Origin of the sequence: Marinobacter sp., assembly GCF_041984545.1 — a bacterium.
Lineage (GTDB): Bacteria > Pseudomonadota > Gammaproteobacteria > Pseudomonadales > Oleiphilaceae > Marinobacter.
Map to the genome: position 1 here is coordinate 368 of NZ_JBHIXV010000014.1, position 95,319 is coordinate 95,686.

Below are 95,319 nucleotides of genomic sequence, written 5' to 3' on the forward strand. Positions count from 1 at the left end.
GGCGTCGTTGGACAGGGTCAGGATGGCCTGCGCGCCCAGCCTGGCGCCATTGATCGCCAGGTCGGCGTCCAAGGCGTCCAGGCAGATCAGCGGCAGCACCGGCACTTCGCGGCCATCGGCCAGCAGCAGGGGAATCAGCCCCAGAATAGCCACAGAGGCGGTCATCAGAACCGGCCGCAAACGGCGTTGAGCACCCAACTTGACTGCTTCAATGACTTCGTAGCCTTCGTCCCGCAACTGATTAATGTAGCTCACCATCACCACACCGTTCAGTACGGCTACGCCAAACACCGCAATGAATCCCACGGCAGCCGGCACCGAGAGGTAAAGCCCCGTAACAAATAGCGCGACAATGCCACCGGTAATCGCAAAGGGCACGTTCATAAAGATCAGCGCCGCGTAGCGCAGACTGCTGAATGCAGAGAACAGAAGCAGGAAAATAAGCGCCAGGGTAATTGGCACAACGATCGCGAGCCGGGCCATGGCCCTTTCCTGATTCTCGAACTGACCGCCGAACTCCACGAAATACCCCGGCGGCATATCCACTTGCTCCTCGATCCGCTTGCGCAAATCCTGAACAACACCGCCCATATCGCGACCACGTACGTTCATCTGCACATACTGGCGGCGACTGGCATTGGACCGTGAAATTTTCTTCGGGCCGGCGTACATTTCAACATCAGCCACCCGTGAAAGCGGAATAAGCTCGCCACTGTTGCCCCTGAGGGGAAGCTTTCTGATTTCATCAATGGACCCACGGTAGGACTCTTGCAGTCGGGTGAAAATCTCAAATCGCCGGACACCGTCAAAGACCAGCCCGGCCCCTTTACCGCCAATTCCGGTTTCGACCGTACTCATCAGGTTATCAATGCTGATGCCGAACTGCGCCAGCACTTCACGGTCGGGGCGAATAACAATTTGCTTCTTGCCCGCACTCTGCTGGGCGCGGACGTCCGTTGCACCAGGCACCTCTCTGGCCAGGGCAGCGACTTCCCTGCCGATCCGACCCAGTTCATCCAGGTCGTCACCGAAAATGCTGGCGACCAATTGCGCCTGAACGCCCGACAGAAGTTCGTCGGTACGGAGTTGAATCGGCTGGGACAGATTGTTGGCAAGCCCTGGGACTCGTTCATTCAACGCTTCTGCGATCTCGCTCTGAAGATCCTCATAGCGCACATCCTCTCTCCACTGATCCAAAGGCTTGAGGTTAACAAGCGTCGCCACTACGTTTACCGGCTCAGGGTCGCCTCCCACCTCGGCTCGACCGATCCGTGCGTAGGTGCCTGTTACCTCGGGAAATTCTTCCACAACGGACTGGACTCGTTTGCCATATTTAATCGCGGACTCCAGGCTGGCTCCCGGCGGCAGTGTTGAGCGGATCTGGAAAGTGCCCTCCCTCAGGGTGGGGACGAATTCGCTCCCAAGATAGGGAAACAGCAGGAGGCTTCCGACAAAGGCCAGCACTGCAACGCCCATCACCACCTTTGGCGCCTTGACGACCACATTGACCACCGGTTTGTAAAGCCGGTTAAGGAATAGAACCAGCTTCGGCTCCTTATGGTGCCCACCCATCCTGAATGAGAGCGAGGCCAGAACCGGCACCAACGTCAACGCGAGCAGCAATGCGCCGATCAGAGCGAAACTGATGGTGTAAGCCATGGGCGAAAACAGCTTGCCCTCGACGCCCTGCAGCGTAAATAGCGGCAGAAAGACAATAATAATGATGCCGATGGCAAAGACGATCGGACGAGCCACTTCCCGTGCGGATTCACCAACAAGCCTGAGCACGCTGATTTTCTCGTCCGATCGCTCTTCAATATGTCGGAAGATGTTCTCTATCATCACCACAGCGCCGTCCACCATCATGCCGATGCCGATAGCCAGCCCGCCCAGACTCATCAGGTTGGCCGACAGGCCCGACATGCGCATAGCAATGAACGCAAAGAGTACAGACAACGGCAACGTCGCCACCACGATCAGTGTGGAACGAATGTTTCCCAGGAACAGATAAAGGAACACCAGCACCAGAACCGAGCCCTCAAGCAACGCTTTCTCGACAGTGCCTATAGCCTTGCCCACCAACTCCGCCTGGGAGTAATACGCTTCGATCTTCAGACCCTCCGGAAGTGACTTGTTCAGGTCGTCGATTTTTGCATTGACGTCCTCAAGCACCTGGCTGGTGTTGGTCCCGATCAACTTCATCACGTAACCGCCAACGGACTCCTCACCCGAGGACACCTCTGCACCACGGCGAATTGCCGGTCCAAGACCAACCTCCGCAACATCCTTGACGTAAATTGGGGACTCCCCCTCACTCTTGGACACAATGATGTTCTGGATGTCTTTGATGCCTTCGGAACCAGAGTTGACCCAGCCGTAACCGCGAACAATGTATTCTTCACCTCCTCTGGTAATGAAAGAGGCGCCGACATTGCGATTGTTCTGGGTAAGGGCACCGCGAACATCCGAGACCGTCAGGCTCCTTGCCTGAAGCTTGTGCGCGTCGATATTGACCTGGTATTGCTTAACCTCGCCTCCGATGGACAGCACACCGGTTACCCCGGGTACGGTTCTGAGCTGCGGCTTAACAATCCAGTCCTGGATCGTGCGAATTTCCTGCAAGCTGTACTGGCTCTCGTCCTCAGCTTTCAGGGAATACATCAGGATACGTCCCAAGCCCGTGGTGATGGGTCCTAGTTCGGGTTCCCCCATGCCCTCCGGGATCTGGCGCTTGGCTTCTGAAAGCCGTTCGTTTACCAGCCGCCTGGCGAAGTATATATCGGTGCCATCTTCGAAATAGATGGTCACCCGGGAAAGCCCGAAAATCGACGTGCTCTGAACCTTCTGCAACTTGGGGATGCCGTACATGCTGATTTCAATGGGATAGGAAATCAGCGTTTCAATATCCACCGGCGACAGACCAGGACTGGCAGTAAAAACCTGAACCATGGTAGGCGTCGCGTCGGGAAATGCGTCCACCGGCAGTTTTTGAAATGAAAATACCCCGGCAACGATCACGGCGATAGCAAAAACAATCGTCATCAGACGGTTGTTCAGCGCATAATTCACAATTGCGTTAACCATGTTCCCCCCGGGTTTTAGTGTCCGTGAGCGGCGCTACGGCCACTGGCGGTAATGGCCGACATCAGATCAAAAGCGCCTACTGAAACCACTTCCGTGCCCGCGCTGATCCCGGACTTGATCTCAATCAAGCCGTTTGCTTCCTTGCCAAGCGTGACGGGAACAGCCTTGTAAGCCCCTTTCTCATCGCCCGGAACAAACACAACAGATTCACCGCTAATGGTTTGAACCGCATCATCCGGAACCAGCGGCAGTGATGCCTCCGCTTCCGTCATGATTCTGGCGGTGGTATAGGTATTCGGGCGAAGGTCGCCCCTGGGAGACTTCAGTACAACGCGAACGGGGATGGTGCGGGTCTTTCCATCCAGCATGCTCGACACCCAGGATACCTGCCCACTGTGAAACCGGTCAGAATCTGAATCCCTGGAGGCAATCTGAACCTCGTCTCCCGTTGAAATCTGGTCAATATCGGATTCCGACACCTGAAGAATGGCCCACAAAACCGAGGTGTCTGCCACGATGAAAGGCGTATCCGATGGACTTAACGTCTGACCCAGCCGGACAGGCATCTGTTCGACACGCCCCTCAATGGGTGAGCGAAGCGCGTATTGCGCCAGCCCCCCACTGTCACCCGGCGACTCACTACCGTATACCGCCAGTTGTTCCCGCACGGAATCGTACTCCGCTTTTGTGGCAAGGTAGATCGCCTTGGCATCAAGAAATTCTTCCTCGCTGGAAATACCTTGGTCCTGCAATTGTCTTTCGCGATTGTAGTCTGACTCGGCTGCTTCTTTACGGGCCTCCAGCGAGATCAACCGGGAGCGAATCCGGGCCAACTCCACACTGTTCAAGGTTGCCAATAGCTGCCCTTTCTTGACGTAATCCCCCAGGTCAACCACCAACCCCGTCAACTTTCCTTCCAACAGCGGACCAACCTCGGCCACGCGATCCGGCACATACTGAATCTCGGCAGGTGCCGTAACAATTGCGCCAGCGCGCCCCTTGGCAGCCGTCACCGTCTCAATGGACAATAACTCTGTCTGCTCCGGCGTCAGATGGATCTGGCGGGACTGGTTCTCCTCTCCGGCATGCTCGACGCTTTCATCACCGTGTTGGTCACCTCCAGCTTCTCCGGCAGCGTATGCTTGCTGCAGGCTCAGAATGCTGGCAACTATTAAAAATATCTTCAGATTGCGAATCATTCATTCACCCTCGCTATTTAAAGAACGGTCAGTTTTGAATTTCGTACCCTCAGGAACCGGCTGACATCGACAGAGCACCTCCTGTGCTTATCTCCAGCGCCCGGACGGCATCGATATAATCATTCTGCGCCTGAACGTATTCCTGCCTTACCGACAGGAGATTGTCCTGTGCTGCCAGAACATCCGAGGCACCGACCTTGCCCGCCCGAAATGCTTTCTGCATCAGTTGTAATGTTTCCTCTGAACGCTCCAGGATCGACTCGTTCATCTGGCGCAGCCGAACGGCGGTGGATTTATACCGGGCCACAGCCGACACAACCTGACGCTCTGTAGCCAGGCGCAAGGCCTCTGCCTCAAGCTCGGAGGTTTTCAGCCGCGCAGCAGCTTGTCTCTGCTCACCGGAATAATCATGGAAAACGGTCAAAGGCATCGACACCCCTGCACCGAAAAGGTTGGAGCCTTCCTCACGATCATAAAATCCGAAGACTTTCAGATTTGGAATCGTCAGGCTTTTCGCAACTTCAAGGCCAGATTCATCCGCTGCAATTCTGGCGGCCGCCGCTTTCAGGTCCGCTCTCTGACTCTGTGCCATCTCGACAAGCTGGCTGGTCGGAGGCAGGTCTTCGAGCGTCACATCAAGCTCGCCGGTCACCCCAACGGCATCGGAGGGGGACACCCCGAGCACTTCGGTAAGGTCAATTTTTGATTGCTCGAGCTTTTGTTCCGCCGAGGCTTTTTGATTCCGGGCCCTGGCAAGCCCAATGACTGCGGTATTGAGATCAATCCGGGTTTGTTTACCCTGTTTTACGGACATTTCAACCAGGTCTTTGGTGCGTTGCATAAGTTCAACGGCACGGGTTGCGGTTTCCAACTCTTTCTGAGCCAGCAGTATCCGGAAATAGGCGGCCCGCACCCGCGCCTTGGTGGCTACCTTCAGGTATTCAAGCTCCTGTTGCCGGGACGTGAGATTACTCCGGGCACGCGACTGGCCAAGGTCGCCGCGATTACCCATCCAGATCTCCTGAGTAACCCTCACCCCATATTCCAGGGACTCGTCGGCCTGATCCGGGGCCTGACGGGCCCCCAACTCAAACTCTGGATTGCTCGGCGCCCAGCGGCTGGCATGATCAAGCTGTCCCTGCTGTATCGAGACCGCGGCCCGCCTCAAAGCCAATACCGGGCTATTCTCGAAAGCCATCACCATGGCCTGGTTCAGGGAAACAGCCTGGCTGGCTTTGGCTCGCTGGAATTCCTTTAGTGAAACGCTCTCCCCGGCCGTGACAGCCGCAGAAGGCATGACGGTCAAGACTCCAGGTACTATCAGCACCCAAAACAACAGTCGTTTGTTCATACAGTGTCACCCCGGCAATATCACTGAAGTAAATGAATCAGAGTTATCGTTTTAACCCGGGGAAAACCCTACAGACAGAGCTTTAAATCAGCTTGAATTTTACTGAAATAATCATGGGTTCAATATGATTCGAGAAGCATCAGGAGTCCTTTTGCCCCAGCCCGAGCCTGTTCAGACTCGGAACATCACTGGTTTGCTTCGGTCGCAATGCTTGATATCGAGCGCTGGCACTGAACAGGTCTCGAATAACAGCCTCACGCGTGAGTTTTACGCCGGTGAGCTGTCTTGCGCTGTCAATTGCGTCTTCCAACCTGCCGGTACCACTGGCCAGTTCGTTCAGAGTTGCCTCCCAATGGGCGCGCTGGTTGGGAAGGTGTCGCTCATCCAGAATTTCAAGACGCCCGTAGCCTGCCTGAATCGCCGCCTTCACGTCGCTGATTGAAGCCAGTAAATCCCGATGGGCCTGAGTGGTTTGCCACTGTCGCCGGGACACCTCGGCTGCCGCTTTGCGAACGGCACTGTTCTGTCGCTGTCCGCTCAGCGGAATCTGGACCCCCACCCCGACCATCCAACGTTTGCGTTCGTCAGCCCAGAGACTGTTGTAGCCGGCATTGGCCGTAAAAACAGGTCTGCGGCCAACTTCTGCCGCCTCCAGACGGGCTCGAGCTTCTGCGGTTCGTGCCTTCGCAGCCTGAATCATTGGATGATCGGTTCCGTTCAGGATGTCCGTCATTGGCATTCGATGAGGCACCGGCAACACCAGTTCGGAAGGGTTCGGGCGACGCCCGAGTAGAGGAATCAGGCTGGCAGAGAGCTGTTCCTGATTCGCCTGCAGCTCTACCAGCTTCGCATCCAGCGTATCCAGCTCTGTCTCTATCCTCAGCAATTCACTTTGGGTGCTCTCGCCATACTCCAGTCTTTTCCGGGTTATGTCGGCTAACTGCTCCACCAGAGCTCGAGTCTCATGATGCATGATCTATCGCCCTCCCGGAATACCACAAGCGGGCATAGGCTTCCTTGACGGACGCAATGAGCTTTCGTGTGTGCCACTGCGTATCCTCTCTGGCTGCAAGTACACCCGCTTGAGAGGCCTCGCGGGAGGCCGACAACTGGTCCGGCCAGGGCAGAGCCTGGCTGACCTCGAAGCGATGCCCAACGGTGTTGGGCCCCTCCAGCGTTTCGGGCGCGATTCCGTACTTGAATACAGGGTCGGCCCAGGCATCGGAGGCCTCCTCTTCCGCCTGCGCCGCTTCGATAGTGGAATACTGGGCGCTCAGAGAAGCGTTGTTGGCGAGCGCCTCATCTACCCATTGATCCACAGTTTCACGCTCTGCCGCCATTGATTGAAGAGAGAGTGTAATCAAAACCGCCAGAGCGGCCAAAATGCGGACTTGTCTGTTCATCGAGTCGCTCCTTTTCGCGCAATTCTTTTCAGCCGGGCTCGCTGCCAGAGGTAAAAAATCACTGGTATCAGCAGCAGTGTCAGCGCCAACGTGGTCACCATGCCGCCAATCATCGGGCCGGCGATCCGTTGCATCACTTCCGAGCCGGTGCCACTGCCGATCATGATCGGCACAAGGCCCGCCACGATGGCGGCGAAGGTCATCATGATCGGGCGCACCCGCTGTGACGCACCCTCGCTGATTGACTGGCGCAGGAGGTCCGCCGATAACCTGTGTGGCTGGTGGTCCACAGTTTCCAAGGCCTGCCTCAGAGACTGATTCAGGTACACCAGCATCAGAACACCAATCTCCACCGCCACTCCGGCCAGGGCAATAAAGCCCACGGCAACAGCGACAGACAGGTTGTAACCCAGCAGGTACATCAGCCAGATGCCGCCGATCATACCGAACGGCAGGGTGCCCATGATGATGACCACCTCGGTCAGGTTGCGGAAGTTGAGGTACAGCAGGATCACTATGATGGCCAGAGTCAGCGGCACCACCAGTGTCAGGCGCTCCTTGGCCCGCTGCATATACTCATACTGACCAGACCAGGTCAGGGAATACCCGGCCGGCAGGTTCACCTTCTTCTTCACAACGGATTGTGCTTCGCTGACCCAACTGCCCAGGTCTCGGCCTTCGATGTCCACCAGGGTCCAGCCGTTGATACGGGCGTTTTCCGATTTGATCATGGGTGGTCCCTGATCGATCCCGATATCCGCCACGTCTGCCAACGCAATACGCTGGCCATTTGGCGTTACCAGCGGAAGCAGGCGCATCTGTTCCACCGAATCCCGGTAGCCCTGCGGATAACGCAGGTTAATGGGGTAGCGCTCCAGGCCCTCGACAGTACTGGCCACATTCATGCCGCCAATGGCGGTGCGCACCACCGACTGGATGTCCGAGATATTCAGGCCGAAACGGGCGGCAGCCTCGCGCTGAACATCCACCTTGATGTAGCGTCCACCAGCCACCCGCTCAGAGAACGCGGAGGCAGTACCAGGCACACCAGCCAGCACACGCTCCAGCTCTTCCCCGATGCCCTGGATCACGCTCAGGTCAGGCCCGGCCACCTTGATGCCCACCGGGGTCTTGATGCCGGTGGAGAGCATGTCGATTCGGGTTTTGATTGGCATGACCCAGGCATTGGTGAGGCCGGGAAGCCGAACCGTTGCGTCCAGTTCCCGGCGCAGGGATTCCGGTGTCACACCAGGGCGCCACTGGTCCCGGGGCTTGAACTGGATAAACGTCTCCACCATGGTCAGTGGAGCCGGATCCGTGGCGGTGTCGGCGCGGCCAATCTTGCCAAACACCGTTTTCACTTCAGGGATGCTGGCAATCAGCTTGTCCGTTTGCTGAAGAATTTGCCGGGCCTTGCCGATGGATATGCCGGGATAAGTCGTCGGCATGTACATCAGATCGCCTTCGTCCAGGGGCGGCATGAATTCACTGCCCAGCTTGTTGGCCGGCCAGAACCCGATCACCAAAATGACCAGACCACCTGCGAGCATCAACATCGGACGCCGCAACGCCCAGCCGATCACCGGTTTGTAGAAGGAAATCAATAGTCGGTTAATAGGGTTGCGGTGCTCTGGCAACACCTTGCCACGGATGAAATAACCCATCAGCACAGGAACAAGGGTGATGGCCAGGCCGGCTGCCGCAGCCATGGCGTAGGTTTTGGTAAAGGCCAGCGGCGCGAAGAGTTTGCCTTCCTGAGCCTCCAGGGTGAAGACCGGCAGAAAGCTCACGGTAATGATCATCAATGAGAAAAACAGTGCCGGCCCCACTTCACCGGCAGCCCGCGACATCACGGCCCATCGGTTGTCCGGTGTCAGCGGCGTTCGCTCCATGTGTTTATGGACGTTCTCCACCATCACAATGGCACCATCCACCATGGCACCGATCGCAATCGCGATACCGCCAAGCGACATGATGTTGGCATTGATGCCTTGCGCATGCATGATCACGAAGGCGGCCAAAATGCCTACCGGTAAGCTGACGATGACCACCAGGGAGGAACGAAGGTGAAACAGGAACACCGCGCAGATCAACACCACCACCAGGAACTCTTTCAGCAGCTTGCCATAGAGATTGTCGACGGCGTTATTGATGAGCGTTGAACGGTCGTAGGTAGTAACCACTTCGACGCCTTCCGGCAGGCTCGACCGAATTTCATCCAGACGCTGCTTGACCCCATCAATGGTTGCAAGGGCGTTTTCGCCAAAGCGCATCACCACGATGCCACCGGCGACCTCCCCTTCCCCGTTCAGTTCAGCGATGCCGCGACGCATCTGGGGGCCAAGCTGCACCTCAGCGACGTCTCTCAGCAGTAGCGGTTTGCCATTGCTGTTGACGCCCAGGGGAACCTTCCGAAGATCCTCTTCGTTCTTCAGATAACCGGTAACCCGCACCATATACTCCGCTTCCGCCATCTCAACGACCGAAGCGCCGGTTTCCTGGTTGGCGCTGTTGATAGCCGCATGAATACGTTGCAGCGTGATGTCGTAGGCACGCAGGCGGTCCGGGTCCACCACGACCTGGTACTGTTTCACCATGCCACCGACGCTGGCCACTTCCGAAACGCCCGGCACGGTCTGGAGTTCAAACTTCAGGAACCAGTCCTGAATGGCTCGCAGTTCAGACAGATCGTGCTGACCCGTCCGGTCCACCAGCGCGTAGGAATACACCCAGCCAACACCGGTCGCATCCGGCCCCAACTCAGGCTTGGCAGCATCCGGTAATTGCCCGGCCACCTGGCTCAGGTATTCCAGCACCCGCGAGCGGGCCCAGTACAGATCGGTGTCGTCATCGAAAATCACGTAGACGAAGGAATCGCCAAAGAAGGAATAACCGCGAACCGTTTTGGCCCCCGGCACCGACAACATGGCGGTGGTGAGCGGGTAAGTCACCTGGTCTTCCACCACCTGGGGCGCCTGGCCCGGATAGGGGGTTTTAACAATTACCTGCACGTCCGACAGGTCCGGTATGGCGTCGATGGGCGTTTCTTTAACGGAGTAGAGCCCACCCCGTCAGGATGAAAGTAGCAAGCAGTACAAAAAATCGATTATGAAGCGACCACTGGATAATGGCGTTTATCATGAGCTGAACCCGGTCTGAGACGGCCCCGGGGCCAACAGCCCCGGGGCCGTGTGTTACTGTTTTCTGATGCCCGTCACTTGCTGGCCACTGCCAGACGGGGTCAGGGTAAAGATCACGGTGTCACCTTTGCTGACACCCTCCAGATTCACCTCCGGCGCCACGGGAAAGCCCATGGTCATGCTTGGCCAGTTCAGCTCCGGAATGGGTTCATGCTTCAGCGTTATCTTGCGCTTGTCGGTATCCATCGCCGTGATCACGCCTTGACTCTGAATCGGGGCCGTGGACTCTTTAGCATCCATGCCCGTCATTGAGCCCATGTTGCTTTCGGCCGCGGCCAGGCCAGCTCCAAGGGACAAGCCAAACACAACCGTCATCATCAGGTTTTTCAGTTTCATGGTTTTCTCCAGTGGTTATTGCGCGTCTTGCGCGGGTTCCATACGTTCTATTTGGTAGCCATCGGGTGTCTGCCGGAAACGAAACCGGACGACCTGATTAGGCGCCAGCACAGTGGAGTCCACGGACTCGGCGAGACCAAACGCCATCGTCATCGCAGGCCAGCTCAGCTCTGGAATTGGATCATGACTCAGAGTGACGGAAGCGCTTTCGCTATCCAGCTCTGTGATCCGGCCAATGCCCGTGATTAACTCGGGCGAAGCGCCATCGGACGCAGCGCTACCGTCTTTTTTATCCTCGGCTTCAAGCCGAAGCATGGCTGCCTCAAGGCTGGTCTCGGAATCGATCAGGAACTGAGCCGACACCACCACCTCTTGCCCTTCACTCAACCCCTCTCGAATGACCACTCGGTCTCCAGCTTCCCGGCCAGTCCGGACCGGGACAGGGCGAAAATAGCCGTCATCTTCCGCCAGCAGCACGTGCTGACTGTCATTTCTTTGGATCAGCGCCGGGCGCGGAATGGTAAGCAAGTCCTCGCCGATGGGCGCTTCCATGGTGAGATTGACAAACATATTGGGGCGCAGACGGCCATCGGGATTAGGCACGCGAACCCTGGCCCTCAGGGTCCGGGTCTTCGCATCCAGCTCTGGATAGACGTAGTCAATGGTGCTTGTCCATTGAGCACCCGGCATCGCCGGCGTGGTGAATTCAACCGCCTGACCAACCGAAACCAGGCCGGCCTGTCGCTCAAAGAACTCGGCAATCACCCAAACCGAATCGCGGTTGCCTATGGCCATGATTTCCGTATCCGGGCGCACGTACATGCCGGCGCGAACAGGCAGAGCCGCCACGTAGCCGGAACCCGGGGAAAATACCGTGATGCGCTCACGCACTTTGCCCGTTTTTTTCAGGTCTGCAATCTGGCGGTCCGTCATGCCCAGCGCCCGCAGCTTTCCGCCGGTTGCCGACGCCTCAGAACTCCGTCTGAGGCGTTCAGACATCAGGAATTCCTGCTGGGCATTCACCAGCTCCGGGGAGTAGATTTCATAAAGCGGTTCACCACGGCTAACCGTTTCTCCGATTGAGCGTACGTGCAGGACCTCAACCCACCCGGCGATACGGCTGTGTACATGGATCAGTTGATCTTCGTCGTCGGTGACATAGCCCACGGTTCGGACCGGAACAGAAACGGCACCCCTGGAGACTGCCTGGGTTTTAACGCCCAGATTTGCTCGGACAGCAGCGTCTATCTGCACCCCGCCGTCGTCTCGCCCGGAATTGTCCTCCTCGTATACCGGTATCAGATCCATTCCCATCGGGGACTTGCCGGGCTTATCGCGGCGGTAGTTGGGGTCCATGGGGGCCACCCAGTACAGAGGCTTGTGTTCGGTGGATTCTGTAGTGAGGTTTTCGATGCCAACCTTCTCAGACATCAAGCTTGTTGTTTGACGGGCCAGCCAGCCCAGACCAAAGGCGATGGTGGTGGCCATCGCCAAAAAGGCAATACGCATGAATGATTCCTCGTTTAAAGCTTATGAGTGCTCGTTCAAAGTCGCGCGACCGAATGACCGCGCAACCTTAAAAACCAGATTAAGCTTCTGAGGAGTTGGGGGGAGGCGTGAGGGTCTCCAGGACTACGCTGACGTATTTCCCCTGGAGGGTTGCATGGTAAGACTCTTCATGTAGCCGAAGGCGCACAACTGTTCCATCAGAGGCAATTGCCGACACAAGATTGCCGCAAATACCTTGATTCGCCGCAATGACACAGTCCACGGTCTTCATATTAACGCACAAGCCATAGGTCTCGGTCTCGCCTGACGCTACCGATGAACCAGCTCTCGAACAGTCCGGCGCGGACATATCCGTCACCGCATTTGGTGACCATTCCATCTCGGTAGCACCAAACTGTCCGGTTGCCAAAAAGGGATGAAACGCGGAAATCAGCAGAAGCATACTGACAATGATCCTGTAACCCATTGATTTCCGCAATTCAGGCCGCTCCGTCTGAGCACACAAATTTCACTAATACGCTAAACACACTCGCCACCGGCGCCAAGGTCCGTTGGCGAGGTAGGGCCATCCGTGGCGCAACCGACTTCGCTATTGTCCAAACATCCATTCTCCTAGAAACAGCTGCTTAAGCAGGGTTCACCTTTCCCGGCTCTTTACTAAAGTAAAAGGGTACGGATATCACCGAGCAGTTGGCTAAGCAGCGCCGTAAAGCGTGCCGCGTCCGCCCCGTTCACTGCCCGGTGATCGTAAGACAGCGACAGCGGCAACATCAGCCGAGGCTGAAACACCTTGCCATCCCACACCGGCTTCATGGCCGCCTTGGACACCCCGAGAATCGCCACCTCCGGCGTGTTCACGATCGGCGTAAACGCCGTACCGCCAATGCCGCCGAGGCTGGTGATGGTAAAGCAGGCGCCCTGCATCTCCGCAGGCTTGAGCTGCTTGTCCCGGGCCTTCTGGGCCAGCTCGGCGCTTTCTGCCGCCAGCTCCCACAGACCTTTCTTGTCCACATTGCGGATCACCGGCACCATCAGCCCGTGGGGCGTATCCACCGCGATACCGATGTGAATGTACTTCTTGCGGACCACCTCCTTGCGCTCCATGTCCAGGGACACATTGAACTGGGGCAGTTCCGCCAGCGCCGTGGCACAGGCCTTCAGGAGGAACGGCAGCGGCGTCATCTTCACGCCCTTCTTCTCGCCAGCGGCCTTCTGGGCTTTGCGGAAGTCCTCCATATCGGTGATGTCGGCATCGTCAAACTGGGTCACGTGGGGCACGTTCAGCCAGCTACGCTGCATGTTGGTGGCCGTGGCCGCCATCATGCGCGACATGGACTCCCGCTCAACATCGCCAAACTGGCTGAAGTCCGGCAGCTTGACCCCCGGGATACCGGAGCCGGTACCAACGCTGCCACCCTGCTGGGCCTGCTGCAGTTGGCTCTTCACATAGGCCTGGACATCGTCTTTGACAATCCGGTTCTTGGGTCCAGAGCCCTTGATGCGTGTCAGGTCCGCACCCAGTTCCCGGGCCAGCTTGCGCACGGCCGGGCCAGCGTGCACCTTGCCACCCGGCGAGGGCGGTTCATAGGTGGAACCCTGGGGCTGAGGCGCAGACTCCTGTGCCTTGGGCTTTTCTTCGGGCTCAGCCTTGGCTTCCGAAGCCGATTCCGCCTTGCCGGAAGACTCCTCCGCCGGATCTTCCTCTCCCTCACCGCCTTCTTCAACGGTCATTTCCAGCAGATCGTCGCCCTCGGAGAGCTTGTCACCCTCCTTGACCAGGATCTTGCCGACCTTGCCAGAGTAGGGAGAAGGGATCTCCATGGTGGCCTTGTCGGATTCCACGGTAACCAGCGGGTCGTCCTCGGAAATGGAATCGCCTTCGGACACGTTGATCTCAATGACCGGAACGTTCTCGAAGCCGTCCAGGGCAGGCACTTTCACCGTTTCCTTGCGAGAGCCACCAGACGACTTCTTCGGCGCCGGCTTGCTCTTCTCGGCGCTGTCTGCGGATGTTTCCTTCGGCTTTTCCTCGGTCTTCTCCTCGGCTTTTGCCTCGGATTCCGACTCTGCCTCATCGCTTCCGGAATCGCCCGAGCCTCCTTCGGAGGGCTCCATCATGCCGACGACATCGCCTTCCTTGACCTTGTCACCCACTTTCACAGTGATCTTGGTGATCTTGCCGGCGCCCGGAGCGGGCAGTTCCACGGAGGCCTTGTCGGACTCCACCGTCAGAATCGGATCCTCTTCCTCGACCGTGTCACCAGCGCTGACGCTGATCTCGATAATCTCGACCTCGTCCGCACCGCCGAGATCCGGAACCTTGATTTCCTGTTCACTCATGGCGGTCTCCTTAGCTCAGCACCGGGTTCGTTTTGTTGCGATCGATTCCGTACTTGCGCATGGCTTCGAGAACCACCTCCTTCTTCACTTCACCATCCTGGGCCAGGGCTGAAAGCGCCGTCACCGTTACATAGTAGCGGTCCACCTCGAAGAAGCTGCGCAGCTTCTCGCGGGTGTCACTGCGGCCGAAGCCGTCGGTGCCCAGGGTGAGATAGGTCTTGGGAATGAACGCCCGCAGCTGCTCGGAGTGCAGCTTGATGTAGTCGGTGGACGACACCACCGGACCGGACTGCTTCTCCAGGCACTGGGTGACGTAAGCCTTCTTGGGCTTGTCATCCGGGTGCAGGCGGTTCCAGCGGTCGATGTGCTGGCCTTCGCGGGCCAGTTCATTGAAGCTGGTGACACTCCATACATCTGAGGCTACGTCCCAGTCGTCCTTCAGCATCTGGGCGGCGGCACGCACTTCGTTGAGGATGGCGCCGGCACCGAGCAGCTGGACCCGAGGCGTTTTCTTGCGGCCCTTGGTTTCCACCGACTCGAACAGGTACATACCCTTGATGATGCCGTCTTCGCAGCCCTTGGGCATGGCCGGCTGTTCGTAGTTCTCGTTCTCGATGGTCAGATAATAGAAAACGTTCTGGTTGTCCTCGAACATTTCCTTCATGCCCTGGCGCAGAACCACCGCCATCTCGTAGCCGTAGGCCGGGTCGTAGGCCTTACAGTTGGGAATGGTGTTCGCCAGGATGTGGCTGTGGCCGTCCTGGTGCTGCAAGCCCTCACCGTTGAGGGTGGTGCGGCCCGCAGTACCACCAATCAGGAACCCGCGGGCCTGGATGTCACCGGAGGCCCAGGCCAGGTCACCCACACGCTGGAAACCGAACATGGAATAGAAGATGTAGAACGGAATCAGCGGGAAGTTGTTGGTGCTATAGGAGGTCGCTGCCGCCATCCAGGCCGCCATCGAGCCATCCTCGTTGATGCCTTCCTCGAGAATCTGACCCTTCTTGTCCTCCCGGTAGTACATGATCTGGTCGCGGTCTTCGGGCACGTACTTCTGGCCTTCCGCCGTGTAGATACCCAGCTGACGGAACATGCCTTCCATACCGAAGGTCCGGGCCTCGTCCGGCACAATCGGCACCACACGCTTGCCGATGCGCTTGTCCTTGGTCAGTGCCGTGAGAATCCGCACGAACGCCATGGTGGTGGAGATTTTCCGGTCACCCGAGCCATCCAGCACTGCCTTGAAGATATCCAGTTCCGGAATCTGCAACGGCTGGCAGTCCTTGCGGCGCTTCGGATAGAAGCCGCCCAGCTCCTGCCGGCGCTTCTTCATATAGACGATTTCCGGGCTGTCCGGGGCCGGCCGGTAATACGGCACGTCCTTCAGCTCGTCGTCCTTCAGCGGCACGGCAAAACGGTCGCGGAACGACTTCAGCTGTTCAATGTCCAGTTTCTTCAGGGAGTGCGCGGTGTTCTGCGCCTCGCCGGCCTCGCCGAAACCGTAGCCCTTGATGGTATGGGCCAGGATCACTGTCGGGCGTCCGCCGTTGTTGTGCACGGCGTGGTGGTAGGCCGCGTAGATCTTGTAGGGATCGTGGCCGCCACGGTTAAGCTTGTTGATCTCCTCATCAGAGAGACTTTCAACCAGCTTGGCCAGCTCCGGATTGCGGCCGAAGAAATGCTTCCGGGTGTAGGCGGGCCCGTTACTCTTGAAGTTCTGGAGCTCGCCGTCGCAGACCTCGTCCATGGCCCGCTGCATCACGCCTTCCTTGTCCTTTTCGAACAGCGGGTCCCAATGACGACCCCAAACGACTTTCAGCACGTTCCAGCCAGCGCCACGGAACACGCCTTCCAGCTCCTGCATGATCTTGCCGTTGCCGCGAACCGGGCCATCCAGCCGCTGCAGGTTGCAGTTGACCACAAAGATGAGGTTGCTGAGGTTTTCACGGCCGGCCATGGAGATGGAGCCCAGGGTTTCCGGCTCGTCACATTCACCGTCGCCCACAAAGCACCATACCTTGCGGTCGCCCATATCGATGAGCTCACGGTTGTGCAGGTACTTCATCACATGGGCCTGATAGATGGCCTGAATCGGCCCCAGACCCATGGACACTGTCGGGAACTGCCAGTAGTCCGGCATCAGCCAGGGGTGCGGGTAGGAAGACAGGCCTGTGCCATCGACTTCCTCGCGGTACTTGTCCAGGTCCTTTTCATCGAACCGTCCCTCAAGGAAGGAACGGGCATAGATACCCGGGGAGGAGTGCCCCTGGAAATACACCAGATCGGATTCGCGCTCGTTGTCGCCACCGTGGAAGAAATAGTTGAAACCAACGTCGTAGAGGGTTGCTGCCGAGGAGAAGGAGGATACATGGCCGCCCAGGTCGCCCGGACGCTGGTTGGCGCGCATGACCATGGCCATCGCATTCCAGCGGATCAGTGAGCGGATCCGCCGCTCCATGAACAGGTCGCCAGGCATGGGCGCCTGCTGGGATACGGGAATGCTGTTCCGGAATGGCGTGGTAATGGAATAAGGTAGCTCGGTACCGTCACGGCTGGCCCGCTCGGAAAGCCTCTCGAGAATGTATTTGGCCCGGTCTACGCCTTCGTTCTCGATCAGAGATTCCAGCGCGTCCAGCCATTCACCGGTTTCAATGGGATCATCGTCCTGGTACATCAAACCCTCCCCTTGGCATCAAAAGGTGCAGCGCGGCCACGATCAGCAGCCGGCGCGATGCGGTGTCAATGAGCTGCGATTACATGCAGTGTGTTGTTATGGGTATATCCGCCTGACAGGTGTACCGGTGCTCAGTACACAGAACCTGTAGTAAGCATAGAACAGCTTTCACACTTTTCATGCCGGATCGCCCCGGTTTTCAGGCTTTTGACCCTGGTCGACCAGCATCGAGACAGACGTGAACAGATCTGTTATCCCAATCCGTAGTATTTTTACTACATTTCGCCTATCAAATTCAATTGAAGCCCGCCCGTGAGTCCATTTAGGGGCCGCTTCTTGCGGTTAGTTACGGAAGAATGACCGTTTTTGGACCACTAAACAACCAGAATGCGACCAATGTCGTAGCATTCCTATCACAGAGAATTTTGTTACCGTGCTAAACGATCTCATTCGCTACAATTAGCGTAATTTCGAGATATTTACCCGTTTTTTCAGAGATTTAATGGCAGCATCCGGCCGCAGTCCTGCGGTTTTCCTCCGACGATTAATTAGACCTGAAAATAAATTTCTATTTATGTATACTTGCCTGCCTGATTTTTAACCACCAAAAAGTGGTCGGACCACTTTTTGCCTCAGTCAACCAACAGAGGGCGATCTATGAACTCCATCGTCACCTTTCCGAACCGGATTCCCACCACGGAGTTCGAGGAACGGCGCTTCAAGGTCTACACAGACCGCCAGCTCGACAAGATCGAGATCATTCAGAACCTCCCTGAAGAGACCCTGTTTGAGATGAAGGTGGTGGCCAGCGTGCTGCCTTTCCGGGTCAACGAATACGTGATCAATGAACTGATCAACTGGGACAAGGTGCCCAACGATCCGATCTACCAGCTTGTCTTCCCGCAGAAAGGCATGCTCAAGGAGGAACATTTCGAGCGTATGGCAGCGCTGCACCGGGAAGGTGCCGACAAGAAGGAAATCCAGGCAGTCGCCAAGGAGATCCGGGACGAGCTGAACCCGCATCCGGCCGGACAGATGGAAATGAACATGCCCGAACTGGACGGCGAGGTGCTCGACGGCGTTCAGCACAAATACCGGGAGACTGTGCTGTTCTTCCCGGCCCAGGGGCAGACCTGCCACTCCTATTGCACCTTCTGTTTCCGCTGGGCGCAGTTCGTGGGCGACAAAGACCTGAAGATGGCCAGCACTGAAGCCGAAAAGCTTCATGGTTATCTGAAGGAGCACACCGAAGTTAGCGACCTGCTGGTCACCGGTGGCGACCCCATGGTGATGAAAACCAAGAACCTGGTGCAGTACCTGGAACCGCTGCTGGAGCCGGAGTTTGACCACATCCAGACCATCCGGATCGGCACCAAGGCGCTGACCTTCTGGCCGTACCGCTTCGTGACCGACAAGGACGCCGACGAGCTGATTGACCTGTTCGCGCGCCTCGTGGACGCTGGCAAGCACGTGGCCATCATGGCCCACTACAACCACTGGCAGGAGATCACCACCGAGATCGCCGAGGAAGCGATTCGTCGCATCCGGGCAACCGGTGCCGAAATCCGCGCCCAGGGGCCGCTGATCAAACACGTGAACGACGACGCCGACGCCTGGGCGAAGCTGTGGAAGAAAGAAGTGAAGCTGGGCATCATCCCCTACTACATGTTCGTAGAGCGGGACACCGGGGCCAAGAACTACTTCGAGGTGCCCCTGGCGGAGGCCTACCACATCTATCGGGAAGCCATGAAACAGGTTTCCGGCCTGGCGCGCACCGCGCGCGGCCCGTCCATGAGTGCCGGCCCGGGCAAGGTGGAGATCCAGGGCATCACGGAAATCAAGGGCGAAAAGGTCTTTGTGCTGCGCTTCCTGCAGGGCCGTAACCCGGACTGGGTACAACGCCCCTTCTTTGCCAAGTACAGCGACACCGCCACCTGGCTGCATGAACTGGAGCCAGCATTTGGCGAGGAGAAGTTTTTCTTCGAAGATGAGTACGAGCAGATGAAGAAAGGGAACGGCTGAGACCCACTCTCCTCCAGCCTTCCGTCTGAAGGGCAGGTGAGCCGTATCACCTGCCCTTTTTTATCCCCGCCGAAACTTCGGCACAAAACCCTCCGGCTTGTCTTTTAGCCACTCAACAAACGTCCGCAGCTCCTCCAGCTCCAGCAGTTTCTCTCGGGTGTTGAAGTACAGCCCCAGCTCTTGCTCAGAGCGAGCCTTGTGAATGGCGTTGTGGCAGGGCCGGCACACCCACAGGGTTCGGGTAATCAGGTCGTCTTTGCTGAACAGCTTCTGGAAGCGCTTCTTGCGATGCAGGTGCTTGGGGATCAGATGGTGCCGGGTGAGCTTGGCCACCCGGCGCTCGCAGAGTTCACAGTTGTCAGGCTGGGGCGGGAGTTTGAGCATTCCACCTCAATGCATCAGGGTATACAGTTTCCGCCGATAGGTCCGTACGTCCGGGTTGTTGTTGCCAAGCTTGTCGAACAGCTCGATCAGGGTGGTCTTGGCCACTTCGTCCTTGTACTTGCTGTCCACCTGCATCAGGCGGATCAGCAGATCCATGGCCTCGGCGTTGTTCTCCCTTAATACGTGATGAAGCGCCAACAGGTGCAACGCGTTCGGATCTTTCGGGTCCTGCTCCAGGGCCATCTCCAGATCCTTGATCGGAGGCAGCTCGGCAGACTGCTTGAGGAACTTCACCCGCGCCGCCAGTTGCTTGGCCTGGTGCTGCAGTTTCTCCTCCGGCGGCAGGCTCTCGAGCACTTGTTCCGCGGTTTCCAGGTCCCCGGTCTCGGCTTTCAGCTGGGCCAGGTCGATCAACACCTGGAGGTTCTCAGGATCCTTACGGTTAAGATCGGACAGAATGGCAAGCGCTCCGTCCACGTCGCCTTCTTCCAAGATGCGGCGGGCCTTGTCGTGCGGATCCTCCTGCGGGGCCTGCACATGTTTGTCCAGCACTTTGCGGATCTCGTTCTCCGGCAGTGCGCCGTTGAAACCGTCCACCGCCTGGCCGTCTTTCACCAGGATCACTGTCGGCAGGCTGCGCACGCCGAGGCTGGCGGTCAGCTGTTCCTGCTCATCGGCGTTCACCTTCGCCAGCATGAACCCGCCCTGATATTCGTTGGCGAGTTTTTCCAGCAATGGCATCAACTGTTTGCAGGGGGCACACCACTCGGCCCAGACATCCACCAGGATGGGCGTGCTGGCAGAGGCTTCCATGACCTTCTGCTGGAAGTTTTCCATGGTCGCTTCAAAGATGTAGGGGGAGTTGCTCATGCCTGGCACCTGAAATTGTCGAAAGTTGTCTAGATATCTGGAGATCAACAGGGCACCGCGCCTGAGTCTCTGCGAATTGTCTGAGGACATGGGGCCGGCCAGGCGGAAATCAAGGCTGCAGAGACAAAAGCCAACTCCTTGAAATTACCGTATCTGGCGTTACATAGGCTACATAGACAGCCAACCCACAACCTTTCCGGATGGACAGTTCACGGCATGAATGACGACACCCGCAACGATTCGTTTGAAGAGTTCGAAGAGGATGTGACCGAATACATTGGCAAAGACGAGCACAGCAAGGGCCTGGCACTGCCCCAGCAATTGATGCCCAGGCGCATGTACGTGCTGCCGGTGTCCAACCGCCCCTTCTTCCCGGCCCAGGTCCAGCCGGTGATGGTGAACCAGAACCCCTGGCACGAGACCCTGAAGCGGGTCGGCGAAACCGATCACAAGGTGCTGGGCATCTGCTTTGTGGAAGAGCCGGAAGCCGAGGAAGGGGTGCCCGCCAGCGACCAGCTGGAAACCATGGGCTGTGCCGTGCGGGTGCATCACGCTCAGAGCCAGGACGGCAAGGTTCAGTTCATTGCCCAGGGTCTGCAGCGCTTCCGGATTACCCAGTGGCTCCGTCGCAAGCCCCCCTACCTGGTTGAGGTGGAGTACCCGACCGAGCCCGAAGAAGAAGCCGACGAGCTGAAGGCCTACACCCTGGCCATCATCAGCGCCATCAAGGAGCTGCTGCGATCCAATCCCCTGTATGGCGAGGAAGTGAAGCAATACCTGTCCCGGTTCGGGCCGGACGACAGTTCGCCCCTGGCCGATTTTGGCGCCTCCATGACCAGCGCCCCGGGTCACGAACTTCAGGACGTGCTCGACACCGTTCCGTTGCTGCGCCGCATGGAAAAAGTGTTGCTGCTGATGCGCAAGGAGCAGGAAGTTGCCCGCCTGCAGTCGGAAATCAGCGAAGAGGTCAACGCCAAGGTACAGAAGCACCAGCGTGAGTTTTTCCTCAAGGAACAGCTCAAGGTAATCCAGCGCGAGCTGGGCATGGCCAAGGACGATAAGACCGCCGACGTGGAGCGCTTCGAGCAGCGCATGGCAGAACGCCATCCGCCGGAGGCGGTGCAGGAACGCTTCAGGGACGAGCTTGAGAAACTTCAGGTTCTGGAGCAGGGCTCGCCCGAATACGGTGTTACCCGCAACTACCTGGACTGGCTTACCCAGGTGCCCTGGGGCCTTCACTCCGAGGACCACTTCGACCTCGCCGAAGCGCGCCGGATTCTCGACCGCGACCACGACGGCCTGGACGACGTGAAAAACCGCATCGTGGAGTTCCTGGCCGAGGGCACCTTCAAGAAAGAGGTGAGCGGCTCCATCCTGTTGCTGGTGGGCCCGCCGGGCGTGGGCAAAACGTCCATTGGCCATTCCGTGGCAGACGCCCTCGGGCGGGAGTTTTACCGCTTCAGCGTCGGCGGCATGCGCGACGAGGCCGAGATCAAGGGCCATCGCCGCACCTACATCGGTGCCATGCCGGGCAAGTTTGTGCAGGCACTGAAGGATTCCAAGGTAGCAAACCCGGTGATCATGCTCGATGAAATCGACAAGATCGGCGCGTCCTTCCAGGGCGATCCGGCCTCAGCCCTGCTGGAAACCCTGGACCCGGAGCAGAACCGGGATTTCCTCGACCACTATCTGGACGTTCGCATGGACCTGTCCAAGGTGCTGTTCATCTGCACCGCGAACCAGCTCGATACCATTCCCCGGCCGCTGCTGGATCGAATGGATGTTATCCGCCTGTCCGGCTACATTTCCGAGGAAAAGCTGGCCATTGCCAAGCACCACCTGCTGCCCCGGCTATTGAAACGGGCTGGGCTGCTCAAAAAGCAGTTCAACATCACCGATGCCGCCATCCGGCAAGTGATCGAGGGGTATGCCCGCGAGGCTGGTGTGCGCAATCTGGAAAAGTTGCTGCACAAGATCATGCGCAAAGGCATCGTCAAGCTTCTGGAGCATCCCGACCAGCCGGTGAAAGTGGGCGTCAACGATCTGCCCGAATACCTCGGGCAGCCGGCGTTCCGGAAAGAGAAGTCGTTGAAAGGCGTTGGCGTGGTTACCGGCCTGGCCTGGACCGCCATGGGCGGGGCCACCCTGAGCATCGAAGCGTCCCGGATACACAGCAGCCAGCGCGGCTTCAAGCTCACCGGCCAGCTCGGCGACGTGATGAAGGAATCCGCGGAGATTGCCTACAGCTTCGTGTCCTCAAACCTGAAACGCTTCAAGGGTGACCCCACGTTCTTCGACAAGTCCTTCGTGCACCTGCACGTTCCCGAGGGAGCGACCCCCAAGGACGGCCCCAGCGCCGGCGTGACCATGGCCACCGCGCTCTTGTCCATTGCCCGCCGGGAAGCCCCACAGCAGAACATTGCCATGACCGGCGAGCTGACCCTCACCGGTCAGGTGCTGCCGGTGGGCGGGATTCGTGAGAAAGTGATTGCCGCACGGCGGCAGAAAATCAGCAATCTGATCCTGCCAGAGGCCAATCGGGGCGATTACGAGGAGCTGCCGGACTATCTGAAGGAAGGACTGATCGTGAACTTTGCGAAGCACTACAGCGATGTCTTCCAGGTGTGCTTCGGCAACAAGCCGAGAAAGGGGTCTTCGGTGCATTAACCGTGGGAGCGGGGTGTCGGATTACGCTTCGCTGATCCGACACCCCTGCTCAGCCCTTTTCCTTCCAGCCGTCATCGTTCAACACCGACCCTACCGTCAGCACCGGCGAGGCATCGATGTCATCGGCGTCCATCATGTTCGCCACCCGCTGCAGCGAGGCCAGGATCATGGTCTGCTCCCACTCCGCCAGGCTCTGGAATTTCTGGATGAAATCTTCCTGTAACGGGTTCGGGGCCCGGGCCAGGAGTTCGGCGCCCTCAACAGTCAGGTGCGCGTGCACCTTGCGCTTGTCCCGGGTACTGCGCACCCGGTACACCAGTTTGCGATGTTCCAGGCGATCGAGAATCGTGGTAACCGTCGCCTGACTCAGACTGACTTTTTCAGCAATCGTGCCGATCGTAACCTCGCCCAGATCCCGGATGGTTCGCATGATCAGCAGCTGCGGTCCGGTCAGACCGGCGTATTTGCTCAGCCGCTTGGAATGCAGGTCCGTGGCCCGGATCACGCGCCGCAGCGCCACCAGCACATCTTCGTAACTGTTCAAGGCATTACTCCGAGTCGGTTTTCGCCAATTCTTTATACCCCTAACTATTAGAGGTCTTTGCACCCTGAAAAGCAAGTCGGGGACTGTGCCTGCATTTTTTCCATCAACCACTATGCTAAGGTCACGCCTCTGCTCAATTTCCCAAAACCAGACGGACCCAGCCCGATGATCAAGTTGTTGCTTACCTTTCTTTTCGCGTTGGCTTTTACCGGCACCCTGAAGGCCCAGCAAAACCTCGGCCCGGACGAGCCCCTGACCGAGGAGGACCTGGAGGAAAGCATCGAGACCCTCGACGAGCCCATGTACACCCCGTTTGTTGAACTCTATCTGCTGGAGGAAACCAAGGCCCTGCGCAAGGAGATGCAGAGCACCCGTGCCGAGCTGATTGAAAAGGTGGTGGACAAGGAACTCTCCGTGGCCGACAAGACCATGTCCTATGCCACCGACACGGTCACCTACTTCTTCTACCTGATTGCCGGCGCCACCTCCATTCTGGTGGTGATCGGCTGGAACTCGATCCGGGACATGCGCAACCAGCTCACCAGTCTCGCCGAGAAGCGGGTGAACGAGCTCGTAGTGGAGTATGAAAGGCGCCTGGAGTTCATCGAAGAACAGCTGAAACAGAAATCCGACATCATTCATCAGAACCAGGCGGAGATCGAGCGCACCAACGAGGTGCATTCACTCTGGCTCAAGGCCAGCCAGGAGACCTCCCAGCAGAACAAGATTGCCGCCTACGACCAGATCCTGGACCTGCGCCCGGATGACGTCGAGGCACTGAGCTACAAGGCCGACGCCGTGCTCGAGATGCAGGAGCCCCTGTGGGCCATCAGCCTTTGCCAGCGGGCACTGAAACTGGCACCGGACAACGGCCATGCGCACTATCAGCTGGCATGCGCCTATGCGGAGATCGGCCGCTGGGACGACGCGGTCAGCACCCTGAAGAAAGCTATTGAAATTTCCGAAGCATACCGCGACGATGCTTCGGTAGACGTGAGTTTTGACCAGCTGCGCGACCATGAGAGCTTCCGGGCACTGGTCACCCAGGATGAAGAAGACGGCACGGACGCCTAGCGCCGCTCAGAGCGGCACAGGTATTGCCTTGAAAAAGCTGCCCGTGTTCCGGAGCAACCGCCAGAGGGCCCTGCTTGACAACAGCAGAGCTGTGATGTTTGTTTAACTCTCTGAAAACACAAGAATAACCCTGAACCATAACAGGACAGAATCAATGAGAACTTCAGTGAAAAAACTCGTTACCGCCGTCAGCACTTCCGTAGCCCTGATGGGCGCAGGTCACGCCGCCGCCGAGATCCAGATCGGTATCGCCGGCCCCATGACCGGCCCCGTTGCCCAGTATGGCGACATGCAGTTTTCCGGCGCCCGCATGGCGATTGAACAGATCAACGCCAATGGCGGTGTTATGGGCGAAGAGCTCGTTGCCGTTGAATACGACGACGTCTGCGATCCCAAGCAGGCGGTAACCGTAGCCAACAGCCTGGTGAACGACGGTGTGCGCTTCGTGGTTGGTCACCTGTGCTCCAGCTCCACCCAGCCGGCCTCTGACATCTACGAAGACGAAGGCATCCTCATGGTGACTCCGGCCTCCACCAGCCCGGAAATCACCGAGCGTGGCTACGAGCTGGTGTTCCGCACCATCGGCCTGGACAGCATGCAGGGGCCGGTTGCGGCACGCTACATTGCCTCCCAGAGCCCTGAGCGCGTCGCCATCGTGCACGACAAGCAGCAGTACGGCGAAGGCATTGCCACCGCCGTGCGCGACACCCTGCAGAACGAAGGCATCGAGATTGCCATGTTCGAGGGCATCACTGCCGGCGACAAGGACTTCTCCTCCCTGGTCACCAAGCTCAAGCAGGCCGACGTGGACTACGTCTACTACGGTGGCTACCACCCGGAGCTGGGTCTGATCCTGCGCCAGGCGCGCCAGGCCGATCTTGACGCCAAGTTCATGGGCCCAGAGGGCGTAGGCAACAAGGACATCAACACCATCGCCGGTGAAGCCGCCGAAGGTCTGTTGGTAACCCTGCCGCCAGCGTTCGACCAGAAAGCCGAGAACCAGGCGCTGGTTAAAGCCTTCCAGGATAAGGGCGAAGATCCGTCCGGCCCGTTCGTTCTGACCTCCTACACTGCCGTTCAGCTGATTGCTGATGGTATCGAGGCCGCCGAATCCACCGATCCGTTCGAAGTTGCCGCTGCCCTGCGCGAAGGCACCTTCCAGACCCCGATCGGTACCGTGGAGTACGACAAGGCCGGCGATATGAAGTCATTCGAGTTTGTTGTGTACGAATGGCATTCAGATGGCAGCAAAACTCCGGTAAACTAAGCCCTTATCGTTAACAAACGGTAATTATGAGAGCACCTTCTCACCGCGATCCGGGAGAAGGTGTTTTTCTAGGCTCCTGTTGATCCTCCCACATTTCCGCCCCGGATATCCCGGCAGCGGGGTGTGGTAGCGGAGGGAGCAGGCTTTCGGAGTTCCATAACAATGCAAGACCTCCTGTATTTCTTCCAGCAGCTCATCAATGGGCTGACGATCGGGAGCGCCTACGCCCTGATCGCCATCGGTTACACGATGGTTTACGGCATCATCGGCATGATCAACTTTGCCCATGGTGAAATCTATATGATCGGCGCCTACACCGCGCTGATTGCCATAACCGGGCTGGCGACGCTGGGTATCGCCTGGCTGCCCCTGGTCCTGATCGTGGCACTGATCTGCGCCATACTCGTGTCCAGCTCCATGGGCTGGGCGGTTGAGCGGGTGGCCTATCGGCCGGTACGCGGGCGTCACCGCCTGATTCCGTTGATCTCCGCCATCGGCATGTCGATTTTCCTTCAGAACTACGTGCACCTGGCCCAGGGATCCCGCAACATCGGCTTCCCGGCCCTGATCAACGGTGGCTTCAATTTCGGTTCCGGCGACGGATTCCAGATGTCGCTGTCGTACATGCAGATCACCATATTCATCACCACCCTGGTCTGTATGACAGCCCTCTCCATGTTCATTTCCCGCTCCCGTACCGGTCGGGCCTGCCGGGCCGTTTCCCAGGACCTGGGCATGGCCAACCTGCTGGGCATCGACACCAACCGGATCATCTCGGCAACCTTCGTCATCGGCGCAGCCCTGGCGGCGGTGGCCGGTCTGCTGCTCGGCATGTACTACGGCTCGGTGGACCCCCTGTTCGGCTTTATTGCCGGCCTGAAGGCCTTCACGGCAGCGGTTCTTGGCGGCATCGGCAGTATCCCCGGCGCCATGCTGGGCGGTTTGATACTGGGGGTAGCGGAGAGCATGACCTCCGGCTATCTCAGCGGTGAATACAAGGACGTGATCTCATTCAGCCTGCTGATCCTGATTCTGCTGTTCAAACCCACCGGCCTGCTCGGCAAACCGGAGGTTGAAAAGATCTGATGGCTGCCAACAATCTGAGACACGCGCTCTTCTGCGCGGTTATCACACTCGTGATTTCCTACCCCATCATCGGCTTCAACCTGGAAGCCCGGGGCATCAATGTCACGCTGACCGGCGCCGATACCAGCACCATTGTGATGGTGCTGCTGGCTGCCGTCCTCGTGTTCCTGTTCCAGCTGTTCCGCGACACCATCATGGGCACCCTTGGCAACCTGCCAAACCCGCTTCCAAAGACCAAGAGCGAACCCATATCGGAGAACCGGCGGGCAAAGATCGAATCCTGGGTACTCAGTGGTCTCCTCGTGCTGGCCCTGTTCTGGCCGTTCTTCGTGTCCCGGGGCGCGGTTGACCTGGCCACCCTGGTACTGATCTACATCATGCTGGCACTGGGCCTGAACGTGGTGGTGGGCCTGGCGGGTCTGCTGGACCTTGGCTACGTGGCCTTCTACGCCGTGGGCGCCTACACCTTCGCCCTGCTGTCCCAGTACATGGGCATTTCATTCTGGTTGGCCCTGCCTATTGGCGCATTGCTGGCGGCCCTGTTTGGTCTGGTGCTGGGCTTCCCGGTATTGCGATTGCGAGGCGACTACCTGGCCATTGTCACCCTGGGCTTCGGCGAGATCATCCGGATCCTGCTGAACAACTGGACCACGCTCACCGGTGGCCCCAACGGCATCGGCGGCATTCCGGAACCCACCCTGTTCGGCATGGAGTTCGGTCGCCGCGTGAAAGAGGAAGGCAACACCTCCTTCCACGAGACCTTCGGCATTGCCTACGCTGGCGAGCACAAGGTGATTTTCCTGTACCTGATTGCCCTGGTTCTGGCGGTGTTCACTGCCCTGGTCATCCGCCGGTTCATGCGCATGCCGGTCGGCCGGGCCTGGGAAGCCCTGCGGGAAGATGAAATCGCCGCTCGCTCCCTGGGCCTGAGCCGCACCGCGGTGAAGCTGTCGGCGTTTACCATTGGCGCCTTCTTTGCCGGCTTTGCCGGAACCGTATTCGCCTCCAAACAGGGCTTTATCAGCCCGGAGTCGTTTGTCTTCCTGGAATCGGCCATCATCCTCGCGATCGTGGTGCTCGGGGGCATGGGCTCCCAGATCGGGGTTGTCCTGGCAGCCATTGCCGTGACCATCCTGCCGGAACTGGCCCGTGAGTTCTCCGAATACCGGATGCTCATCTTCGGCGCCGCCATGGTGCTGATGATGGTCTGGCGCCCGCAGGGTCTCATGCCCATGCGCCGCATCCATATCGAACTGAAAAAGCAGGAGTGACAGGCGATGCTTGAAGTACAGAATCTGTCCATGCGCTTTGGCGGCCTGCTTGCCGTAGACCAGGTGTCTCTGGACGTACAGGAACGGGAAATCGTTTCCATCATCGGCCCCAACGGGGCCGGCAAGACCACCGTGTTCAACTGCATGAGTGGTTTCTACAAACCCACGGGCGGCAAGATCCTGTTCGAGGGCCACGAAGTTCAGGGCAAACCCGATTACAAGATCTCCCGCCTGGGCATGGTGCGCACCTTCCAGCACGTGCGTCTGTTCAGCCAGATGACAGTGGTGGAGAACCTGCTGGTGGCCCAGCACCGGCACCTGAATACCAACCTCATAGCAGGGTTGCTCAAGACCCCCGATTACCGGACCCGGGAGAACAAGTCACTGGACCGCGCCGCCTATTGGCTGGAGCGGGTCGGTCTGCTGGACCTGGCCAACCGGGAGGCTGGCAACCTGGCCTACGGCCAGCAACGGCGCCTGGAAATCGCACGCTGCATGGTCACCGAACCGAAACTCCTGATGCTGGATGAGCCGGCAGCGGGCCTTAACCCGGCGGAAACCAAAGACCTCAACCAGCTGATTGTCAGCCTGAAAGAGGACTACAACGTTTCCGTAGTGCTGATTGAGCACGACATGAGCCTGGTAATGGATATTTCCGACCGCATCAACGTCATCAACCAGGGCCGCCCCCTGGCCAGTGGCACACCGGAAGAAATCCGCCAGAACGACGACGTGATCAAAGCCTATCTGGGCGAGGCCTGAGGTAAACACATGCTAGTACTTGAAGATGTCCATACCCACTACGGCAAGATCGAGGCCTTGCACGGCGTCTCCGTTGAGGTCAAAAAGGGTGAGATCGTCTCACTCATCGGTGCCAACGGCGCCGGCAAGACCACCCTGCTGATGACCGTGTGCGGCAATCCGCAGGCCAGTTCCGGGCGCATTTTCCTAGAAGGCCGGGAGATTACCAGTGAACCCACCGCGCAGATCATGCGCTCCGGCATTTCCATCGTACCGGAGGGCCGCCGGATCTTTTCCGGCCTGACGGTTGAAGAAAACCTCCACATGGGGGGTTTCTTCAACACCAAGGTGGAGATTCGCAAGAGCATTGAGCACGTCTACGACCTGTTCCCCCGCCTCAAGGAGCGTGAACACCAGCGTGCGGGCACCATGTCGGGTGGCGAACAGCAGATGCTGGCCATTGGCCGGGCCCTGATGAGCAAGCCCCGCATGATCATCCTGGACGAGCCTTCCCTGGGGTTGGCGCCGCTGGTGATCAAGCAGATTTTCGAAATCATCGGCCAGCTCCGGGACGAGGGCATCACCGTGTTCCTGGTTGAGCAGAACGCACACCAGGCGCTGAACCTCGCCGACCGGGGCTATGTTCTGGAAACCGGGAAGATCCGGCTGCACGACACCGGCAAGAACCTGCTTGCCAACCCCGACGTGCAGAACGCCTACCTGGGCGGCTAGGCTCATTAGCACATTAGTGCGAAGGGAAATAGCCGGTACATGGCGACATGTTCCGGCTTTTTTCTTGGAAAAATCAAATACTCACCCAGTTTTCGCCTTGCACCGGCAGGATATCAACTATACTCAGGACAACGGTCATCCTGTCTCCACAAAGACCAGTCAGGGCCGTTCTCACCATGACGGCTTCATCGTGGCTGCATGGTGTTTTGCGACGACAGCTACAAACCACAGAAAGGAGTGGATAATGAAAAAACTGATCGCAGGTGCAATTCTTCTGGGTGCTTCCTCCATGGCCTTTGCTCAGCCTGGCTGTGGCGTAGGCGCCATGATCTGGAAAGGACAGTCCGGTATTGCCCCCCACGTTCTGGCTGCAACCACCAACGGTACCTTTGGTAACCAGACCTTTGGCATGACCACAGGCACCCTCGGCTGCCAGACTAACCAGGCCGTCCAGTCCATGGCCATGTACATGGACAGCAACATCGACAAGGTCGCCCGCGACATGTCCCGCGGTTCCGGTGAAAACCTGGACACCCTGGCCGTGCTGCTGGGTGTTGACGAAGCGGACCGCGACACCTTCCGTAAGGTGCTGCAGGACAACTTCGCTGCCATTTTCCCGAGTTCTGAAACCACCTCAGGCGAAGCGGTTGACGCCATTGTCGCCCTGCTGGAGAAGAACGAATCACTCAGCAAATACGTAGCGGCCTGATACAGGAAAACTGAAAGGATGCGCTCATGCGCCAGGGACGGCGCATCGCTCCACCCCCGACACCGTTCAACCCCCGGATGCAGCACATTTCATGGGCAACATGCTTCGCATTGGGCCGGTCCTGATCTGGCTCGCAGTCAGCCTGCCAACCCAGGCGACACCCGCCGATCTAAACAACGAACTCCACCTTGATCCGGCCTGGCTGACGCTGGTTCACTATCAGCCCGACGCCTTCGGCGACGGCTACACCAGCCAGGCGGACGATCCGGACTTTTTCCTGAGCGACCAGGGCAAGCACTCGCCGAAAGCCGAACTGCAGGCAACCCTGACCGCCGTCCGCCAGCCCGGCGGCGGCGACAACCATGCCCGCTGCCGGTTTCCTGCCAGGACCCAGTGGCTCCAGCAGAAGCTGAACCTGTCGCTCCCCGACATCCGCTGCCCTGGCTACCAGGAGTGGTCGGACACGCTGAACACCGAAACCGTCACCCTTGTGTTTGCGGCGTCCTACCTGAACAGCCCATCGTCGATGTTTGGCCACACATTCCTGCGCCTGGATCCACCCCAGGAGGATGAGGAGACCAACCTGCTGTTGGCCAACACCATCTCTTATGCCGCCGACGCCGCCGCCCACGACAGCGAGATCCTGTTTGCCTACAAGGGCATCTTTGGCGGCTATCCGGGCATCACTACCATCCAGCCCTATTACGAGAAAATCCGGCTTTATTCAGACATCGAACATCGGGATCTCTGGGAGTACAAGCTGAACCTGACCCAGAGCGAAGTGGACATGATGATTGCCCACGCCTGGGAAATCCGTGACCGTAACTTCGATTACTATTTCTTCGACGAAAACTGCGCCTATCGCCTGCTGGCCCTGATCGACATTGCCCGGCCGGGCACAGACCTTCTGAGCGAAGTGAACACTCACGCCATACCCTCTGACACGGTACGCTGGGTGGTGGATCGCAACCTGGTAAGCGAGGTTTATTATCGCCCCTCGGCAGCCACCTCTGTGGCCTACAGCCTCGACACCCTGCCCGACGGTCACCAGACCCTCGCCGCCGCCATTGCCAACGGGTATGTGGCCGCCGACGCCCCGGAGGTCCGTTCGTTGCCCCCAGGGGAACGCGCCCACGTTCTGGATGCCACCTACGACTACGTGCGCTACAAGAGCGAAGCTGACGGCTGGCCCCGGGAGATCGCCGCCCCACTCTCCCATGACCTGCTTCGGGAGCGCAGCCGGATCAACGGCGTTGCCCCACCGGAAGCCCCCCCCGAACCGGCCGTTCGGGATGATCAGGGCCACCACACCTTTCGTCTGAGCCTGGGCGCCGGGCAGCTGGCGCACCGGGAATTTACCCAGCTCACCGTGCGCCCCGCTTACCACGACGTGCTGGACCCACCGGCCGGGTACCGCAGTGGTGCCCAGCTGCAGTTCCTCAGAGTGGATGCCCGTCTTTACACGGACAACAACGAGCTGCAACTGGAACAGCTGACCGGCGTGGAAATCCGCTCCCTGAGCCCCCGCAACGCATTTTTCTCACCGCTGTCCTGGCAGGTGGGTTTCGGCGGTCGGCGAACCGATACCGGCACCGATCGGGTGCTCACCCCGTACCTTGAGGGAGGCGCCGGCGGCAGCTGGGGCCTGGGCGACCGGACCCAGGCCTTTGCCCTGGCCACCGCTGACCTGGAAATCGACGACGACCTGCGCCGCGGGTACGACGCCGCACCAGGCGCCGACATCGGCCTGCTCCACCAGAACAACCGCTTCAGCCTGCTGGCCGGCGTGAAAACCAAAGCCTGGATTGTCAGCAGCCAGCACCGCCAGGACCAGCTGTACGCCGACGCCAACTGGCATCTGGGCCGCGACTTCAGCCTGTTTGCCAGATTCACCCGGGAAGAGCACTACGACAGGTACCAGAGCCTATGGAAAGCCGGACTCCACGCCTACTTCTAAACCCCGCAGCCGGGCTCACCGGGCTCCTTTGCGCTATCCTGCTGCTGCCCGGCTGCAGCAGCCTGTTCTTCTACCCGGACCGGGCCACCTACATCACCCCGGACCGCCTGAACCTGGCTTACGAGGACATCTACCTCGACACCCCCGACGGCGAGGCCCTCCACGGCTGGTGGCTGCCCGCCGAAGCTCCGGGTAGCGAGGCTCTGGGCACCGTCTACTTCCTCCACGGCAACGCCCAGAACATCAGCAGCCATATCCTCAACGTGTCCTGGCTCCCGGACGAGGGCTACAACGTCTTCACCATCGACTACCGTGGCTACGGCCAGTCCACCGGCGACCCGGATCTCGAAGGCGCCCTGCACGATGTCGAAACCGGCCTGCGCTGGCTGGCGGAGAAATCCGAAGTGAAGAACCGGCCACTCTACATCCTCGGCCAGAGCCTCGGGGGCGGCCTGGGCATCGCCCTGGCCAGCGAATGGACCCAACGCCAGGAACAACCCCGCCTGGACGGCGTCATCCTGGACGGCACCTTCTCCGGCTTCCGCAGAATCGCCCGGGAGAAACTGGGTGAATTCTGGCTAACCTGGCCATTACAGATTCCCCTGAGCTGGACCATCCCCGACGATTACGAGGGCGTGGATCATATTCCCCGGATCAGCCCGGTGCCGGTCATGGTGATTCACAGTGTGCGGGATGGGATTATTCCGTTTCATCATGGGCAAGCCTTGTTTGAGGCCGCCAGGGAGCCCAAGGAATTCCTGCAGACGGATACGCCACACGGGGCGACGTTTGTTATTCCCGGGTATCAGAGAGATGTACTCCGTTTCATGAATGCCGAGCGATAAAGTATGGGCGGCTGCTGGGCTTTCCTTTTCAAAAGTGTTGAGGGCCAGGGACGGCCCGAAACAAGCGCACATGGATGTGCTCGTAGCGTCTTTTGAAAAGGAAAGCCCAGCAGCCGCTTCCACCAGACCCGAAAACGAAAAACCCGCCAATCCAGAGGAAAGGCGGGTTTTTATCAAGCCCGAAATCGATCAGGCAGAGAAATCGGTCGGCTGATCGCCTTCCTTGATTTCCTTCATGGACAGCTTAACGCGACCACGATTGTCCACATCCAGCACCTTCACCAGAACCTCCTGACCTTCGCTCAGCTCGTCAGTCACGTTCTCGATGCGGCGATCAGAGATCTGGGAAATGTGTACCAGACCGTCCTTGCCCGGCAGGATGTTGACGAAGGCACCAAAGTCCACGATGCGCTCGACGCGGCCCTTGTAGATGGCGCCAACTTCGATCTCCGCAGTGATCTCCTTCACCCGGTTCACCGCCGCCTGGGCAGATTCCTGGTTGTCGGCGTAGATCTTCACATTGCCGTCGTCGTCCAGATCGATGGAGGCACCGGTCTCGTCGCAAATGGCACGGATGGTGGAACCGCCCTTGCCGATCACGTCGCGGATCTTCTCCGGGTTGATCTTGATGGTGGTGATGCTCGGAGCACGGGCCGACAGCTCGGCGCGCGGCTCGGAGATAACCTTGTTCATCTCGCCCAGGATGTGCAGACGGGCTTCATGGGCCTGCTCCAGGGCGATTTCCATGATCTCGTCGGTGATACCGTTGATCTTGATGTCCATCTGCAGGGCAGTAACGCCCTCTTTGGTACCGGCAACCTTGAAGTCCATGTCGCCCAGGTGATCTTCGTCACCCAGGATGTCGGTCAGAACCGCGAACTTGTCGCCTTCCTTAACCAGACCCATGGCAATACCGGCCACCGGCGCCTTGATGGGCACGCCGGCGTCCATCAGTGCCAGGCTGGAGCCACACACGGAAGCCATGGAGCTGGAACCGTTGGATTCAGTGATCTCGGACACCGCACGGATGGCGTACGGGAACTCTTCCAGGGTGGGCATAACCGCTAGCACACCACGCTTGGCCAGACGACCGTGGCCCACTTCGCGACGACCCGGGGAACCAACGCGTCCAGCTTCACCAACCGAGTACGGAGGGAAGTTGTAGTGGAACAGGAACGGGTCTTTGCGCTCACCTTCCAGGGCGTCAATGATCTGCACGTCCCGGGAGGTACCCAGGGTGGTGGTCACGATGGCCTGGGTTTCGCCACGGGTAAACAGGGCGGAACCGTGAACGCTCGGCAGGACACCCACTTCGATCTCGATCGGACGCACGGTCTTGTTGTCCCGGCCGTCGATCCGGGGCTTGCCATCAATCACCTGCTGGCGAACCACGCTCTTCTCGATCTTGCCGAAGTACTTCTTGACCTCGTCTTCGGAAGGCTGGCCTTCCTCTTCGCCGGCCAGCTTCTCAACAGCCGCGGCTTTCACTTCGCCCAGACGCTCGTAACGGGCCATCTTGTCACGGATGCCATAGGCCTCCTCAATGGCACCGGCGAACTCCGCCTTGATGGCATTCAGCAGCTCGGTGTTCTCCGGCTCTGGCTGCCAGTCCCAACGCGGCTTGCCGATTTTAGCGGCAAATTCCTTGATCGCGGTAACCGCGGTCTGCATTTCCTGGTGACCGTACAGTACGGCGCCCAGCATCTGGTCTTCGGTCAGGCCTTTGGCCTCGGACTCAACCATCAGTACCGCATCTTCGGTACCGGCAACCACCATGTCCAGCAGGGAAGTTTCGAGCTCTTCGAAGGTCGGGTTCAGGAAGTAACCGCGCTCGTTGGTGTAACCGACACGGGACGCGCCGATGGGACCATCGAACGGAATGCCGGAGATGGCCAGCGCCGCAGAGGCGGCCAGCATGGCGGCAATGTCCGGATCCTGGTTCTTGCTGGAGGACATGACCGTAGTGATCACCTGGACTTCGTTCATGAAGCCGTTCGGGAACAGCGGACGAATCGGACGGTCGATCAGGCGGGAGGTCAGGGTTTCCTTTTCGGAAGGACGACCTTCGCGCTTGAAGAAGCCACCCGGGATCTTGCCCACGGCGTAAGTCTTCTCGAAGTAGTTAACGGTCAGCGGGAAGAACGGCTGGCCCGGCTTGGCTTCCTTGGCGCCAACCACAGTACCGAGCACCGAAATATCATCAACGGTCACCAGTACCGAACCGGTAGCCTGGCGCGCAATACGGCCGGTTTCCAGCGTAACGGTCTTGCCGCCGAGCTCGAACGATTTCTTGAAAGGTTTCAGATCCACAACAAACTCCTGGTTTCTCTTTTCCAGATTGATTGATTCCTCCGGCCCATGCCGGCAGAACCGATAGGCTGCAGAGAACGTGCTGTGATCCGAAAGCCAACCCGTCTGAAAGCTAACAGGCTGTTGCAAAACCCCGGTCTGAAGGGCGGCAGTCCAGAGGCCGCCGGGCCCGGGTTTTTCAACAACCTGCTATCAAGTTCGGCTTTCCGTTACGACAGGGAACCCTTCGGTATCACGGATCATTCAACTGCAGTGTGAGACAAGCACAACGGGCAGATCCGGCGTCCGGATCTGCCCGTTGACGGCTTCCACTGGCTACGCCGGCGAAGCCCTCAGGTCGCGAAGACCCGGATCAGCGACGCAGACCCAGACGCTGGATCAGTTCCAGGTAACGGTCGGCGTTCTTGCGCTTGAGGTAGTCCAGCAGCTTACGACGCTGGTTAACCATCCGGATCAGGCCGCGGCGGGAATGGTGATCCTGCTTGTTGGCCTTGAAGTGATCCTGCAGCTTGTTGATGTTGGCGCTCAGCAGTGCCACCTGAACTTCAGGGGAACCGGTATCGCCGTCACCTTGCTGAAAATCCTTTACGATCTGTGCTTTCTCATTGGCAGACAGTGCCATAACTCACCTCATAGTTTGCGATGCTTTCGAATACAGCCGAACCGCGCATCTCTACAGCCCGGCTAGACAACGGAGCGGCTAGCGCCTTCCGCTGCTCTTCACCAGTCGGCGAGGGACCAGTTTGGTCTGCTCACCGTCCGGGAAAGCTTCTGCCAGCCCCACGAAGCTACCGTTCGCGCTCTCCTGTGCGTAGAGCCGAACGAAGCCATCATAGGCCTGACCTGGTATTCTAACCGGTTGTCCGTTCAATATCGATACCAGCGCCGGCCCCGCCAGAGCGTGCTCGGGGAACATGGACAGCGCAGCATCGGGCGCCACCAGCAGGCCATCGAGACTCTCGCCCCGCTCCCGCATGGCCTCCAGCTGCTCTACAGGGTGAGCGTTGGCGAGGGTAAACCCGGAGGCCATGGTCCGGCGCAGTGCCGTCACATGGGCACCGCAGCCCAGGGCTTCGCCGATATCCTCAACCAGTGAGCGAATGTACGTACCCTTGGTACAGCTCACGGCGATATCCAGCTCGTTCTCGCGAACATCCAGCAGTGTCAGCTCATAGATGGTCACGGGCCGCGCCGGACGCTCGACTTCGATACCCTCGCGGGCATACTCGTAGAGTGGTCGCCCCTGGTACTTGAGGGCGGAATACATGGAGGGCACCTGCTGGATGTCGCCGCGAAAGCGGTCCAGCACCGGCTCCAGCGTTTCAGCGGTGAGGCCTGCGGGCACCGGCTTTTCAGCCACCACCGCACCTTCGCTGTCACCGGTTTCGGTGCGGACACCCAGTTTCGCGGTGGCAATATACGCCTTGTCGCTGTCGAGCATCATCTGGGAAAACTTGGTGGCCTCCCCGAAACACAGCGGCAGCACCCCGGTGGCCAGCGGATCAAGGGCACCGGTGTGGCCGGCCTTGGCGGCGCCGAACAGGCGCTTGACCTGCTGCAGGATGCCATTGGAGGTGACACCCTGGGGCTTGTCGATCACCAGAATCCCGTTGACGTCACGGCCCTTGCGTCTGCGACTCAAGCGTTACGCTCCGGATCATTCTGGTTGTCGGTGTCATCGTCATCGCGATCCACCGCCGGCTTCTCACCAACGGCCTCGCGAATCAGGCTGTCCATCTTCCGGCTGTAGCCCTGAAGCGTGTCGAAGTGGAACCGCAGGTGCGGCACCACCCGGAGCTTCATGGCACGGCCGACCTGGCCACGCAGGAAACCGGACGCCTTGTTGAGAACGCTGATCGATTCCTTCACCTCCGGTGAGTCTTCGGTCAGCTCCTCGGTAGACAACAGGGAAACGTAGATGTCCGCGTAGCCAAGGTCACGACTGACCTTGACCGCGTTCACCGTGACCATGCCCACCCGCGGGTCTTTCACTTCCCGCTGGATGAGCTGGGCCAGTTCCCGTTGCATCTGATCGCCGATGCGATCAATACGACTGAACTCTCTTGGCATCAGGCTACCTTTAACCTTGGCTGTATCAAGCGCCGGTGGACTCGAGCTTGCGCTCGACCCGCACGCGATCGAACACCTCGATCTGGTCGCCGACCTTCACGTCGTAGCCTTTCACACCGATACCGCATTCCATACCGTTGCGGACTTCGGCAACGTCATCCTTGAAGCGACGCAGGGATTCCAGCTCGCCCTCAAAGATCACCACGTTGTCTCGCAGAACGCGAATCGGCTTGTTACGGTACACGGTACCTTCCACCACCATACAGCCGGCCACCTGGCCAAACTTGGGTGAGCGGAAGACGTCGCGAACGTCGGCAATACCAACGATGTCCTCGCGGAACTCCGGTGCCAGCATGCCGGTCAGGGCGGCCTTCACATCATCAATCAGGTTATAGATGATGCTGTAGTAGCGCAGATCCAGGCCTTCCTGTTCCACCAGCTTCTTGGCTGCGGTATCGGCACGTACGTTGAAGCCGAAAATAACGGCATTGGTAGCCATGGCCAGACTGACATCGGTCTCGGCAATACCGCCAACACCGGAAGACACGATCTTGACCTGGACTTCGTCGTTGCCGAGGTCCTGCAGAGCCTTGGTGATGGCTTCAAGGGAACCACGAACGTCGGTCTTCAGAACCACATTGAGGGTCTTGACCTCGTCCTTGCCCATGTTTTCGAACAGGTTCTCAAGCTTGGCAGCCTGCTGGCGCTGCAGGCGCTGCTCGCGCTCGCGGCTCTGGCGGAATTCGGCCAGCTCTTTGGCCTTCTTCTCGTCGGCCACGGCGAAGAACTCGTCGCCGGCGTCCGGCGTACCGTTGAGGCCGAGAATCTCAACCGGAATCGACGGGCCAGCTTCCTTCACCTGTTTGCCGGCTTCATCGGTCATGGCCCGGACCTTACCAAAGTAGGAACCCGCTACCACCATGTCGCCCTGGCGCAGGGTACCGTTCTGAACCAGCACGGTCGCCACGGAACCACGGCCGCGCTCCAGGCTGGACTCGACCACCACGCCTTTGGCAGGTGCATCGGCCGCCGCCTCGAGCTCCAGGACCTCTGCCTGCAGCAGAACCGCCTCGAGCAGATCATCAATGCCCTGGCCGGTGTGTGCGGAAACCGGTACGAACTGCACGTCGCCGCCCCAGTCTTCCGGGATGACTTCCATGCCGGCCAACTCGGTTTTCACGCGATCAGGATCAGCCTCTTCCTTGTCCATCTTGTTGATGGCAACAACGATGGGCACACCTGCGGACCGGGCGTGGTCAACGGCTTCCTTGGTCTGGGGCATCACACCGTCATCGGCGGCCACCACCAGGATTACAATGTCGGTACACTGGGCACCGCGGGCACGCATGGCGGTAAAGGCCGCGTGGCCAGGGGTATCCAGGAAGGACACCATGCCGTGATCGGTTTCCACATGATAGGCACCGATGTGCTGGGTAATACCGCCGGATTCGCCAGAGGCAACCTTGGTGCGACGAATGTAGTCCAGCAGCGAGGTTTTACCATGGTCAACGTGACCCATCACGCTCACCACCGGCGCCCGCTTGGTCTTCTCACCGCCCTCGAAGGAGAGCTCGCTCAGAACCTCTTCCTCGAACGCATCTTCACTGACCGTCTTGGCCTTGTGGCCCAGTTCCTCGGTGACCAGCACCGCGGTTTCCTGGTCCAGGGGCTGGTTGATGGTGGTCATGACGCCCATGCCCATCAGGGTCTTGATAACGTCCGCCGCCTTGACGGCCATACGCTGGGCCAGATCACCGACGGTAATCGTTTCCGGAATCTCTACTTCTCTGACCATTGGTTTGGTCGGCCTCTCGAAGCCATGACGCTTCTCTTTGGGTTTCTTTTTCGCACGCAGCGGTTTTCTGAGCGTGGTCTCTTCTTCGTCTTCCGAGATCACCATCGGCTCTTCAACCGGGCGACTGCGAGGACCACGATGGCCAGCCTGCTTCTTCTTCGGCTTGCCCTCCTCGATTTCGTCGCCGCGCTCGCGAACTTTTTCTTTCTTCTTCTTCGGCTTACGGTCCTTGCCTTCGCCGTCAGGCGGCGGTATCGGCATATCCTCCGGCGCAGGCACGGGCTCTGGCTCCGGCTCTGCCGCTTTCTTCGGCTCGGCCTTGTCCGCCGGCTTCTCGGCAGCCGCTTCCTGGGCCTTGGTCTCGTCGGCCTCCGGCGCTTGCGCTTCCGGCTGCTGTGGTGTCTCGGCTGCGACCTTTGGCGCTTCCTCGGCAGGCGCCTGCTCGGGCTGCGGCGCTGCGGCCGCTTCTTCCGGCTTGGGCGCTTCCGCTTCCGGCTGCAGTTCCGCCCGCTTGATATAGGTGCGGCGCTTGCGAACCTCTACGTTAACGGTCTTGGCCTTGCCAGCCTTGAGCGTCGTGGTGGTCTTGCGCTTCAGGGTAATCTTGCGCGGCTCGGCATCAGCCTCACCGTGGGTTTTTCTCAAATAGGCCAGCAACTGCTGCTTCTCATCGCTGGACACAGAGTCATTCTCGGAGCGGGCCTTCAGGCCGGCTTCCACGATCTGCTTCAGCAAACGATCCACGGGAGCGCCTACATCTTCGGCCAGTTGTTTTACCGTTACTTCAGCCATACTGGTCCTCCTCCCGAATTAAGCCTGGTCTTCAAACCAGGGGGCACGTGCGGTCATGATCAACTGACCGGCACGCTCTTCATCCATACCTTCAATCTCGAGCAGGTCGTCAACCGACTGCTCTGCCAGATCTTCCATGGTGCGCACGCCCATGCCGGCCAGCTTGAAGGCCAGGCCACGGTCCATGCCGTCCATACCCAGAAGATCGTCTGCCGGCTCGGCGCCTTCCAGCGCTTCCTCACTGGCCAGAGCCTGGTTCAGCAGAACGTCCTTGGCGCGGCGACGCAGTTCGGTGACGGTTTCCTCATCAAAGCCGTCAATCGCCAGCATTTCTTCCATGGGTACGTAGGCCACCTCTTCAATGGAGGTGAAGCCTTCTTCAATCAACACACCGGCGAACTCCTCGTCCACGTCGAGGTTGCTGGTGAAGTGTTCAACCAGTTGGTTGTACTCCTGCTCCTGACGCTCGCCGGCTTCTTCCTCGGTCATCACGTTCAGGGTCCAGCCGGTCAGGTCGGTGGCCAGCCGCACGTTCTGCCCGTTACGGCCGATGGCCTGGGCCAGGTTGTCTTCCGCCACGGCCACTTCCATGGTATGCCGGTCTTCGTCCATCACGATCGACGCCACTTCCGCCGGTGCCATGGCGTTAATCACCAGCTGGGCCGGATTGTCATCCCACAGCACAATATCAACACGCTCACCACCGAGCTCATTGGAGACGGCCTGGACGCGCGAACCACGCATACCAACACAGGCACCCACCGGATCGATCCGGCGATCATTGGTCTTGACCGCAATCTTGGCCCGTGAGCCGGGATCCCGCGCGGCACCGCGGATTTCGATCAGTTCTTCTGCAATTTCGGGCACTTCGATACGGAACAGCTCGATCAGCATCTGCGGCGCCGTCCGGCTGAGGATCAGCTGCGGGCCACGGTGATCGGTACGGATCTCCAGCAGCAGCGAGCGCACCCGGTCACCCATGCGGAAGGTTTCCCGCGGGATCAGGTGCTCCCGGGGCAACAGCGCCTCGGCGTTGGCACCCAGGTCGACAATCACGTTGTCGCGGGTGACTTTCTTGACGGTACCGGACACCAGCTCGCCCACGCGGTCGCGGTAGCTGTCAACGATCTTGCTGCGCTCGGCTTCACGGACTTTCTGGAAGATGATCTGCTTGGCGGCCTGGGCGCCAATCCGGCCAAAGGCTTCAGACTCGATCTTCTCCTCGTGGATATCACCAGGCTTCAGGGCCGGATCAATCTCTTCCGCCTCCTGCAGCGTGAGCTCCGTGCCCAGGGCCGGAACCGCGTCATTATCGACGACCAGCCAACGACGGAAGGTTTCGTACTCGCCAGTCTTCCGATCAATGGCAACCCGGATATCGGCTTCTTCGTCTTCGAAACGTTTCTTGGCAGCGGTGGCCAGTGCCAGCTCGATCGCCTCGAAAATCACATCCTTCTCGACGCCTTTCTCGTTCGAGACGGATTCAACCACCAGCAAGATCTCTTTACTCATTGGATTGCCCTGCCCTTAAATTCAACTGTGCGTCCACGGACTTGTTCAAATCGTTCATTCAAATACCGGCACAATGTGCGCTTTTTCGATGCTGTCGAACGGCAGCAGATACTCGTGGTCATCCACAACCACTACTACCTCGTCACCTTCAACGCCTTTGATCAGGCCCTGAAACTTCCGCCGGCCCTCAAAGGCCATGCGCAGACGGATTTGCACCTGGTGACCGACAAAGGCCTGGTATTGCTCAAGACGAAACAGCGGGCGATCCATCCCCGGGGATGAGACCTCGAGCGTGTATTCGGTCTGGATGGGATCTTCCACATCCATCACACCGCTGATCTGACGACTGACTTTCTCGCAGTCGTCGATACCGATGCCGTTTTCGGCATCGTCGATAAACACCCGCAACAGGGAATGATGGCCCTGCGACCGGAATTCAATGCCCCAGAACTCATACCCCAGACCGTCTACAACGGGCTGAAGGATGTCTTCCAGTTGCTTAAGCTTGGCTGACAAGTTTCGCCATCTCCGTTATCTGTTCTACCGACCCCAAAAACAAAAAAAGGGCTGTTTTATCAGCCCTTTTTATGCACCAGGGCCCTTTGCGCCAGGCCCCTTAATCAAAAAGCCCCGATCAGTGGGGCCTTTTGTTGCAAGAACTCGCAGGAAGCCTTCCGATACATCGCTTCCCGCTGACAGACACCTGGCCTGCCAGAAACCTGCCACTGAACAACCAATCCGGCAGGTCCCAATATCCGCCGGAGTATAGAGACGCCAGGCAGACTGGTCAAGGACTGACCAAAAAAAACGGCCTGGGAAATCCAAGCCGTTTTTCTGAATATGGTGCCCGGGGCCGGACTCGAACCGGCACGGCTTTCGCCACTACCCCCTCAAGATAGCGTGTCTACCAGTTTCACCACCCGGGCAACATTCTTACTCGAGTTCGGGAAGATCAGACTCCCCGCCCTCGGACTCGCTGGCGGCGTCGCCACCACTGGCAGCGCCTTCGGACGGAGCCGCCGGAGCGGACTCCTGAACCACCGGGATACCGGCCTCACCGGCCACCTCGGCGCGCTGCTTGGCAAAAATCGCCAGCGTAAAACTTGTCACGAAAAACACCACAGCAAGCAGCGTGGTGACACGGGTCAGGAAGCTGCCACTACCCTGACTACCAAAAACTGTCTGGGACGCGCCGCCACCAAACGCCGCACCGGCATCGGCACCCTTGCCCTGCTGGATCAGCACCAGACCCACCAGCGCCACCGCGATGACCACGTGCAAAACGACTACCAGCGTTTCTACCCAATCCATAACGACTCTCGCGAACCTTTAAATTCAGTGACCCGCAGGAACACTACGGCAGATACTTACAAAATCTTCCGCTACCAGTGACGCTCCGCCGATCAAACCGCCGTCGATATCCGGCTCGGCAAAAAGAGCGGCAGCATTATCCGCTTTTACACTGCCCCCGTAAAGGAGGGAAATGTCTTCAGCCGGCGCACCCATGTCGGCGAGCACTTTGCGGATGGCAGCGTGCATTGCCTGGGCATCGCCCGCGGTGGCGGTCTTGCCGGTGCCGATGGCCCAGACCGGCTCATAGGCCACGACGACGCGCTCCCACTGGGTTGACTCTACATCAGCCAGGGCCTTGCGAACCTGAGCCGCAACGACGGCTTCGGCATCACCTGCATCCCGCTCTTCCAGGGTTTCGCCAACACACACCATGGCGAACAAACCACAGGCGAGAATACGCTCCACCTTGCGGGCAACCACGTCGTCCGTTTCGCCGAAGAGCTGGCGACGCTCCGAGTGACCGGCCAGAACATACTGGCATCCCAGATCGGCCGCCATTTCAGCGGAAACTTCCCCGGTGTAGGCCCCGGAAGACCACTGGGACACATTCTGCACGCCAACTTTCAGATCGGCAGCTGCCAGGGACGCCACATCTGCGACGTAAAGCGCGGGAGGAATAATAACAACCTCAACGCCATTAGCAAGAGAACCGGCCTCAGATCGAACATCGCCGACCAGAGACTTTGCCAGGTCCTTCGACCCGTTCATTTTCCAGTTTCCGGCTACGATCCTGCGACGCATAACAATTCCCATACCCGAGGGAGGGCGAACTATACAGCACTCCCTCCCGGCAGACAACCGCCTGAAAACACAAAGTCAGGGACTGGAATTCTCCACCACCCGGGCCAGTTCCTCGACCACCCTGCGGATCTGGTCAGCGTCCTGACCCTCGGCCATAACCCGGATCAGGGGCTCGGTTCCCGAGGCCCTCAGCAGAATACGGCCGGCGCCACCCAGCTCGTCTTCGGCGCGGCGAACCGCGGCCACGATTTCTTCGCGACTGAACGGATCGAACCGCTGCCCTACCCGGACGTTGATCATGGTCTGGGGCAGCTTGCTCATGCCCTGGCGAATCTCCGCAAGGCTTTTGCCGGAGCGGCGAACGGCCAGCAGTACCTGGAGTGCCGAAACAATGCCGTCACCGGTCGTGGTGCAATCCCGGATCACCATATGCCCGGAACCTTCACCGCCCAACACCCAGTTATTGGCCAGCAGGCGCTCCATGACATAGCGATCACCCACTTTCGCCCGCTCGAATTCGATGCCGATTTCCTTCAGGGCCAGCTCAACACCCAGGTTGGTCATCAGGGTACCGACCACCCCGCCTTTGAGGCGATCCTCTGCGAAGCGTTGGGAGGCAATCACATACAGCAGTTCGTCACCGTCCACTTCGGTGCCGTCGCGATCCACCATGAGCACGCGGTCGCCATCGCCATCAAAGGCGATGCCCAGGTCGGCGCCTTTTTCCAGAACCGCGGCCTTGAGGGAACCCAGGTGAGTCGAGCCGACATTCAGATTGATGTTCAGGCCGTCAGGCTCTGCCCCGATCACTGACACCTTCGCACCCAGCTCACGGAAGACCTTGGGGGCAACGTGATAGGTGGCGCCATGGGCGCAGTCCAGCACAATCCTCATGCCATCCAGCGTGAACTCGTTGGGCACGGTGCTCTTGCAGAACTCCACATAGCGACCCGGCGCATCATCCACCCGGGAGGCCTTGCCAAGTTCTGCCGGCTCACAGACCTCGATGGGCTGATCCAGCCAGCGCTCGATTTCCGCTTCCAGGGCATCGTCCAGCTTGGTGCCGGCGGGCGAGAAGAACTTGATGCCATTATCTTCATGGGGGTTGTGGGAGGCACTGATGACAATACCGGCAGACGCCCGAAAGGTCCGGGTGAGATACGCGATAGCGGGGGTCGGCATGGGCCCGAGGAGCTTGACATCCACCCCGGCTGCGGACAGCCCTGCCTCGAGCGCGGACTCGAACATATAACCGGAAAGGCGGGTGTCCTTGCCGATCAGCACGCTGTTGCGCTGGCCATCGCGCTTGAACGCCTGGCCTGCAGCCCAGCCAAGCTTCAACATGAACTCCGGAGTAATCGGAAACTCGCCGACGCGCCCGCGAATACCATCCGTGCCAAAGTATTTTCTCTCGGACATCAATCTGCCTCCTTCATGGCCGCCACAACCCGGACGGCATCTACCGTTTCCCTGACATCGTGCACGCGAATAATGCTGGCACCCTTCATGGCGGCTATTGTCGCGGCCGCAAGGCTGGCGGGCAACCTTTCGTGCACTTCCCGTCCGGTAATATGGCCCAACATGGACTTCCTGGACATGCCAACCAACAGCGGATGGCCGAGGATCTGCAGCTGCTCCAGGGATGCCAGCAGCTTGAGGTTATGAGCCAGACTCTTGCCAAACCCGAACCCCGGATCAAGCACGATGTTTTCCGGGCGCACACCTGCCTGCTCGGCCACCCGCATACGCTCGGTCAGGAACGCGCTCACCTCCCGGCGGACATTCCGGTAGGCGGGGCGATCCTGCATGGTATCGGGCTCGCCCTGAATGTGCATGATACAGACGGGGATATCCGCGCGGGCGGCGGCCTCTGGAGCGCCTTCACGCTGCAGGGCGCGAACGTCGTTGATCAGCCCGGCACCCAGTTTTGCCGTTTCGGTCATAACCTCCGGAGCACTGGTGTCCACCGAGACGACCGCATCCAGCTCCCGGACCACGGCCTCTACCACCGGGCACACCCGGTCCAGTTCCTCCTGAACCGATACCGGCGTGGCGCCCGGCCGTGTCGATTCGCCACCAATATCGATGAAGCCTGCCCCGTCGGACACCATTTGCCGGGCCCGCTCAAGCGCCAGATCCGGCCGGTTGAAGCGGCCGCCGTCGGAGAACGAATCCGGGGTGACGTTCAATACGCCCATAACATGGCACAGCGACATATCCAGTTCACGACCGGCAAAATTCATCTTCATGGCAATACTTTTCCCTCTGACAAAAACAAACGCCGCCCGGAATCCGGGCGGCGCCATGCACATCTGTTACCTTCTCGCCGAGGCGGCCTCGCTGCCCCGGCGTTACCTTCAGTGTTCTCCGGCAGGCCGGCCAACACCGGGATGACGCCCGTCGTCAGACGCCTTGGGCTCAGGTGCCGATTCTGGCTCGTCTGTCTTGACGCCACCGGTTGGGCCACTGTCACCCCAGCCTTTCGGAGGACGGGGTACCCGGCCTTCCATGATGTCATCGATCTGGAAGCGGTCGATGGTCTCGTACTTCATCAGGGCATCGGCCATCAGGTCGAGCTTGTCGCGGTTGTCGATCAGCAGTTGCTTGGCCTTCTCGTAACAGCTGTCGATGATGTTCCGCACTTCCTCGTCGATCCGCTGGGCGGTTTCCGGAGAATAGACGGTCTGGGACTGACCGGCTGACCGACCAAGGAATGGTTCTTCGCTGTCAGTATCGTACTGCAGCGGACCCAGCTTCTCGGACAGCCCCCAGCGCGTGACCATGTTGCGGGCCAGACTGGTGGCACGCTCGATGTCATTGGAGGCGCCGGTGGTGACACCGTCAAATCCGAGCGTCAGCTCCTCGGCAATGCGGCCACCGAACAGGCTGCAGATGGAGCTGATCAGGTAGCGCTTGCTGTGGCTGTACTTGTCCTCTTCGGGGAGAAACATGGTAACACCCAGGGCACGGCCACGGGGAATGATACTTACCTTGTAGACCGGGTCGTGCTCGGGCATCAGGCGCCCGACGATGGCATGACCGGACTCATGGTAGGCAGTATTGCGCTTCTCTTTCTCGCTCATCACCATGGACTTGCGCTCGGCGCCCATCATGATCTTGTCCTTGGCGAGTTCGAACTCCTCCATGGACACCAGGCGCTGGTTGCGACGCGCGGCAAACAGGGCCGCCTCGTTCACCAGATTGGCCAGGTCGGCACCGGAGAAGCCGGGCGTACCACGGGCAATCAGGGCCGGCTCAACGCCGTCGGCCAGGGGCACTTTCTTCATGTGCACCTTGAGAATCTGCTCACGACCGATGATGTCGGGCAGGCCAACCACCACTTGGCGGTCGAAACGGCCGGGCCGCAAAAGGGCCGGGTCGAGCACGTCCGGACGGTTGGTGGCGGCGATGACGATCACGCCCTCGTTGCCTTCAAAGCCGTCCATCTCAACCAGCAGCTGGTTAAGGGTCTGCTCGCGCTCGTCGTGACCACCGCCCATGCCGGCACCACGATGGCGACCAACGGCGTCGATCTCGTCGATGAAGATGATGCAGGGGCTCTGCTTCTTCGCCTGCTCGAACATGTCGCGAACCCGGGACGCGCCCACACCCACGAACATTTCCACAAAATCGGAACCAGAAATCGAGAAGAACGGCACCTTGGCCTCGCCCGCGATTGCCTTGGCGAGCAGCGTCTTACCGGTACCCGGCTGACCCACCATCAGGACGCCTTTGGGGATGCTGCCACCGAGGCGCTGGAACTTGCTGGGATCCCGCAGGAAGTCCACCAGCTCCTTCACGTCTTCCTTGGCCTCATCCACGCCGGCCACGTCGCCGAACGTGGTCTTGATCTGGTCCTCGCTCATCAGGCGCGCCTTGCTCTTGCCGAACGACATGGGGCCCTTGCCGCCACCGCCGCCCTGCATCTGGCGCATGAAGAACACGAACAACGCAATGATGATCAGGATCGGGAACGCAGCCACCAGCAGCTGGGTCCAGAGGCTCTGGCGCTCGGGCTCCTTGCCGATAACCTCGACATTGTTGGCCAGCAGATCATCCATCAGCTTGTTGTCCGAGACTTGCGGACGGATGGTCTGGAACTGGGAGCCGTCACCGCGGGTACCCTGTATCTGCAGACCGTCGATGGTGACCTGACGGACCTGCCCCTGCTGGACCATCTCCACAAACTGGGAATAGTTGACTTGTTGCCCGGTGGTGGTCGGAGAGAAATTCTGAAACACCATCAGGAGCACGGCGGCTATCACTAGCCAGAGAACCAGATTTTTTGCCATATCGTTCAAGGATCATCACCTGTGAATTGAAGAACGAGCCAACTCGGGCAATCGTCCTTTACGGGCACCTTACACCAATTGTACGCCGGTCCACCAGAAACGGCCCATCCGTATCGGCCACAGACACTGCAATCGGTGCAACGCATTCATAACCTCTATCTTGGGTGCCGCCATCAAAATTACAACACCCCGGCGGATCGAGAACCCAGACTGCGAAAGCTTGGACCAGGCACGGCTTATTTCGTTCCGGGCCGGCCAGCCGTGGTTTCAGTAGGTGTTAACGACCATTCGTGCCGCCATCTGATCTGGTACAATCCGCAAAAGTATACGCACAGGCCAGCGCTTACGCCGCTGACCTTTTGTTAATGGCACTGATAAAGAGATTACATCATGAGTCTTTCACCGGAACAGCGCCGGGAATTCCGGGCTATTGCCCACAACCTCAAGCCAGTCATTATCGTTGGTGAAAAAGGCCTGTCCGAGGGACTCCAGGAAGAGCTGGAGCGCGCCCTGAACGATCATGAACTGATCAAGATCAAGGTCGCCAGCCAGGATCGCGAAGCCCGGCAGGAAGCCATCCAGGCCCTGTGCGAAAGCTCAGGGGCGCAGCTGATCCAGACCATCGGCAAGATCGCCGTTATCCTGCGTCGCGCCAAGCAGCCAAATCCGAAGCTGTCCAACCTGACACGCCATCAGCGCTGAGTTTCACCAACAAAAAAGCCGGCCAGGGTAACCTGGCCGGCTTTTTTGTGTCCGGGCTTTGGCTCAGACGTATTCCACTTCCTCGATCTCGTATTCCACGGTACCCGAAGGCACCCGGATAGCGACCACGTCGCCTTCGCTCTTGCCAACCAGGGCACGGGCGATTGGGGAAGAAATGGACAGCTTGCCGGCCTTGATGTCGGCCTCGTCCTCGCCGACGATCTGGTAAATCACCTGCTCGTCGGTATCCATGTTCAGCAAATGAACCGTGGTGCCGAAGATTACCTTGCCGGTGTTCTCCATGGTGGTCACGTCGATGACCTGGGCCGCCGACAGCTTGCCCTCGATCTCCTGGATCCGGCCCTCGATAAAGCTCTGCTGCTCGCGGGCAGCATGGTATTCGGCGTTCTCTTTCAGATCACCGTGCTCACGGGCTTCGGCAATGGCCGCGATCACCCGAGGGCGATCTTCGGATTTCAGCTTCTGAAGCTCCTCGCGCAGGCGACTCTCGCCTGCCTTGGTCATGGGTACTCTGTCAGCCATAGTCTTACTTTCCTGCGTGAAGATCCTGGAGGCGACGTACAGTGCGCTCGGGCCCGAACTTGATGGCCCGACAGAAGGCTTCGCCGCCCGCCAGAGTCGTTGTATAAGTGACCTTGGTCTGCAGGGCCGACTGGCGGATCTGCGCCGAATCGGAAATCGCCTTGCGACCTTCGGTGGTATTGATGATCAGCTGAACCTGGCCGTTCTTGATGGCGTCGACGATGTGCGGACGACCTTCACGAACCTTGTTGACCCGATCCACGTCAATGCCGGCTTCCTTCAGGGCCTTGGCAGTACCGGTGGTGGCAATCAGCTTGAACCCGGCTTCCACCAGGTCCCGAGCTACCTTGGCGGCACCCGGCTTGTCCACATCCCGTACCGACATGAAGGCCGTGCCCTTGGCCGGCAGGCGCTCACCTACGGCCAGCGCAGCCTTGGCAAAGGCCTCATCAAAGCTGTCGCCCAGGCCCATCACCTCACCGGTGGACTTCATTTCCGGGCCCAGGATGGGATCCACCGCCGGGAACTTGTTGAACGGGAACACCGACTCTTTCACCGCGTAGTAGCGCGGGATGATCTCCTGGGTGAACTCCAGTTCTTTCAGGCTCTTGCCGGCCATGACACGGGCAGCCACCTTGGCCAGGGACACGCCAATGGCCTTGGAGACGAACGGCACGGTGCGCGAGGCCCGCGGGTTTACTTCGATCACGTAGATCTCGCCGTCCTGCCAGGCCAGCTGCACGTTCATCAGGCCGATCACGTCCAGCTCGATGGCCATCTTCTTGACCGCCTCGCGCATCTCGTCCTGAACCTGCTGGCTCAGGGTATACGGCGGCAGTGAACAGGCGGAATCGCCGGAGTGCACGCCGGCCTGCTCGATGTGCTGCATGATGCCGCCAATGACCACGTCGGTGCCGTCGGAGATGGCGTCAATGTCCACCTCGATGGCGGCGTTCAGGAAATGGTCCAGCAGAACCGGGCTGTCGTTGGACACCAGTACGGCGTTGCGCATGTAGCGCACCAGCTCTTCCTCGTCGTAGACGATTTCCATGGCCCGGCCGCCCAGCACGTAAGACGGACGCACCACCAGCGGATAGCCAATCTCACGGGCCGCCAGGATGCCTTCCTCGTGGCTGCGTACGGTGGCGTTGTCCGGCTGTTTCAGCCCCAGGCGCTGGATCATCTGCTGGAAACGCTCCCGGTCTTCGGCCCGGTCAATGGCGTCCGGGCTGGTGCCGATGATGGGCACTCCGGCCGCTTCCAGGCCACGGGCCAGTTTCAGCGGGGTCTGGCCGCCGTACTGGACAATCACGCCCTTGGGCTTCTCGACGTGGATGATTTCCAGCACGTCTTCCAGGGTGATCGGCTCGAAGTACAACCGGTCGGAGGTGTCGTAGTCGGTGGACACGGTCTCCGGGTTGCAGTTGATCATGATGGTTTCGTAGCCGTCCTCACGCATGGCCAGGGCCGCGTGCACACAGCAGTAGTCAAACTCGATGCCCTGCCCGATCCGGTTGGGGCCACCACCGATGACCACGATCTTCTCTCGATCGCTGGCGTCGGCCTCGCACTCTTCCTCATAGGTGGAGTACATGTAGGCGGTGTCGGAGGCGAACTCGGCGGCACAGGTATCCACGCGCTTGTACACCGGGCGGATGTTCAGGTCGTGGCGCAGCTTGCGCAGGCTTACCTCGGAGATGCCCAGCAGCTTGGCCAGGCGGGCATCGGAGAAGCCCTTGCGCTTGAGGCGGAACAGGGTGGCCTGGTCGATGTCGGCCTTGCCGGCGCTCTTGAGCGCCTGCTCTTCCCGGATCAGATCCTCGATCTGTACCAGGTACCAGGGGTCCACCTTGGTGTGAGCGAACACGTCTTCAACGCTCATGCCGGCGCGGAAGGCATCACCGATGTACCAGATGCGGTCGGCGCCGGGCACGTTGAGTTCGCGGGTCAGGGTCTCCCGGGAGTTCTCGGAATCCAGGTCTTCGAGTTTCTCATCGAAGCCCTCGGAGCCCACTTCCAGGCCACGCAGGGCTTTCTGCAGGGATTCCTGGAAGGTGCGGCCAATGGCCATGACCTCGCCCACAGATTTCATCTGGGTGGTCAGGCGGGCGTCCGCCTGGGGGAATTTCTCGAAGGTGAACCGCGGAATCTTGGTGACCACGTAGTCGATGGACGGCTCGAACGAGGCCGGGGTCACGCCACCGGTGATTTCGTTGCGCAGTTCGTCCAGGGTGTAGCCCACAGCGAGTTTTGCGGCGACCTTGGCGATCGGGAAGCCGGTGGCCTTGGAGGCCAGCGCCGAGGAGCGGGACACCCGCGGGTTCATCTCGATCACCACCATACGACCGGTGTCCGGATTGATGCCGAACTGGACGTTGGAGCCGCCGGTTTCCACACCGATTTCACGCAGTACCGCCAGGGAGGCGTTCCGCATGATCTGGTATTCCTTGTCGGTGAGGGTCTGGGCCGGGGCCACGGTGATGGAGTCACCGGTGTGCACGCCCATGGCGTCGAAGTTCTCGATGGAGCAGACGATGATGCAGTTGTCGTTCTTGTCGCGAACAACTTCCATCTCGTACTCTTTCCAGCCGATCAGGGATTCGTCGATCAGCAGCTCGTTGGTGGGCGACAGGTCCAGGCCCCGCTGGCAGATTTCCTCGAACTCGTCCCGGTTGTAGGCAATGCCACCGCCGGAGCCACCCATGGTGAAGGACGGGCGGATGATGCACGGGAAGCCGATGTCATCGGCCACTTTCCAGGCTTCTTCCATGGAGTGGGCGATGGTGGCGCGGGGGCACTCCAGGCCGATCTTCTTCATGGCCTTGTCGAAGCGATCCCGGTCTTCGGCTTTATCGATGGTGTCAGCGTTGGCGCCGATCATTTCCACGCCGTGTTTTTCCAGGATGCCGTGACGCTCCAGGTCCAGGGCGCAGTTGAGTGCGGTCTGGCCACCCATCGTGGGCAGCAGGGCATCCGGCTTTTCCTTCTCGATGATCTTCTCGACCGTCTTCCACGTGATCGGCTCGATGTAGGTGGCATCCGCCATCACCGGGTCGGTCATGATGGTGGCCGGATTGGAGTTCACCAGGATGACCCGGTAGCCCTCTTCGCGCAGGGCCTTGCAGGCCTGGGCCCCGGAGTAGTCAAACTCGCACGCCTGCCCGATCACGATGGGGCCGGCGCCCAGGATCAGGATGCTTTGGATGTCGGTACGTTTTGGCATGTCTTGGTAAACCTGTCAGCAACTTTTGAATTCTGTCAGCGCAGCACGCGGCGCCGGTGAGTTTTCCGTGGCGGTCGCCCTCAGGCGGATCGCGCCTCCATCAGTCGGATAAACTCGTCAAACAGCGGAGCCACATCATGGGGACCGGGGCTGGCTTCCGGGTGGCCCTGGAAGCTGTAGGCCGGCTTGTCAGTCCGGCGAATGCCCTGCAGGGTACCGTCGAACAGGGATTTGTGGGTTGCCTCTACATTAGCCGGCAGTGTTGCCTCGTCCACGGCAAAACCGTGGTTCTGGCTGGTGATCATGACCGTGCCTTTGGCGATGTCCTGCACCGGGTGGTTGGCACCGTGGTGGCCGTGGCCCATCTTCATGGTTCTGGCGCCACTGGCCAGGGCCAGCAACTGGTGGCCGAGGCAGATACCGAACACGGGGATGTCGGTTTCCAGCACTTCCCTGATGGCGGTGATGGCGTAATCACACGGCTCGGGATCGCCCGGACCATTGGACAGGAACACACCGTCCGGATTCATCGCAAGCACTTCGGAAGCCGGGGTCTGGGCAGGCACTACGGTGATGTCGCAGCCACGGGAGGCCAGCATGCGCAGGATATTGAGCTTCACACCGTAATCCCAGGCCACCACCTTGAATGTGCTCTCGCCCTGTTCGCCATAGCCATTATCCAGGCTCCACTCGGTCTGGCTCCAGGACCAGACTTTCTCGCAGGTCACTTCCTTGGCCAGATCCATGCCTTTGAGGCCCGGGAAGGCCTTGGCCAACTCCAGTGCCCGCTCGGCGGTCGCGTTCTCGCCGGCCACGATAGCGCCATTCTGGGAGCCCTTGTCCCGGAGAATGCGGGTCAGGCGGCGGGTGTCAATGTCAGCAATACCAACAATGTTGTTGCTTCGCAGATACTCGTCCAGGCTACCCTTGCTGCGCCAGCTGCTGGCCAGCAGAGGCAGATCGCGGATGATCAGGCCGGCGGCCTGAATGCGGTCTGACTCGATGTCTTCTTCGTTCACACCGGTGTTGCCGATGTGCGGGTAGGTCAGGGTGACGATCTGGCGGGAGTAGGACGGATCGGTCAGGATTTCCTGATAGCCGGTCATGGCGGTGTTGAACACCACTTCACCGCTGGTTTCTCCGTCAGCGCCGATGGCGCTGCCGTAGAACAGGCTTCCGTCTGCGAGTGCAAGGATTGCTGGTGTGCTCAAGGCTTGTATCCTCATCGAGTGGCGTATCGGTTCGTCACGAACAGGAACGCAAGCGCAAATTCAGGTTGCAAAAAAGCGAGACGGAGTCTTAACTCGGTCCCGCTTTTTCAGAAACTTGGTGCAAAGGTACGCTTGGTGCAGTCAAACCGCCTTATTGTAAAAAATATGGGGGTTTGTGTCCACGACCAATATGCTTTGACGAGAGGTTCGGCGAGACTCCGGCAGAGGGACAGGTACCCGTCCCTCTGCCTCCGAGTTTGCTGTTACTTCAGTGCCAGAACATCCTGCATATCATAAAGCCCCGCCGGCTTATCCTTCAGCCACAACGCCGCCCGCATGGCGCCCTTGGCAAAGGTCATCCGGCTGCTGGCCTTGTGGGTAATTTCGATACGCTCACCTTCGGTGGCGAACAGAACCGTGTGGTCGCCCACCACATCGCCGGCGCGAATGGTTTCAAAACCGATTTCCTTGCGGGTGCGCTCGCCGGTGAAGCCCTCGCGGCCGTAGACGGCGCATTCATTCAGGTCGCGACCGAGGGCATCGGCCACGACTTCGCCCATGCGTAGAGCGGTGCCGGAAGGCGCGTCTTTCTTGTGGCGGTGGTGGGCTTCGATGATTTCCACGTCGTAGTCGTCGCCCAAAGTTGCTGCGGCAGTGCGCAACAGGTTCAGGACGACGTTGACGCCCACGCTCATGTTGGGGGCAAACACCACCGGGGTGGACTCGGCAGCCAGGGCCAGCTGCTGCTTTTCAGCGTCGGACAAGCCCGTGGTGCCGATCACGAGCCTTTTGCCGTTGGCCTTGCAGAACTCGGCATTTTCCAGCGTTAGGTCCGGGAAGGTGAAGTCGATGAGCACGTCGAAGTCATCCTTCACCTCCGCCAGGCTGCCGGCCATTTTGATTCCGGTTTTGCCGATACCGGTCATCTCACCGGCGTCGGCGCCGATCAGGCTGCTTCCGGGCTCGACAATGGCGGCACCCAGCTCGAGGCCTTCGGTGCCGTCCACGGCTTCAATCAGCACTTTGCCCATGCGCCCGGCGGCGCCGATGATTGCTACCCTCATGCTCGCGTTCCTCTAATCGGCCGGTCAGAATTTCATTTCGTCGAAGAAGCTTTTCACGCCTTCAAACCAGGAGGTTTTCTTCGGAGCGTGATGGGTTCCGTTGCTGCCGTCCAGGGTTTTCTGGAATTCTTCCAGCAGTTCTTTCTGGCGCTTGGTCAGGTTCACCGGTGTTTCCACAATCACGCGGCACAGCAGATCGCCGGAGGGGCCGCCGCGCACCGGGCTCACGCCCTTGTTACGCAGCCGAAACAGTTTGCCGGTCTGGGTTTCTGCCGGAATCTTCAGCTTTACGCGGCCATCGAGGGTCGGCACTTCCAGCTCACCGCCAAGGGTTGCGTCGACGATACTGATCGGCACTTCGCAATAGAGGTTGCGACCGTCGCGGGTGAAGATAGAGTGCTCGCGCACGGCGATTTGCACGTACAGGTCGCCGGGAGGTCCACCGTCAATGCCCATCTCGCCCTCGCCGGAGAGCCGGATGCGGTCACCGGTATCCACGCCGGGCGGCACCTTGACCGACAGCGTTTTCTCTTCCTGAACCCGGCCCTGACCGTGACAGGCCTTGCAGGGGTCCTTGATGATCTGACCGGAGCCACGACAGGTGGGACAGGCCTGCTGAACGGTAAAGAAGCCCTGCTGCATGCGCACCTGCCCCATGCCCTTACAGGTACCGCAGGTTTCCGGGCGGGAGCCTTTCTCGGCGCCACTGCCCTCGCACACCTCACACTCGCGATGCCCCGGGATCTTGATCTGGACAGTCTTGCCCTTGACGGCTTCTTCCAGATCCAGCTCCAGGGTGTAGCGCAGATCGGCGCCCCGGGTATTGCGGCCCCGGCCGCCACCACCGAAGATATCGCCGAACACATCGCCAAAGATGTCGGAGAAGCTGGCACCGCCGCCACCGAAGCCACCACCGGCCTGGCCGTCGACGCCGGCATGGCCGAACTGGTCGTAAGCGGCCCGCTTGGACTGGTCCGCGAGTACTTCGTAGGCTTCGCTGGCCTCCTTGAACTTGTTCTCGACTTCTTTGTCCTCCGGGTTACGGTCGGGGTGGTACTTCATCGCGAGCTTTCGGTAAGCCCGCTTGATTTCCTTTTCGTCCGCATCCCGGGAAATTCCGAGAATCTCGTAATAATCTCGCTTGGCCATGCTTTAAAACCCTGTTTTTAAACGCGGAAAACGCGGGGGATTCCCCCGCGTTTTTCCAACTGCCTGATGTACTTCAGATTTACCGCTTGTCGTCGTCTTTGACTTCTTCAAACTCGGCGTCGACGGCGTCGTCAGACTGCTGGCTCTGGGCACCTTCCTGGCCACCAGCCTGCTGTGCCTGCTCGGCCTGATCTGCGTACATCTTCTGGGCCAGCTCCGAGGACACCTCGGTCAGCTTCTGGGTCTTGGCTTCGATGTCGTCCTTGTCGGAGCCTTCCAGCGCCTCTTCCAGCTCTTTGATAGAGGCTTCGATAGACTCCTTCTCGCTGTCGCTGACCTTATCGCCGGCATCTTTCAGGGTCTTGCGCACGGCGTGAACCATGGCATCGCCCTGGTTCCGGGCCTGTACCAGCTCCTCGAACTTGCGATCTTCCTCGGCGTTCGCCTCGGCGTCGCGCACCATCTTCTCGATCTCGTCATCGTTCAGGCCAGAGGAGGCCTTGATCACGATGGACTGTTCCTTGCCAGTCGCCTTGTCCTTGGCGGACACGTTCAGGATACCGTTGGCGTCGATGTCGAAGGTGACTTCGATCTGCGGCACACCGCGCGGCGCCGGCGGAATGTCGGCCAGGTCGAAACGACCCAGGGACTTGTTCTGGTTCGCCTGCTTGCGCTCACCCTGAACCACGTGAATGGTCACGGCAGTCTGGTTGTCGTCGGCTGTGGAGAAGGTCTGCGACTTCTTGGTCGGAATCGTGGTGTTCTTCTCGATCAGCGGTGTTGCCACGCCGCCCATGGTTTCGATACCCAGGGTCAGCGGGGTGACATCCAGAAGCAGAACGTCCTTCACGTCGCCAGACAGAACCGCTGCCTGAATCGCAGCGCCCATGGCCACGGCTTCGTCCGGGTTCACGTCCTTGCGGGCTTCTTTACCGAAGAACTCTTTCACCTTTTCCTGCACCAGCGGCATGCGGGTCTGACCACCGACCAGGATCACCTCATCGATTTCAGAGGCTTTCATGCCGGCATCCTGCAAGGCCACTTTACAGGGCTCGAGGCTGCGCTGGACCAGGTCTTCTACCAGGGATTCCAGCTTGGCGCGGGTCAGTTTCACGTTCATGTGCTTGGGACCGGACGCATCTGCAGTGATGTACGGCAGGTTAACGTCGGTCTGCTGGCTGCTGGACAGCTCAATCTTGGCCTTCTCGCCAGCTTCTTTCAGACGCTGCATGGCCAGGGAGTCGCCACGCAGGTCGATGCCGCTGTCCTTCTTGAACTGGTCTGCCAGGTACTCGATGATTTTCAGGTCGAAGTCTTCACCACCCAGGAAAGTGTCACCGTTGGTGGCCAGAACCTCGAACTGGTGCTCGCCGTCCACATCCGCAATTTCGATGATGGACAGGTCAAAGGTACCACCGCCCAGGTCATATACAGCTACGGTGCGGTCGCCGCTCTTCTTGTCAAGGCCATAAGCCAGGGCAGCCGCGGTCGGCTCGTTGATGATCCGCTTCACTTCCAGACCGGCGATCTTGCCCGCATCTTTGGTGGCCTGGCGCTGGCTGTCGTTGAAGTAGGCCGGTACGGTGATCACCGCTTCGGTCACTTTCTCACCAAGGTAATCCTCGGCGGTCTTCTTCATTTTCTTCAACACTTCGGCAGAGACCTGCGGCGGGGCCATCTTCTGGCCTTTCACTTCCACCCAGGCGTCGCCATTGTCGGCCTTGGCGATCTTGTACGGCACCATCTTGATGTCTTTCTGAACCACGTCGTCTTCAAAACGACGACCGATCAGACGCTTGATGGCGTACAGGGTGTTGTGAGGGTTGGTGACCGCCTGGCGCTTGGCTGACTGGCCAACCAGGGTTTCGCCATCGTCGGTGTAGGCGATGATGGACGGGGTGGTGCGATCACCCTCGGCGTTCTCGATTACCTTTACCTTGTCGCCATCCATGATGGCCACACAGGAGTTGGTCGTTCCCAGGTCGATACCGATGATCTTGCTCATTGAATCACTCCAATTCTTCTGAATGCTTTCATGGAGGCGCCGCCTCCGCTGTCGCTATTTACTGGCTATATTGGCGCTTTAATCGGCTTTTCAAGCCTGCTCATCAATTTTTGGCGCATCTTCCGCCTTGGCGACCACCACCATGGCAGGCCGCACCACACGGCCGTTAAGCAGATACCCTTTCTGCACCACGGCCACCACACTGTTGGGCTCGGCATCGGGCGCCGGCACCATCGACATGGCCTCGTGCTGCTGCGGGTCGAACGGCTCGCCCACCGGGTTGATCTGCTCAACATTGAATTTCTTCAGGCTGGACATGAACAGGTTCAGGGTCATCTCCACACCTTCACGGATGGAAGCCACCACCTCGCCGGCGTTTTCGTGGCCTTCGGTGCTTTCCACCGCTTTTTCCAGGCTGTCTGCCACCGGCAGCAGTTCCTTCACGAACTTCTCCAGGGCAAACTTGTGGGCCTTTTCAACATCAATTTCCGCCCGTCGACGCACGTTCTGCATCTCGGCCTGGGCCCGCAGCATCTGCTCCTGGTATTCCTGAACCTGAGCCGCCAGGGCATCCGCCTCGGAGGCTTCGCCCTCGGGTGCCTCTTTTTCAGAGGCCTGCGCCTCATCTTTTGCGGCTTCAAGGGCTTCGCTCAGCTCTTCATGTTCGTTGCGATTCTCGTCAGTGCTCATGACTACTCCTGCTTGGTCTCAAGCGGTTCGCACCAGGGCGACCGGCCAATCGTGTGTTCGGCCATGACAGGCCTGAAAACGTCGTTGCGAACGGATATGGGGCCCTGCTCTCAGGTTTCAACCATCTGTTGCCTGCATTCCTGAAGAAAATATCCGGAAGGGATTTGCATACAGACAAAACCCTGTATATATTCACAGCAACTGTATACATCCACAGTGTTTTGCCGGACTCAGAAAAACGCGGAGGTTATCTGCATGCTGACCCAACTAACGGTTTCCAATTACGCCATCGCCGAGCGGGTAGAACTGCAGTTTGGCAAGGGCATGACCGCACTGACCGGTGAAACCGGCGCCGGCAAGTCGATTGTGCTGGACGCCCTGGGCCTGGCCATGGGCGGGCGTGCCGACGCCGGGGCGGTGCGCCACGGTGCCAAGCGTGCGGACATCACCGCCACCTTCGATGTTTCCGCCATACCGGAAGCCGGCGACTGGCTGGCAGAGCACGAACTGGACGACGAAGACGACTGTATCCTGCGCCGTGTGATCAGCAAGGATGGTCGCTCCAGGGCCTACATCAATGGCCAGCCCTGCCCCCTGAACCACCTGAAGGAACTCGGCGGCCTGCTGATGGATATCCACAGCCAGCACCAGCATCAGTCTCTTTTGCGCAAGGATACCCATCGCAAACTGCTGGACGAATTTGCCGGAGTTGAAGGCCTGGCGGCGGAGACCCGGGAGGCCTGGAAGCACTGGCACCAGATCCGCCAACGACTGAACGAACGGCAACAGAATGCGGACGAAGCCGAGGCCCGCCTGCAACTGCTGCGCTATCAGGTGGAGGAGCTGGACCGGCTGGCCCTGGAAGACGGCGAGCAGGAGCAACTGGAGCTGGAGCAGGCCCAGCTCAGCCAGGCCGACACGGTTCTGCACAGCAGCCACCAGGCGGCCCTGCTGTGCACCGAAGATGAGAACAGCGCAGCCGACCTGGTACGTCAGGCACTGCACCAGCTGGAGCAATTGCCGGTGGAAGTGCCGGCCCTGGCCGATACCATCCAGATGCTGAACGAAGCGCAGATTCAGATCACCGAAGCCGGTGACAACCTGCGCCACTTTGTGGAGGATTACGAGGCCGATCCTGCCCGCTTGGCGGAAGTTGAAGAACGCCTGAGCGCCATCTACCAGATGGCGCGCAAGCACCGCATAACACCCGAAGAACTGCCGGAACTGCATCAGCGCCTGAGCGCTGAACTGGCGGAACTGGATGGCGGAGAAGGCAGCCTGGAGCAGCTGGAAGCGGAGCTGGACGAGCACCGCACGCGATTTGACGATCTGGCCGGGGAGCTGTCCGAGGCCCGCGCCAGAGCCGCAGCCGAGCTGGACCAGCGCGTGGCCGCCGAACTGGCGCAACTGAGCATGCCCAACATGCAGTTCATCACCCACCTGAACCGCAGCAACGGCACCGAGCCCGCACCTCATGGTCTCGAAGACATCGAATTCCTGGTCAGCGCGAACCCGGGGCAACCGGCCCGCCCGCTGGCCAAGGTTGCCTCCGGCGGCGAACTGTCACGGATCAGCCTGGCCATCCAGGTGGTGGTTGCCCAGACATCCACCACCCCCACGCTGGTGTTCGATGAGGTGGATGTAGGCATTGGCGGCGGCACGGCGGAAGTGGTTGGTCGTTTGCTGCGCACCCTCGGGGGCAACGGCCAGGTACTGTGCGTGACCCACCTTCCGCAAGTGGCGGCCCAGTGCCATCAGCACCTGTTTGTCAGCAAGTTCACCGAGCGGGATGCCACCTTCTCGAAAATCGAAATCCTGGACGACCAGGGTCGGATCAGCGAGGTGGCAAGAATGCTGGGCGGCGTGGACATGACCGAACACACCATCGCCCATGCCCGGGAAATGTTTTCCAAGGGCCAGGCGACACACCACTGAGCATGAGCATGAGATAACCGGACTATTCCCCTCTCGATCCTGAGAGCTGTTGAGGCGGGCCTTGCACCCGCCTCTTTTTTTACTGTCCGGTCTGGAAAGAGAATCAGGACTTGATCGGTTTGACGTACAGAATCAGGCTGTGATCAACAATTTCATAGCCGTGTTCTTTGGCAATCTTTTGCTGGCGCTCTTCGATCACCTCGTCAACAAACTCGATCACCTCACCGGTCTGGGTGCACACCATATGGTCGTGATGATCATCCCCGGCCATCTCGAACACGGCGTGGCCACCCTCGAAGTTGTGGCGAAGCACCAGGCCAGCGGCCTCGAACTGCGTCAGCACCCGGTAAACCGTTGCCAGGCCCACGTCATCTCCCTGCTCCAAAAGCTTCTTGTACACATCCTCGGCACTGAGGTGGTGGTCTTCTTCGGCATTCTCCAGAATGTTGAAGATCTTGACCCGCGGCAGGGTCACTTTCAGACCGACTTTTCGTAATTCGGCGTTCTCGGATGACATGTTACTATTCACTCTTTGGTGTGCCTCACGGCTTCCGGTATGATGAAGCCGCCTTTGAACGGTTAACCCGTGTCATACCTGCCTCTGGCAGGCGTTTTCAAGATAGAGGATTTCCCCCGGCGATGCAAAAGCTCACAGCTCTCATTCTTACCTTGTTTCTTACCGGCTGCGTATTCCCGGGCGTGTACAAAATCAACGTCCAGCAGGGCAATATCCTCACCGATGAGGAGCTGGCTCAACTGGCCGCAGGCATGCCCCGAAGCCAGGTGCACGCACTGCTGGGAACCCCGCTGATGCTCAACCCGGTTGATCTGTCCCGAGAGTACTATGTGTACACGTTCCAGCGGGCCGGTGGCGAGATCAAGGAGCAGCGCATCATCGTGTATTACGAAGGTGATGAGTACGCCTCTTACGAAGCACAACTGCTCGAGGAAACACCCGCCTACTGAGCCCAGGTCTCTGGTGCTCCGCTCAGCCCTTTTTCTTGGCCCGGTTCAGACGGGCCTGTTTGGGATCGATTTTCAGCGGCCGGTACAGCTCAACGCGGTCGCCGTCCCTCAGCTCATGGGCAGAAGGATCCTTGATCACCTTCCCGAACACGCCCATGTCAGTCTTCTCCAGCTCTATTTCCGGAAACAGATCGGTGATGCCTGACAGCCTCGCGGCCTCGAGCGCAGTGGTCCCGGCCGGCACCTTCACCGGTACAATTTCCTGACGATCGGTTCGGGCGTAGGCCACTTCCACCTGCATCACGCACCCTCCGTGCGATACAGTTCGTCTGCCCGTCGGCAGAAGGCATCCACCATGGTGTTGGCAGCCTGACTAAACACCGGGCCAAAGGTCATACGAGACAGCGAGCCGGAGAACTCAAACTGCAATGACAGCACCACCTTGCAGGCATTGAGATCCAGCGGCTTGAAATGCCACCGCCCGCTCAGATTACGGAAAGGACCGTCGACCAGATGCATGTCGATGGCCTCGGGCATCTGCAACTGATTGCGGGTGGTCAGGGTATGACGCATGCCGCCCTTGGCGATTTCCAGGGAAGCGGTGATCTCCGAAGAACTCTGCTCATGAATGCGTGCGCCGGCACACCAGGGAAGAAATTCCGGATAACGGGCAATGTCGTTTACCAGGTGGAACATCCGCTCAGCGGAGTGCATCACCAACGCTGTTTTGTCGATCTGATGGGGCATTGAAACCGATTGTCCTGCTTGCAAACACACTGTTCGGGTTGTGCGAACTTCGAGCAGACTTCTGTCTGGGAAGGCAGCCTGAGTTACACGCTATGATAAAGGATATCGTCCTGGTTTGGGGCATTTTCAACCGGGCCATCCGGTGCCCGGGCCTTTTCCGGGCTTCCAGACTCTCCGTTTGGTTCGCGGAGTACGGAATCGTCACTGTCACCGCTGGCGGCTGCGGACGCAGGCGCCGGCGCCGAGTCCCCGGCCGCTTTCGGCTCACCATCGGACACCATGATCTCACGCTGCTCACACCACAAGGCATCACTGCCATTGGTGCAGAGATTGGCCAGTGAAAACGCCGTGTACTGGATGCCAATCCAGGCGACCACTACCGGCAACACAAGCCGCATCACCCAGAACCAGATGCCCGCGAACAGGCGAGGAGCCGACCCCAGCATGGTGGCCGACAGATGCCGTGTGAGACACCAGCCGGTAAACAGAGCGAGCAGGATGGCCACCAGCGGAATCAGCACACCGCCGGTCACCAGCTCCAGCCACCGGAACATGGTGGCACCACCGAACCGGTACTCTGACCAGAGGTTGAACGACAGCAGGGACGCAAGTCCGGCCAGCCAGACCGCCAGCCCCACAAGGATCACCGACAGTGCCCTGGGCGCGCCTGTCCACTCGCGGAACCAGCCCACCACCGGTTCCAGCAGATTCAGGGACGTTGTCCAGACAATCAGTACCACCATCAAGAACACCGAGGCAATCACGAACTGGCTGGCTGGCAGCTCCGCCAGGGTGACGGGCATGGAAACGAACAGCAGGCTGAACCCCCGCTCGCCGTCGAAACTGTTGCCGTCGGTGGCCATGGCAAAAATCATCAGCCCGGCCATGATCGCCACCAGAGTGTCCATCAACACCACCGCCAGAATGGAGCGCTTCAGCCGGGTATGGGGCGTGGTATAGGCACCGAGAATGGCCCACACCCCCATGCCCAGGCCGAGGGTAAAAAAGGCGTGGAACAGCGCCGCCCGAAGACTTTCCCAGCTCAGATCCTCCGGGTGCATGGCCAGGATATGGTCAGCCGCGCCTTCGATGCGACCATGCAGCACCGACAGGCTGAACAACGCCACCATCAGCAACAGGGTACCGGGAACCACCACCCGCAACGCCCGCTCCAGCCCCCGCACCACCCCTTGGGCGGACACCCAGACCACCAGCACCAGAAAGAAGGCATGCCAGGCCATGAACATCCGGTACTGCCCGGGATCCGACACCAGGCCCGCAAGTACGGCGGTGGCCTCGGCCTGCCCTGCCCCGGAGAAACGGCCCAGGGCGCCGAAGAACACATACGCCAGCGCGATGGCACCGAACACCGCAGTAAAAGACAGCACCAGGAACGCGGCCAACACACTCAGACGCCCAACCGCCATCCAGGCGCGTGAACACCGGGCACTGCGAATCAGGCCATCGATGGCCAGCACCAGGCCATGGCGGGCGTACCGCCCCACCACCGCTTCGGTTACCATCAAAGGCAGGGTCACCAGCAGCAGGCAGGCAAGATACAGCAGGATAAACAGCCCGCCACCGTGAAGGCTGGCCAGGTAGGGAAACTGCCACAGATTGGCCAGGCCCACCGTGGCACCCACGGCAGCCCAGAAGAAGGTTGATTTACGGGTAAATGACCCGATGTGTGTCTGATACGGCGTAGGCATTCGCGCCCCTGAACATGTATGACCGCTTATTGTAGCCGAAGGATCTGGCCTCGCACGAACCGGCACGCGCCTCAGCGCCCGTTTCGTGACCAGTCCGGCACTGTTGGGCTACAATGCGCGCTTTTCCGGCCCAAAAGCGGCCGGCCCGTTGACACGTCCGACCCCGGATTCACTGATTCATGAGCAAGAAAAAACCCGGAACGCCCAGCAATACCATCGCCCTGAACAAAAAGGCGAAGCACGAGTATCACATCGAGGAACGCTTCGAGGCGGGCCTGGCGCTGCTCGGCTGGGAAGTGAAGTCCCTGCGCGCGGGCAAGGCCCAGTTGGTGGACGCCTATGTACTGCTCAAGGACGGCGAGGCCTGGCTGCTCGGCTCCCACATCACCCCCCTGAGCACCGCTTCCACCCACGTGATAGCCGACCCGACCCGCACCCGCAAGCTGCTGCTGCACGCCAAGGAGATTGCCAAGATCGTGGGCAAGGTGAACCAGGCCGGTTACACCTGCATTCCACTCGCCCTGTACTGGAAGAAGAACAAGGTGAAGTGCGAAATCGCTCTGGTGAAGGGCAAGAAACTGTTCGACAAACGGGCTACCGAAAAAGAACGCGACTGGAACCGCCAGAAGCAGCGCATACTGCGCGAAGCCAACGCCTGACCCGGGCTTACCAACTCTGTTATCAACCCCTGAAAGAACTGACGCCGGTCAGGGTCTGGCCGGCAAATATGTCGCATACTCACTCTCTTTGTTGATCCAGGCAACCGGCCTATACTCGGGAGTTCCGGTGCATGGCAAAGGGAGCGCTTATGTCACCCAAACAGACCCCCATGTCTTCCGTGGATCGCGCCTGGCTGCGCATGGATACCCCGGAAAACCCCATGATGATCTGCGGCGTGCTGGCCCTCGAACGGCCGGTTTCAATACAGCGCCTCAAACGCACGCTCGAAGAACGGTTTCTTCGCTTCCAGCGCTTCCGCCAACGGGTTGTGGACCACGGCGACCGGGCCTACTGGCAAGAGGATCCGCTGTTTCATATCGACAACCACCTGCACCGGATTGCGCTGCCCGGCAAGGCCGACAAAGCCGAACTGCAGAAACTGGTGAGCGACCTGAACAGCAGCTCCCTGGATTTCCGCCGCCCACTCTGGCAGATGCACTACATCGACAATTATGAAGGTGGCGCCGCCCTGCTGGTGCGTATTCACCACTGCATTGCAGACGGCATTTCCCTGGTACGGGTGATGCTCTCACTTACCGACAAGACCCCCGAGCCCACACTCAAACGGGTGGCCGGCAAGCCTGAAACCCGTGCAGGCAATGCTTCCCGGGGAAGAAGCACACTGCACCGGCTGGTGGACAGTGCCCAGGTGGCCGCCCAACAGGCTCGCCTGTTCATTGACTCGGTGCGCCAGGAACCCAACTACCCTTTGAAGCTCGCCACCACCGCCAGCGGTGTTGCCATGGACCTGCTGAAGCTCGGCCTGGCGCCCTTCGAGCCCAGAACAGGCCTCAAGAGCCCCTTGTGCGGGCGCAAACAGGTGGCCTGGGCCGAGCCCCTGGACTTTGCCGAGGTCAAAGCCTGTGCGCGGGCCCTTGGCGGCACCGTCAATGACGTGCTGATGTGCGCCACAACCGGCGCCCTGCAGCGTCACTTTGCCGCCAACCGGGAGCCTGTTCCCGAGTGCGGCATCCGGGTAGCGGTGCCGTTCAACCTGCGTCCGCTTAACCAACCCATCGACACCCTCGGCAACGAATTCGGGCTGGTACTGGTGAACCTGCCGGTTGAGGTTAAGGACCCGATCATGTGTTTTCGGCAGGTTCAGGAGAACATGAACCGGCTCAAGCGCTCTTACCAGGCCCAGGTGACCTACAGCCTGCTGGATCTGTTCGGCCGCGGCCCCGACAGCCTGGAGAGGAGGGCCCTGGATCTGCTCAGCAACAAGGCCTCGGCGGTGCTCACCAACGTGCCCGGCCCCAGGGACGCCCTGTACCTTGCTGGCAGCAAAGTCACCCAGCCCATGTTCTGGGTGCCGCAAAGCGGCAGCATCGGCATTGGCCTGAGCATTTTCAGCTACGCGGGCACGGTCCAGTTCGGCATTACCGTCGACCGGGCCATCCACGCCTATCCCAACGCCGTGATGGACTATTTCCACGACAGCTTCGCCGCTCTCAGCCATGCGGCGCTGGCGGGGCGCCCGGGGGCGGTAAAGCAGCTCGCCGGCTAGGCGAGTAGGTACATCTACCAAACACCGCGCACCAAACAACCGCAAAGAAACCTTGAAGTTCGGCAAACCGGACACATATACTCACCTGTAAGGGGACGACATGGCTTCGACGCCGGTGGCGAACCCTTGGGTGCATGTCGAGATGGCAGCGAATCTCGTAAATCCAAAGCTGCTTTAAAATAGTCGCAAACGACGAAAACTACGCACTGGCGGCGTAAGCCGTTCCAGTCGTCCTGGCTGAGGCGCCTATAACTCAGTAGCAACATCCCAGGACGTCATCGCTTATAGGCTGCTCCGTGTGTCAGAGCTCACTAACACATGGCTAAGATTCAAAGAGCTCGGTTCTTGCACCCTGACTCTCGGGTCGCTTGAACTTAAAACAATAGAGAGACACTAAGCATGTAGACCTCAAGGCTGAGTACTGGCGGACGCGGGTTCAATTCCCGCCGTCTCCACCAAACTCCCAGAGAAAGCCCCGGATTTCCGGGGCTTTTTTCGTTCTGCACCACAGCTAACCCCCTCGTCATCCTTTGTTCATGCAGACTACGCCCTGATTGTGTAAGGTTTTGCCACGCCCTCACTCAAACCCAGAACTTTGTGCGATGAACCAACCAGACGATCCGAACAGTCTGAAGGAGTTACTGGACCGGCTTCGCGACGGCACCGACGGCCAGCGCCGGGTGTCGGTGGGCGATATCCTGGCGGTGGTGGGTGAGCGCTCATTCGGTCCACTGGCACTGGTGGCGGGGCTGGTTACTCTGGCGCCGCTGATTGGCGACATTCCGGGCGTTCCAACTCTGCTCGCCCTGATGGTCCTGCTGACCGTCGGCCAGCTGCTGTTCCAGCGGGAGACGATCTGGATTCCGGCCCGGCTCGCCAACCGCTCCATGGAGCAGGAGAAGCTGGACAAGGGCCTGGACTGGCTGGAGAAGCCTGCCCGGTTCCTGGACCGCTGGACCAGGCCGCGCCTGGTGTTCCTGGTGCGGGGGCCGGGGCAGTACGTCATGGCGGTACTGTGCCTGCTGGTGGCTGCGGCCATGCCACTGATGGAGATCATTCCCTTCAGTGCCAACGGCGGCGGGCTTGCGCTGGTGGCCTTCGGCCTGGCCATCATCGCCCGGGACGGTCTACTGGCCCTGTTTGCAGCCCTGACGACCGGCGGTACCGCCTGGTTCGTACTCACCAACCTGCCCGGCTGACACCGATTTCATCCAATCACCAATTGATACAAATGATTTACCGCTCCTGCCGGTTTCTTGCTGCTATCATGATTCACTATCTATTGATTTTCTGATCGGTGTTTTTGGAAGGATCTGTCCATGTCCAGCAAAGCGAAGCAGTCCCAGAAGCTTCTTCTTTTCCGTCTCTCCGGGGAGCGCCTCTTCGGCATCGGTACCCTGAAGATTCGGGAGATCCTGCCATTCATGAAGCTCACCAAGCTGCCCCACAGTCACCACGCGGTGATCGGCACGGCCACCTTCCGCGGTTCTGCGGTCCCGGTCATCGATATGGCCGCCGCGGTGGGCTATCCGGCGCTGACCCGGGAAGAGCGGGAAAAAGCATCGATTATCATCACCGACATCCAGCGTCAGGAAATCGGCTTTCTGGTGCGGGGTGTACAGCAGATCATCGAAACCAACTGGAAGTCGGTCATGCCGCCGCCCAAGGCGTTGGGCAACCGGGCATTCATTACCGGCCTGCTCGATGTGGACGGCGACATTATTCAGCTGCTGGATGTGGAACTGCTGCTGGCGAAGGTTTACCCGGAATCCCTGGAGACCGGCGAGGTCACACTCACCGATGTGCAGAGCGAAACCCTGAAATCACTGAACATTCTGCTGGTGGACGATTCCCAGGTGGCCCGCAAGCAGCTCTCCGATGTCCTGGACAGCAAGGACATCTCCTATCACGTTACCTCGAATGGCGACGATGCCCTGCAGATTCTGCTACGAGATCATGAGCTGGGCCGGCCCACGGATATCCTGGTCAGTGACATCGAGATGCCAGGGCTGGACGGCTACGAGCTCACCTTCAATGTGCGGGACAACACCGCGCTCAAGCAGCCGTACATCATTCTGCATACCTCCCTGAACAGCGAGATGAGCCTGAGCTATGCCAATCAGGTGGGTGCCGATGAGGCCCTCACCAAATTTGATGCCGAGGAGCTGCTTCAGGCCATGCTGCGTGGCGCCGAGCAGGCCCGTTAAGGCCTGAGCTGCGCCATAAAAGACTCTGCCTCGTTACGCATCTCGGCGATGTCGCGCTGCCACTGCTCGCGGTAACGATTCAGGGTGTCTTCACTGAGGCGGCCAAACCGTTCTCCGGTTTCGGCCACCGTGCGACTGGCATTGGCCAGAGATTCCATGGTCGGGTCGTTGAGGTCATCGGCGCCTCGGTCCAGATCACGCGCTGCCTGCTCCAGGATGACACGATCCTGCTCAGGGGTTTGCCGGTCATCTTCAAGGGCTTCCTCCAGCGACCGCTCAAGATCCCGCATGGCCTCCTGGAGCTGTTCACTGAACTCGGCCATGGCCTCTCCCGCTTGCTGAGACATCTCCCTCGAATAGATCTGCAGGTCCCGGGCGAGCTGCTCCATATCCCGTTCAAACTGGCCAGAGGATGACGAGAAGCTGGCACTGAGCTTTTCACCGATCCGGTTGAGTTCCCCCAGAATGCCGCTGAATGGAGAGGGGTTCACAATGGCGTCGCCGGTGCGCCCATAATCCACCAGCCATTGGCCATCAACGCGAACCAGATAGGTGGCGATCTCAAGTTGCTCACCCGCAGCGCCGGATTCGGCGGGTACCCGGGTGACAATGGAGGCTTCGTCGTCGTCAATAACCACGCGGCCATAGGAAGGAACGGCGTCAGTCCAGCTGCGCTGGTATCCGTCGAATGCCGAGGCGTCTGCCAGAGTGGAGTATTCCACCACATCGCCCGCATCATTCTCGGCCATGGCCTGCCAGAAAGCAGCCGTCACCTCCTGGGGTGTCTCCGGGTTGCTGCAACCTGCGAACAGGGCCAGGGAAAACGCAACAGCCAGAACTCTGGCAAACAAACGACTCATGGTAATGACATCTCCGGTTTTCGTCCGGTGGACATCATACACGGCTTACAATCGACAGGTCAGCTCCGCCAGCTCCTCGTGAAATACCCGCCGGTTCTCGCTGTAATCCACCGGCACGTCCACCAGGTGCACTCCGCCAGCGGCCAGGGCCTGCTCCAGAGTGGGCCGCAAGTCTTCGGTGCGGGTAATACGGTGGCCGGTGGCGCCGTAGGATTGGGCGTAGGTGACAAAATCCGGGTTGCGGTAGTCCAGGCCAAAGTCCGCGTAGCCCTCCTGTCCCTGCTTCCACTTGATCATGCCGTAGGCGCTGTCGTTGATGATCAGCACCACCAGGTTAAGCCCGAGGCGCACCGCGGTTTCCAGCTCCTGGCTGTTCATCATGAAGCCGCCGTCGCCGCACACGGCCATGACCTTCAGATCGGGGTACAGCATGGAAGCCATCATGCCACTGGGTAAGCCGGCGCCCATGGAGGCCAGGGCATTGTCCAGCAGCACAGTGTTGTTGTCGTAGGCCGGATAGTTGCGGGCAAACCACAACTTGTACATGCCGTTGTCGAGGGTAATGATGCCGTCATCCGGCATGACCTGCCGCACATCGGCCACGATGCGCTGGGGAATCACCGGGAAGCGGCCATCGCCAGCCATGGAGGTCAGGTGGGCGTCCACGGCCTGCTTCACTTCCATGAGCTGGCTGAAGTCATGGTTGGCGCACTGGCCACAGTTCTCGGCCATGTACTCCACGCTGTTGGCAATGTCACCCACCACCTCGTGCTGAGGAAAATACACGGGGTCTACGTCAGCAGCGCTGAAGTTTACGTGGATCACCTTCTTGCCGCCCGGGGTCATGAAAAATGGCGGCTTTTCCACCACGTCGTGGCCCACGTTGATCACCAGATCGGCGCGATCAATGGCGCAGTGGACGAAGTCGCCCGCCGACAGGGCGGCATTACCCAGATAGCGCGGATGGCGCTCGTCCACAACGCCCTTGCCCATCTGGGTGGTGAAGAACGGAATACCGGTGACGTTCACCAGGTGAATCAGGGCCTGAGACACCCGCTTCCGGTTGGCGCCGGCGCCGATCATGATCAGCGGGTGCCGTGCCTCGCGAAGCATGTCGCACGCCATCTCCAGGCTCTTCTGACTGGCCGTGGGCCGACGGGCATCGCTGGGTTTGAAGATGTGGGTATCCGGTTCCGGCGCTTCGTCTGCGATGTCTTCGGGCAGCTCCAGATGCACCGCGCCCGGGCGTTCTTCGGACGCCAGCCGGAACGCTTCACGCACTTTCGCCGGTATGGTGTTGGCGTTGGTGATCTGGCGGGTGTACTTGGTGAGCGGACGCATCAGGTCCACCACGTCCAGGATCTGGAACAGGCCCTGCTTGGAGGATTTGATCGGCTTCTGGCCGGAGATCATCATCATGGGCATGGCGCCCAGCTGAGCATAGGCCGCGGCGGTTACCAGGTTGGTGGCGCCAGGCCCCAGGGTCGACAGGCAGACGCCAACTTTACCGGTGAGACGCCCGTAGGTCGCCGCCATGAAGCCTGCAGCCTGCTCGTGGCGGTTCAGTACCAGTTCGATACTGGACTCCCGCAGAGCCTCCAGGAATGCCAGGTTCTCCTCACCGGGCACCGCAAACACGTATTGAACACCTTCGTTTTCCAGCGCGCGCACAAACAGCTCGGCGCCGTTACGGGCCGGACGGTTCTCGTTGGCCATGACCTTCCTCTCGCTCGGTGAATGAGTGGGCTCAGTGAATGGGTCGGGCAAATCGGCGACGGGCCTAGTCAGTCCGCGGCGGCTCCGCCTGGAGCGCATCGGCGGGCACCCGGCCCTTGCCCCAGCTCCGGTACACTCCTTCTGTTACGCGCTGCAGCTCGTCATCGTTCACTTCCGCAAGCTCGCCGCGCTCCAGAGGATCGTAGTGGAAAATGTACAGACGCGAGGTGAATTGCTCAAAGGGCAACGAGGATTCGCCAAACCGCTCACCGTAGCCGGAGGTGCTCACTTCCACGCCATCGCCCCAGTTCTGGCCACTGTCGTTGTTCGGGTTGAAGAAGTACACCCGCATCTCGCCCTCGGGGTCGAGCCCTGCCCGGAGGATGGTAATGGCATGCCAGCCAATGAATCGGGCCGCGCTGTCGGTGACCGCAATCCCCGCCGGTTGTGGATGGATCAGCGGCTGGTTGCCGTTATAGTAGGGATGGTAGCTGGCATAGAAATGCCGGATGAACTCCTCGAGGCCGGTGAGATTGCCGGTCGCCACGTCCACATTGATGGCGAAGCCCCGTCCCGCGGACCAGCCGTGGAATTCCGGGTTCACCCACTTGTGGGGATCGCCCTCACGCTCGGCACACAGTCGACCCATCTCCGCATAGATGCGATCAAGATGCGGCACCACGACCAGTGATACCGGATCCAGGTCGAGCGTCACCTCCGAGGCAACGCCAGCGGCACTTCGGGCCGATGAGACCGGCTGCCCTTCGAAGTGCATGACAATCTCGTTGTCCCGAGCTGCCCAGGCCACCATCTGCAGCAGGTAATCGGGATCGTTGTAGGCCCACATGGACAGCGCCCGCGCCGATTGGCAGGTGGGATTGTTACCCTGCCCGACGCCAAGAGGCTGGCCCAGCATGTTGAGAACGCCCTGCATCAGCCAGGCCGAGGGCTGCGGCTCATAGCCATAGGCGATCTGGAGCCTCTCCCGGGCGGCGGGGCACAGGCTCAGGCGAATCTGGCGCCAGAGCGAAGGCGCCACCGGTGGCTGGTAGAGAATGCCCCGTTCAAGCAACAGTGCCAGCCCGTACAAGCCCTGGGCGGTCTCCGGGAACACCGAGGCTTCAATCAGCGTATACACCAGCTCGCGGTAGCACAGCAGGCAGTCACGGCCGGTACTGGACAAACCCAGGGAGCTGCTGAGCAGATTGTCCTGGGTCTCCAGGATGTAACGCACAAAGCACGCGTGGTAAGGGGATACCAGACCGGTATCGTGCATGGAGCGGGCGAACCCGGTGGCCTCGTTCTGCAGCGCCACGGAATCCATGGATTCCAGCCGCTGCTGGTAAACCGGAATGCCCGGGTCCTCGCTGCACGCCCGGGTCGGCCCGTAGAGGGCGGAGATCAGGCGGTCGGCACCACGCCCTGCGCTGCCCAGGTCAGCCTCCGGATCGGCCCGGCAGATGGCAATCTGGGTAATCATCCGCCCCACATCAGAAACGCGAATTGGTCGCTGCTCCAGGATGCGCCAGATCTCTTCTATCAGACTGTCGATGATGTGTTCGTAGCCAATGTGGTCCGCCACGTACTGCAACAGGCTTTGGCTGATCTGCGCGAGCCTGCCCTGTTCACGTTCGGCCTCGCCGCCCATGCCGAACAGCAGACCGAGATTGATCGCCAGGACCTGCGTCAGGTAGTGGTGCGCCTGCTCTGCCGACACGCTCGGATGCAGGTAATGCTCCTGCACCACCGACAGGAGCCGGAGCTGGCTGAGCGCCTCAATCACCACCGTGTCGGCGTCTTTGCTTTGCAAAGAGTGGGGGGTCAGGGAGGGCAGCAGAATGGATGGATCAGCCCAGTCGGTACCCTGGAACACGCCCGCCTCCTCAAGGCGGCGGGCGCGCGCCTCAACGGCCTCGCAGCCGCCCGGCTGCATCAGCACGCGCCGGGCGATATCGAACAGCTTGGGGAGCTTGCCGGCCTTGGCGAACGACCGGCTCTCCTCCAGAGCCGCGATGGCTTCATCCAGTTTGTGCACCAGCTTGTCGAGGTTGACTGCCGGTGCCTGGCTGGCCGATTGGTATTCGCTCAAACGAGGTTCCTCAGGGCCTGCACCAAACCCTTTTTGTTAATCAGTGCCCAGATTATACATAGAAATCGAGCTCTTCCTGATGTTTGAGCAGATCCCGCATCACGTAGGGGTCCTCACCAAAGAAATACACCAGCCCCCAATGGGTGCCGAAGGCGGTGCGTTTGGTCACCGTTTCCTCCATGGGCGGTGTCAGCTCGTGGGACTCGAAATACTCGTGGTTTTCGGTCTCCTCAGGCATTTCCAGACGGCTGACCACCCGACGGCGGGGATACACCCCGAAGCAACCGGCATAGCCCTTGGCATCCTCGACCTCTTTCGGGAAGAAGGCGTTGATCTCCTCCTCTGTGGTTTTCGGGTCGAAGGCCAGGATCATGCCCTGGTAGGCGTTGAAGCCATAGGCCCGCTCCAGAAGCTCGAACACCTTGAAGCCCGGCGGCCGGTAGGCCACCTCGCCGAAGTACATGGTGCCGTCGCTGGTGACGAAGTACTCCGGGTGGATCAGACCGAATTCGATGTCGAAGGTCTTGATCAGCTTTTCGATCTCCGCGGTAATCTGCGGGCGGTATTTTTCGAGGTCCGGCGTCGCCGGCACGAACACCGAATAGCCCAGGGTGACATACTCTGAGATGTTCAGGAACTTGATCTTGCCTTTATGAATCCAGGCCTCGACGGCAAACTCCCAGCCGTCCAGGTGGGATTCCATGAGCACCGGGAATTCCTCGTCGGGTATGGTATCCACTTCGTCCGGCGTGCGAATCACCCGGTGGCCAAGGCAGCCGGCCTTATCGAAGGCTTTCAGGTGGATCGGATCGTTCGGGTCGCCATCCAGCTTCAGCAGGGTCTGGTTCACGCGCTTGAGAAAGCGGATGACATCATCCCGGTCGTGGGCCTCCTCGAAAATACCCACCCGTATACCGCCCAGCTGAGCACGGCGCTTCATGAGCGCTTTATCCCGCAGCAGCATGGACTGGCCAAACAGCTTTGGCTGGTCCAGCAATACCGAGTTGATGGCGCCGGCCCACTCCACGGTTTCCTCAAACAGGGGAATGGCCACGTTCACGCCCATGTCCTTGAGGGTCTGGGCGATCTCGAACGAGCGGTCGTTCAGGCGCTCAAAGTTCCAGGGCACGTAGGGTATATCGTGCTCCTTGCAGTAGGCCTCCGCCCAGTCCGGGGCCACCACCACGTAGCGGCGATCAAACTTGTCGGCCGCTTCAACCGCGTTCAGGCTCCAGCCCAGCAGTGCCACATACCCCTTTTCAGGATCGTATTTTTGCTCAGTCACAGGCTCTCTCCTTTCCTAGGGTTACCTTATAACCCTAAGTAGCCCTCGTGAAATCGCAAATTCCAGGCGCCCCATAAAACGACAAAAGCACTGCGATTGCAGGGACTGAGCCCAGCAATCACAGTGCTTTAGCGTGCGTTAGATCGATTCGGAATATCAGCCCAACTGAAGGGTCGACAGGGTCCGTTCCCGCACTTTGGTCAGCAGAGCCTCGTCATCCACCAGGGACTGACCATAAGACGGAACCAGTTCCTTCATGCGCGCCTGCCACTCCGGTGTCCTGATTTTCTCCGGGAAGCAGCGCTCGATCACGTTGATCATGGCGTTGGCGGCGGTAGAGGCTCCGGGCGACGCGCCCAGCAGGGCGGCGAGGGTGCCGTCACTGGCGGCCACAATCTCGGTACCGAATTCAAGCTTACCGCCACCGCCGGGCACCTGCTTGATGATCTGCACCCGCTGGCCGGCCATCCGCAGCTGCCAGTCTTCCTCCCGGGCATCCGGGAAGAAGTTGCGGAGGGCGGCTACCCGGTCGCTGTGGGACTGGAACACCTCGCCGATCAGATAGCGGGTCAGGTCCATGTTGCTCTTGCTCACCGACAGCATGGGCTTGAGGTTGTTGGACTTTACCGAACCGAACAGATCAAAGATGGAGCCCTGCTTGAGGAAGCGGGTGGTAAAGCCGGCAAACGGTCCGAACAGAAGCGCCGGCTCGCCGTTGATGATCCGGGTGTCCAGGTGCGGCACCGACATGGGCGGCGCCCCGATGGGCGCCTTGCCGTAGACCTTGGAGTTGTGCTGCTCAACGATGTCGGGCTTGCCGCACACCAGCCACTGGCCACTGACCGGGAAACCGCCATAGCCGCGGGCTTCTGCAATACCGGACTTCTGCAGCAGCGGCAACGCGCCACCACCGGCGCCCAGGAACACAAACCCGGCCTCCAGCTTGGTCAGTTCGCCGGTTTTCTGGTTTCGTACACGCACCTTCCAGCGGCCATTGTCACGCTGGTCAATGTAGTGCACGGGAGAGCTCAGCATGAGTTCGAAGTTGGGCTGGGTTTCCAGCCAGTTGACCATGCTGCGGGTCAGGGAGCCGAAATCCACATCCGAGCCGTGCTTGATCCGGGTGGCCGCTACCGGTTGCATGGGATCCCGGTTATTGACGACCAGCGGCATCCACTCTTCCAGATCGGTCGGCGACTCGGTGTACTCCATATCCCGGAACAGGTGATGGGCGCTGAGCCGCTCGTGGCGACGCTTCAGGAATGCCACATCCTTTTCACCCCAGACAAAGCTCTGGTGCGGGGTGCGGTTGATAAACGCGGAAGGCTCCGGAAGAATGCCCTGCTCCACAAGGTACGACCAGAGCTGTAGCGATACCTCGAACTGGGCGTTGATCTGCAGGGCCCGCTCGATGGTCACATCGCCATCGTCGGTTTCGGGGGTGTAGTTGAGTTCACAGTAGCCGGCGTGGCCGGTACCTGCGTTGTTCCATCCGTCGGTGCTCTCATGGGCCACGTGGTCGAGACGCTCCACCATGACGATGTCCAGGGACGGGTCCAGTTGCCTGAGCATCATGCCGAGAGTGGCGCTCATGACGCCACCGCCGACCAGCACTACATCTGCCTGTCTAACGGCCATTGCTTTTCACCCTAGCTAGTGTTGAAGCTTTTTATCCCCCCACGATCAGCAAGGAGACCTGTCGGAAGCCGGTCGGGCGCGAGGTAAACGACGCCGCCGTCTGCTTCCGGTCTGAATGTGGGCGCAATTATCCCGATTTTTGCGGGGATAATAAAATGCGATTGTCAATCGATGCGCCGGTATCTGGCTGCCAACGGTGCTCCATGGTGAATAGATGCACCTGCAAACAGTGGTTTGCGACGGGCCAACGCTCTAGAATCCGCCTCCGTGGGTGCGCGGTCGGCGGCGACTGCCCTTCCTGAAACCGATTTGTCATCAACCTCGACAGGACCTTCGTTCATGTCTGCCCTTGAAGTAAGCCTGATTGTTCTGGCGGTGCTGGCGCTGCTCGGCGTCATTTTTGAAGAAGCCATACACATCAACAAGGCCAAGGTAACGTTATTCTTCGGCACCCTGAGCTGGATGCTGCTGTTTCTGTTCAGCGATAACGCCGCGGAAACCTCGGCCATTTCCGCCGGGCTGTCCGAGAGCATTGCCGAAATTGCTGGGCTGTGGCTGTTCCTGGTGGCTGCCATGACCTTTGTCGCCTACCTGAACAAGAAGGGAATGATCGAAAACGTGATCTACCTGATCATGCCGAAACAGGTGAGCGAACGGCGACTGCTGTTCCTGACCGGACTATTCTGCTTCATTTTCTCCTCTCTTGCAGACAATATCACCGCCACTTTAGTCTCATGTTCGCTGATCCTTTCGCTGGATCTGGAGCTGAAAAAGCGCATCCAGTTCGTCACCCTGGTCGTTTTTGCGGTAAACTCCGGCGGCGTGTCACTGATCACCGGCGACGTCACCACATTGATGATTTTCCTCGCGGACAAGGTGGAAATACTGACGTTGCTCACCCTCGCCATTCCCGCGTCGATCACCGTTTTCGTGCTCGCCCTGTTCCTGTCCCGGGGCCTGACAGGCACCATCACCCTGCGTTCAACCACCAACCCGGTGCGACCAGTCGACGCCATCATCGGCGGCCTGTTTTTGTTAACAATCCTGTGCACCATTGCCGGAAATGCCCTGTTTGCGGTTCCACCGGTGCTGACCTTCCTCTTCGGCCTGTCGGTGATGTTCCTGGTATCCCGTTTCCTGAGCGACGATTCCGATCTGGACCCGATTCTCGAGTACATCCGTATTATCGAGTTCGAAACCCTGCTGTTCTTCCTAGGCATCCTGCTGCTGGTTGGCATGCTCAAGGAAATTCACGCGCTGGATTCGCTGGTGGCTATCTACGACGTATTGCCACCGCTGTACGCGAATTATCTGATGGGGATTTTCTCAGCGGTGATCGACAACGTGCCTTTGACCGCTGCCCTACTCAAGGCGGGCATTGATATGAGCCCGGGTGAGTGGATGGGACTGACCTATGCGGTGGGTGTCGGCGGATCGCTGCTGGTAATCGGTTCTGCGGCCGGTATCGTGGCCATGAGCAAGATCCCGGGGCTGACCTTTGCAGCCTACATGCGGTATCTTGCACACCTTCTGGCGGCCTACACCCTCGGCTACGCCGGTGTGTTCATGCTCGGACGTTTCATCAACTGAGGTTTTTCTATGCTGATGGCATTTGGCGCAATCATCGCCGGCCTGGTACTCCTGATCTGGAGTGCCGACAAGTTTGTGGAAGGGGCGGCGGCCACCGCCAAACACCTGGGCATGCCGACCCTGCTGATTGGCATGGTGATCATCGGTTTTGGCACCTCGGCGCCGGAACTGGCGGTATCGGCCATGGCGGCGGCTGACGGCAACCCTGGCCTGGCGCTCGGCAACGGCTACGGTTCCAACATCACCAACATTGCGTTGATTGTCGGCCTGACCGCCGTGATTGCGCCGATTGCGGTGCATTCCCAGGTGATCCGCAAGGAACTGCCCCTGTTGGTGGTGCTTACACTCATTGCCGGTGCCCAGCTGCTTGACGGCGAACTGTCACGGCTGGACGGCTGGATACTGCTGGCAGTGTTCGCCGCCGTGATGGGATGGTCCATCTACCAGGGCATGAAAGGCAAGGCTGACCCGCTGGCCAGCGAGACCGACGCCGAAATCATCGCCCACCCGATGCCACTGAAAACCGCCCTGATCTGGCTGGCGGTGGGGCTGGTCCTGCTGATTGTCAGTTCCCGGATGCTGGTATGGGGCGCCGTCACCATTGCCCAGAGCCTCGGGGTCAGTGACCTGGTGATTGGCCTGACCATCGTAGCCATAGGCACATCACTTCCAGAGCTGGCCTCGGCACTGGCGGCGGTCAAGAAGAACGAACACGACCTGATCCTCGGTAACATCCTCGGCTCTGGTATTTTCAACACCCTGGCGGTGGTAGGCCTGGCCGCAGCCATCGAGCCCCTGGCGGTCGATCCGGCCGTGCTCTACCGGGACTGGAATCTCATGCTGGCGCTCACCGTTGGCCTGCTGCTGATGGGATTTGGTCTGACCGGCGCCCGCAAGCTGATCAGCCGGCTTGATGGCGGCATTCTGGTGCTGGTGTACGTGGCCTACACGGGTTACCTGCTGTCAACGGTGGTGGCGGCGGGCACGGCCTGAGCCCGCATAGTGAGCCTTATTCGGCCTCGCCGTCACCGAGAAGACCGGTTAAACGCTCCCGGACCTCGGCCATCACCTCGTCGAGGTCTTCCTTGGTCTTGCCGGTGGTATCCAGCGGGGCGCCCACCCGCACATCCACCGGCTGGCCCAGGTTGATTTTCCAGGTGCGTGCGGGCAACACCCGGTGAATCCCGCGCACCGCCACTGGAACGATGACCGCCTGGGTGTCCAGGGCCAGGTGAAAACAGCCTTTCTTGAACGGCAGCAACTTGCCATCCGGTGACCGGGTCCCCTCGGGTGCCGCCCAGAGCACAATACCGCTTTCCATCATTTCCCGGGCCCTGGCCAGGTCCCGCACCGCCCGGGTTCGGTTGGAACGATCCACCGACGGAAATTCAGCCGCCCGCATAGCCTGGCCCAGCAGGGGAATGCTGAACAGTTCCTTTTTTGCCAGCATGCGAATGGATCCTGGCAGGGATACGAAACTGACCGGGATATCGTAATGGCTCGCGTGGGTACACATGATGATGTAACGCCGCCCATCGCCGAAATCCGGCACCTCGCCCCTTACCGTGAGGCTGGCCCGCACCAGTCGTAACAGCGCCGCCGACCACTCCCGACAGTACTTGTCCACGATAGGCCGGTTGAGCTGGCCAAACAGCGCCCGCAGCAGGATCAGCAGCGAGTAGATAGCCGTCAGCCCGACACTGCCCAGCACCACGCCCGCGCGCCGAAGCAAGGTCGCTGATTCGGTCAGCGGGCTCAGATTCAGTCGGATCATTCCGGCTCCTTGTATCCTTCTCGTGGATCGGAAGGCGAGTATTTGTCGGGGTTTCAGGGTGAGCCGGATTATAGCGACTGGGGCACCGGTTTGATAACGACCAAAAAGTATTGATCAATTTTTAAACACCACCTATAAGAATATAGTTATAACCTGCTTTCGCTTCGAGGGCAGGTCCCCGTCTGATCACAAACCCTATAAGGAGACGGATCATGAAACTGGAAACAGCCCTGCTGCGGGGCCCGAACGACCCCGGCCTTCAGAATCCCTCGCGACGAAGCATACTGCTCGGCAGCGCCGGCGCCATGGCCGCTGTGAGCCTGCTTGGTCTCACGCCCCTTGCCAGAGCCGACGAACCCAAGTCTCTGCCCGATTATGCGGCGTGGAAAGAACGCAACGCGCTGATTATTCACAGCGCCAACACCATGGAAACCCAGCGGGGTGCTATCGGCAACGGCGTCATTACCGCCAGCGACCGCCTGTTTGTTCGCAACAACCTGCCAGCCCCACCCGCCTCGGTAACTGAAAACCCGGATGTCTGGGAGGTACGGATTGAGGGGGTCAGGAATCCTCGCACTCTCACCGTGGGGGATCTGAAGGCGATGGGCGTGACCACCGTTGCCTCGGTACTCCAGTGCTCCGGTAATGGCCGCGCCTTCTTTCCACACGGTGCTGGTGGCACGCAATGGTCGGTGGGTGCGGCCGGGTGCGTGATGTGGACAGGCGTACCGTTGAAAGAGGTTGTGGAGGCGTTGGGTGGACCGGTTGAAGGCGCCCGCTACATCACCGCCACCGGTGGTGAAAGCCTGCCCGACGGCGTGGATCCCAAAGCCATCGTGGTTGAGCGTTCGATACCCACCAGAGCCATGGAGGCCGCCCTGCTGGCCTGGGAGATGAACGACGAACCGCTGACCCACACCCATGGTGGTCCCCTGCGCCTGGTGGTACCCGGTTACTATGGCGTGAATAACGTCAAGTACGTCAAGAACCTCGCCCTCACTGAAAACCAGACCGATGCCAAGATCCAGGCGTCCGGTTACCGTATTCGCGATGTCGGGGTGAAGGGCGCTCCGGACCAGCCCTCCATGTGGGAAATGAACGTCAAGTCCTGGGTAACCTCGCCGCTGGAAACCGGTCGCGCCGGTCGCAACATGATCTACGGCGTGGCGTTTGGCGGCACCGTGCCCCTCGACAAGGTGGAGGTGTCAGTGGACGGCGGCAAAACCTGGAAGCAGGCACGATTCCTGGGGCCAGACCTCGGAGCCTACGCCTGGCGGCCGTTTGTTCTCGCAACGGACCTCTCCGCCGGTGAGTACCGAATCGTTAGCCGCGCGACCGATGCCCAGGGCAACGTGCAGCCCGAAGGCCGGGTCGATAACGAACGTGGCTACGGCCACAATGGTTGGAGCGACCACGGAGTCACGGTCGCTGTCAGTTGACTGGCGCGGGGCCGCCGCCGGACTTGGCGACCCCGCTTCTCGGAACATCACAACATGAGAAAAATGGCGGTACTGTTTGCATCGTCCCTGATCGGGATGTCGTCCATGACAATGGCCAGCGACACCGAGCAGGGAAAACAAGTCTTCACCCGGGAAGCGCAACCCTCATGCACGGTTTGCCACGCCCTGGCCGACGCAGGCTCCTCTGGCGCCATCGGCCCGGATCTGGACCAACTCAAGCCGTCCAGGGAACAGGTAATCAATGCGGTGACCGGTGGCGTTGGCATCATGCCCGCCTTCGGTGAGTCGCTCTCCGACGAACAGATTCAGGCGGTGGCCGATTACGTGGTGGCGGTAACCCGCGGTAACTGACCAGCGCGCTGGACCAGAGAAAAAGGGCCCGGAGGCCCTTTTTTGTTAACTGTTTTCCTCGAACACCATGGCAACCGAGTTCAGGCAGTAGCGTTGCCCGGTCGGCGGCGGCCCATCCGGGAACACGTGCCCAAGGTGACTGTCGCAGCGCGGGCACCGTATTTCGGTCCGGGTCATGCCGAGGCTGGTATCCTCGAGATACCGAATGTGTTCCGGGTCGAAGGGCTGGAAGAAGCTGGGCCAGCCAGTACCCGAATCGAACTTTGAGTCCGAGCTGAACAGCGGCAGATTGCACAGCCGGCAGTGGTACACGCCGGCTTTCTTGTTGTCCAGCAGAGTGCCGCAGAACGGATGCTCGGTGCCGTGGTCCAGCAGGACACGCCGCTCCTCGGCGGTCAGGTCGGCGGCCTTCTCCTCAACCTGCGCCGGGGTCAGGGGCGTCAGGTCATAACCAGATGCAGAAACGGCCATCATCTATCTCCTCAGGCGGTGCTGTCTGTGTCAGTGTCGGTGTATTCCGGCTTCAGTTTGTCACCAAACCGGTCCACCAGTTTTTCCATTTTCGGGGCCGCCACCGCCATGATGTAGGGCTGATAGGGATTGCGGGCGGCGAAGTTCTGGTGGTACTCCTCGGCCGGGTAGAACGCCTCCAGCGGCTCCAGCGTGGTAACGATCGGATCCGGATACACGCCGGCCTCCTCCAGCTGCCGGATGTACGCTTCGACCACCTCGCGCTGCTCGGCGGTTTCAAAAAACACGGCGGATCGATACTGGGTGCCGCGATCGTTGCCCTGGCGGTTCAGCTGGGTGGGATCGTGGGCCACGGAGAAAAACACTTTCAGCAGTTCCCCGAAACTCACCCTGGCCGGGTCGTAGTGCACCTCGACCACTTCGGCATGGCCGGTGGTGCCGCTGCACACCGCCTCGTAGTTGGCGGAACTGGCGTGGCCGCCGGCATAGCCGGACTGGACACGGGTTACACCGTCAATCGCCAGGAACACCGCCTCGACGCACCAGAAACAGCCGCCGGCCAGCACCACCCGCTGTTCTGCCCCGGTGGTTGGCAGATCTTTCTCCGGGTCCGGAAACCGGCTGCGGGGAACCTTCAGGCCGGGAATATTGCAGGATGTCGACATGGTGACCTCTGATTTCAAACCGATGGGTACTTTGGGGGATTGTGGCCGGAAACCGTCGGCTTTGCCAACCCACGGACCCGCTCGCACAATCCCTGTGGCTTGTACGATGATCACAGTGGCAGGATCACACCGGCCCCGGCGCTCAGCGGCGCCAGCAGCCACACCGGAATGCGCCAGACCGTCAGGGCCACCCAGAGTAACAGCACCAGGCCAAAATCCATCGGACCGTGCACCGCCGACGTCCACACCGGGTCGTACAGAGCCGCCAGCAGCAATCCGACAACACCGGCATTTACCCCCGCCAACGCCGACCTCGCCGCACGGTGTTCCCGCAACCAGCGCCACAGGGGAAGGCCGGCAAACACCAGCAGGGTGCCCGGCAGGAAAACCGCCACCACCGACACCAGGCCACCCCATGGGCCGGCCTCGGCACCACCAAGGAAGCCCGAGAAGCTGAACAGTGGCCCCGGCATCGCCTGGGCAACCCCGTAGCCGGCCAGGAACGTGTCGGCAGGCATGGCGCCGGATGCCACGAAACCTTCCTGCAGCCAGGGCAGCACCACATGGCCGCCGCCAAACACCAGGGCACCTGCCCGGTACATTTCGGCGGCAACCCACGCCAGGCTTCCCGACACCTGTGGCAGGAAAGACACCACCAGCAACCCCAGGAACACCAGCCCCAGAAGCGCTGGCTTGCCCGACTGCAACGGCAGGTGCAACGGATCGGCGGCCCGATCACTGCCAAGCCCCATGAGCGCTCCGGCGCCTCCTGCGATGGCCAGGGCCAGCAGCTGCATCCAGGTCTCCCCGATCATCAGCAGGCCGATCGCCACCAGCAGTGCCATGGCCACCCGGCTGCGGTCCGGGCACAGGCTCTTGCCCATTTGCCAAACCGCCTGCGCCACCACCGCCACCACAAACAGCTTGAGGCCCTTAACCCAGCCTCCGGCGCTGGCTTCGGGCCAGAGGCTCAACCCCACTGCAAAGCCGATCATGATCACCGCCGATGGCAGTGTGAAGCCAAGCCACGCCGCCAGAGCCCCACGGTAGTGTCCCTTAAGGAAACCAATAGTAAGACCCACCTGGCTGGATGCCGGGCCCGGTAACAACTGGCAGAGCGCCACGATTTCGCCATACACGCTGTCCGACAGCCACCGGCGGCGCTTGACGAACTCGTCGTGAAAAAAACCGAGATGGGCCGCCGGCCCGCCAAAGGAGGTCAGCCCAAGGCGCAGGAAGAGCCCGAAAATCTGCCAGAAGGAAGCTCTGCTCGGTTGCGTTTCTGTGGTCATGGTTGTCCTGTTCCCGGGGCCTGGTCATCGATGTGCCGGTATCCGGCATCAAACATGAACATTATGTCGTTTTGGTTGCATAGCATCGAGGGCCATCCATAATGAAGGAGGGTTTGCCACTTTGCATTCAGGCCATGCCCGGCTCGGCATACGAAGGAAGCACAATGACGGCAAGGGCTCACACACCGGAGAACCAGGACGATCTCCTGGAATACCGCCTGAGCCTGAGACTCGGCCCTGTTCACGCCCGCCAGAGACTGGGCATTGAACGCGAAGCCGAGGCGAAGGTGTTCGGGCAGGATCACAGTTCTTTTCATCTGGAAAACTGGGCCACTGCGCCCCGGTTTATCCGGACCTGCCTTCAACTGGCCGGCCTCTGGCGTCGGGGCCAGCACAATAGCCGACATCTGACCACGGTACACAACCGCTTCTGTCTGCCCAACCTCCCCGCTACCTTCGAGGGCTTCCGAATTCTGCACCTCACCGACCTTCATGTGGACATGGATGAGGCCAACCTGCAGGCGGTGCTGCGCCAGATCGAGCCGCTGGATTACGACCTGTGCGTGCTCACCGGTGATTACCGGAAACTGACCTGGGGACCCATTGAAAATGCCCTGGAAGGCATGGCCCGTTTGCGCCGGGGCATTCGAGGCACCGCCTACGCGGTGCTTGGCAACCACGACAGCGTGCGCATGGTACCGGCCCTGGAAGACATGGGCTACAAACTGCTGATGAACGAGATGGCGCCCCTGGAGCGGGACGGCCAGACCCTGTTCCTGGCCGGCGTCGACGACGCCCACTTCTACAAGGTCCACAACCTGCACCGGGCCGGTGATGAGATACCCGCAGGTGGCACCAGTATCCTGCTCAGCCACACCCCCGAAATCTGGCGGGAGGCGGCCCACGCCGGTTACGACGTCTTCCTGTGCGGTCACACCCACGGTGGCCAGATCTGCCTGCCCGGGGGCATTCCGGTGACCCTGGACTCGGATTGCCCCCGCAGCCTCGGACGGGGCTACTGGAAGGTCAACGGCATGCAGGGTTACACCTCACCAGGCAGCGGCACCTCCGTGGTGAATGTGCGCCTGAACTGCCCGCCAGAGGTCACCCTGCACACCCTCACCCGGGCCCCCGATTAGTGCGGCTGTCGACGGATGCCCAGCCGGTACAGCAGGGGTGAAGCCAGGATATTGGAGACGGTGAACAACACCACCACGGCAATCAACACCCAGACACTGACCGGTAACCACACCATGGCCAGCAGCATGGGCAGCAGTGCTTCCGGGATCTGATCGAGCCCCAGGGCCCGGGCGCTGGAAACGAGCCCGAGGCGACGTTTGATGAAGCTACTGAGCAGGTCGCCCGCCAGCCCGAGCAACCCGAAAACAACGCCGAACACGAAGCCCAGCCCGGTCGCCAATGAAAACAGCGCGCACGCCAGAGTGCCGGACGCCACGCCTCGCCAGGTTTTGCTGTGGCCAAACACGGGGCGGCCATCCCCCCAGAGCCGGTCACCGTCAACCGGCGCCGACCACCGGTCTTTGAGCAGGCGGGCGGCGACCACCGGCGTACCGTTGGCCAGCACCAGCATCACATAAAGCTCCAGGGTGATCAGCAAAGGCCCTCGCCTCCCTGTCCGGCGCCTCAGGCGATGCCGCCCCGGGTCAGCTTGAGCGGGTCCATCAACCCCTCTAGCCGTTCACGGCTGAGACCGCTGCGCTCCTCCGCCACATCAATCACCGGGCGCCCCGTACGGTAGGCTTCCTTGGCAATATCAGCCGCCAGACTGTAGCCAATTTCCGGGTTCAGGGCGGTCACCAGCACCGGATTGCGGCCGACGCCGGCATTCAGGTTGTCGGCGTGCACCGTGAAATCACGGATGGCCTTGTCGCCCAGCATAAGGGCGGCATTGGCCAGCAGCTCGGTCATGTCCAGCAGGTTGGCGCCCACCAGCGGCAGCATGACGTTGAGCTGAAAATTACCGGACTGTCCCGCGATGGCCACGGTGCTGTCCAGCCCCATGACCTGGGCACTTATCATGGCCACCGATTCCGGAATCACCGGGTTCACCTTGCCCGGCATGATACTGCTGCCCGGCTGCAGGGCCGGCAGGCTGATCTCTGCCAGGCCATGGATGGGGCCACTGTTCATCCAGCGCAGATCGTTGGCGATCTTGGTCAGCACAATGGCCACACCCCGTAACTGGGCAGACAGCGCCACCGGGCCGTCCACGGCGCTCTGGCCGATGAACTTGTGCTCCAGGGTGGTGAAATGAAATCCGGTGTTCGAACGCAGGGACTTGGCAAACTGTTCCGCAAACTCCGGCAAGGCGTTGATGCCGGTACCCACGGCCGTCCCGCCCTGAGGCACCGCCAGCAGTTCGTCGGCAGCGGCTTCCACCCGTTTTTCCACGGCGAAGAGCTGCTCCCGCCAGGTTCGCAGCTCCTGCCCCAGAGTAACGGGCATGGCATCCATCAGGTGGGTGCGGCCGGTCTTCACCTGCTCGGAAAATTCCGCCTCACGCTCGTAGATCATCCCGCGCAGGTGGGACAGTGCCGGCAGCAGCTTTTCCTTTACCGCCAGCACCGAGCTCACATGAATGGCCGTGGGAATCACGTCATTGGAGCTCTGGCTCATATTGACGTGGTCGTTGGGATGCACCTCGTGACCAGCGTTCCGGGCCAGATTCGAAATCACCTCGTTCACGTTCATATTGGTGCTGGTGCCGGAACCGGTCTGGTACCGGTCAACCGGAAACTGGTCGGCGTGCTCGCCGGCCACCAGTTCGTCACAGGCCTGCACAATGGCATCCCGAAGGTCGCTGTCGAGCAGACCCAGGCTGGTATTGGCCTCGGCGGCGGCCCGCTTGACCCGGGCCACAGCCGCAATGAACGCGCCGGGCATGGGCTGCCCGCTGACCGGGAAATTATCAACCGCGCGCTGGGTCTGTGCACCCCAGAGCGCGTTGGACGGAACCTGGACGTCTCCTAGACTGTCGGTTTCGATTCTGTAGTCGCTCATGATCCCTCCTGTCTGTCCGTTTACATCGTGAGTTACCGGCGTTGTACGGCAGGCTCCGACGTCTGTATCAACCCGTACCGCCGTGGGACCTCAGTCGTACATGGTCGCAAATGCCGGTGACCTGCTCAAAGTTCAGGATCAGGGTGTGCACGGTGTTGGTGTAGGTATCATGCAGGTGAAACTTGTATCGACGCTGTTTCTCACCCTGGAGGAAGCTGTCGTACTCCCGCACCAGTTCCCGCACATCGCCGCCCGAGTCCTGGCTCCAGGTGGCGTTGAACGGGCCAAGCACGGCGCCGCCGGCGAGGCAGACCGTGACTTCGTGGTTGGTCAGGCTGTTGTCCGGAACACTCATGATGGGTCTCCTTCCTGTGAACCTCCCCTAAGTGTAGTCGGGCGGTGCAATTCCTGTGATTTTCGCGCGCCGGAAGGAGACCGGCGAGGTCGGGAGCGACCTTGATCAGAGCGTCGAGGAAGGGGTGATCAGGCTGGTAATCAGGGCCCGCAGCCGGTTGGGTTTTACCGGTTTGTTGAGGATCGGGAGGTACTGCGCCCGCAACAGCCGGCGGGTGTCGTCACTGCGATCAGCCGTGATGACAGCGGCCGGGATATCCTGGCCGAGATGCCGCCGGACCGCGTGAATGGCATCGTAACCGGTCAATTCCTGGTCGAGGTGATAATCGGCCAGGATCACCGCAGGCACCCGGGCGCCCGACGCCATCTTCGCCAGCGCCTCGGCCTTGCTGCCAGCGGTGACCACATCGCATCCCCAGCGCTCCAGCAACACCTGCAGGCTTTCAAGCACCGCCGGTTCGTTGTCGATCACCAGCACCGGCAGGCCTTCGAAACCCTCGGCATGGCCGGGTAAGGTGGCGCCGGGCGCTGGCACGGGGGACGAACCAGCTTGATCGAGAGGCAGGGTAAGCACGAATCGGGATCCGCGCCCCGGCCTTGAAGCCACATCGATGCTGTAGCCCAATACCCGTACCATGCGCTCGACAATGGCGAGCCCGAGGCCAACACCCTGCCGGCCGCCGGTGCCCTGGGGCAGCAACTGGTGGAACTCGGTAAAGATATCCCGGAGTTTGGCCGCCTCGATGCCGACACCGGTGTCCCAGACTTCAATGCGCAGCTGATCGCGCCGTTGGCGGAGTGCCAGCACCACGCCACCTTTGCGGGTATAGCGAAAGGCGTTGCTGAGCAGGTTACGCACAATGCGGGTGAGCATGCGCTGATCCGTTCGAACCACCGCAGGCACCGTACGTACCCGGAAGCCCAGGCCGGCATTGGCGGCCACTGCCTCGAATTCCTCGCCCAGAGCCCGGGCCAGAGCGGCCACATCGGTGTAAACCAGATCGGGTTTCATGGCCTGCTGGTCGAGTTTCGAGATGTCCAGCAAATCCGCCAGCAGGTCTTCGGCCCCTTCGAGAGCCCGGTGCACCTGCTGCACCATGCGGGCTTCCTGTTCCGGCAGCGAGCTGTCCTGGAGCGCAGAGATCATCAGGCGCGCAGCGTTGAGCGGCTGCAGCAGGTCGTGGCTGGCCGCCGCCAGGTACTTGTCCTTGCTGCGGATCGCCTCTTTGGCGGCCTCCATGGCGACCACCAGTTCCCGCTCGACTTTTTCCCGCTCCTCAATCTGATAACGCAGGCCCACGTTGGCATTCTGCAGTGCCTCGGTGCGCTCCTCCACCCGGCGCTCAAGGGTCGCGTTCAGTTGTTCCAGCTTCTGCCGTGCCAGCACCCGCTCGGTAATGTCCGCGACGAAGGCTTCCACCACCTCCGGCCCCAGGTCTGGCCTGCGCAGCAATGTTACCGCCACCTGAACCGGCGTGCGATCGGCCCGCTGAAAGCGGGTTTCCCGGGCACTCAGGCTGCCGTAATCAAGCAACTCCTGGCGGATAGCATCAAACTCGCTGGCGCTGCAGAACAGCTGTTCCCGGAGCCGGATCACCCCGTTCTTGAGCGCCTCGGGGCTGTCGTACCCGCAGATCCGTGCCATTGCCGGATTGCAGGCCAGGAAGCCGCCGCGCAGGTTAGCCTGGAAAATACCGTGCAGGGCATTCTCGAACAGCCACTTGTAGCGGTTACGTTCCTGCTCGAGCTCCTCGATCCGTTCCTGCAACGCCGGGTAATAGTTCTTGCGAACAGACTGGCTGCCCAGTCCCAGAAGATCGCCAATTCCGTAGCTGCTGTCCCGCTCGCCGTCCTGTTCGTCAGAGCGCTTCTTCATAGACGACCTGAACGTCCCGGAGCGAGGATTTGCGTGGATTGGTCAGAATGCAGGGGTCCTGGAGGGCGAAGCCGGAAAGGTAAGGAATGTCAGACACGCTCACTCCGAGCTGGGCCAGCCGCGCTTCCAGGCCGACCCGGCGCTTGAGTTCCACAATCCGGCCCATCAGACGCTTCTTGATCTCGGCCCGGCTCATGCCGCGGGTGTCGATGTCCATGGCTTCAGCCACCCGCCGGAACCGGTCCTCGGCGGCCTGGTAGTTGTAGGCCACCACGTGTTCCAGCAGCAGCGCGTTACACAGCCCATGGGGCAGATCCAGGAAGCCGCCCAGACTGTGAGACATGGCGTGTACCGCACCGAGGATGGCGTTGGAAAACGCCAGGCCTGCCTGCATGGACGCCAGCATGATCTGCTCCCGCAGCACCGGATCGGCGGTGTTGGCAACCAGGGGCTCGAGGTTGCGGTTGATCAGCCGGATCGCCTCCAAAGCGTGGGTGTCGGTGAGCGGGCCGCTGCCAGTGGATACGAACGCCTCAATGGCATGCACCAGGGCATCCACACCGGTACAGGCGGTGAGGTAGGCGTCCATGGTTTCGGTCACTTCGGGATCGATCAGTGACACATCCGGCACCACGGCCTTGCTGATGATGGAGAACTTGAAGCGACGATTGGGGTCGGAAATGATCGCGAACTGGGATACATCGGCGGACGTGCCGGCCGTGGTCGGTATCAGGATCAATGGCGGCGGCGGATTGGTGATGGTGTCGACGCCCTCGAACTCAAGGATGTTACGGCCGTGGGTGGCGACAATACCAATGCCCTTGGCGCAGTCCATGGGGCTGCCGCCGCCAATGGCCACGATGACATCGCAATCGCTCGACTTGTACAGTTCGGCGCCCGCCATCACCTCGTCGACCTTGGGATTGGGCGAAACTCCGGTGAACAGGGTGCAGCGGATGCCGGCGTCGATCAGGACTGTCTCAATGTCGCGGACCCAACCTGCTGCGGCCACACCGGGGTCAGACACCAGGAGCACGTGCCGGGCGCCGAAGTTGCTGGCAAAGTTCGCCACCGACTTGCGCGACCCGGCGCCGAACACAATTTCCGGGGACACAAACTTTCTAAGCGCGGAGATGTCGTGGCTCATCGTTCTCCATCCGACGGTTTGTTGTTATAGGAATTGTCGAAAGTTTAACTCAAGTAACCGGCCTGTTCATCGGCCTTTTGGCTATGCCGTCGGTAAAAGCTGAAGGTCCACTCCAGCATGCCCACCTGGCTGGCCCGTTTGCGGAACCCGTGGCCTTCCTCGTCGAACCAGTGCAGTTCCGGCGCACCTCCGGCGGCTTTCATGGCTGCCACCATGGCCCGGGTCTGCTCCGGCACCACCACCGGATCCTGGCCGCCCTGGAAGAAAATCATCGGCGCCGCGATGCGGTCGGCGTGGTACAGCGGCGTGCGCTCGTGCCAGCGCCGGGGATGGTCATCGGGATGGCCCAGCAACCAGTCCAGATAGCCGGATTCAAAGCGATGGGTCATCGCCCGTAAACGCAGTGGATCGGTAACCCCGAACAGGCTGGCCCCCGCCCTGAACCGGCGGCTCCGGATCATGGCCATCAGGGCGGTATAGCCGCCGGAGCTGCGACCCTGGATGAACACCCGACTACCATCCACCAGGCCGAAGGACGCCAGATGATCAGCCGCCCGCTCCATGTCCTCCACGTCAATCTCCCCCCAGCGGCCCTCGAGGGCCAGCCGGAACGCCCGACCAAAACCAGTGCTGCCGCGGTAGTTGATCTCGGCCACCGCAAAGCCGCGCTGACACCAGTACTGCACGTGGGGATTGAACACCGGGTAGGCGGCGGACGTGGGCCCGCCATGTGCGATCAGAATCAGCGGCGGTGCGTCCACGGAGGCCTGTTTTGGCGTGTAGAAAAAACCCTGTATCGGGTGGCTATCGCCCCCCGAAGCTGGCACCTCGATGTCCAGCGGCAGCGCGGCCCGTACCTGCGGCATGGGGTCGCCCCCACCGGCGATGATGTGCTCGAGGCCCGTGACAGGATCAATAGCCAGTATCGCATCCAATCGGGTAGCAGAACGAGCCACACAGTAGAGGGTACCTTCGGCTGTTCGCAGGTGACGGAAATCGCCGTATTCAGTAGCCACCCGGCGCTCTTCCTGACCGTCGGAAATCAACCAGAGCTGCCCTGTGCCATTGCAGTATCGCACCCGCGCCCAGCGGCCATCGCCGATGGGACAATGGTGGGACTCCCCCAGCTGCCAGGGCGCGTTGGCATGATCACGGGCCGGAGCTCCGTCAGAGTGCCAATCGCCCTCACCCAACCCATCAACCTGCCAGGGCTGCCACCAGCCCTCATGGTCAGAAAGAACCCAGAGCCGATCGCCATCAAACACCGGTTGCTGGACCGAAGCCTGCAGGGACCGGTTGAGGGGCGAGTTCAGGGAATGGCAGTCGGCAAGGGCGCCATCGTCACTCACCTCACCCAACCACAGCTGGCTGCGTATCCAGGGCATATCCGGCTGCTGCCAACTCACCCATGCCAACCGGGTACCGTCATCGGAGAGTGCCGGGGCACTGTAGAAATCCTGGCCCGAGTGAAGCACTCTTTGCTCACCCTCGAGGGTGATGGCAACCAGCTGCTGCTGGTTATTGCATTCGCGTACGGCCAGTACCCGCTGGCGGGTGTCATCGGCAACCAGGCCGCCATACATCGCATCGGGGTCGTCGGTAAGCTGGGTACACTGCCCGTCTTTCTGGCTGACATGCCGGATCTGCTGATCCTCGGCCACCACAAACACCCCGGTGGAACACGCCGCCAGGGCGCCGCCCCCGTAGCCGTTGACCCGGCTGCGGACGCCCAGGGGGTCGGGGCCGAACCTCACCGGCCCCTGCTCCGACAGCTGCCACAGCACCATGCAACCCCGCTCAGGGTCGGTCTGCAACCAGTAAACACCGGCAGTCGACACCGTAAGCTCACCGCACTGAACATGGGCGGCACACGCCTCGCTGGCACTCAGGCATCGGGTTGCAGAGCCTTCAGCTGGGAGGGAAGAGCCATCAGCTTCGGGAGAAGAGCCATCAGCTGCGAGGCAAGAGCCATCAGCCGGGAGAGAAGAGCCGTCAGCCCCGGAAGAAAAGTCGTGAATTGTCCGCATTTCGGTACACCAGTTCCGTCAGGCCGGCCGTGGCGTGGTCGGCAGCTCTCCTCGCTGCCAGGATACGGTCATGATACGCGGATTTGTTGCAAACCGGATCTGTATTATCGGCATTGCCGGTCAATAAATACGCCTGGCATCGGCAGCCGCCGAAGTCCTTTTCCTTCTCATCGCAGGAACGGCAGGGCTCCGGCATCCAGCTGTCGCCCCGGTAGTGGTTGAATCCGGGGCTGTCATACCAGATGTTTTGAAGATCCATGTCTCTAACGTTGGGAAATTCGATGGGCAGCAGCCTGGCGCTATGACACGGCAGGGCGGTGCCGTCGGGGGCCACTGTCAGGAACAGATTGCCCCAGCCGTTCATGCAGGCTTTCGGGCGCTCTTCGTAGTAATCCGGAGTCACGAAAATGAGCTTCATGGCCGAGCCGGACTGCTGCAGCCGTTCGCGATAACGGTTCACTTCCTGCTCGGCTTTCACCAGCTGCGCTTTCGAGGGCATCAGGCCTTCCCGGTTCTCGAAGGCCCAGCCGTAATACTGGCAGGTGGCCAGCTCCACGTAATCCGCGCCCAGGCGCTCGCACAGGTCCATGATGTCGTTCATCTGGTGGATATTGTGTCGGTGGATCACAAAATTGAGCACCATCGGGTAGCCCGCCTCCTTCACCGCCCGGGCCATGGCCAGCTTCTGGTCGAAGGCCTTGCGGGAGCCGGCCACCGCGTTGTTCAGTTCCGGGTCCGAGGCCTGGAAGCTCACCTGGATATGGTCCAGCCCGGCCTCGGCAAAGGCATCCACCTTGGCCTCGGTCAGCCCCAGGCCCGAGGTGATGAGATTGGTGTAGTACCCCAACTGCCGCGCCTCGGCAATCAGCTCCGACAGGTCCGGGCGAACCAGCGGCTCGCCCCCGGAGAAGCCCAGCTGGGCCGCGCCCATTTTCCGACCCTGCCGAAGCACGCTCACCCACTCGTCGGTGGTCAGTTCCCGTTCAGTCTGGGCAAAATCCAGCGGGTTGGAGCAATAGGGGCACTGCAGCGGGCAACGGTAGGTGAGTTCCGCCAGCAGCCACAGGGGCGGCCCGGCATCATGGGGGTTGGCGGGCGCCGGGTGTCCGTGGGAGCAGCTCATGACCATTCAATCCAATGCTGTTGCCGGGCGTCCTGCAGGAACTCGCTGACGTCCTGGCCCAGGGGGCCGGCGTCGGGGAACTGCTGCTCCAGGCTGGCCACAATATCAGCCACGCTGCGCTGGCCGTCCACTTCGTTGAGGATGGCGCCGGCACTGCCGTTGAGTTTCACCATGCCTTCCGGGTAGAGCAGCACGTAGCTCTGCTGGGCCGGCTCCCACTGGAACCGGAATCCTCGCCGAAAACGCGGTACCTCCTGCATAGCCACCTCCATCACAGCCCCCGGTGCCAGACCTGTGCGTCGGTCACCGTATGGTAGGGCGGGGTCCGGTGGCCGTAGGCCATGGTCATGGCGTCCAGCATCGTCCACAGGATGTCCAGCTTGAACTGCAAGATTTCCAGGGCCCGGGCCTGCTGGGCCTCGGTGGTAAAGTGGTCGAGGGTAATGGTCAGGCCGTGCTCCACATCCCGCCGGGCTTCCGACAGGCGCTTGCGGAAGTAGCGGTAGCCGGGTTCTTCAATCCAGGGATAGTGGGCAGGCCAGCTGTCCAGCCGGGACTGATGAATCTCCGGGGCAAACAGCTCGGTCAGGGACGAGCAGGCCGCCTCCTGCCAGGTCGCGCGGCGGGCAAAGTTCAGGTACGCGTCCACCGCAAACCGGACGCCTGGCAGCACGTGGCGCTGATCAATCACCTCATCCCGGCTCAGGCCCACCGCCTCGGCCAGACACAGCCAGGCTTCGATGCCACCCACATCGCCGTCGTGGCCGTCGTGATCCAGAATACGCTGCAACCAGAGCCGGCGTACGCTGGCGTCCGGGCAGTTGGCCATGATCGCCGAGTCCTTCTGGGGAATCCTGATCTGGTAGTAGTACCGATTGGCCACCCAGCCGCGGATCTGTTCGGGCGTGCATTTTCCGCCGTACATCGCTTTATGGTACGGGTGGTGGATGTGGTAATACTGGCCCTTGGCCCGCAGGGCCTGCTCGAAATCCGTGCGATTCATGGCGGTGTTGGCTCTGGCGTTCATGGCGCCCCCGACAGGTCGATGTGCATGCCGTCCCAGGACACCTCAATGCCGTGGCGGGTCAGCTCCGCCCGCTCCGGGGAGTCCTCGTTCAGGATCGGGTTGGTGTTGTTGATGTGAATCAGGATCTTGCGCGCCGCCGTCAGGCTATCGAGCACCTCGATCATGCCGCCGGGGCCGCTCTGGGCGAGATGGCCCATAGCCTGCCCAGTCTTTGTGCCCACTTCCTGGCGGATCATCTCGTCGTCGTGCCAGACGGTGCCGTCCACCAGCAGCACATCCGCTTGTCGCATCCAGCCAAGGATTCGCTCGTCGGGCTGGCCCAGGCCCGGGGCATATAGGACGGTCTGGCCGGTACGGGTGTCTCTCAGGAACAGGCCGATGTTATCGCCCGGGTGCGGGTTGTCCCGGCGCGGTGAATACGGGGGCGCGTTGCTCAACAGCGGAATGGCGGTGAGCTCGATGGACGGTGCGCAGGGAATGGTAAAAGGCGTCTGCTCGGATGCCTCGATGCGCTGCCAGTTCAGGCCACCGTTCCAGTGCGTGAGCATGGTGAACAGCGGAAAACCACCACTGAGGTCTTCATGCACCTGTTCGGTACACCAGACGTCCATCGGCAGTCCCTCGCGCAGGGACAGCAGGCCGGTGGTGTGGTCCACCTGGCTGTCCATCAGCACAATGGCATCAATGCCGGTATCCCTCAGAGCACGTGCCGGCTGCATCGCTTCGAAGGAAGCCAACTGGGCGCGAATGTCGGGGGAGGCGTTAAACAGGATCCAGTGCTCGCCGTCTTCACTGATGGCAATGGAAGACTGGGTACGGGCCCGGGCGTTCAGGGTGCCCTTCCGGAAGCCGTCGCAGTTGGCGCAGTTACAGTTCCACTGGGGAAAGCCACCGCCTGCAGCGGAGCCCAGAACGTGAATCAACATGGTGGGTCACTCCACAAGCAAAACGGCCAGCTCGAGGCTGGCCGCTTCAGCACTCAGCGATTGGCGAAGTACATGGTGACTTCGAAACCGATGCGGAGATCTTCGTAGGCTGGTTTGGT

At 60.2% G+C, this 95,319-nt stretch carries 80 protein-coding genes, 1 tRNA gene, 1 other RNA gene and 1 pseudogene; 25 read left to right on the forward strand and 58 right to left on the reverse strand.

The genetic code is table 11. From position 1 onward, the window contains the following. The 11 genes and pseudogenes from ACFC20_RS08450 to aceE all read right to left on the reverse strand — a co-directional run. Positions 1–3,084: CusA/CzcA family heavy metal efflux RND transporter (locus tag ACFC20_RS08450; protein ID WP_375192620.1), on the reverse strand; the 3,084-nt coding region annotated here is incomplete at its 3' end. Between the two features lie 14 nt (positions 3,085–3,098). Next, positions 3,099–4,283, reverse strand: coding sequence for an efflux RND transporter periplasmic adaptor subunit (locus ACFC20_RS08455; protein WP_375183230.1), 1,185 nt, complete (start codon positions 4,281–4,283; stop codon positions 3,099–3,101). A 49-nt stretch (positions 4,284–4,332) separates the two neighbouring features. Further along, the gene (locus ACFC20_RS08460) at positions 4,333–5,634 is read right to left on the reverse strand and encodes a TolC family protein (protein WP_375183229.1); all 1,302 of its coding nucleotides are present in this window, start codon (positions 5,632–5,634) and stop codon (positions 4,333–4,335) included. Between the two features lie 139 nt (positions 5,635–5,773). Next, positions 5,774–6,607: a TolC family protein gene (locus ACFC20_RS08465; protein ID WP_375192621.1), complete on the reverse strand. Its 834-nt coding sequence runs from the start codon at positions 6,605–6,607 to the stop codon at positions 5,774–5,776. Beyond that, positions 6,597–7,037 (reverse strand): TolC family protein, encoded by a 441-nt coding sequence (locus ACFC20_RS08470; RefSeq protein ID WP_375192622.1) that lies wholly within the window; start codon positions 7,035–7,037, stop codon positions 6,597–6,599. The genes ACFC20_RS08465 and ACFC20_RS08470 overlap by 11 nt, the downstream gene beginning before the upstream one ends. Further along, a pseudogene (locus tag ACFC20_RS08475) lies at positions 7,034–10,178 on the reverse strand (efflux RND transporter permease subunit). The gene ACFC20_RS08470 and the pseudogene ACFC20_RS08475 overlap by 4 nt, the downstream one beginning before the upstream one ends. A gap of 53 nt (positions 10,179–10,231) precedes the next feature. Continuing rightward, positions 10,232–10,573, reverse strand: coding sequence for a copper-binding protein (locus tag ACFC20_RS08480; RefSeq protein ID WP_375192623.1), 342 nt, complete (start codon positions 10,571–10,573; stop codon positions 10,232–10,234). A gap of 15 nt (positions 10,574–10,588) precedes the next feature. Beyond that, a complete protein-coding gene (locus ACFC20_RS08485) occupies positions 10,589–12,082 on the reverse strand; it encodes an efflux RND transporter periplasmic adaptor subunit (RefSeq protein WP_375192624.1) in 1,494 nt (497 codons plus the stop codon). A 79-nt stretch (positions 12,083–12,161) separates the two neighbouring features. Beyond that, positions 12,162–12,524, reverse strand: a complete 363-nt coding sequence (locus ACFC20_RS08490; RefSeq protein WP_375192625.1) for a hypothetical protein — start codon at positions 12,522–12,524, stop codon at positions 12,162–12,164. Between the two features lie 215 nt (positions 12,525–12,739). Beyond that, positions 12,740–14,422 carry a dihydrolipoyllysine-residue acetyltransferase gene (gene aceF, locus ACFC20_RS08495; RefSeq protein ID WP_375192626.1) on the reverse strand — a complete coding sequence of 561 codons (1,683 nt, stop codon included), beginning with the start codon at positions 14,420–14,422 and terminating at the stop codon, positions 12,740–12,742. 10 nt (positions 14,423–14,432) lie between these two features. Then, positions 14,433–17,096, reverse strand: coding sequence for a pyruvate dehydrogenase (acetyl-transferring), homodimeric type (gene aceE / locus ACFC20_RS08500; RefSeq protein WP_375192627.1), 2,664 nt, complete (start codon positions 17,094–17,096; stop codon positions 14,433–14,435). A 657-nt stretch (positions 17,097–17,753) separates the two neighbouring features. Here aceE and ACFC20_RS08505 point away from each other — a divergent pair. Continuing rightward, positions 17,754–19,118 (forward strand): KamA family radical SAM protein, encoded by a 1,365-nt coding sequence (locus ACFC20_RS08505; RefSeq protein WP_375192628.1) that lies wholly within the window; start codon positions 17,754–17,756, stop codon positions 19,116–19,118. 60 nt (positions 19,119–19,178) lie between these two features. Here the strand turns inward: ACFC20_RS08505 and ACFC20_RS08510 are convergent, their stop codons facing one another. Continuing rightward, positions 19,179–19,502 carry a hypothetical protein gene (locus tag ACFC20_RS08510; RefSeq protein ID WP_375192629.1) on the reverse strand — a complete coding sequence of 108 codons (324 nt, stop codon included), beginning with the start codon at positions 19,500–19,502 and terminating at the stop codon, positions 19,179–19,181. Positions 19,503–19,508: 6 nt separating this feature from the next. Beyond that, a complete protein-coding gene (gene trxA, locus ACFC20_RS08515; protein ID WP_375192630.1) occupies positions 19,509–20,372 on the reverse strand; it encodes a thioredoxin in 864 nt (287 codons plus the stop codon). A 216-nt stretch (positions 20,373–20,588) separates the two neighbouring features. On the opposite strand from trxA, the gene lon reads away from it, so the two are divergent. Next, positions 20,589–23,039, forward strand: coding sequence for an endopeptidase La (lon, locus tag ACFC20_RS08520; RefSeq protein WP_375192631.1), 2,451 nt, complete (start codon positions 20,589–20,591; stop codon positions 23,037–23,039). Between the two features lie 49 nt (positions 23,040–23,088). Here lon and ACFC20_RS08525 read toward each other — a convergent pair whose 3' ends face one another. Continuing rightward, positions 23,089–23,583, reverse strand: a complete 495-nt coding sequence (locus ACFC20_RS08525) for a MarR family winged helix-turn-helix transcriptional regulator (RefSeq protein WP_375183217.1) — start codon at positions 23,581–23,583, stop codon at positions 23,089–23,091. 165 nt (positions 23,584–23,748) lie between these two features. Here ACFC20_RS08525 and ACFC20_RS08530 point away from each other — a divergent pair, with 165 nt between their 5' ends. The 10 genes from ACFC20_RS08530 (at position 23,749) to ACFC20_RS08575 (ending at position 33,479) form a co-directional block, all read left to right on the forward strand. Continuing rightward, positions 23,749–24,657: a tetratricopeptide repeat protein gene (locus ACFC20_RS08530; RefSeq protein ID WP_375183218.1), complete on the forward strand. Its 909-nt coding sequence runs from the start codon at positions 23,749–23,751 to the stop codon at positions 24,655–24,657. 154 nt (positions 24,658–24,811) lie between these two features. Beyond that, entirely contained in the window at positions 24,812–25,924 is a 1,113-nt protein-coding gene (locus ACFC20_RS08535) for a branched-chain amino acid ABC transporter substrate-binding protein (RefSeq protein ID WP_091987865.1), read from the forward strand. A 162-nt stretch (positions 25,925–26,086) separates the two neighbouring features. After that, on the forward strand, positions 26,087–27,010 hold the full coding sequence (livH, locus tag ACFC20_RS08540) for a high-affinity branched-chain amino acid ABC transporter permease LivH (protein ID WP_375183219.1): 924 nt from the start codon (positions 26,087–26,089) through the stop codon (positions 27,008–27,010). Then, entirely contained in the window at positions 27,010–28,281 is a 1,272-nt protein-coding gene (locus ACFC20_RS08545) for a high-affinity branched-chain amino acid ABC transporter permease LivM (protein ID WP_375192632.1), read from the forward strand. The genes livH and ACFC20_RS08545 overlap by 1 nt, the downstream gene beginning before the upstream one ends. Positions 28,282–28,287: 6 nt before the next feature. Further along, positions 28,288–29,043: a high-affinity branched-chain amino acid ABC transporter ATP-binding protein LivG gene (gene livG, locus ACFC20_RS08550; RefSeq protein ID WP_375192633.1), complete on the forward strand. Its 756-nt coding sequence runs from the start codon at positions 28,288–28,290 to the stop codon at positions 29,041–29,043. Between the two features lie 9 nt (positions 29,044–29,052). After that, positions 29,053–29,754: an ABC transporter ATP-binding protein gene (locus ACFC20_RS08555; protein ID WP_375192634.1), complete on the forward strand. Its 702-nt coding sequence runs from the start codon at positions 29,053–29,055 to the stop codon at positions 29,752–29,754. Positions 29,755–29,998: 244 nt separating this feature from the next. Further along, positions 29,999–30,463, forward strand: coding sequence for a DUF3015 domain-containing protein (locus ACFC20_RS08560; RefSeq protein WP_375192635.1), 465 nt, complete (start codon positions 29,999–30,001; stop codon positions 30,461–30,463). 91 nt (positions 30,464–30,554) lie between these two features. Continuing rightward, positions 30,555–32,420, forward strand: coding sequence for a DUF4105 domain-containing protein (locus tag ACFC20_RS08565; protein ID WP_375192636.1), 1,866 nt, complete (start codon positions 30,555–30,557; stop codon positions 32,418–32,420). After that, entirely contained in the window at positions 32,390–33,265 is an 876-nt protein-coding gene (locus ACFC20_RS08570) for an alpha/beta hydrolase (RefSeq protein WP_375192637.1), read from the forward strand. Before ACFC20_RS08565 ends, ACFC20_RS08570 begins: the two co-directional genes overlap by 31 nt. Beyond that, positions 33,252–33,479, forward strand: coding sequence for a hypothetical protein (locus ACFC20_RS08575; RefSeq protein WP_375192638.1), 228 nt, complete (start codon positions 33,252–33,254; stop codon positions 33,477–33,479). The genes ACFC20_RS08570 and ACFC20_RS08575 overlap by 14 nt, the downstream gene beginning before the upstream one ends. On the opposite strand, the gene pnp is transcribed toward ACFC20_RS08575, so the two are convergent. The 13 genes from pnp to ftsH form a co-directional block, all read right to left on the reverse strand. Beyond that, positions 33,455–35,569, reverse strand: a complete 2,115-nt coding sequence (gene pnp / locus ACFC20_RS08580; protein ID WP_375192678.1) for a polyribonucleotide nucleotidyltransferase — start codon at positions 35,567–35,569, stop codon at positions 33,455–33,457. The genes ACFC20_RS08575 and pnp overlap by 25 nt on opposite strands. Before the next feature lie 358 nt (positions 35,570–35,927). Further along, complete coding sequence (gene rpsO / locus ACFC20_RS08585; protein WP_008171539.1) at positions 35,928–36,197, reverse strand: 30S ribosomal protein S15; 270 nt, start codon at positions 36,195–36,197, stop codon at positions 35,928–35,930. A gap of 78 nt (positions 36,198–36,275) precedes the next feature. Beyond that, a complete protein-coding gene (gene truB / locus ACFC20_RS08590; RefSeq protein ID WP_375192639.1) occupies positions 36,276–37,217 on the reverse strand; it encodes a tRNA pseudouridine(55) synthase TruB in 942 nt (313 codons plus the stop codon). Beyond that, a complete protein-coding gene (rbfA, locus tag ACFC20_RS08595; RefSeq protein ID WP_375192640.1) occupies positions 37,214–37,645 on the reverse strand; it encodes a 30S ribosome-binding factor RbfA in 432 nt (143 codons plus the stop codon). The genes truB and rbfA overlap by 4 nt, the downstream gene beginning before the upstream one ends. Positions 37,646–37,670: 25 nt before the next feature. Further along, complete coding sequence (gene infB / locus ACFC20_RS08600) at positions 37,671–40,232, reverse strand: translation initiation factor IF-2 (protein WP_375192641.1); 2,562 nt, start codon at positions 40,230–40,232, stop codon at positions 37,671–37,673. 18 nt (positions 40,233–40,250) lie between these two features. Next, complete coding sequence (gene nusA, locus ACFC20_RS08605) at positions 40,251–41,744, reverse strand: transcription termination factor NusA (protein WP_375192642.1); 1,494 nt, start codon at positions 41,742–41,744, stop codon at positions 40,251–40,253. 54 nt (positions 41,745–41,798) lie between these two features. Beyond that, on the reverse strand, positions 41,799–42,260 hold the full coding sequence (gene rimP / locus ACFC20_RS08610; protein ID WP_375192643.1) for a ribosome maturation factor RimP: 462 nt from the start codon (positions 42,258–42,260) through the stop codon (positions 41,799–41,801). Between the two features lie 325 nt (positions 42,261–42,585). Beyond that, positions 42,586–42,670: transfer RNA gene (locus ACFC20_RS08615), tRNA-Leu, on the reverse strand. 7 nt (positions 42,671–42,677) lie between these two features. Next, on the reverse strand, positions 42,678–43,055 hold the full coding sequence (secG, locus tag ACFC20_RS08620) for a preprotein translocase subunit SecG (protein WP_091987900.1): 378 nt from the start codon (positions 43,053–43,055) through the stop codon (positions 42,678–42,680). Between the two features lie 24 nt (positions 43,056–43,079). Beyond that, positions 43,080–43,838 carry a triose-phosphate isomerase gene (gene tpiA, locus ACFC20_RS08625; RefSeq protein WP_375192644.1) on the reverse strand — a complete coding sequence of 253 codons (759 nt, stop codon included), beginning with the start codon at positions 43,836–43,838 and terminating at the stop codon, positions 43,080–43,082. 75 nt (positions 43,839–43,913) lie between these two features. After that, positions 43,914–45,257: a phosphoglucosamine mutase gene (gene glmM, locus ACFC20_RS08630; protein WP_375192645.1), complete on the reverse strand. Its 1,344-nt coding sequence runs from the start codon at positions 45,255–45,257 to the stop codon at positions 43,914–43,916. Continuing rightward, positions 45,257–46,087 carry a dihydropteroate synthase gene (folP, locus tag ACFC20_RS08635; protein ID WP_375192646.1) on the reverse strand — a complete coding sequence of 277 codons (831 nt, stop codon included), beginning with the start codon at positions 46,085–46,087 and terminating at the stop codon, positions 45,257–45,259. Before folP ends, glmM begins: the two co-directional genes overlap by 1 nt. 108 nt (positions 46,088–46,195) lie before the next feature. Beyond that, positions 46,196–48,139, reverse strand: a complete 1,944-nt coding sequence (gene ftsH, locus ACFC20_RS08640; protein ID WP_375192647.1) for an ATP-dependent zinc metalloprotease FtsH — start codon at positions 48,137–48,139, stop codon at positions 46,196–46,198. A gap of 381 nt (positions 48,140–48,520) precedes the next feature. Here ftsH and yhbY point away from each other — a divergent pair, with 381 nt between their 5' ends. Continuing rightward, entirely contained in the window at positions 48,521–48,832 is a 312-nt protein-coding gene (gene yhbY / locus ACFC20_RS08645) for a ribosome assembly RNA-binding protein YhbY (RefSeq protein WP_091987904.1), read from the forward strand. Between the two features lie 63 nt (positions 48,833–48,895). Here yhbY and greA read toward each other — a convergent pair whose 3' ends face one another. The 7 genes from greA to grpE form a co-directional block, all read right to left on the reverse strand. Continuing rightward, positions 48,896–49,375: a transcription elongation factor GreA gene (gene greA / locus ACFC20_RS08650; RefSeq protein ID WP_375192648.1), complete on the reverse strand. Its 480-nt coding sequence runs from the start codon at positions 49,373–49,375 to the stop codon at positions 48,896–48,898. A 4-nt stretch (positions 49,376–49,379) separates the two neighbouring features. Further along, positions 49,380–52,598: a carbamoyl-phosphate synthase large subunit gene (gene carB / locus ACFC20_RS08655; protein ID WP_375192649.1), complete on the reverse strand. Its 3,219-nt coding sequence runs from the start codon at positions 52,596–52,598 to the stop codon at positions 49,380–49,382. Positions 52,599–52,678: 80 nt separating this feature from the next. Then, positions 52,679–53,809, reverse strand: coding sequence for a glutamine-hydrolyzing carbamoyl-phosphate synthase small subunit (gene carA / locus ACFC20_RS08660; RefSeq protein WP_375192650.1), 1,131 nt, complete (start codon positions 53,807–53,809; stop codon positions 52,679–52,681). A gap of 263 nt (positions 53,810–54,072) precedes the next feature. Next, positions 54,073–54,873: a 4-hydroxy-tetrahydrodipicolinate reductase gene (gene dapB / locus ACFC20_RS08665; RefSeq protein WP_375192651.1), complete on the reverse strand. Its 801-nt coding sequence runs from the start codon at positions 54,871–54,873 to the stop codon at positions 54,073–54,075. A gap of 24 nt (positions 54,874–54,897) precedes the next feature. Next, the gene (gene dnaJ / locus ACFC20_RS08670) at positions 54,898–56,022 is read right to left on the reverse strand and encodes a molecular chaperone DnaJ (RefSeq protein ID WP_375192652.1); all 1,125 of its coding nucleotides are present in this window, start codon (positions 56,020–56,022) and stop codon (positions 54,898–54,900) included. A 79-nt stretch (positions 56,023–56,101) separates the two neighbouring features. Then, positions 56,102–58,027 (reverse strand): molecular chaperone DnaK, encoded by a 1,926-nt coding sequence (gene dnaK / locus ACFC20_RS08675; protein ID WP_375192653.1) that lies wholly within the window; start codon positions 58,025–58,027, stop codon positions 56,102–56,104. Positions 58,028–58,117: 90 nt separating this feature from the next. After that, the gene (gene grpE, locus ACFC20_RS08680) at positions 58,118–58,717 is read right to left on the reverse strand and encodes a nucleotide exchange factor GrpE (RefSeq protein WP_375192654.1); all 600 of its coding nucleotides are present in this window, start codon (positions 58,715–58,717) and stop codon (positions 58,118–58,120) included. 255 nt (positions 58,718–58,972) lie between these two features. Here grpE and recN point away from each other — a divergent pair, with 255 nt between their 5' ends. Next, positions 58,973–60,652, forward strand: coding sequence for a DNA repair protein RecN (recN, locus tag ACFC20_RS08685; RefSeq protein WP_375192655.1), 1,680 nt, complete (start codon positions 58,973–58,975; stop codon positions 60,650–60,652). Between the two features lie 103 nt (positions 60,653–60,755). Here the strand turns inward: recN and fur are convergent, their stop codons facing one another. Then, the gene (fur, locus tag ACFC20_RS08690; RefSeq protein WP_375192656.1) at positions 60,756–61,169 is read right to left on the reverse strand and encodes a ferric iron uptake transcriptional regulator; all 414 of its coding nucleotides are present in this window, start codon (positions 61,167–61,169) and stop codon (positions 60,756–60,758) included. Positions 61,170–61,291: 122 nt separating this feature from the next. Here fur and ACFC20_RS08695 point away from each other — a divergent pair, with 122 nt between their 5' ends. Next, entirely contained in the window at positions 61,292–61,618 is a 327-nt protein-coding gene (locus tag ACFC20_RS08695) for an outer membrane protein assembly factor BamE (RefSeq protein WP_375192657.1), read from the forward strand. Between the two features lie 22 nt (positions 61,619–61,640). Here ACFC20_RS08695 and ACFC20_RS08700 read toward each other — a convergent pair whose 3' ends face one another. The 3 genes from ACFC20_RS08700 to ACFC20_RS08710 form a co-directional block, all read right to left on the reverse strand. Beyond that, complete coding sequence (locus ACFC20_RS08700) at positions 61,641–61,919, reverse strand: RnfH family protein (protein WP_375192679.1); 279 nt, start codon at positions 61,917–61,919, stop codon at positions 61,641–61,643. After that, entirely contained in the window at positions 61,919–62,365 is a 447-nt protein-coding gene (locus ACFC20_RS08705) for a type II toxin-antitoxin system RatA family toxin (protein ID WP_375192658.1), read from the reverse strand. Before ACFC20_RS08705 ends, ACFC20_RS08700 begins: the two co-directional genes overlap by 1 nt. An 83-nt stretch (positions 62,366–62,448) precedes the next feature. After that, entirely contained in the window at positions 62,449–64,074 is a 1,626-nt protein-coding gene (locus ACFC20_RS08710) for a sodium-dependent transporter (RefSeq protein ID WP_375192659.1), read from the reverse strand. Between the two features lie 179 nt (positions 64,075–64,253). Here ACFC20_RS08710 and smpB point away from each other — a divergent pair, with 179 nt between their 5' ends. From smpB to ACFC20_RS08735, 5 genes are all read left to right on the forward strand, one after another. After that, positions 64,254–64,733 (forward strand): SsrA-binding protein SmpB, encoded by a 480-nt coding sequence (gene smpB / locus ACFC20_RS08715; RefSeq protein ID WP_091987935.1) that lies wholly within the window; start codon positions 64,254–64,256, stop codon positions 64,731–64,733. Positions 64,734–64,882: 149 nt separating this feature from the next. After that, a complete protein-coding gene (locus tag ACFC20_RS08720; RefSeq protein WP_375192660.1) occupies positions 64,883–66,301 on the forward strand; it encodes a wax ester/triacylglycerol synthase family O-acyltransferase in 1,419 nt (472 codons plus the stop codon). A 91-nt stretch (positions 66,302–66,392) separates the two neighbouring features. After that, positions 66,393–66,759: a transfer-messenger RNA gene (ssrA, locus tag ACFC20_RS08725) on the forward strand. Between the two features lie 144 nt (positions 66,760–66,903). Beyond that, a complete protein-coding gene (locus ACFC20_RS08730; protein WP_375192661.1) occupies positions 66,904–67,500 on the forward strand; it encodes an exopolysaccharide biosynthesis protein in 597 nt (198 codons plus the stop codon). 120 nt (positions 67,501–67,620) lie between these two features. Further along, the gene (locus tag ACFC20_RS08735) at positions 67,621–68,508 is read left to right on the forward strand and encodes a chemotaxis protein (RefSeq protein WP_091987943.1); all 888 of its coding nucleotides are present in this window, start codon (positions 67,621–67,623) and stop codon (positions 68,506–68,508) included. Here the strand turns inward: ACFC20_RS08735 and ACFC20_RS08740 are convergent. The 5 genes from ACFC20_RS08740 to mqo form a co-directional block, all read right to left on the reverse strand. Then, a complete protein-coding gene (locus tag ACFC20_RS08740) occupies positions 68,505–69,368 on the reverse strand; it encodes a hypothetical protein (protein ID WP_375192662.1) in 864 nt (287 codons plus the stop codon). The genes ACFC20_RS08735 and ACFC20_RS08740 overlap by 4 nt on opposite strands. A 45-nt stretch (positions 69,369–69,413) precedes the next feature. Further along, complete coding sequence (locus ACFC20_RS08745) at positions 69,414–71,084, reverse strand: acetolactate synthase large subunit (protein ID WP_375192663.1); 1,671 nt, start codon at positions 71,082–71,084, stop codon at positions 69,414–69,416. Between the two features lie 64 nt (positions 71,085–71,148). After that, positions 71,149–73,173 carry a hypothetical protein gene (locus ACFC20_RS08750; protein ID WP_375183475.1) on the reverse strand — a complete coding sequence of 675 codons (2,025 nt, stop codon included), beginning with the start codon at positions 73,171–73,173 and terminating at the stop codon, positions 71,149–71,151. A 52-nt stretch (positions 73,174–73,225) separates the two neighbouring features. Continuing rightward, complete coding sequence (locus tag ACFC20_RS08755) at positions 73,226–74,458, reverse strand: acetyl-CoA carboxylase biotin carboxylase subunit family protein (RefSeq protein ID WP_375192664.1); 1,233 nt, start codon at positions 74,456–74,458, stop codon at positions 73,226–73,228. Between the two features lie 156 nt (positions 74,459–74,614). After that, positions 74,615–76,096 (reverse strand): malate dehydrogenase (quinone), encoded by a 1,482-nt coding sequence (gene mqo / locus ACFC20_RS08760; RefSeq protein WP_375192665.1) that lies wholly within the window; start codon positions 76,094–76,096, stop codon positions 74,615–74,617. Between the two features lie 339 nt (positions 76,097–76,435). Between mqo and nhaD the strand changes: the two genes are divergently transcribed. Next, on the forward strand, positions 76,436–77,686 hold the full coding sequence (gene nhaD / locus ACFC20_RS08765) for a sodium:proton antiporter NhaD (protein WP_375192666.1): 1,251 nt from the start codon (positions 76,436–76,438) through the stop codon (positions 77,684–77,686). Between the two features lie 9 nt (positions 77,687–77,695). Further along, positions 77,696–78,679 (forward strand): calcium/sodium antiporter, encoded by a 984-nt coding sequence (locus tag ACFC20_RS08770; RefSeq protein WP_375192667.1) that lies wholly within the window; start codon positions 77,696–77,698, stop codon positions 78,677–78,679. Positions 78,680–78,695: 16 nt separating this feature from the next. Here the strand turns inward: ACFC20_RS08770 and ACFC20_RS08775 are convergent, their stop codons facing one another. Next, a complete protein-coding gene (locus tag ACFC20_RS08775) occupies positions 78,696–79,460 on the reverse strand; it encodes a lysophospholipid acyltransferase family protein (RefSeq protein WP_375192668.1) in 765 nt (254 codons plus the stop codon). A gap of 212 nt (positions 79,461–79,672) precedes the next feature. Here ACFC20_RS08775 and ACFC20_RS08780 point away from each other — a divergent pair, with 212 nt between their 5' ends. After that, positions 79,673–80,899 (forward strand): sulfite oxidase, encoded by a 1,227-nt coding sequence (locus ACFC20_RS08780; RefSeq protein ID WP_375192669.1) that lies wholly within the window; start codon positions 79,673–79,675, stop codon positions 80,897–80,899. Positions 80,900–80,953: 54 nt separating this feature from the next. Next, positions 80,954–81,271: a c-type cytochrome gene (locus ACFC20_RS08785; protein ID WP_375192670.1), complete on the forward strand. Its 318-nt coding sequence runs from the start codon at positions 80,954–80,956 to the stop codon at positions 81,269–81,271. 45 nt (positions 81,272–81,316) lie between these two features. Here ACFC20_RS08785 and msrB read toward each other — a convergent pair whose 3' ends face one another. The 3 genes from msrB to chrA form a co-directional block, all read right to left on the reverse strand. Further along, positions 81,317–81,742 (reverse strand): peptide-methionine (R)-S-oxide reductase MsrB, encoded by a 426-nt coding sequence (gene msrB / locus ACFC20_RS08790; protein ID WP_375183451.1) that lies wholly within the window; start codon positions 81,740–81,742, stop codon positions 81,317–81,319. An 11-nt stretch (positions 81,743–81,753) separates the two neighbouring features. Next, positions 81,754–82,407, reverse strand: a complete 654-nt coding sequence (msrA, locus tag ACFC20_RS08795) for a peptide-methionine (S)-S-oxide reductase MsrA (protein ID WP_375183450.1) — start codon at positions 82,405–82,407, stop codon at positions 81,754–81,756. A gap of 110 nt (positions 82,408–82,517) precedes the next feature. Then, positions 82,518–83,699 carry a chromate efflux transporter gene (chrA, locus tag ACFC20_RS08800; RefSeq protein WP_375183449.1) on the reverse strand — a complete coding sequence of 394 codons (1,182 nt, stop codon included), beginning with the start codon at positions 83,697–83,699 and terminating at the stop codon, positions 82,518–82,520. Positions 83,700–83,863: 164 nt separating this feature from the next. Between chrA and ACFC20_RS08805 the strand changes: the two genes are divergently transcribed. Then, complete coding sequence (locus ACFC20_RS08805; protein WP_375192671.1) at positions 83,864–84,838, forward strand: metallophosphoesterase; 975 nt, start codon at positions 83,864–83,866, stop codon at positions 84,836–84,838. Here the strand turns inward: ACFC20_RS08805 and ACFC20_RS08810 are convergent. From ACFC20_RS08810 to pqqA, 11 genes are all read right to left on the reverse strand, one after another. Beyond that, the gene (locus ACFC20_RS08810; protein ID WP_375192672.1) at positions 84,835–85,317 is read right to left on the reverse strand and encodes a CDP-archaeol synthase; all 483 of its coding nucleotides are present in this window, start codon (positions 85,315–85,317) and stop codon (positions 84,835–84,837) included. The genes ACFC20_RS08805 and ACFC20_RS08810 overlap by 4 nt on opposite strands. Before the next feature lie 26 nt (positions 85,318–85,343). Continuing rightward, positions 85,344–86,720 (reverse strand): class II fumarate hydratase, encoded by a 1,377-nt coding sequence (locus ACFC20_RS08815; RefSeq protein ID WP_375192673.1) that lies wholly within the window; start codon positions 86,718–86,720, stop codon positions 85,344–85,346. Between the two features lie 67 nt (positions 86,721–86,787). After that, complete coding sequence (locus tag ACFC20_RS08820) at positions 86,788–87,075, reverse strand: hypothetical protein (RefSeq protein WP_091987973.1); 288 nt, start codon at positions 87,073–87,075, stop codon at positions 86,788–86,790. A 105-nt stretch (positions 87,076–87,180) separates the two neighbouring features. Continuing rightward, the gene (locus tag ACFC20_RS08825; RefSeq protein ID WP_375192674.1) at positions 87,181–88,950 is read right to left on the reverse strand and encodes an ATP-binding protein; all 1,770 of its coding nucleotides are present in this window, start codon (positions 88,948–88,950) and stop codon (positions 87,181–87,183) included. Beyond that, positions 88,934–90,097, reverse strand: coding sequence for an alcohol dehydrogenase-like regulatory protein ErcA (gene ercA, locus ACFC20_RS08830; protein ID WP_375192675.1), 1,164 nt, complete (start codon positions 90,095–90,097; stop codon positions 88,934–88,936). Before ercA ends, ACFC20_RS08825 begins: the two co-directional genes overlap by 17 nt. Positions 90,098–90,141: 44 nt before the next feature. Next, entirely contained in the window at positions 90,142–91,935 is a 1,794-nt protein-coding gene (locus ACFC20_RS08835) for a prolyl oligopeptidase family serine peptidase (protein ID WP_375192676.1), read from the reverse strand. 154 nt (positions 91,936–92,089) lie between these two features. Beyond that, positions 92,090–93,247, reverse strand: coding sequence for a pyrroloquinoline quinone biosynthesis protein PqqE (pqqE, locus tag ACFC20_RS08840; protein WP_375183453.1), 1,158 nt, complete (start codon positions 93,245–93,247; stop codon positions 92,090–92,092). Then, positions 93,244–93,522, reverse strand: a complete 279-nt coding sequence (gene pqqD / locus ACFC20_RS08845; protein WP_375183454.1) for a pyrroloquinoline quinone biosynthesis peptide chaperone PqqD — start codon at positions 93,520–93,522, stop codon at positions 93,244–93,246. Before pqqD ends, pqqE begins: the two co-directional genes overlap by 4 nt. Then, positions 93,519–94,274, reverse strand: coding sequence for a pyrroloquinoline-quinone synthase PqqC (gene pqqC / locus ACFC20_RS08850; RefSeq protein ID WP_375183455.1), 756 nt, complete (start codon positions 94,272–94,274; stop codon positions 93,519–93,521). The genes pqqD and pqqC overlap by 4 nt, the downstream gene beginning before the upstream one ends. After that, the gene (gene pqqB, locus ACFC20_RS08855) at positions 94,271–95,200 is read right to left on the reverse strand and encodes a pyrroloquinoline quinone biosynthesis protein PqqB (protein ID WP_375192677.1); all 930 of its coding nucleotides are present in this window, start codon (positions 95,198–95,200) and stop codon (positions 94,271–94,273) included. Before pqqB ends, pqqC begins: the two co-directional genes overlap by 4 nt. A gap of 53 nt (positions 95,201–95,253) precedes the next feature. After that, positions 95,254–95,319: pyrroloquinoline quinone precursor peptide PqqA (gene pqqA, locus ACFC20_RS08860; protein WP_375192680.1), on the reverse strand; the 66-nt coding region annotated here is incomplete at its 5' end.

What these genes read in the sequence shown, in the direction of transcription:
- ACFC20_RS08730 (WP_375192661.1), top strand. Translation starts at nt 66,904, where the DNA reads ATGAACCAACCAGACGATCCGAACAGTCTGAAGGAGTTACTGGACCGG.
- glmM (WP_375192645.1), bottom strand. Translation starts at nt 45,257, where the DNA reads ATGTCCGAGAGAAAATACTTTGGCACGGATGGTATTCGCGGGCGCGTC.
- pqqB (WP_375192677.1), bottom strand. Translation starts at nt 95,200, where the DNA reads ATGTTGATTCACGTTCTGGGCTCCGCTGCAGGCGGTGGCTTTCCCCAG.
- ACFC20_RS08565 (WP_375192636.1), top strand. Translation starts at nt 30,555, where the DNA reads ATGGGCAACATGCTTCGCATTGGGCCGGTCCTGATCTGGCTCGCAGTC.
- ACFC20_RS08785 (WP_375192670.1), top strand. Translation starts at nt 80,954, where the DNA reads ATGAGAAAAATGGCGGTACTGTTTGCATCGTCCCTGATCGGGATGTCG.
- smpB (WP_091987935.1), top strand. Translation starts at nt 64,254, where the DNA reads ATGAGCAAGAAAAAACCCGGAACGCCCAGCAATACCATCGCCCTGAAC.
- ACFC20_RS08780 (WP_375192669.1), top strand. Translation starts at nt 79,673, where the DNA reads ATGAAACTGGAAACAGCCCTGCTGCGGGGCCCGAACGACCCCGGCCTT.
- ACFC20_RS08555 (WP_375192634.1), top strand. Translation starts at nt 29,053, where the DNA reads ATGCTAGTACTTGAAGATGTCCATACCCACTACGGCAAGATCGAGGCC.
- mqo (WP_375192665.1), bottom strand. Translation starts at nt 76,096, where the DNA reads ATGGCCGTTAGACAGGCAGATGTAGTGCTGGTCGGCGGTGGCGTCATG.
- secG (WP_091987900.1), bottom strand. Translation starts at nt 43,055, where the DNA reads ATGGATTGGGTAGAAACGCTGGTAGTCGTTTTGCACGTGGTCATCGCG.
- pqqE (WP_375183453.1), bottom strand. Translation starts at nt 93,247, where the DNA reads ATGAGCTGCTCCCACGGACACCCGGCGCCCGCCAACCCCCATGATGCC.
- rpsO (WP_008171539.1), bottom strand. Translation starts at nt 36,197, where the DNA reads ATGGCACTGTCTGCCAATGAGAAAGCACAGATCGTAAAGGATTTTCAG.
- ACFC20_RS08720 (WP_375192660.1), top strand. Translation starts at nt 64,883, where the DNA reads ATGTCACCCAAACAGACCCCCATGTCTTCCGTGGATCGCGCCTGGCTG.
- ACFC20_RS08825 (WP_375192674.1), bottom strand. Translation starts at nt 88,950, where the DNA reads ATGAAGAAGCGCTCTGACGAACAGGACGGCGAGCGGGACAGCAGCTAC.
- ACFC20_RS08575 (WP_375192638.1), top strand. Translation starts at nt 33,252, where the DNA reads ATGCCGAGCGATAAAGTATGGGCGGCTGCTGGGCTTTCCTTTTCAAAA.
- ACFC20_RS08490 (WP_375192625.1), bottom strand. Translation starts at nt 12,524, where the DNA reads ATGCTTCTGCTGATTTCCGCGTTTCATCCCTTTTTGGCAACCGGACAG.
- ACFC20_RS08815 (WP_375192673.1), bottom strand. Translation starts at nt 86,720, where the DNA reads ATGAGCGACTACAGAATCGAAACCGACAGTCTAGGAGACGTCCAGGTT.
- dnaJ (WP_375192652.1), bottom strand. Translation starts at nt 56,022, where the DNA reads ATGGCCAAGCGAGATTATTACGAGATTCTCGGAATTTCCCGGGATGCG.
- ACFC20_RS08740 (WP_375192662.1), bottom strand. Translation starts at nt 69,368, where the DNA reads ATGAGTCGTTTGTTTGCCAGAGTTCTGGCTGTTGCGTTTTCCCTGGCC.
- ACFC20_RS08455 (WP_375183230.1), bottom strand. Translation starts at nt 4,283, where the DNA reads ATGATTCGCAATCTGAAGATATTTTTAATAGTTGCCAGCATTCTGAGC.
- tpiA (WP_375192644.1), bottom strand. Translation starts at nt 43,838, where the DNA reads ATGCGTCGCAGGATCGTAGCCGGAAACTGGAAAATGAACGGGTCGAAG.
- ACFC20_RS08770 (WP_375192667.1), top strand. Translation starts at nt 77,696, where the DNA reads ATGCTGATGGCATTTGGCGCAATCATCGCCGGCCTGGTACTCCTGATC.
- yhbY (WP_091987904.1), top strand. Translation starts at nt 48,521, where the DNA reads ATGAGTCTTTCACCGGAACAGCGCCGGGAATTCCGGGCTATTGCCCAC.
- pqqC (WP_375183455.1), bottom strand. Translation starts at nt 94,274, where the DNA reads ATGAACGCCAGAGCCAACACCGCCATGAATCGCACGGATTTCGAGCAG.
- grpE (WP_375192654.1), bottom strand. Translation starts at nt 58,717, where the DNA reads ATGAGCACTGACGAGAATCGCAACGAACATGAAGAGCTGAGCGAAGCC.
- ACFC20_RS08465 (WP_375192621.1), bottom strand. Translation starts at nt 6,607, where the DNA reads ATGCATCATGAGACTCGAGCTCTGGTGGAGCAGTTAGCCGACATAACC.
- ACFC20_RS08545 (WP_375192632.1), top strand. Translation starts at nt 27,010, where the DNA reads ATGGCTGCCAACAATCTGAGACACGCGCTCTTCTGCGCGGTTATCACA.
- ACFC20_RS08775 (WP_375192668.1), bottom strand. Translation starts at nt 79,460, where the DNA reads ATGATCCGACTGAATCTGAGCCCGCTGACCGAATCAGCGACCTTGCTT.
- msrB (WP_375183451.1), bottom strand. Translation starts at nt 81,742, where the DNA reads ATGGCCGTTTCTGCATCTGGTTATGACCTGACGCCCCTGACCCCGGCG.
- ACFC20_RS08505 (WP_375192628.1), top strand. Translation starts at nt 17,754, where the DNA reads ATGAACTCCATCGTCACCTTTCCGAACCGGATTCCCACCACGGAGTTC.
- fur (WP_375192656.1), bottom strand. Translation starts at nt 61,169, where the DNA reads ATGTCATCCGAGAACGCCGAATTACGAAAAGTCGGTCTGAAAGTGACC.
- ACFC20_RS08705 (WP_375192658.1), bottom strand. Translation starts at nt 62,365, where the DNA reads ATGCCCCATCAGATCGACAAAACAGCGTTGGTGATGCACTCCGCTGAG.
- livH (WP_375183219.1), top strand. Translation starts at nt 26,087, where the DNA reads ATGCAAGACCTCCTGTATTTCTTCCAGCAGCTCATCAATGGGCTGACG.
- infB (WP_375192641.1), bottom strand. Translation starts at nt 40,232, where the DNA reads ATGGCTGAAGTAACGGTAAAACAACTGGCCGAAGATGTAGGCGCTCCC.
- chrA (WP_375183449.1), bottom strand. Translation starts at nt 83,699, where the DNA reads ATGACCACAGAAACGCAACCGAGCAGAGCTTCCTTCTGGCAGATTTTC.
- ACFC20_RS08570 (WP_375192637.1), top strand. Translation starts at nt 32,390, where the DNA reads ATGGAAAGCCGGACTCCACGCCTACTTCTAAACCCCGCAGCCGGGCTC.
- ACFC20_RS08745 (WP_375192663.1), bottom strand. Translation starts at nt 71,084, where the DNA reads ATGGCCAACGAGAACCGTCCGGCCCGTAACGGCGCCGAGCTGTTTGTG.
- dapB (WP_375192651.1), bottom strand. Translation starts at nt 54,873, where the DNA reads ATGAGGGTAGCAATCATCGGCGCCGCCGGGCGCATGGGCAAAGTGCTG.
- aceE (WP_375192627.1), bottom strand. Translation starts at nt 17,096, where the DNA reads ATGTACCAGGACGATGATCCCATTGAAACCGGTGAATGGCTGGACGCG.
- ACFC20_RS08710 (WP_375192659.1), bottom strand. Translation starts at nt 64,074, where the DNA reads ATGCCTACGCCGTATCAGACACACATCGGGTCATTTACCCGTAAATCA.
- dnaK (WP_375192653.1), bottom strand. Translation starts at nt 58,027, where the DNA reads ATGAGCAAGATCATCGGTATCGACCTGGGAACGACCAACTCCTGTGTG.
- msrA (WP_375183450.1), bottom strand. Translation starts at nt 82,407, where the DNA reads ATGTCGACATCCTGCAATATTCCCGGCCTGAAGGTTCCCCGCAGCCGG.
- ercA (WP_375192675.1), bottom strand. Translation starts at nt 90,097, where the DNA reads ATGAGCCACGACATCTCCGCGCTTAGAAAGTTTGTGTCCCCGGAAATT.
- ACFC20_RS08510 (WP_375192629.1), bottom strand. Translation starts at nt 19,502, where the DNA reads ATGCTCAAACTCCCGCCCCAGCCTGACAACTGTGAACTCTGCGAGCGC.
- ACFC20_RS08535 (WP_091987865.1), top strand. Translation starts at nt 24,812, where the DNA reads ATGAGAACTTCAGTGAAAAAACTCGTTACCGCCGTCAGCACTTCCGTA.
- trxA (WP_375192630.1), bottom strand. Translation starts at nt 20,372, where the DNA reads ATGAGCAACTCCCCCTACATCTTTGAAGCGACCATGGAAAACTTCCAG.
- rbfA (WP_375192640.1), bottom strand. Translation starts at nt 37,645, where the DNA reads ATGCCAAGAGAGTTCAGTCGTATTGATCGCATCGGCGATCAGATGCAA.
- ACFC20_RS08485 (WP_375192624.1), bottom strand. Translation starts at nt 12,082, where the DNA reads ATGCGTATTGCCTTTTTGGCGATGGCCACCACCATCGCCTTTGGTCTG.
- ACFC20_RS08805 (WP_375192671.1), top strand. Translation starts at nt 83,864, where the DNA reads ATGACGGCAAGGGCTCACACACCGGAGAACCAGGACGATCTCCTGGAA.
- ACFC20_RS08700 (WP_375192679.1), bottom strand. Translation starts at nt 61,919, where the DNA reads ATGCAGGTGGAAGTGGCCTACGCCCGAACCGATCGTCAGGAAATTGTA.
- greA (WP_375192648.1), bottom strand. Translation starts at nt 49,375, where the DNA reads ATGGCTGACAGAGTACCCATGACCAAGGCAGGCGAGAGTCGCCTGCGC.
- ACFC20_RS08460 (WP_375183229.1), bottom strand. Translation starts at nt 5,634, where the DNA reads ATGAACAAACGACTGTTGTTTTGGGTGCTGATAGTACCTGGAGTCTTG.
- ACFC20_RS08530 (WP_375183218.1), top strand. Translation starts at nt 23,749, where the DNA reads ATGATCAAGTTGTTGCTTACCTTTCTTTTCGCGTTGGCTTTTACCGGC.
- folP (WP_375192646.1), bottom strand. Translation starts at nt 46,087, where the DNA reads ATGAAGATGAATTTTGCCGGTCGTGAACTGGATATGTCGCTGTGCCAT.
- ACFC20_RS08735 (WP_091987943.1), top strand. Translation starts at nt 67,621, where the DNA reads ATGTCCAGCAAAGCGAAGCAGTCCCAGAAGCTTCTTCTTTTCCGTCTC.
- ACFC20_RS08820 (WP_091987973.1), bottom strand. Translation starts at nt 87,075, where the DNA reads ATGAGTGTTCCGGACAACAGCCTGACCAACCACGAAGTCACGGTCTGC.
- aceF (WP_375192626.1), bottom strand. Translation starts at nt 14,422, where the DNA reads ATGAGTGAACAGGAAATCAAGGTTCCGGATCTCGGCGGTGCGGACGAG.
- livG (WP_375192633.1), top strand. Translation starts at nt 28,288, where the DNA reads ATGCTTGAAGTACAGAATCTGTCCATGCGCTTTGGCGGCCTGCTTGCC.
- ACFC20_RS08470 (WP_375192622.1), bottom strand. Translation starts at nt 7,037, where the DNA reads ATGAACAGACAAGTCCGCATTTTGGCCGCTCTGGCGGTTTTGATTACA.
- ACFC20_RS08560 (WP_375192635.1), top strand. Translation starts at nt 29,999, where the DNA reads ATGAAAAAACTGATCGCAGGTGCAATTCTTCTGGGTGCTTCCTCCATG.
- nhaD (WP_375192666.1), top strand. Translation starts at nt 76,436, where the DNA reads ATGTCTGCCCTTGAAGTAAGCCTGATTGTTCTGGCGGTGCTGGCGCTG.
- ACFC20_RS08695 (WP_375192657.1), top strand. Translation starts at nt 61,292, where the DNA reads ATGCAAAAGCTCACAGCTCTCATTCTTACCTTGTTTCTTACCGGCTGC.
- nusA (WP_375192642.1), bottom strand. Translation starts at nt 41,744, where the DNA reads ATGAGTAAAGAGATCTTGCTGGTGGTTGAATCCGTCTCGAACGAGAAA.
- ACFC20_RS08480 (WP_375192623.1), bottom strand. Translation starts at nt 10,573, where the DNA reads ATGAAACTGAAAAACCTGATGATGACGGTTGTGTTTGGCTTGTCCCTT.
- lon (WP_375192631.1), top strand. Translation starts at nt 20,589, where the DNA reads ATGAATGACGACACCCGCAACGATTCGTTTGAAGAGTTCGAAGAGGAT.
- recN (WP_375192655.1), top strand. Translation starts at nt 58,973, where the DNA reads ATGCTGACCCAACTAACGGTTTCCAATTACGCCATCGCCGAGCGGGTA.
- carB (WP_375192649.1), bottom strand. Translation starts at nt 52,598, where the DNA reads ATGCCAAAACGTACCGACATCCAAAGCATCCTGATCCTGGGCGCCGGC.